Here is a 112,418-nt window from a genome sequence, read left to right on the forward strand (position 1 = left end):
CAACGCGTTGGCGTCGAGGTCCAGGTCACCTCCAGACCGCTGGTGATGGTGTCGCCACCCTTGCCGGTGCCAAACGTGTTGGCCCAGCCCAGGCCTTGCAGTTCAAGGCCGGCAGCTTCCGGTTCGGCGCCGACGTTGTCGGCCGGCCCTGCGCCGTGGGTCTTGCCGAAAGCGTGGCCGCCGGCAATCAACGCCACGGTCTCTTCATCGTTCATGGCCATGCGGCCAAAGGTTTCGCGGATATCCTTGCCCGAAGCCACCGGGTCGGGGTTGCCTTCCGGGCCTTCCGGGTTGACATAGATCAGGCCCATCTGCACGGCGGCCAGCGGGTTTTCCAGGTTGCGTTCGGCGCCCAGGTCGCGGTTCTGCTCTTCACCGTGCTTGGCAGGTTCGGCCACCAGGTCACCCTGCCCCGGTGCCTGCGCCTTGACCTGGTCCTTGCCGTAACGGGTGTCGCCGCCCAGCCAGACCTTTTCCGAGCCCCAGTACACGTCTTCGTCCGGCTCCCACACATCTGCCCGGCCGCCGGAGAAGCCAAAGGTCTTGAAGCCCATCGATTCCAGGGCGACGTTGCCAGTGAGCACGATCAGGTCGGCCCAGGAAATCTTGTTGCCGTACTTCTGTTTTATCGGCCACAACAGGCGCCGGGCCTTGTCCAGGCTGACGTTGTCCGGCCAGCTGTTGAGCGGTGCGAAACGCTGCTGACCGGAGCCGGCACCGCCGCGGCCATCACCGATGCGGTAGGTGCCGGCGCTGTGCCAGGCCATGCGGATGAACAAGGGGCCATAGTGGCCGAAGTCGGCCGGCCACCAGTCCTGGGAGTCGGTCATCAAGGCGGTCAGGTCTTGCTTGAGCGCCTGGAAGTCGAGGCTCTTGAACGCCTTGGCGTAGTCGAAGTCCGGGTCCATAGGGTCGGACTTGGCGCCATGTTGGTGAAGAATTCTGAGGTTGAGCTGGTCAGGCCACCAGTCTCGGTTGGTGGTGCCGCCACCTGCGGTTTGATGGAACGGGCATTTCGATTCGTTCGACATCTGCTGTTACCTTTGGGTCGGTTATCCAGATTTCAGGTCTGTGCCAGTTGTTCTTCTGCGCTGAGCACATGGGCTCATGCCTACCCCTCATCAGGTCCGGTCGGTCACGTCCGACAGGGGCTTGCGAAACTGTCACGGCGTGGCGGCAAGGTCTTGCACCCAGGTGCTCTGTCGCCGCCCGCAGGGGAATTCGCAGGGCCACGGACAAGACTAGTCGAGCTTGGGCAGACTTCTAATAGAGTGGCTATTGCAGGGTGATAGGTTGGCTCTGTCAGGTGCCCAGTACGGCCACCTGGCCGCACATCCCTACAAGGCGCGCGGCCCCGCGCCGTGCTTCAATACAGCGCTAACCAACCTTCTGCGTGAGCCAAGCCCCATGAACCGCAACGACCTGCGCCGCGTTGACATGAACCTGCTGGTGGTTTTCGAAGCGCTGATGTTCGAGCGCAACCTGACCCGCGTCGGCGAAAAGCTGTTCATCACCCAGTCCACCGTAAGCGCCGCCCTGGCCCGCCTGCGCGAGCTGTTCGATGACCCGCTACTGATCCGCAGCGGCCGGGCCATGGAGCCAACCCCCCGGGCCGTGCAGATCTTCGCCGAGCTGGGCCCGGCCATGGACGTCATCTCTTCAGCGATCAGCCGCGCCCGGGCGTTCGACCCGAGCAACAGCTGCAACGTGTTCCGCCTGGGGCTCTCGGATGACGCCGAATTCGGCCTGTTCCCGGCCCTGCTGCAAGCCCTGCGCGAAGAAGCACCCAACATCAGCGTAGTGGTGCGCCGCACCAACTTTCTGTTGATGCCGGGCCTGCTGGCCAGCGGCGAGATCTCGGTGGGCGTCAGCTATACCACCGATCTGCCAGCCACGGCCAAGCGCCGCAAGCTGCGGGACATCGGCGTGCGCGTATTGCGCGCTGACAGCCGCCCCGGCCCACTGAGCCTGGACGAATACTGCGCCAGGCCGCATGTGATGGTGTCGTTTTCAGGAGACATGAGTGGCAACATCGACCTTGATCTGGCGCGCATCGGCCGTTGCCGCAAGGTGGTGCTGGCCGTGCCACAGTTCGGCAGCCTGCGCGCGCTGCTGCGCAACACCGAGCTGATCGCAACCGTGCCGGACTACGCCGCCTGCGCCCTGGCTGACGACAGTAGCCTGCGCGCCGACCCGGCGCCGTTCGACATCACCGAGGCGGAACTGTCCATGGTATGGAGCGGCGCCCAGGACAATGACCCGGCCGAACGCTGGTTGCGCGAACGGATTCTGCAGTTCATGGCCAGGTAGTGCGGGCGTGGGCTCTGTTCACTTCCTGCGCTGCATCCAGGCAGCCCCAAGCCCACTCAGGCAGATGATGGCGATGCCCACAAGGGTGGTGCTATCGGGCACCTGCCCATAGATCAGCACCCCCAACAAGCCGGCAAACACGATCTGGCAATAACTGAACGGCGCTAGCAGCGCCGGCGCGGCATGGCGGAAGGCCTGGGTCAGCAGCAGGTGCGCACTCATGCCAAAACCACCCAATGCCAGCATCAGCAGCGCATGGTCCCAACGCGGCAGCTCCCAGAAGAACGGCACCAACGCACTCATCACCAGCGTGTTGCACAGCCCGGCGTAGAAGTTGCTGGTGGTGGGGCTGTCATAGGCGGCGAGTATGCGCGTGAGCAACTGGTAGAAGCAGAAGCCCAGCGCTGAGCCGAGGGGGAACAGGATCGCCGGGGTGAACATCGCGCCACCGGGGTGCACCACCACCAGCACGCCGACGAAGCCCAACACCACCGCGACCCATTGCCCAGGCGTGACCCGCTCCTTGAGCAGCGGCGCCGACAGCGCCGTGACCAGCACCGGGGCCAGGAAGTTGACGGAAGTCGCCTCGGCCAGTGGCAGGTACTGCAAGCCGGCAGTGAAGAACAGGCTGGTGCTGAGCAGGCTCAGGGCGCGCAAGGTCTGCAGCACCGGGCGCCGGGTGCGCAGCACATTGAGGCCGGACTTGGGCAGGAATATGCCGGCCATCAGCAGCGTGTGCACCACGTAGCGGGCCCACACCACCATGATGATCGGGTACAGGCCACCGAGGAATTTGGACAAGGCATCGTGGCTGGCGAACAGGAACGTGGCCACCACCACCAGGGCGATGCCGCGCAGGGGGTGGTTGACTCCGGACAACGGTGTGCTGGAACTCATGGCGTTCTCGATGGCGGCGTTGCGGCATGCGACGCCAGGTGAAGGCAGTGCGACTGCAAGGGATTCTAGAAGAGATACGACGACTTGAGGAAGGCCAATCGGCACGCGCGTGCAGAGCAATGTGTTTTTCGTTCGCTGATCGACCACTTTCTGGAGGCTGCTCATGGTCCCTGACAGTTGAAACGCGCACCATCGGCGCTGGAACCTCAAACCCGGACAAGGAGTTTTCATGCATAGGCTCACCACCCGCAACGGCCTCGACCTGCCCAGCATTGGCCTGGGCACCTGGCCGATGACTGGCGCCGAGTGCACGCGTGCGGTGCACCAAGCACTGGAGCTGGGTTACCGGCACATCGATACCGCCACTGCCTACGACAACGAAGCCGCTGTCGGCCAGGCGCTGCGCGACGGCAGCGTGCCCCGCGAGCAGATTCATCTGACCACCAAGGTCTGGTGGGACAGCCTGGCGCCCGCGGCCATGCGCCAGTCGCTGGAAAACAGCCTGCGTGCCCTGGGCACCGAGCAGGTCGACCTGTTCCATATTCATTGGCCCGGCAAAGACTGGGACTTGGCCCGCAGCATCGAGACGCTGGTAGCCCTGCGCGACGAGGGCAAGGTACGCAGCATCGGCGTGGCCAACTTCCCACTCGGGCTGCTGCGCCAGGTGATCGAAGCGCTGGGCGCGCCACTGGCGGCGATCCAGGTGGAATACCACGTGCTGCTCAGCCAGCAACCGCTGCTCGACTACGCCCGTCAGCATGACCTGCTGCTCACGGCCTATACCCCTCTTGCCCGCGGGCGGGCGGCGGCGCAGCCAGTGATCCAGGACATCGCGCGCAAGCATGGCGTGTTGCCGAGCCAGGTGGCGCTCAAGTGGTTGCTGGACCAGGACGGCGTGGCGGTGATCCCCAAGGCCAGCAGCCGCGAGAACCAGCTGAGCAACCTGGCGGCGCTGGATGTGCACCTGGATGATCAGGACCGGGCACTGATAGCCGGTTTGCCGAAGGATCAGCGCGTGGTGAGCCCTGACTTTGCGCCGGACTGGAACAGCTGAATAGCGGGGCCGCTGTGCGGCCCTTTCACCCCAACGCCCCAGCCACCTGTTTCAACCGCTCCCCCGCCGGCACCGGCCGCCCGTACAGATACCCCTGAAAGTGCGAGCAGCCCTCTGCCGCCAAGCGCTGCATCTGCTCCTCGGACTCCACGCCTTCAGCCGTCGTCTTGATCATCAGGCTGTTGGACAGCTCGGTGATCGCCCGGATGATCGACATCGCCTCGCGGCTGTCGCACATGTCATGCACGAACGACTTGTCGATCTTGATCCGGTCGAACGGGAACGAGCGCAGGTAACCCAACGACGAATAACCCGTGCCGAAGTCATCCAGCGATATCGACACCCCCAAGGCCTTCAGCGCGCGCAGGGTTCGCACGTTTTCCTCGCTGTTGCCCAGTAGTACCGATTCGGTGATTTCCAGCTCCAGGCGCTGGGGCGCCAGGCCCGAGTCCGCCAGGGCCAGCGCCACGGTATGCACCAGGTTGGCGTTCTTGAACTGCACCGGTGAAAGATTGACCGACACCGTCTGCTCACTGTCCCAGCTGGCCGCCTCCTGGCAAGCCAGGTTCAGAGCACGGGTGCCGAGTTCGTGGATCAGCCCGGTCTCTTCGGCAATGGGAATGAAGTCCATGGGCATCACCATGCCGCGGCTGGGGTGCTCCCAGCGCAACAGCGCCTCGTAGCCCGTCACGCTGCTGGTCTGCTGATCCACGATCGGCTGGTAGTGCAGGTGCAACTGCCCCAAGTGCAGCGCGGTACGCAAGTCGGTTTCGACCAGCCGGCGCTGGCGGGCGGCGACATCCAGTTCGACGTGGAAGCACTCGAAGCGGTTGCGGCCATTGCGTTTGGCTTCGTAGAGGGCCATGTCGGCGTAACCGAGCAGCTGCTCGGCCTGTTCATTGTCATCGGGGGCGATGGCAATGCCGATGCTCACCCCCACGGTGAACTGGTGCCCTTCGATCTGGAACGGCGGGCAAATCGCGTCAATCAGGCGCCGCGCCGTGTTGCAGGCAGCCTCGCGGCCATCCAGGCCAGCCAGCACCACGGCGAACTCGTCGCCGCCCAAACGGGCCAGGGTGTCTTGTTCGCGCAGTTCGCGGCGCAGGCGCTTGCCCAATGCACGCAGCAGCTTGTCGCCGAAGGCATGGCCGAGGGAATCGTTGATGTTCTTGAAGTTATCCAGGTCCAGGCATAGCGCTGCGGTCAGCTTCTCGCTCTGGTGGCCGCGCACCAACGCCTGTTTGAGCCGCTCGTTGAACAGCGTGCGGTTGGGCAACCCGGTCAGCGCGTCGTGATGGGCCATGTGGTGGATCTGGGCGTGGGCGGCCAGTTCCTCGGTGGCGTCTTCAGCCACGAACAGCACATAGTCGGCCTGGCCCTCGCGGTTCTGGCTGAGCAAGGCGCGGCTGCGCAGGGTCCGCGGACCACAGGCGGTATCGACGCGGGTTTCAGCGGCATACCCTTTGGGGTTGCGCGCGCCGCGGGCGAGCTGCTGTTCCAGGTAATCGGCCGCAGCCGGTGCCAGGCACTCACCCGGCAACTGGCCGATCATGCTGCGCCCGCCCCCACCGAACAGGCGTTCGGCCTGCTGGTTGGCCAACAGAATACGCTGGCTTTCCAGGTCCTGGACGATGACGCTGGCGGGAATGTTGGCGATCACCGAATCGAGGAACTGCGAAAGCTTGGTCATCTCCTGGCTGTACTGTTCAGCCAGCTCTTTGGCCTGCAGCAGCTCCAGCTCCTGCTGGTGCCGCTCGGAAATGTCGCGAGTGACCTTGGCGAAGCCGACCACACGGCCGCTGTCATCGCGCACGGCCTCGATCACCACATGGGCATGAAAGGTCGTGCCATCCTTGCGCAGGCGTGTGCCGATTTCTTCGAAACGGCCAGTGTCACGCGCCTGTGCAAGGTTCTGCTCGGGCAGACCGGCGACGCGCTCGGCTTCGCTGTAGAACAGCGAGTAGTGCTTGCCGACGATCTCGTCGGCAAGGTAACCCTTGGCCCGCTGGGCGCCCGGGTTCCAGTTGGCGACGATACCGTCAGGGGTGAGCAGGTAGATGGCGTAGTCCACCACGCTCTGGATCAACAGCCGGTACATGACGTCGGGGCTTGCGACTAGCGACATGAAAAATTCCCTGAACCTGCAACGCGCACGAAAAGGACCCCCAGGCCAGAGCGACCGGGTCTTGAATACAAGGTAATGGCATTATGCCGCTTGGCGGGATTTTGTGAAGTAGATCACAATTTTTTGCCCACCCCGCTCAGTGGTAAGCGGACGTTACCTGATAGGTGAGCAGGTCCGGGTCATCACCCAGCATGATTGGCTGCACCGGCCGCGGCAGGTCGGCCACGACGGCTTTGCAGAAGGCGACAGCGATGGGGTCCGGCGCGTAGCAACGCAGCAGCCAGTCACCGGCACCGCTCAGCACCTGCAGCGCGACCGCACGGCCAATACCCTGCCGTCGGTAGCGCTTGAGGATGAACAGGTCGGCCAGTTCACTGGCATCGATGCCAGGCAGCTCACTGCGTTCGACCAGCACGAAGCCGGCAATGAAACCATCCACCAGCACCAGGTTGGCGCTCCAGCCGTCTGCAAGCCAATAGCGCTGCAGGTGCTCTTCGTGAATGTAGAAGCGCCCATCCACCTCAACGTCTTCCTGCTCCCAGTCAGAGGACTCGTAGGCATAGAACTGATAGAGATTGCGGATCAAGTCGGCCTGGTCGGGGGTAGTGGTCAGCAGTTCGATGGGCAGCATGGTGGGCTCGGGGCAAGAGAGTGTTCGAAGGCTTACATCAACAAAGTAGCGGCCCCCGAATTATGGCTCAACTCGCCGCAACAAATGGCATCAGGCGCTGCGCACCTGACGCCGTGCCCCTCACTTTTCCTCCAGTACCGCCCTGCCCTTCACTGCCCGCGGCCCTCGCCAGGCCCAGAACAGCAATCCCGGGAACGGGGCGTAGACGACGAAGACGATCCATAACATCTTGCGCTCCGCGCGCCGTTCGCTGCCGATGATGTTCCAGATGGCGAAGATCTCCAGCAAGATGACCAAGGCCGCAACAATGATCCAGATCGTTCCGATTTCCATGAGCACTCTCCCGTTGGCATGTAAAGGGTTGGGTTACTGCCAGCGGCAAGGGTTCATTCGGATTTGCTTGGCTGCGCCTTTTCCAGGGCAGCCTTCAACGCTGGCGCATCCGCGAACTCCTGCTGGCTGACCAGCGCACCCTGCTCAAGCTGCAACCACAGCACCTTGCCTTCATGCCCAGGGTAACGGCTGGCCACCTGCCCTTCACGATCAAGCATAACCCGGTAGTTGTAATCACGCATGGCGGGGATGGCGAACAGTTTGCTGATCAGCGCAGGCATGCGCTGGATATCCGCCACGAACACCGCATGGCGCGACTCCAGGTAGCCCTTGGGCTGGTCGGCCAGAGCCGCCTTCACCAGCTTGGCGCCGTCCATATCGCGGGCCACCAGCAGCACCTGCGTGCCGGCTTCCAAGGTATAGGGCTGGTCATGTTGATCGAGCAGCGTCCACGGTGCGAGCTTTTCCCCGGTTTGCAGGGCGTTCGCCAGCAGCGGCAGCAGGCTGAACAACAGGGCGACGGCGTATTTCATCGAGGTTCTCCAAATGGGAGGCGCCAGCATAGCCCAGTTGCCTCAATACGACCTCCACTACCACAACCCCACCCGGGCGATTGTCTTTCCACAGGCCACCGGCCACACTCTGCTGGCCAGCCAGGAAGCGGAGTCCAGAGTGCCCAGCCCACGCCAGTTCAGCAAGAAGACCAGCACCACCAACATGCTACGGCTCAAGTCCACCGCGGCCAGCCCCCAGGTGCCCTATCGCGTCGACTTCGTCCTGCTCAAGCACTTCTCCATGGCCAGTTTCACTGTGGCCATGGACGTGCTGGTCACCGCCAACCTGCTGCGCGCCGACAGCTTCAGCTTTACCCCGCTGTCGCTGGACGGTGACCGGGTGCTGAGCGACCTGGGCCTGGAGCTGGTGGCCACTGACCTGGTTGCCAGCGAGCTGAAAGCACTCGACCTGCTTATCATCTGCGGCGGCTTGCGCACACCGCTCAAGTACCCCGAGCTGGACCGCCTGCTGGCTGACTGCGCCGCCCACGGCAAGGCCCTGGGCGGGCTGTGGAACGGCGCCTGGTTCCTTGGCCGCGCCGGGGTGCTGGATGACTACGGCTGCAGCATTCACCCCGAGCAGCGTGCCAGCCTGTCCGAGCGCAGCCCGCAGACACGCATCACCCCGGCCAGCTTCACACTGGACCGTGATCGGCTCAGCGCCGCCAGCCCCAACGGTGCCATGGAGCTGATGCTCGGCCTGGTCCGCCGCCTGTACGGTGACGGCCTGGCAGAAGGCGTCGAGGAAATCCTCTCGTTCTCTGGTGCGCGCCACCGCCAGGTTGGGCCGGGGGCGAAAAAGTCGATGAGCCTGCACCTGCGTACCATCGTCGAGCTGATGGAGAACAACCTCGAGGAAACCCTCAGCCTCGACCAGTTGGCGGCCTACAGCGGCCGCTCCCGGCGGCAGATCGACCGCTTGTTCCAGGCCCAGCTGGGCACCTCGCCACGGCGCTATTACATGGAACTGCGGATCACCAAGAGCCGCCGCCTGCTGCAGTACTCCGACCTGTCGGTGATGGAGGTTGCGGTGGCCTGCGGCTTTGTTTCGGTATCGCACTTCAGCAAGTGCTACGCGGCCTACTTCGGCTACCCGCCGTCACGTGAGCAACGGCTGGGCGAGTGAACGGCACTCAGGCCTGGATGTAACGCATCACCGCTTCGCAGATCATGGCCTTGTGACGCCGTTTTACCTGATCATCGAGCAGATCGATCTGGAAGATGTCGCCGAAGGTGTGGCGGTTCGATACCCGATAGAAGCAGAACGCGCTCATCAGCATGTGCAGGTCGATGACCTCGATGCCCGGGCGGAACACGCCCTCTTGCACGCCACGCTCCAGCGTGCGGCCCAGCGCCTGAAGGACCAGGCTGCTCATTTCGCGGATGGCCGGGGTTTTCTTCACGTACTCGCCGTAATGGATGTTTTCGGTGCAGACCATGCGCACGAAATCGACGTTGCGGTCGTGGTGATCGAAAGTGAACTCGGTCAGGCGCTGGATGGCCTGCTCGGCCGGCAGCGACTCCAGGTCCAGGCGGTGCTCGGTCTTGCGGATGTCGCCGTACAGTTTGACCAGGCACTCGACGTACAGCTGCTCCTTGCTACCGAAGTAGTAGTAGATCATGCGCTTGGAGGTAGCGGTGCGCTCGGCGATGGCATCCACCCGCGCGCCTGCCAGGCCTTGCTGGACGAACTCGTTGATGGCGGCCTGAAGGATGTCCTCGCGGGTTTTTTCAGGGTTGTTCTTGCGCGACTTGCGTGTCCCTTCGATCTCGGGCTGGCCGAGGGGGGCAACGGGATTGCTCATAGCTGCTCACGGGGTATTTATTGGGATTTGGACGGGATTATCCGTGAGTGGAGGGTTGGGGGGAAGCGCGCTGTTGATCGAGCGGGCAGGATTGGCGAGGGCCAGCCTGTGGCCATGATCAGGCGCCGCGCGAGCAGCGCCCGATTTCACAGGCCGTGAACCCTGCGGGGGTTACAACACCGGCTTGCGCGCCGCCCCGCTGCGCCGCTTGGCCATCGCCGCCAAGCGCACAGGCACGTTGGCCGCGCCATAGCCGGCATAGCCACCCTTGCGCTGGATGATTTCAAAGAAGAAGCGGTCTTCGAACGCCTCGGTGTACACGTGGAACAGCTCGCCACCCTGTGCGTCGCGGTCATACAGCACGTTGTAGTACGCCAGCTCGCTGAGAAACTCGTCGTCGAAATCGAAACGAGCCGCCAGATCGTCGTAGTAATTGAGCGGAATTTCCAGCAACGGCACACCGGCCTCCTTCGCCCGCGCCACTTCCTTGAAGATGTCGGCACAATCGAAGGCGATATGATGCACACCCGACCCGCGATAGCTCGACAGCGCGTGGGCGATAGCGGTGTTGCGGTTTTCCGAGATGTTCAGCGGCAGGCGCAGGCTGCCGCACTGGCTGCGCAGCGCACGGCTTTTGACCAGCCCGTACGGGTCGGGCAACACCACTTCATCGTCTGCGGCAAAGTCGAACAGGCTCTTGTAGAACAGCACCCAGCTGTCCAGCGACTCGGCCGGCAAGGCCAGGGCCATGTGGTCGATGCGCTGCAGGCCACCGGTGCTGCTGGCACTGGGCTCCAGGCGGAAGTCGGTGTCGTACAGCGACGGGCCTTCCTTGCCCTGCTCCACCAGGTAGATCAGGCTGCCATCCGGGGCGCGTACGGCAGGCACCTCACATTCGTTGGGGCCGACCAGCCCGCGGAACGGCTGGCCGCGGAAGTCGGTGGCGCGTTGCAGCGCCGCGTGCTCGTCCTTGACCCGCAGCGCGGTGGCGCACAGCGATGGGCCGTGGGCTTCGAAGAAGTTGTGGCCAAAGGAATACGGCTCGGCATTGAGCACGATGTTGATGTCGTTCTGGCGCAGCAGGCGTACGTCCTTGCTGCGGTGCTTGCCCGCGTCGGCGAAGCCCAGGCGCTTGAGCCAGCTGCCCAGCCGCGCGCCGACCGCTTCGTCGACGGCAAATTCGAGGAACTCCACGCCGTTGTAGGCACTGGCGGCGGGCGGTGCGAACAGCACACCCGGCTCGATGGCGGTACCTTCCTGCTGCAGGCGCAGACGGGTCTGTTCCTCCAGGTACAACAAAGAACGCAGGCCATCGGCGGCGTTCTGGCGCGGCGGCGCCGCGCGGAAGCCGTCGTTGAAGATTTCCAGCGACAACGGGCCGCGATAACCGGTAGCCAGGATCGGCGCGAGGAAACCGGCCAGGTCCATTTCGCCCTGCCCCGGGAAGCAGCGGAAGTGGCGGCTCCACTCCAGTACATCCATGGCCAGGATCGGCGCATCGGCCATCTGCACGAAGAAGATCTTGTCGCCGGGGATATCGCGGATCGCAGCAGGGTCGCCCTTGAGCGACAGGGTGTGGAAGCTGTCGAGGATCACGCCCAGCGCGGGGTGGTCGGCCTGGCGCACAAGGTTCCACACTTGCTGGTAGGTGTTGACGTGACGGCCCCAGGCCAGGGCCTCGTAGCCGATGCGCATGCCGCGTTGGCCGGCATGCTCGGCGAGCAGGCGCAGGTCGTCCACCAGCAGTTGTTCGTCGCCCAGGGCGTCGGCCTGCACGTTGCTGCACACCAGCACCAGGTCGGTGCCCAGCTCTTGCATCAGGTCGAACTTGCGCTCGGCGCGGTCGATGTTCTTCTGCAGGCGGTCGCGGCGGCAGCCTTCAAAATCGCGGAACGGCTGGAACAGGGTGATGGCGATGCCGAGGTCGGCGCACATCTGCCGCACTTCGCGGGGGCTGCCGGCATAGTAGAGCAGATCATTTTCGAAGATCTCGACGCCGTCGAAACCGGCGGCGGCGATGGCTTCGAGCTTTTCCGGCAGTGTGCCGCTCAAGGACACGGTGGCTATCGAACGCTGCATGGTGGAATTCCTTGTTATGGGCTACAGGGCTGGAAGCGAGTGGTGCTGTGGGTACCGGCCGCTTGGGGCGAACCTGCGAAGGGCCGGGAGCGGCAGCTCACCATCAGACTTCTTGGCATGATGAATTATTCGCAGGTAAAGTCATGGCAGCAATCACTTTGTACGGAATGGTTAGTTTTGCGTTCGATTATCGCACAAAACCCGTTTTGGCGAATTGATTCACTGCCACCCCTGCGCAACTATGAGACCAGACGCAGGCACACCGACCACCACTTTCTGCCCAGTGGCCGTTCGGCGCAACCTGCGCTCACAAGCCCAGCGCCACAACATAATAAGTTCAATAAAACGGGTACCGACCTATGCACATCTCCCTCGCCTTGCAACCCGCACCTGCTGGATCGTCTTCACCTAGCAGACTTCGCCAGCGATCGCCGGCTTTATAAGCGCACCCCTTACTCCCGATAGCGATCGCACACCCACTGGCTGCCGCCTGACGGCGCCTGCTGTGCGGCGACAAACAAAAACAACGGAGACAACGATGGCTCACTCCAGCTCTCAAGCCAAGAAAGCGACCGCCAGCGGATGGATAGGCTCGGCACTCGAGTATTACGACTTTTTCATCTATGCCCAGGCTGCGGCACTGATCTTCCCGCAGATCTTCTTCCCCAACACCGACCCCAAGATGGCGATCATCGCCTCGCTGGCCACCTACGGCGTGGGTTATCTGGCCCGTCCGGTCGGCGCCTTCGTGCTCGGCCACTGGGGTGATACCCGCGGGCGCAAGAACGTACTGCTGCTGTGCATGTTCCTGATGGGCATTTCCACCATGGGCGTGGGCCTGCTGCCTACCTACCATGATATCGGCATGCTCGCCCCGGCCTTGCTGGTGCTGCTGCGCCTGGTCCAAGGCTTTGCGGTGGCCGGTGAAATCTCCGGCGCCAGTTCGATGATCATGGAACACGCGCCATTCGGGCGACGCGGCTACTATGCCAGCTTCACCTTGCAGGGCGTGCAGGCCGGCCAGGTCATGGCGGCGGCCGTGTTCCTGCCACTGGCCTACTTCATGCCCAGCGAGGCGTTCAACGACTGGGGCTGGCGGATCCCGTTCCTGATGAGCGCCATCGTGCTGATCGCAGGCTTCATCATCCGTAAGGAAGTGCACGAAACCCCGGCCTTCGTGAAAGAAGAGAAACAGGCCAAGGTTGCCAAGTCGCCAATCAGCGAGGCCTTCCGCCACAGCTGGAAGCACATGGTGCTGGTGATGTTCATGGCGTTGATGAACGTGATCCCGGTTGTTGCCACCATCTTCGGCGCAGCTTACGCCGTACAGCCGGCCTACGGCATCGGCTTCGACAAGAGCGTGTACCTGTGGATCCCGGTAGTGGGCAACATCGTTGCAGTGCTGGTGATCCCGTTCGTGGGCAACCTTTCCGACAAGATCGGCCGTCGCCCGACCATGATCGCCGGCTGCCTGGGCTCTGGCCTGCTGGCCTTCGTGTACCTGTATGCAATCAGCATCCAGAACGTACCGCTGGCCTTCGCCACCTCGATCCTCATGTGGGGCATGGTTTACCAAGGCTACAACGCGGTGTTCCCAAGCTTCTTCCCTGAGCTGTTCAACACCCGCTACCGCGTGTCGGCCATGGCCATCGCCCAGAACATCGGCACCATGCTGACCGCCATGCTGCCGGCACTGTTCGCACTGGTGGCGCCACCGGGTTCGGACAACATCCCGCTGGTCGTTGGCGCCCTAGCGTTCTTCATCACCTGCATATGCGCCCTGGCAGCCTATATCGCACCAGAAACCCACCGCCTGGCGATGGAAGACCTGGGCAACCCGCAGGCCAAGCCGATGGACAAGCAAGCCTACGAGGCCAACCGTAAGAGCGGCCTGCAGACAGCAAGCCACTGACAGATGCACGGGGCCGCTCTGCGGCCCCAAGCATTTCAGCCGTTAACCACTGCCTGCAAGCGCTGCCACAACTGCTCGACATGTTCACGCTCAGTGGGCAGCGCCCCCACCGAAACCCGCACCATCCAGCGCCCATTCAAGGTCGCCGGCGTAACATAAGCATCACCGGAGGCATTGAGCCGCTCAGCCCAGGCCTTGGTATGCGCATCCAGCGCTTGCCCCTCCAGCCCCGCAGGCCGGTGCACAATGCACAAGGTCTGCAACTGTACCGGCGCCAACAACGCCCACTCCCCTGCAGCCTCGATCTGCGCAGCCAGCCAGCGGGCATTGTCCATGTCGCGACGCAAGCGCTGCTGCAACGCCTCAACCCCTTCGCTACGCAACATGAACCATAGTTTCAGTGCCCGGAACCGGCGCCCCAGGGGGATGCCCCAGTCGCGCAGGGTCTTCACCTCGCCATCGACCGCTGACTGTAGGTAGCTGGGGTTGGTGCTCATCACCCGAATCAGGTGCTGCGGGTCACGCACGTAGTAGATAGAACAATCGAACGCCACACCCAGCCATTTGTGCGCGTTGACCACCACGGAGTCGGCCAGCTCGATACCGTCCCACATCCAGCGGCATTCGGGCAGGATCATCGCCGAGCCGGCCATGGCAGAGTCGACGTGCAGCCACACCCCCTGGGCCTGGGCGATCTCGCCAATCTGGCGCAAGGGGTCCAGCGCCGTAGTGGTCGTTGTGCCGGTGGTGGCGACCACTGCGCAAGGCTGGTTGCCGTCGGCCAGGTCCTGTTCGATGGCCGCCGACAAGGCCTCGGGGCGCATGGCGAACTGCTCGTCGGTGGCGATCAGGCGGATGTTGGCGCGGCCGAAGCCGGCCAGCAACGCGGCCTTGTCCACCGAACTGTGGGCGTGGGCACTGACGTAGACGATCAGCGGTTTGGCTTCGGCTTGCAGGCCGCCGCGCACCAGGGCGTAATCGGTGGCACGTTCACGGGCACAGATCAGCGCGACCAGCGTGCTGGTCGACGCGGTGTCCTGAATCACGCCGCTCCACTGCCCCGACAACCCCAGCAACTGGCGCACCCAGTCCAGGGTGGTTTCCTCCAGCTCGCTCAGCGCCGGGCTCGATTGCCATGACAGGCCCAGTACCCCAAGGCCCGTGCTGAGAAAGTCGCCGAGCACCGAGGACAAAGTGCCATTGGACGGGAAGTAGCCATAGAAATCGGGGTGTTGCCAATGCGAAAGCCCAGGCATCACCAGGGTGTTGACGTCATCGAGGATCGCTTGGAACGGTTCGCCTTGTTGCGGCGCGCCGGCAGGCAAGGCAGCTTTCAGGTAGCCGGGCTCGACCTGGGCCATCACCGGGCGTTCACCGACCGTCTGGCGGTAATCGGCAATCAGGTCGATCAATTGGTGGCCGTATTGACGGAATTGTTCTGGGGTCACGCGCGGTCTCCTGTGGGTTGTCCGCTGTCGGCGATGGGGCGCCACCAACAGCTCAAGGGCCCCAGTCTAGGCGCGTACCGCCACGCCTATAACCTCGCTTCGCGCATACCTGCTATGGCGAACCCGCATGCCCACCCTGCACGCCGAACTGTGATTGGCGCCACAGCTCGAACACCCGGTTGCGCAACCAGCGGTGCTCGGCCGACGCCTGCAGGCGCTGGTGCCACACCACCCAGTAGCGCTGGGTATGCTCCACAAACCCCAACGGGCGCCAGGCCAGGCCATGCAGCCGGCACAGCTGGCGGGCAATGTGCTCGGGCAACGTCGCCAATGCCTGGCTGTTACCCACCACCTGCACGGTGGCCGAAAAGAACGGCACCTCCAGGCTGATGCGCCGTTGCAGCCCCTGGGCGCGCAGGTGGCGGTCGATGAAGCTGTCCTTGTCGCCACCGCCACAGATGCGCACGTGCTTGAAGGCCAGGTAGTCGTCCTGGCTCAGCACTTCGCAGGCCGCCAGCGGATGGTCGCGGCGCATCAGGCACACCGCCCGGTCCTCGCCGAGCAGGCGGCCGTGCAGGTTGGCCGGCGACTCGTCGAACAGGGTGGTGGCAAGGTCGATCTCGCCGCTGGCGAGCAACGCGTATTGCCCGGCCTGCCAGGTGCGGTAGTCGATACTGACGCCGGGGGCTTCCTGCTCCAGCGCCGCCACCAGCAGCGGCAGCATGTGCTCGGCAACGTAATCGGACGCGGCCAGGCAGAAGCGCCGCTCGCAACGGGCCGGGTCGAACGCGGCGGGCTGGCGCAGGGCCTGGAGTTCTTCCAGCACCTGGCGCAGCGGTTCGACCAGGGCTTGGGCGTATTCGCTGAGCACGTAGCCGCGGCCCTGGCGCACCAGCAATGGGTCGTCGAAGGCTTCACGCAGGTGGGCCAGCTGGCGGCTCAACGCCGACTGGCTGACGCCCAGGCGCTCGGCGGCGTGGCTGAGGTTTTTCAGCTGCAGGAGGCAGTCAAGGGTACGCAGGTGGGCGAGGCTGAGGGAGGCGAAGGTTGGGTTCATACAGGCTTCCCTGTGCTGTATCACAGGCCCAATCGCCGGCAAGCCGGCTCCCACAAGGACGGTGCAAGCCTCAGGTTCCCGCAGGCACAGTGCAACCCCTGGGTTCTTGCAGGCACACTGCGGGCCATGGGCCTGCGAGGTCCCTGTGGGAGCCGGCTTGCCGGCGATTGGGCCGCAAGGCGGCCCCGCTTTTTACTCGGTCAGGCCAACATAGACGTTCTGTACGTCATCGTTCTCGTCGATCGCTTCAAGGAACGCCTCGACTTCAGCCAGCGCCTCGGCACTGAGGCTGGCAGCGCTCACCGGGTTCTTCGGGGTATAGCCGATCTTGGCCGAAGAAACAGTGAAACCATGCTCAGGCAGGGCTTTTTGCACTGCATCCAGGTCGGTGGTGTCGGTGATGAACAGGGTCGAGCCCTCTTCCTCACCTTCTTCAAAGTCCTGGGCACCGGCCTCGATGGCGGCCATTTCCGGGTCGGCATCGCCGTCGGGCATGGCTTCGATCAGGCCCACATGGTTGAAGTCCCACGCCACCGAACCGCTGGCACCGAGTTGGCCCTTGCGGAACAGCACGCGAATCTGCGCGACGGTGCGGTTGACGTTGTCGGTCAGGCACTCGACGATCAGCGGCACCTGGTGCGGCGCAAAACCTTCGTACGTCACCGCCTGGTACTGCACGGCATCACCGTCCAGGCCCGCGCCCTTGCGGATCGCCCGGTCCAGGGTCTCGCGGGTCATGGAAGCCTTCTTGGCTTGCACGATGGCCAGGCGCAGGCGTGGGTTCATGTCGGGATCGGCGCCCGACCTGGCCGCGATCTGGATTTCCTTGGACAGCTTGCCCATGATCTTGCCCTTGGCATTGGCAGCTGTTTCTCTATGCTTGGCTTTCCACTGTGCGCCCATGTCGACTCTCTTGTTTCAGCGGCCGGTTCAGGAAGCGACCGGCCAAAAAGTGGGAGCAGTTTATACGCCCTCGGGCCAGTGTTCGACAAGAAATCTCATGCTTTGTCGGCCTTGCCCGCCGCCGCGGCGAAGCGGGCCAGCCGTACGTCCAGGTGGCGTGGCCGCAGCCCCCGGTCTTCGGCGCGCTCCTTGCGGCGAATGGCATTGCGCACCATCAGCGAGCCCAGGTAGCGGATCGGCTCCGGCGGGAACAGCCCCAACGGGCCCTTGACCAATGGCGAGCGGGTCCACGGGTTGTCCAGCCCCAGCGCCAGGGACGAGAGGATCTGCCCGCCCATGTGGCACGGCCCTACCCCGCTGCCAGAATAGCCGAAGCCATAGAACACGTTGCCCTGCCCGTCCAACCGCCCAAAGAACGGCAGCCCGGTCACCGAGCGGTCCGAGGGGCCGTTCCAGCTGGCCGCCAGCGGCACATCGGCCAAGGCAGGGAAGAAATCGGCCAGGCTTTCGCGCAGCAGCGGCTGGTACGGCGAGGGTTGATCGAACACCGGCAGCATGCGCCCGCCATAGGCGAAGGTGTTGCCACCCTTGCCGAGCATCAGCCGCCCATCAGAAGTGTTGTGGTAGTAATGCACGAAAATCCGTGAGTCCAGCACGCTGATGCCGTTGTTCAGGCCGATCTCGCGCAGCAGCTCGGGGCACGGCTCGGTGATCACCATGTCACTGGAAACTATCGCCACGCTGCGCTCGAACTGCGGGAAGGCTCGCGCCATCCAGGCATTGAGGCCGAGCACGACACGGTCGGCACGCACCGTGCCATGGGCCGTGCGCACCTGCACCGGGGCGCCGTGCTCCAGGCCGGTCATGGCTGTGCCTTCATGGATGCGCACGCCGCGCTGCAACGCCACCCGCCGCAGGCCGCGCACCAACCGGCCTGGCTGCACGGTGGCGGCGGCTGGCGAAAACCAGCCTTCCAGGTGCCGCGCTGAACCGGCCAAGCGCTGCACCTCGTCCAGCGGCAAACGCTCGAATGAATTGATCCCCTTGTGCTCCAGCGCAGCGATCACCGCATCGGTGGCGCCCACCTGGGCCTGGTTGGTGGCGGTGTACAGGGTGCCGTCCAGGCGGTAGTCGCAATCGATGCCATTGGCCGTGCAGAATGCGCCAATGGCACCGATGCTGCGCTCCGACTCGCTTACCAGGCGTACCGCTTCGGCCACCCCGAACAGACGTTCGAGGGTGAAGTACTTGGCCGACCACGACAACGCACACCCCCCATTGCGCCCACTGGCGCCCGCACCGCAGATGTCTGCCTCGATCAGCAGCACGTCCAGCGACGGTACTGCCTCCTTGAGCATCAGCGCGGTCCACAGGCCGGTGTAGCCGCCGCCTACGATGCACACGTCGCAGCGGGCATCGCCTTGCAGCGGCGGGCATACCACGTCCTGCTCACAATCCAGGGCCTGTTGCAGCCAGAAGGGTCTCATTCGCTCGCTTTCCTTTAGGTACGCAGTGGCTTGATCGCCATGCTGGTGTTGGGAGCCACATCATTGGCCTGGGCTGCACTGGCCGGCCGGCTGTTCCAGTGCGGCAGCAGCACCAGGGCCGAGAACAGTGCGCAACCAGCGAACACGATGAACACCGTGACGCTGTCGAAGTAACCGGGCAGCAGGCCGCCAAGCACCGCGCCCACCGAGCCGCAGCCATTGACGAAACCTGCTGCCGTGGCACCGGCCTTGGCCGTGCCGAAGTCGATGGCCGCCGCGCCGCTGATCATCGAGTCCGGCCCGTACAGGGTCAGGCCCATGAAAAACAGCAAACCCACCACCATGACGATGCTCCCGCTGTGCATGGCTGCCATGAACGCCGCCAGGGCCACGGTCAGCAGCACCAGGCTGATCACACAGGCCGGCATGCGCCGTGCGCCGAACAGCTTGTCCGAAGCCAGGCCAATGATGATCGGGCCCAGCAGCCCGGCCAGTTCAAAGGCCGTGGGGATGATCGCAGCGCCTACCTTGCCCACCGAGGGCATCTGCTCGAAGACGATCACCGGCCCCCAGAGCAGGATCGCGTAGCGCGCCGGTTTCAGAAGAAAGTACGCCAGGCCCAGGGTCAATACCGTGCGGTTGTGCAGGATCTCGCGCAGCGGCGCCCAGACACTGCACAGGCTACCGGCCGGCGCCATGCTCTGCGGCTCAGGCTCGACCGCCGGCAAGCCTACATCTTCGGGTTTGTTGCGCTGCAGGAAGAAGAACAGCACCGCCACCGCAGCAACCACCGCGGCACTGGAGAAGAATGCCGCATGCCAGGTGCCGATCAGGGTGTAGGCCCACCAGCCGGCGAACGGCGAGGCGACCAGGCCGCCAAAGGCATAGCAGGAGCTCCACAACCCCAGTACCCGGCCGCGCTGCACGGCGGGGAAGAAGCTGCCGATGTTCTTGCACAGCCCGGCCCAGCCCGTGGACTGCGCCAGGCCTTGGATCAGCATGCAGGTGGCGAAGATCGGGAAGGTAGCGTAGCTGCCCATCACCACGGCTGCCGCCGCCGAAATCAACAGGCCCCCTAGCACCACCACGCGCGGGCCGAAACGGTCGGCCAGCATGCCCCAGGTGAACTGGCCGACCGCATAGGCGGCCAGGTAGATGGCGTCGAGGTTGGCCATCGATGCCTTGTCGAGCATGAATGTCGGGTCTTCACCAATGCCTAGCTTGGCCACCGAGAAGGCCTTGCGGGTGAAGTAGAAGGCGGCGTAGGCCAACCAGGTGATCGCGAAAATCTGGATGCGCCAACGTTTCAACGCGGATAGAGAGTGATTCATGTGCGTCTGACCTCTTGCTCAAGTGTGCCGGCAGAATGTGAATAAACGCCTGTCTTGTTTTTGTGTTGCGCACTGCATGACGTGGCTCGTCATCTGGTCAGATGGCGCGGGGGTGCGCGCCATGTCCCGCAGCTGCTCGTGGCAGCGCCGGGGTTGATGAATATGGAAACAGCTGGTGACTGATAAATAAAATCGATTTATCGTATTTCAAACATAAGCTCAGCTTGTTACTGGAGTCGACATGTCGGTGTCCCACGCTCAACTCAAGGCTTTCCATGCAGTGGCCGTGCACGGCAGCTTCACCCGGGCGGCAGAAAAGCTGTTTCTGACCCAACCGGCCGTCTCCGACCAGGTGCGCAAGCTCGAAGAGCGCTTCGGGGTGTTGCTGTTCCACCGCAACAAACGCTCGGTGCAGTTGACCGACCTGGGCGAGCGCCTGCTGGGCATCAGCAAGCGCCTGTTCGCCTGTGAGGCCGAAGCCCACGAACTGCTGCAAGACTCCCGCGCCCTGCACACCGGCAGCCTGGTGCTGGCGGTGGATGCGCCGGTGCACGTGCTGCCCCAGATCGCCCGCTTTTGTCAGCGCTACCCGGGCATCCAGGTCAAGGTCGAGACCGGCAACACCGATGAATCCCTGGCCCGGCTGTTCAGCTACCAAGCCGACCTGGCACTGTTGGGGCGCGATGTTGACGATGAGCGCCTGCACTGCCTGCCGCTGCGCCGCGACCCGATGGTGGCGTTCGTCTCGCACAACCACCCCTGGGCCAGCCGTGGCTCGATCAGCCTGGCAGACCTGGACGACACGCCGCTGGTGCTACGCGAGCCTGGCTCGGTGACCAGGCAGACGCTTGAGGAAGAAATGCAGCGCGCTGGCTTGCGAATTCGCCCCGCCATTCAGGTCGAAGGCCGCGAGGCGGCGCGCGAGGCGGTGGTGGTCGGGATTGGCGTGGGGGTGGTGTCGGCCGCCGAGTTCGGCGCCGATGCGCGGGTGTGTGCACTGCCCATTGTCGATTGCCAGCGGCACCTCACCGAGACACTGGTGTGCTTGAGCGAGCAGCGTACCCGGCGGGTGGTGGCCACGTTCCTGCAGGTGGTACAGGAAAGCTTGTAGCGGCCATGCCGGCGATTGGGCCGGTAAATCCAATGCAAGACTCAAGAGAAAGCCCCGCAAAAGCCATCCTGGCTAGAAAACGCCCAGCACCTCCAGTCCTGAGTGCCGTGTTCAATAGGCCAGTGAAGCCTTCATAACTATGCTGGGTATACATCCCTGTCAAAATGCATACCCCATGCTCTACCGTCTAGCCGCCGACACCCTGGTGCTGCTGCACCTGGCCTTCATCCTGCTGGTACTGTCAGGCGGCCTGCTGGTGCTCAAGTGGCGCCCCGCCCTGTTCATCCACCTGCCCGCCCTGGCCTGGGGCCTGGCGGTTGAGGGCCTGCACCTGGAATGCCCGCTGACCGACTGGGAAAACCGCATGCGCTTCGCCGCAGGCGGTGCCGGCTACCACGGCGGCTTCGTCGAGCACTACATCTGGCCGCTGATCTACCCTGCCGGGTTGACCCCGCAGATCCAATGGCTGCTGGGCGGCGTCGTGCTGGTGGTCAACCTCGTGATCTATGGCTGTGTGATCCGGCGCTGGCGCCGCTCACCTACCGGGTAGCGATGACGAACAGCCGCGGGAACGGCAGCAGCACCTTGCCGTCGGTGGCCGCCGGGTAGTCGTGCTGCATGGCCTGCAGGTACATCTGCAGGAAGTCCGCCTGCTCTTTCTCGTCCAGCCTGGCCAGATAAGGCCGCAGGGCCGACCCCTTGAACCACTCCACCACCGCCTCGGCGCCACCGGTCAACGGGTGATGATAGGTCGTGCGCCATACGTCCACCCGCGTACACAGCGGGCTGAGCAGGTCGTAGTAGAACGCCGCGTTATGCCGGGGCGGCAAACTCAGGTCGGCGAATTTTTCGGCCCAAGGGCCACGACCGGCAATCTCGCGCAACTGGCGGTGGGCCGGCTCGTCAAGGTTGTCCGGGGTTTGCACAGCCAGGCTTGCACCCTCACTGAGCTGGCGCACCAGGTGCGGGTAGAGCGAACCGTGGTCAGGCAGCCATTGCAGTGAAGCGTTGGCCAGGATCAGATCCTGCGGTTCGGGGGCGGCCCACTGGGCGATATCGGCGATTTCGCAACGCACCCTGGGGATGCGCAAGCGCTGGCGTGCACGGGCCTTGTCGATCATGTCCGGGTCACTGTCCAAGGCCGTCACCTGGGCGTCGGGGTGGCGCTGCAGCAGTATTTCAGTGGAATTGCCTGGGCCGCACCCCAGGTCGGTGGCATGGCGCACCGGGCGTGGCGGCACCGCGGCAAGCAGGTCGCGCACCGCACGGGTGCGTTCGTCTTCGAACAGGGAATACTGGGTGGCGGACCAAGCCATGAGGGGCTCCTTTTGGCGGGCAATGTGCTCAGCATAAGCCATCTGTCGCCTGTACGGGCCCTGTCGAGGGAACTGTTCGCGGATACTTGAAGTCAGTCCTCATATGCGTATGCCGATGAAACCCTTCCTGGCCCTGGCCCTTCTGGCCCTGATGGCTGCCGCCGCCCTGCTCGGCTCACCCTGGATGAACGGGCGCTTTCACATGCCGGATGAGAAAACCCCCGCCCATCAACGCGAAACGGCCGGGTCCACGAGGGAGCCGGCCGCTTCGGGCAAGCACTAGCGCTTAGTGCTTACGGGCGCTGCGCATCTGGTGCACCACACCCATGGCCACAACGACGGCCGCGGCAATACCGGTGGAGATCACCAGGATCTGGTAGTCAGGCATGAAAGCCATGGTCACCAGCGCGGCGACGATGAAGGCGATCACCAGGTAGGTCAGCCACGGGAACAGCCACATCTTCAAACGGACTTCCTTGCCCTCGGCAATCAGCTTGCGGCGCATGCGCAGCTGCGAGAAGGCAATGACCAGGTACACCAGCAAAGCGATCATGCCGGTGGTGTTCATCAGCGTATCGAGCACGTCTTTCGGGCGCAGGGTCTCGCTGAAGTTGATCAGCGCGCACACCACGGCCACGGCGCACGAACCGATGATCGCGTTCACCGGCACGCCGGTACCAGGGCGGGTCGACTTGAAGAACGACGGCGCATCGCCACGCTGTGCCAGCGAGAACAGCATGCGTGAAGCGGTGTAGTGGCCCGAGATCAGGCAGCTGCTCACCGAGGTCAGCACCACGAAGTTCATCAACAGCTCGGCATACGGCACACCCAGCAGTTCCAGGGTGCGGCGATACGCGCCATAACCGGAAACGCCCAGGTGCGGGTCGTTCCACGGCACGAGGCAGACGATCAGGAAGATCGAACCGACGTAGAACAGGCATACCCGCCACACCACAGAGTTGGTGGCCTTGACGATCTGAGTGGCCGGGTCCTTGGCTTCGGAGGCGGCGATGGTGACGATTTCAGCACCGAGGAAGGCGAACATCACGCCAAGCAAGGCACCGATCACCGTGGTGATGCCATTGGGCATGAAGCCTTCGGCGGTCAGATGAGTGATACCGCGCACTTCACCGAACTGCCAGATGTTCATCACCGCTGCGGTACACACGATCAGGAAGCAGACGATCGCGATCACCTTGATCAACGCGAACCAGAACTCGAACTCGCCGTAGTGTTTGACGTTGAAGAAATTGACGGTGATCAGCACCAGGGTCGTGGCCAGCACGAACACGTTGACGCTCACATCAGGGAAGAAACCATGCAGGATCTTGCCCGCCACATAAGCTTCCCAAGCCATGAGGATGACCCAGTACCACCAGTACAGCCAGCCGATGGTGAAACCGGCCCAACGGCCGATGGCGCGGTCGGCGTAGGTGGAAAACGAACCGGTGTCGGGCGACGAAGTCGCCATTTCACCCAGCATGCGCATGATCAGTACCACCAGGATGCCGCCTGCCAGGTAGGCCAGGACAGCCGCCGGGCCGGCGCTGTGGATCACGCTGCCGGAGCCGACGAACAAGGCGCCGCCGATAACCCCGGCGATCGACATCATCGTCAGGTGGCGCGACTTTAGCGAGGCACTGAGTTTGCTCTCATGCCCGCTGTTCGCGGTGGTGGTTGTGGATGTTGCGTCCATCAGTTGTGTACCCCGTGCTTCTTTTTATCCAAGGAAAACTGTAAAGCCGCGATGGTCATCGGCCTCACCTGTACATCAGTGCTAATGCGGGCAGGAGGTGTGCGGTTACACACGCAGGCCTTCCATGGCGGCCTGCTGACGCGCCCCAGGGTTTGCCCCTTGGGCGAACTGAACATGCTTTATGTGGCGATATCTGACACCTAATGTAAAAATGTCCGGCACATAGAGCCATGCACAGTGGCATGAAAGTCGCACTGCACTGTACAGGTCGCCGATGCAATACACCCTGCAGGCGCCTGCCGTTACGCACCCTCAAGGCCCCCGAATGCTTGAATTACACCCAGACTCCTCGACGCCGTTGGTCAACCAGATCATCGACGGGCTGCGTGAGCTGATCGACAACCAGACCCTCAAGCCAGGTGCCAAGGTCCCGTCGATCCGCGCGTTTGCCGCGACCTACTCGGTGAGCACCTTCACTGTGGTCGAGGCATACGACCGCCTGGTTGCCCAGGGGCTGCTGGTGAGCAAGGGCAATGCCGGGTTCTTCGTCAACCGCGCGGCGGCGGAACTGCTGGAGAACCACGGCGCCGAGGCCGATGCCAGTCGGCCCTCGTTCAACTCCGAGTGGTACCTGCAGCAGATCTTCGAGACCCGCCAGTTGCCATTCAAGCCGGGCTGCGGCTGGCTGCCCAACGACTGGATGTACGAAGAAGGCCTGCGCCGCGGCCTGCGCCAGGTTGCCGGCAGCCCGCTGGAGCTGTCCGGCTATGGCGACCCGATGGGCCTGCCGGAACTGCGCGCACTGACCGCGCAGAACCTGCAGCAGGAACTGTCGATCGTCGCCAACCCGGCGCAGCTGATGCTCACCCACGGCGCCAGCCAGGCCCTGGACCTTGCCGTGCGCACGCTGGTGCGCCCGGGCGACGTGGTGCTGGTGGACGATCCCGGCTACCCCAACCTGATGAGCATCCTGCGCACCCAGGGCGCCACCCTGATCGGAGTGCCACGTACCCCCAACGGCTACGACCTCAACCACCTCGAACAGCTGTTGGCGCACCATCGCCCGACGGCTTTCTTCACCCAGCCACACCTGCACAGCCCGACCTGCTCGCGCACCCCGCTGCCGCAGTTGCACCGCTTGCTGCAACTGGCCAGCCAGCATGGCTTTCGCCTGGTGGAAAACAACCTGTACGCCGACATGGTCGCCGAGCCACAGCCGTGCCTGGCAAGCCTCGACCACCTGCAACAGGTGGTGTACGTGGGCAGCTACTCCAAGAGCATTTCGCCCAACGTGCGGGTCGGCTACCTGTTAGCCAACCCGGACCTGGCGCAGAAGCTGCTGCACCTGAAGATGCGCTCGGGCCTGACCACCTCGCAGGTGATGGAGCGCGTGGTGTATGCCGCGATCATCGACGGCCGCTGGCGCAAGCACCTCAAGCGCCTGCGCCAGCGCCTGGCCGAGGCCCACCAGGAAGTTGGCCGGCACCTGCACCGGCTGGGTTTCGAGCTGTTCATCGAGTCGGATGAAGGCATGTACATATGGACCCGTCACCCGGCGCTTCCCGACAGCGCTGCACTGCTCGATGATGCGCTGGAGAAAGGCATCATGCTCGGGCCCGGGCAGTTGTTCATGGTCGATGCCAAGCCGACCGGGTGGATGCGGTTCAATGTGGCGTTCAGTACCGACCCTGCGATGTGGGAGTTGTTGGAGAAGGTGCTGGTCAAGCACGTGCGCCGGGCGGGCATCTAGGGCTTACGGAGGGTGCTGCGGGCCTGCTCGCCGCGGCATTTTCAGCGTCTGCACCTCAAGCGCCGCGCGCGGCGCTCTATCCGATGGGGGCTATGAGCACGCAACCTCTATGCCGTAACCCCCGGCCCCGCTAACCACGGCACTGGCCATGCCACTGATCCTGCTGAACTTGGATCCGATCCAATGAACGGGTATGCTCGCGGCAATAGCCAATTGCCATCATTCAGGCACGCACCACGCCTGAACTTCAAGGACGAGCCCTTTGCCCAGCAACTCAACCCGCCATACGATCGCCCGCCAGTGGCAACTGCTCAAATTGCTGCCAGACCGCCATCCAGGCATGAGCTCCACCCAGTTGCAGGCCGCATTGGCCAAGGTCGGCTTCAAGACCAGCAAACGGACAGTGGAAAGAGACCTCAACGAGCTTGCTTCGCTGTTCCATTTGCGCTGCAACAACAAGGGCATGCCCTACGGCTGGTACTGGCAGCCAGGCCGCAGCCCGGGTGCGGCTCAAGTGCTGCAGCCGGATGCGCTCTGCCCTGCCCGGCAGATCGAATTGCGCGCCTGGGTGGATGATGCCCTCGCACGGCGCCTGGAAGATGAGCCCTTGTCAGCTGACATGCGCCTGGCCCCGCACGGCGACGGCGGCGCGACACTGGATGCCACCGTCGACGACAGCCGCGCGTTGATGGGCTGGCTGCTGTCCCAGGCGGGTTCGATACGTGTACAAGCGCCAGAGGCATTGCGCACAGCCGTGATCGAGCAGTTGCGCCAAAGCCTGGCCTTGCACGACACCGGCCACTAGGGGCCAGCTGGCACCCTCAGGAAGGCAATACGGGCTTGCGCGGCCGCGCCAGGCAGGCATAGCCCAGGCCCAACACGCTGAGCACCAGCATACCAAGCAGCACCATCAACTCCCGGCTGTAGCGCGCCACCAGCGCCGGAAAACCGATGAACTCTCGGTACACCTGCACATCCGCCACACCCTCGGCATGGGTGATGCTGATACCACCCTGGCGGATCTGCGAGTAGTCGGCATCGAAGTAGACCCACACCTTGCACGCCCTGCCACGTTCGATCACAGGGATCTCGATCATGGCCGTGGGGGCCTCGTAGAGGGTGTCGTTGCCCGAGCCGTCGCGCACTTGCACCAGGCCCTTGGCCGGCAAGCGCACCTTCACCTCGCGCACCTCGGTGTCACCTGTGTTGCGCAGCTCGATGAGCAAGCCGGTACGGTGATCCACCAGGCCGGCCTCGAACGGTTTGGCGAACAGTTGCGCGTAGGGCGCCTGGGCAAGGTCGATCAGCCTGTCGACCTGATCCTGGCTCAACGCCCCCTGGCCGATGCTGGTGATGCGTGGCTGCAACCGCTCGTACTTGAGCTGGTCGTTGGTCTTGCTGATACGCTCGCTGAACTGGCTTGGGTAAGTGAGGTAGGCGTAGGTCAGGGAAGCTTCAAGGCGGGCGTCGCCCTTGAGCGCCACATAGGCCACCAGCCAGACCATCAGGCCAAGCAACAGGGCTACGAGAAGTTTCCCGATTTTGTCCCAACTCAAGGGTAAATTTCCTTCTGTCACGGCATCGACGGTTCAGAGGCCACAAAGGGTGCCAAGTTCAACACCGCCAGGCAAGCACTCAGTGGCCCCTTAACCCTTCAGGCAAAGCGTTCGACCTGCGCCTGGGTGCGGCGCATCAGCACCTTGCCCTGCCGGATCGACACCAGCGCATGGCCTTGGCTGCGCACCATCTCATAGTCGTCCGGCGCCGACAGCAGCAACAAATTCGCCGGGCGGCCCACCTCGATGCCGTAGCGCTCGCCAAGGTTCAGGGTGCGCGCGCTGTTGTCGGTGATCAGGTCCAGGCAACGTTGCAAGTCTTCGTACCCCAGCATGTGACAGATGTGCAGCCCGGCTTCGAGGATGCGCAGGATGTTGCCATTGCCCAACGGGTACCAGGGGTCGACGATGGAATCCTGGCCGAAGCACACATTCATCCCTGCGCGGTCGATTTCGGCGACACGCGTCAGCCCGCGGCGTTTCGGGTAGCTGTCGAAGCGCCCTTGCAGGTGGATGCTTTCGGTCGGGCACGAAACGAAGTTGATGCCCGACATTTTCAACAGGCGGAACAGTTTGGAGCAGTAGGCATTGTCATACGAGCCCATGGCCGTGGTGTGGCTCGCGGTGACCCGTGCCCCCATCCCGCGTACCCGCGCCTCTTCGGCCAGCACTTCGAGGAAGCGCGACTGCGGGTCGTCGGTTTCGTCGCAATGCACGTCCACCAGGCAGCCCGTGCGCTCGGCCAGGTCCATGAGGAACTTGATCGACGACACGCCCTGGTCGCGGGTGTTCTCGAAATGTGGAATGCCACCGACTACATCGGCGCCCATCGCCACCGCCTCGGTCATCAGCGCCCGCCCGTTGGCGTACGACTCGATGCCCTCCTGCGGAAATGCGACGATCTGCAGGTCGATGAGCTCGCGCACCTCTTCACGCACCTCGACCATCGCCTTGAGCGCGGTGAGCTTGGGGTCGGTCACATCCACGTGGGTCCGCACATGCTGTATGCCATGGTCCACCAGCATGCCGATGGTCTTCTTGGCGCGGGCCTTGATGTCATCGTGGGTGGTGATTGCCTTGCGCTCGGCCCAGCGCTCGATACCTTCGAACAGCGTGCCACTCATGTTCCAGTTCGGCTCGCCAGCGGTGAGGGTGGCATCGAGGTGAATGTGCGGCTCGACGAAAGGCGGCACCACCAGGTTTTGCTGGGCGTCCAGGTCATCGGGGCCGGCGGCCATGACGACATTGGCCTGGGGCACGATGGCGGCGATACGCTCGCCGTCCAGCTCGATGCGCACCAGGCCGGCCTTGCCGCGCAGACGTGCGTTGATGATGTTCATGGAGTTACTCCTTGCCTTGGGCTTCGGTCATGCGCCATATCAGCATAGCGACCGCCGCGTTCATACGGAAAAGCGGGTCGTCCAGCGACTGCCCGCTCAGTTGTTCGATGCGTTGCATTCTTTGATTGATGGTGTTGCGGTGCAAACCCAGGCGCTGACCAGCCTTGAGGCCATTGCCGTTTTCCTTGAGCAGCGCATCGAGGGTGTGCAGCAGTGCATTGGGTTGTTTACGGCCGGGGGCGCGCAGCGGGCCGAGCGTCTGGGCGACGAAGTCATCGAGCAGCGAACGGTCGCCAATACCCTGCAACAGGCGCAATACCCCCAGCTCGCTGAAGTCGCACAGGCCGGTGGCTGGGCGCAGGTTCTGCGCCACCTCCAGGGCCTGGCGCGCCTGGTTGAGGGCCTGGCGGTAATGGCCGCAGTCCTCGGCGGGGCTCGACAGCCCCATGAACAGCCCCATCTCGCCTGCCTGCGCGGCCAGTTGCCGGTGCAGGGCAGCCAGGGCTGCACGCAAGTCCGGGGTATCGGGCAGCAGCAGCACGAACAGGTCACCGGCCAGTTGCGCGGTGACCGCGCCGGCCCGGGCCCGGCACCAGGCTTCAAGCTGGTCTTCCAGGGTTTGGCGGGTGTCCTGCCACAGGCGTTCGCCTTTGGCCAGGCCATGCCGTTCGAACAGCCCATCGACCGCAGACAAGCGCAACGCTACCAGACGCCGTGGCCCGTCCAGGTCGAGCTGCAGGTGCGCGGCCCGCTGCCGGGCGATCGCCAGGCTTGGATAGTCACCGCTCAGCAGCTGCCCGAGGATGTCGTCGCGCGAGCGACGCACCTGGGCCATCTGTACCAGCGCGGTACCGATCAGGTGGGTGACCACCACCATCTTCAGGGCGTAGGGCTGTTCGATCAGTGGCAGCCCCAACTGCTCGGCGCGCTCGATTACCGCGGCCGGAATGCATTGGATGAAGGTGCCTCCCGTGAGGATCACCAGGCCGGCGATACCCACCGCATCGCCGTCTTCGACCAGGCTCAACAGGTTGCCCTCGCCGCGTGGGTGGTTGATGCCGGTGACGAACACCAGTTCGCCGCCCATCACCCATTCGGCGATGCCCTCGTTCTCCGCCACATAGGGCCAGCGCACCCGCCGCTGCAAGTTGCGTGCGCCCGCCCGCACGCTCATCTCGTGCAGGCCGGGCAGGTGCAGGATCTCTTCCAGGGCCAGGCTCACGGCTCGACCCGCGCCTGGCCCAGGGCCCGGCGTCGGCCGCCCAGCTCAAGCAGCACGATGTAGCACAGCGCCGAGGCCCCGATGCCCACCAAGGGCGCCACCCAGGGCGAGGCATAGGCCGCCACCGCACCGACGCCATAGGCGCACAGCCCCAGCAGGTTGTAACGCGGCAGGCTGACCGTGGCCAGGGCCGGATACTTGCCACGGTGGCGGTACCAGAAGTCGGCCATGATCACACCACCCACCGGCGGGATGATCGAGCCCAGCAGTACCAGGAAGGGAATCAGCAACTCGTACATGCCACCGATCGCCAGCACGATGCCCACCCCTGCCGCTACCAGCGTGGCCGTGCGCCGGCGTTCGCTGCGCACCAGGTGGCAAGCTGCGGCGGCAACGTTGTAGAGGGTCGGCCCCTGGATGGTCCACAGGTTGAGGCAGAGCATTACCACCGCTGCGAACGACAGCCCTTGCAGCATCATCACTTCGACGATGTCGGCCTGCTGATAGACCATCGCGCACCAGGCGCCGGCCACGACCATCAGCCCATTGCCGAGCAAAAATGCCACCACACTGGCCGTCACCGCCACCCGCCCACTGCGCGACAGGCGCGTCCAGTTGGTGGCCTGGGTGGCGCCGCTGGCAAAGGTGCCGAAGACCATGGTCACCGCCGCCGAGAACGTCATGGTTTCATGCGGCACCAATGCCGCCAGTTGCTGCAGGCCACCCACGTCGCGGGTGGCGATTGCCATGGAGATGATCAGCAGGGCGAACATCAGCGGTACCGATACCCGCGACAACAGGTCCAGCCCCTTGAAGCCGACCATTGCCGTGATGCTGAAGCCCAACCCGAACAGCACCATCAACGGCACGGTGAACCCCTCGGCCAGCCCAAGCAGCTTGACCAGCACGATCGCCACAGTGGCCGTACCCCACGCATACCAGCCCAGTTCGGCGAAACCGAGCAGGAAGTCCGACAGCCGGCTGCCGGCCTCGCCGAAGCAGAAGCGCCCCATCAGTACAGTGTTCAGCCCGCTGCGCGAAGCGATGAACGCCAGCGCGGCGGCGTAAAGGGCCAGCAGCGTATTGCCAAGGGCGGCGATCCAGAGCATGTCGACGAAGCCGAAGGCCATGCCCAGCTTGCCCCCGGCGAACATCGTGCCGGTGAAGAAGGTGAAACTGAACAGGACCATGGCGATTGGCAACAGGCCCTTGCGGGCGTGCTGCGGCGCCTCGCAAAGCGGGAATTCTGAAGGGGAACTCATTGTCGGGTGCTCCGGGTTGAAGTTGGAGCAGGCAGAGCAATATGCGGGCCGCTTTCTGGCGGGCGCCTGTACCTCGAAATAGCGGGCGCACGGCATGGCAAATAGTGTGCAAGGTGCACAGATGTGCACGTTCCTGATGGTTTTTTATGTGCCAGATGACTCAATTTGAGGCCGCCGCGCACCAAAGCGGGACGCGGCTGGGTAGTTTCCACCCGGCCGCGCTGAAGGCCGACGCGGCCGGTCAGGCCGAAGCGGTGCGTGGCATCAGTTCATAGGGATGCTTCCAGCCCGGGAGCGCCTGGATACGCGCTTTCCACGCCTCGATATGGGTGAACTGAGCCAACGGAATGCCGGTATCTTCCGGCATGAACACATAGCCGGCCAGCGACAGGTCGGCGATGGTCAGGCGCCCACCGACCATAAAGGGCGTTTTCGCCAGGTGCGCATCGACTACCTGGTAAGCCGCCGTGGCGCGCTCTCGCAGAAACTGAGTCACCGGTGTTTCGCCAGCGTTCTTCAGGCAGAAGATGAAGCGCAGCGCCGCGTAATAGGCAGTGAACTTGTGGTTGTCGAACAGCATCCAGCGCCAGATTTCGCGCTTTTCGTCGTCATCGCGCGGGCCGAACTGGCCGGTGCGTTCGGCGAGGTATTCGAGAATGAGCGCCGATTGGGTGATCGTCTTTCCCGCATGCTCCAGCACCGGCACTTCGCCCTGCTCGTTGACCTCATCCCGCCAGCGTTGGTCGCGGGTCTGGCCGTTGAAGAAATCGATGAACACCGGCTGCCAGGCCTGGCCGGTGAGTTCGAGCATAAGTGCGGCTTTATAGGCATTGCCGGATTCGGCGAAGCAATGGAGCGTGTAGTCGGGCATGGTGATCCTTCATTTTCCCAGGGGCGATAGCGCTGTTGGTCAGGGCCGTAAAGGGGCCGCCAGCCCGAGCAGACCATGCCGGCTCGACACGGTCAATGCACACGCGCAAAGTAGAGCGCTACCCCCGCATGCCAGGACGGCCCCTATGCCCTACCCCACACTCCCTCGCACCCTGACCACCCCGCGCACCCGCCTGGTCCGCCCCGACCCGGCGCTTGCAGGGCAATTGCGCCAGGCCCTGCTCGATAGCTATAGCCTGCACCAACCCTTCCTGGCCTGGGCCAAGCCAGACTGGACGCTGCCGGAGGTGCGCGAGAGCCTACAACTGAGTGCCCGTGAGTTTCTCGACCCCGCAGCCGAAAAGCGTTACTTCGTGCTGCACCTGGACAGTGACGCAGTCATTGGCTGCATCGGCCTGCGCCCGGGCAACGCTGAGTACGAGGTGGGTTACTGGGCCAGCCAGGCGTTCACTGGCAAGGGGCTGATGCGCGAAGCATTGACGGGCTTGCTCGATGCCATTGCAACCCCGGTGTGGCTGACCACCGACATCGACAACCAGGCCAGCCAGCGGCTGGCGGAGCGTTCCGGCTTCGTCCGGGCCGGCGCCAAGCTCACCGAACTCGACCCGAGCACGCCGCGCCCGCTCTATCGACGCCCCTGAGCCCCGGTGCTGCTGGCTTTGCGAACGGTGCGCGACGGTATCGATGCATCAAGGGAACTACCGCCTCAGTTCTGCCATCTTACTCACTGAGTGGTATTTCCCTTGGGCTTCACGCTATTGGAGAACACGCTATGCGCCACCTATTGCTCGCCCCTGCGCTGCTGCTCCTGCTTCCAGCCGGTGCTGCCATGGCCCGCGTCGATGCGGGCGACGTCGCTACCTCGGCCGGTGTATCCGCCTCGCTGTATTCGACCTTCAAGGATGACAAACGGATCATCCCCGCCCGTGACGAGCTGTCTGCATTCGTCGCCAGCGGCGGTGCCATTCGCGGCGCCTATGTAGAGTCGGCGTTGGAACAGGCACGCAAGGACAATCCTGGCTTGCAGGCCAGCGATGAGGAGCTGGCTCGAGCCATCTTGTCCCAAGATGACCCAATGGCTCACCACTGAGGCCTGTATGGCGTCAGGGCCACCCAGGTACACGCGTGAGGGGGGCTAGGTTCAGCGGTTAACCCTGCCCAGGTTGAACCGATGCCTATGCCCCGCCCTCTCTACGCCATTGCCTGACGTTCTCGATAGCCTGGGTCCAGGCAACCGCTGCCCAACCCCTTCCCTAAACTACAAGCGCCGTGTTCTGGTCGACGCCTCAGGCCTGTCTCACCCCCACCCGTCCATGCGCATCGTCGCCCGCACCAGCCGCTGCTCCTCCTGCTCGATCTCGCGCAAACTGTCACGAATTCCGTTGATGTGCTCACGCGCCGCCCGCTGCGCCTGCTCCGGCAACTGCTCCATCACGGCGTGATACAGCCGCGCATGCTGGCGGTCGATCTGGCGTTTCTGCGCGGGGCGGCAATACAGGTTGTTGACCGATGCGAACACCGTGCTCAAGGTCAGATCACTGAGCGACTGCAGGGTGTGCACCAGCACCGGGTTGTGCGAGGCCTCGCTGATCGCCCGGTGGAAGGCGTGGTCGCGGTGGGCGTGCTCACGCGCATCCAGCCCTTCGGGCGCGGCGTGGGCGGCGAGCATGTCCTCATAGCGGCGGCGGATCAGCAGGCGGTCCACCTCGGTGGCCCGCAATGCCGCCAGGCGCGCCGACTCGGCCTCGAGCAGCGCGCGCACTTCCAGCAGGTCGAACAAGGTGCGCGGCTGCGAGCTGAACAGGTGCATCAGCGGCGTGATACCCACCTGCTGCCCGGTCAGGTCGGCGACGAACGAGCCACGCCCCTGTTCGGTATCGATGATGCCGCGCCCACGCAGGATGCGCAGGCCCTCACGCAGCGCAGAGCGCGAACAGCCAAGCTTTTCCACCAGGCGCCGCTCCGAAGGCAAGGCCTGACCCACCTTGAGCACACCCTCGACGATCAACCGTTCGACCCGCTCGGCAACCTGGTCGGCGACCTTGGCTTTGCCTTCAGCAACCATGCGCACCCCTCCACTGGTAGGACCACTTCCATAGCTTGCGCCAATCTATACGCCTGAACGGGTAAATAAACAGCAGCAGGCACAAAAACTGGTAGGACCAGTGTGCTTCGCACTCGACCTGGTGCGACCGGGCGCGCAGGCTGCGGGGGTAAGCGGTTTACCCACAACAACAAAAATTGCCGTTGAGTGAGCCTGATGAACATTCTCTACGACGAACGGGTCGATGGGGCGCTGCCTGCCGTTGACCAGCCTGCACTGCTGCAGGCCTTGCGCGAAGCGCTGCCCGACCTTGAGATCCTGCATCGCCGCGAAGACCTGGCACCTTACGAGTGCGACGGCCTCTCTGCATACCGCACCGTGCCCCTGCTGGTGGTGCTGCCCGAGCGTCTGGAGCAGGTGCAGACGTTGCTCAGGCTCTGCCACCTGCGCGGCGTCCCCGTCGTGGCTCGCGGGGCCGGCACGGGGCTGTCAGGCGGCGCATTGCCATTGGCCAAAGGCATCCTGCTGGTCATGGCACGTTTCAACCGCATTCTTGAAGTCAACCCGTTAGGCCGGTTCGCCAGGGTTCAGCCCGGGGTGCGCAACCTGGCCATTTCTCAGGCCGCGGCGCCACACGGCCTGTACTACGCGCCAGACCCTTCTTCGCAAATCGCCTGCTCCATCGGCGGCAACGTCGCGGAAAACGCCGGTGGCGTGCACTGCCTGAAGTACGGTTTGACCGTGCACAACCTGCTCAAAGTGGAGATCCTCACTGTCGAAGGCGAACGCCTGACCCTGGGCAGTGATGCCCTCGACAGCCCTGGTTTCGATCTGCTGGCGCTGTTCACCGGTTCCGAAGGCATGCTCGGCATCGTCACTGAAGTGACCGTCAAGCTGCTGCCCAAGCCTCAGGTCGCTCGGGTCCTGCTGGCCAGTTTCGCCAGTGTGGAGGACGCCGGCCGCGCCGTGGCCGAAATCATCGCGGCCGGGATCATCCCCGGTGGCCTGGAAATGATGGACAACCTGGCGATCCGCGCCGCCGAAGACTTCATCCACGCCGGCTACCCGGTTGAGGCCGCGGCGATCCTGCTATGCGAGCTCGATGGGGTGGAGGCCGACGTGCAGGACGACTGCGAACGCGTGGCAGCGGTACTGCAGCAGGCCGGTGCCGACGAGGTGCGCCTGGCCTGCGACGAGGCCGAGCGGGTGCGCTTCTGGGCTGGCCGCAAGAACGCATTCCCTGCCGTGGGGCGCCTCTCGCCAGACTATTACTGCATGGACGGCACCATCCCGCGCCGCGAACTGCCGCGCGTGCTCAAGGGCATCAGCGAACTGTCCGAACAGTACGGCCTGCGCGTAGCGAACGTGTTCCACGCCGGCGACGGCAACATGCACCCCCTGATCCTGTTCGATGCCAACCTGCCCGGGGAGCTGGAACGCGCCGAAGCCATCGGCGGGCGCATCCTGGAACTGTGCGTGGCAGTGGGCGGCAGCATCACCGGCGAGCATGGTGTGGGCCGCGAGAAAATCAACCAGATGTGCGCGCAGTTCAACAGCGACGAAATCACCCTGTTCCATGCCGTGAAGGCCGCGTTCGATCCCCAAGGGCTGCTCAACCCAGGCAAGAACATCCCCACCCTGCACCGCTGCGCCGAGTTCGGCGCCATGCATGTGCATCACGGCCAACTGCCCTTCCCTGACCTGGAGCGCTTTTGATGAGCCTGGACCGTGACATGAGCCAGGACCTGCTCGAACAGGTCAACCAGGCCTTGAGCCTGAACACCCCGCTGCGCATTCAGGGCAGCAACAGCAAAGCCATGCTGGGCCGCCCGGTGGCCGGGGAGATCGTCGATACCCGCCGCCACCGCGGCATCGTCAGTTACGACCCGACCGAGCTGGTGCTCACTGCTCGCGCCGGTACGCCCCTGCAGGAAATCGAAGCGACGCTGTTCGAGGCCGGGCAGATGCTGCCGTGCGAGCCGCCCCACTTCGGCGCCGGTGCGACCTTGGGTGGCGCGGTCGCGGCGGGGCTGTCCGGGCCGCGCCGGCCCTGGGCCGGTTCGGTACGCGACTATGTGCTCGGCACGCGGGTCATTACCGGCCACGGCAAACTGCTGCGCTTTGGCGGTGAGGTGATGAAAAATGTCGCAGGCTACGACGTGTCGCGGCTGATGGCCGGCAGCTTCGGCTGCCTGGGCCTGCTGACCGAGGTATCGCTGAAGGTGCTGCCACGGCCGCGCCAATGCCTGAGTCTGCGCCTGCCGATGGACCGCCATCAGGCCCTGGCCGAGCTGGTTGAATGGGGCCAGCAGCCATTGCCGATCAGCGCGGCCTGCCACGACGGCGAAGCGCTGTACCTGCGCCTGGAAGGCGGAGAGGGCTCGGTGCAATCGGCCCGTCAGCGCCTGGGCGGCGACGTGCTCGACAGCCGGTTCTGGAGCGAGCTGCGCGAGCAGCGCCTGGCCTTTTTCGACGGCGACGAACCGCTGTGGCGCCTGTCGGTACCGATCGATACCGCCGAACTGGACCTGCCGGGGCGCCAGTTGATCGATTGGGGCGGTGCGCAGCGCTGGCTGAAGTCCAGCGCGCCGGCATCGGTGATCCGCGAGCAGGTGGCCAAGGCCGGCGGCCACGCCACTGGCTTTACCCCAGGCGAGCATAGCAGCGCCCCCCTGCCCGCCGCGTTGATGCGCTACCACCACGCCCTCAAGCGGCAACTCGACCCCCAGGGCCTGTTCAACCCTGGCCGCCTGTACCCGGACCTGTGAGGCCACAGCATGCAAACCAACCTGAGCGAAAGCGCCAAGCGCCTGGCCCGCGCCGAAGAGGCCCAGAGCATCCTGCGCGCGTGCGTGCACTGCGGCTTCTGCACGGCCACCTGCCCCACCTACCAGCTGCTCGGCGATGAACTGGACGGACCGCGCGGGCGCATCTACCTGATCAAGCAAGTGCTCGAAGGTGCACCGGTCACCGCCAGCACCCAACTGCACCTGGACCGCTGCCTGAGCTGTCGCAACTGTGAGACCACCTGCCCGTCAGGGGTCAAATACCATGACCTGCTGGACATCGGCCGCGCCGTGGTCGAGCAGCAGGTGCCCCGCCCGCTCGGCGAGCGCCTGCTGCGCCAGGGTTTGCGTGCAGTGGTGCCGCGCCCGGCGCTGTTCAAGGCGCTGACCCGCGCAGGCCAGGCCCTGCGCCCCGTCCTGCCGGGCACCCTCAAGAGCAAGTTGCCCGCCCAGGTGGCCTCCCCTGGCAAGCGCCCGCCGGTGCGCCACGCGCGCCGCGTGCTGCTGCTTGAAGGCTGCGTGCAGCCGGCCCTGTCGCCCAACACCAACGCCGCCACTGCGCGGTTGCTGGACCGCCTGGGCATCAGCGTCGAGCCAGCGTTCGAAGCCGGCTGCTGTGGCGCGGTGGATTACCACCTCAATGCCCAGGAGCAGGGCCTGCAGCGTGCCCGGCGCAACATCGATGCCTGGTGGCCCGCCATCGAAGCGGGCGCCGAAGCCATCGTGCAGACGGCCAGCGGCTGCGGCGTCTTCGTGCGTGACTACGGCCACCTGCTGGAAAAGGATCCGCTTTACGCGGCCAAGGCTGCACGGGTCAGCGCGCTGTCACGCGACCTGGTGGAAGTGCTGCGCGATGAACCGGTCGAGCAATTGGGCGTGTGCCACGAACAACGCCTGGCGTTTCATTGCCCGTGCACCCTGCAGCACGCCCTCAAGCTCGGTGGCCAGGTGGAGCGCCTGCTGGCCCGGCTGGGCTTCACCCTCACCCCAGTGCCGGACAGCCATTTGTGCTGCGGCTCTGCCGGTACCTACTCGCTGACCCAGCCAGCGCTGTCGCGGCAACTGCGCGATAACCGACTCAACGCGCTGGAAAGCGGCAAGCCGCAAGTCATCGCCACCGCCAACATTGGGTGCCAGACCCACCTCAATGGTGCCGGGCGCACACCGGTACGGCACTGGATCGAAATCGTCGAAGCAGCCCTGAACCCGGAGAACAGCCATGCATAGCAAGCCCGTGATAGGTCAGACCGAAGTTGCCCGCCTGCTTGCAGCCGCGCGCCAGGAGGCTCTGGCGCATCAGTGGAATGTCACCATCGCGGTAGTCGACGACGGCGGCCATCCCCTTGGCCTGGAGCGCATGGATGGCTGCGCGGCAGCCAGCGCCTACATCGCCGTCGAAAAGGCCCGCAGCTCGGCCTTGGGGCGCAAGGAAACGCGTGATTACGAACAGATGGTCAACGGTGGGCGTACCGCGTTCGTCACAGCGCCGCTGCTGACCAGCCTGGAGGGCGGCGTGCCGTTGCGGGTGGATGGCCAGGTGGTTGGTGCCATCGGTGTGTCCGGGGTCAAGCCTGAGCAGGATGCCCAGGTGGCCAAGGCCGGGGCAGCGGCCATCACGTAACCCGCGCCTTGACGACTCACCGCCAACAGAAGAGCCGGGCCGTGGTTGGCTTTCGCAGGTCGACCGCTTGCAAACCACCCGGCCGTCCCTACATGTTCAGAAAATTCCTACCCAACCTCTCGGAAGCGTCCTACTTGCCGCCCACCATCATGGAAAACATGATCGGCTCTTGTGTCCCAGAGGAAGCAGCGCATGCATCCACACACCCGCACCACTGCCGAGCTGCGCAGTACCCTGCGCGAGCTGCTGGCTCATGATGTCAGCAACCCTGACGATGACCCGCACCTGTCGGGCGTACTGTTCTTCTGTGCCACCGACGAGCGCACGCGAGGGCTGATCGAACGCATCGAGTTGCTGGCCAGCGACTTGTTCTTCGACGCCTGCGGCCGCCTCATCGCCCACCGCATCCGCGCCGTTGCCGTCGAGGGTGTGTCCATCAAGCAAAAACGCAAAGCCCCCGCCGACGAGACCGTGATCCGCATTTCGCTGCTAAACAAAGGGTACATCACGGTAAGTACCGCACGATTCTGAAGCTAACAGCCAACGGCGACACCGCCGCAACGCTGTCGCTCAATGCTTACTTTGCCTTTGCCTTTGCCTTTGCTTTTGCTTTTGCTTTTGCTTTTAAAGCGCGCGGTAGCTCAGTCACCGCAAATTGCGACTTCAGGAGGCCGAGCGCAGGTCTTGCGGAGGGAGGTGACGGGCATGGATGCCCGTCAAGCGCTTCGGCCCATGGATGGGCCGTGAGCGCGGTCCTCCCGGGAGCAAGGCCGGAGCGAGGGAACCCCGAAGCGAAGCGTAGGGGCCGGATGACGGGAGCCGGCGGTTTTTGGTCCCTTTTTGCCAAGACAAAAAGGGACCCGCCGTAAGGGCGGAAAGGTGAGTAAGCGCCACCATGGCAACCGGATATGCCCACCCGAATCAAAGCCCCCCCCAACTTCTATCTTGCAGCTTGCAGCTTGCCGCTAACCTAGTGCCCAACCAACCTAGCCCGATACCTCCCCGGACTCTCCCCCGTCCACTTCTTGAACGCCCGATGAAACGCACTAGGCTCCTGAAACCCCGCCTGCTCGGCAATTTCAGCAATGCTCATCACCCCCTCCCGCAACCGCTCGAACGCCATGGCACGCCGCACCTCATCCTTGATCTGCTGATACGAACGCCCTTCGCGCTCCAACTGCCGACGGAATGTACTGGCACTGATACCCTGCCACTGCGCCATGGCCGCCAACGTCGGCCATTGCCCATAGCGCCGGGCACGCAGATGCCGGTACACCTGCGCCACCAACCCATTCTGATTGCGAAACCGGATGACCAACCCCTGCGGCGCACTCCGCAGGAAAGTTTTCAGACCCGCCAAGTCCTGAACCACCGGCAAACGCAAGTAGGCACTGTCGAACTCCACCTCGGTACGCCCGCTGCCCAGCCGCAAGTCCGGGCCCCACAGCAACAAGTCGTCGTCCTGTGCCGGGCGCGCCACGGCAAGCTCAGTGCGGTCGATGGCCAGACGGCGCCCGGCCAACCAGCACAGCAGGCCCACCACCAGTACAAGATAGGTCTCCTCGGCATACACCCGGGTCAACGGGTCGGCAATGTCCGAATGCACACTGATCACCGCCCGCCCCGCGCGCACCGTCAGGTTGCCCCGCAGGTCACGCAGAAACAGGCTGAAATTGCCCAGGCATTGGCGCAGTGCCTTGTCCAGGTTCGGTTCCTGAATAAGGCCGCGGCAGATCAAGGCAAAGCTGCCCAGCGGCATGCCATGGCTGTCCAGGCGAAAGAACTCATCGTCCAGCAGCTGGATCTGCGTCAGCCATAGCTGGGCGAACGCCTTGGCCGGTACCCGGGCCTGCGGCTGGTCGAGCACCGCCGGGTCGATGCCCACTGCACGCAAATGCGCATCACGCACCCCGGGCTGGTCGCGCAGGGCATGGAACATGGCATTGAGAAAGTACACCGCGACCGAATCGCTATCGCGCATGGCGTTATTCGCTGTCTATGCTGAGTGGCAAAAAGTGCCAGGTTGACTGAACAGATCCGGCATAGGCTGGCACAGGGCCTTTGCCTAGACTCGGACTCAACGAGGGAGCGCCAACCATTCTCGCAGAGCCTGGCCCGCTCCCGCCATGCCTTCGCAATCGGAGCTTCTATGAGCAGCGCAGAAATCTACGTCGTCAGTGCCGTCCGTTCCGCCATCGGTGGTTTTGGCGGCTCGCTCAAGGACCTGCCCCTGGCAGATCTTGCCACCGCCATCAGCCGCGCCGCCCTCGAGCGCTCGGGCGTAGCCCCTGAGCAGGTCGGCCATGTGGTGATGGGTAATGTCATCCCTACCGAACCACGCGATGCCTACCTGTCGCGGGTCGCCGCGATGAACGCGGGTATCCCCAAGGAAACCCCGGCGTTCAACGTCAACCGCCTCTGCGGTTCGGGCCTTCAGGCCATCGTTTCCGCCACCCAGTGCCTGCTGCTTGGTGATGCCGATGTGGCCATGGCCTGCGGTGCCGAGTCCATGAGCCGTGGCCCTTACCTGCTGCCGCAGGCCCGTTGGGGTGCGCGCATGGGCGACCTGCAAGGCATCGACTACACCGTCGGCGTGCTGCAGGACCCGTTCGAACACTTCCACATGGGCATCACCGCTGAAAATGTCGCCGCCAAGCATGGCATCACCCGCCAGATGCAGGATGAACTGGCCCTGACCAGCCAACGCCGCGCTGCCCGCGCCATCGCTGAAGGCCGCTTCGCCAGCCAGATCGTGCCGCTAGAGCTGAAAACCCGCAAAGGCACCGTCGAATTTGCCATTGACGAACACGTGCGCGGCGATGTGACCGCCGAACAGCTGGCCGGCATGAAAACCGTGTTCAAGAAAGACGGTACCGTGACTGCCGGCAACGCCAGCGGCATCAACGACGGGGCTGCCGGCCTGGTGCTGGCCACCGGTGACGCCGTACGCCGCCTGGGGCTCAAGCCGCTGGCGCGCCTGGTGGCCTACGCCCATGCCGGCGTCGAACCGGAGCTGATGGGCCTGGGCCCGATCCCGGCAACACGCAAGGCGCTGGAAAAGGCCGGCCTGAACATCAGCGACCTGGACGTGATCGAGTCCAATGAAGCCTTCGCAGCCCAAGCCTGCGCCGTGGCCCAGGCGCTGGATTTCGACCCCGAGAAGGTCAACCCGAACGGGTCCGGCATTTCCCTCGGCCACCCCGTGGGTGCCACCGGGGCGATCATCGCCACCAAGGCCATCCATGAACTGCAACGCATCCAGGGCCGTTACGCGCTGGCCACCATGTGCATTGGTGGCGGCCAGGGCATCGCCGTCGTCTTCGAGCGCGTTTGAGGGGGCTTGCAGCATGAGCATTGAACAGATCGCCGTGATCGGCGCCGGCACCATGGGCAACGGCATCGCGCAAGTCTGCGCGGTGGCCGGCTATCAGGTGCTGCTGGTGGATGTCGCCGAGGCCGCGCTGGCGCGCGGCGTAGCCACCCTGAGCAAAAATCTGGAGCGCCAGGTCAACAAGGGCACCCTCGATGCAGCGCGCGCCAGCGCAGCGCAAGCGCGCATCCACACAAGCACCGACTATGCCCGCTTGAGCACTGCGCAACTGGTGATCGAGGCGGCGACCGAAAACCTGCAGCTCAAGCAACGCATCCTCCAGCAAGTGGCTGCCAACGTGGCGCCCGATTGCCTGATCGCCACCAACACCTCGTCACTGTCGGTGACCGAACTGGCGGCCAGCATCGAGCACCCCGAACGGTTCATCGGCGTGCACTTCTTCAACCCGGTGCCGATGATGGCCCTGGTCGAGATCATTCGTGGCCTGCAAACCAGCGAGGGCACCTATGCCCAGGCGCTACTGGTCACCGAAAAGCTCGGCAAGACGCCGATCACTGCCGGTAACCGCCCGGGCTTCGTGGTCAACCGCATTCTGGTGCCGATGATCAACGAAGCGATCTTCGTGCGCCAGGAGGGCCTGGCCAGTGCCGAGGACATCGACACTGGCATGCGCCTGGGTTGCAACCAGCCTATCGGCCCCCTGGCGCTGGCCGACCTGATTGGCCTGGACACCCTGCTGGCGATCATGGAGGCGTTCCATGAGGGCTTCAATGACAGCAAGTACCGCCCGGCCCCCCTGCTCAAGGAAATGGTCGCGGCCGGCTGGCTGGGGCGCAAGAGCGGCCGCGGCTTCTTCACCTACTGAGGAGCGGACAGCATGCCCCCGGTCAACGCCGCGATGCGCTGTGCCAATTTTGAAGAGCGGCGTGACCGTGCCATGGCGCTGTTCGCCGAGAAAGGCTTCGGCCAGGTGAGCATGCGCGAACTGGCGGCACACATTGGCTTGACCGCCGGTTCGCTGTATCACCACTTCCCGAGCAAGCAGGACTTGCTGTACGACCTGATCGAAGAGTTATACGAGGAGCTGCAGGCAACCCTGGAGCCTGGCCGCCGCGCCATGGCGAGCGGGCGGTCAGCGTTGGCCTGCCTGATTGCAGCGCACTGGCAACTGCATGCTGAACGCCCCCTGCAGTTTCGCCTGGCTGCCCGGGACTTCTGCTGCCTGAGCGAAGCGCAGCAAACGCGCCTGGCGTTGTTGCGCAAGCGGTATGAGGCCGGGTTGCTGCGGTTGATCGCACCACAGGCGAAACTCCCCGACGCGGCATTGGCGGCGACGGCGCAGGTGGTGGCGACCTTGCTCAACCAGTTGCCTGGGATGCTGAAGGCGTTGCCTGAGGACCAGGGGTTGGGCTTGATGGAAAGCCTGCTGGTTGGGGGGATAGAGCGAGCATTGCGCTAGGCTTTGTACGAAAAGTGCCTGCGCGACGATCATGCTGCGTTGAAAGCAGGCTCGGAATGCTCATTTACACCCCGTAAACTCCGCTTCCTCGCCGGCTTTCGCCTTGCCTGATCGCCGCTCGGCGACTTTTCGTACAAACCCAAGGCGCTACCTCTTCACCACCTCAGCACACGCGGACCAAGCACTGCTCCGATCAGGGTGGGCACCGACATCCCCAGCACGTACCAGGTCGCCCAGAACGGTACCTGCATTTCCGGGCAGTGCAGGCAGTAGACCACCGTTGCGGTCGAACCGGCGAGCAGGCCGGCTGCGGCGCCAGCCTGGCGCAAACGCGTCGGCGCCAGGCCACGCAATGCCCAGAACAGGGTGATGAACACCGGCACGCACAGCAGGGTGATATTCAGCGCACAGGTGCGCCAGGTACGCCCAAAAATCAAATCGGCACGGGCTTCGACCGGAGCCCCGAACAGGCTGATCGCCGCGCCCAGCCAGACCACCAGCAACGGCAGCCCGAGCAGCTGCCACGCTATCCCGCCGCGCACACCGGGCCTGGCCAGACGCTGGGTCAGCCACAGCCCGAGCAGCGCCAGGCTGGTGGGCAAGGCCAGCTTGGCCCAGAACAGCGGCGTACGCACCACTTCGCCCAGGTCGCTACGCACGCCATAGAGGGCGACCGTCATCAGCACCGCAGCCAGTGTGCCTGCAAGCAACGCCAGCGCCAGGCGCCGTGCCAGCGCGTGACGGTCCACCGGCCCTTCACCGGCGGCCAGCAGGGTAATCAGTTCTTCAGTCTTCATGCTCTTCACTGCCTCGAATCAGCCTGGCAAGCGCCTTGAGCCCCCGGTGTATCCCCACTTTGACCGCCGAACTGGATAGCCCGGTAATGCGAGCAGTCTCCTCCACCGACAACCCCTCTAGCTTGACGTGGACGATCGGCAAACGCTGGCGCTCCGGCAACCGCCCCAGCAGCTTGGCAAGGTCGCGACTGGCCTCGGCCGGCGCCTCCTCGCTGACGGCGAACAGGCCACTGTCGTCCTCCAGCAGGTCATGCAACGCGTCGTGGCGCGCATAACGGCGCAGGTAATCTGCCAGCTTGTAGCGGGCAATCGCCTGCACCCACGCCGTCAGCGGCTGTTGCGGCTGGTAGGTGTGACGTGCGTTATGCACGGCCAGCAACACTTCCTGCAGCACGTCTTCGATTTCGGCCGGGCGCTGGTACAGACGCCGCCGCAGAAACCCGCGCACATGCAGCGCCAATGCCGCAAGAAACTCGCGGTAAGCCTGCGCATCACCCGCCAGCCCGCGCAGCAGCAAAACCTGCAACTGCCTCTCGCGTGCGCCGAGCGTGTCTTGAGTGTTAGTTCGTTGCATGGGGCGCCAAGGTTACACCGTCTGAAGTTTTTTCTTTCATCGAACCTTAGCCGCTGCTGCGCTTTTCAGCGCCCCGCTCAGGTCAGATGCAGCACCCTGAAAATATTTTCGCGTGCCTGTAACCCGAGCAGCGGCCAGCGCGAACTAGTCCATGAGCCTGGTACATCACCACGGCCCCATCCTCTGGAGACACCCCCATGAATAGCCTCGCCCTTACCACTGCCGCCCTGGCCCTCGCTTCCATGGCCAGCGTCGCCACCGCCGCCGATACCACCAGCAATGGTGCGGCCATGGAGAAATGCTACGGCGTTGCCATGGCCGGCAAGAATGACTGCAAAGCCGGTGCCGGCACCAGTTGCGCAGGCAGCTCCAAAAAAGACTACGACGGCATGGCCTGGAAAAACGTGCCGGCAGGCACCTGCACCTCGATCAAGACGCCTAACGGCATGGGTTCACTGACCCCGATCAAGTCTTGAGCAGAGGCCGCCGACCATGAACTCGACTGCCTCTCTGGGCGCCGGGCTGGGGCTCAAGGCTGAACACTTTGCCCAAGCCTTAGCCTGCAACGCCGATGGCCTGTGGTACGAGGTGCATCCAGAGAACTACATGGTCGGCGGGCCGCGCCTGGCGTGGCTGCAGCGCATGGCCGAACGCCATGCGCTGTCGCTGCACGGGGTGGCGCTGTCACTGGCAGCGGACGCCGAACCCGACCTGCCCCACCTGCGCCGGTTGCGTACGCTGATCGACCAGGTGAAACCGGTGCTGGTCTCGGAGCACCTGGCCTGGTCCACCTGGCGTGGTCAGTATCACCCCGACCTGCTGCCGTTCCCCCGCAGCCACGAAGCCCTGGTACGCATCAGCGACAACATTCTGCGCACCCAGGATGCCTTGGGCCGTGGCATCGCCATCGAAAACCCCAGCCACTACCTGCACCTGCAGGGGCACGCGCTGGACGAAATCGACTTTCTCGGCGAACTGGTGCGCCGCACCGGTTGCACGCTGTTGCTGGACATCAACAATGTTCATGTCAGCGCCCACAATCTGGGCTTCGACGCCCAGGACTACCTCGACCGCTTCCCGGCCCATGCCATCAGCGAAGTGCACCTGGCCGGCCACAGTCACGACGACCAAGGCGCACTGCTCATCGACTCGCATGATGCAGCCATCGCCGAACCGGTCTGGGCGTTGTACCGCCGGCTGATCGCGCGCATCGGCGCGCGCCCGACATTGATCGAGCGCGACGGCAACCTGCCGGCCTTCGACGAACTGCTTGCCGAACGGGCCATTGCCCAGGCGGCACTCGACCACGCAGGGGCCTTGCCATGAACCTGCCCCTTGCCCAGTTCCAGGACGCCTTCATCGAGGCCCTCTGCCAGCGCCCTGCCCCGCTGCTGCAGAGCCTGACCTGCCAGCCGGCGTTCGCGGTCTACCGCAATACCGTGATGGCCGGTTGCGTGGACGCATTGCGAGCCAACTTTCCCAGTGTCGAAACCTTGGTCGGTACCGACTGGATGCAGCAAGCGGCGGCGGCCTACGCACAGCACACGCCACCCGACGACCCGCGGCTGATTCGCTACGGCGCCACGTTCGCAGCCTTTTTGCAAGACAGGCAAGCCAGCCACGGGCTGCCGTACCTGGCTGACGTCGCGCGCCTGGACTGGCATTGGTGTGAAGTGTTCTGCGCCATCGAGCAACCTTGCCTGGCCCTGACCGACCTGGCAGGCATGACGGCCAGTGACCTGGGCCGTAGCCACCTGCGGCCGCGCCAGAGCGTGCGCTGGCAATGGTTCGACGCGCACCCGGCACTGAGCCTGTGGCGCTGCAGCCGCCAAGGCCTGCCATGGCCCCAGTCACAACCCTGGGTGGCAGAAGGCGCACTGTTGAGCGCCGACCAGGATGGCGTGAACCATCAGCCACTCGAGGCCGGTGGCTGTACCTTCCTCGATGCCTGCGCGGCCGGTCACTCACTGGAAGGCGCCTCGCAGCTCGCCCTGCAACGCCAGCCTGACCTCGATTTCACCAGCCTGCTCGGTCGCCTGATGCAGGCCCGGGTCTTTCTCCCGCTTTCATTCGAATGAAGGAACGGCCATGGACACCCTACGCCCACCTGCTCCCCCCATTGGCCTGCGCCAACGCTGGAACGCCCTTGCCGACGGCCTGCAACGGCTGCTCAGCGACAGTGCCGTGTGCCTGATAGCGCGGCTGGGTATCGCCGCGATCTTCTTCCTGTCAGGCCGTACCAAGGTCGAAGGCTTGCTCAGCATCACCCCCAGTACGTACGACTTGTTCCACACCGAGTATGCCCTGCCGCTGCTTTCGCCCTGGCTCGCAGCCCACCTGGCGACCTACGCCGAACACGTGTTCCCACTGCTGCTGGTGCTGGGCCTGTTCACCCGGCTTTCGGCCCTTGGCCTGCTAGGCATGACGGCAGTCATCCAGGTATTCGTCTACCCGGATGCCTGGCCTACCCACCTGTCCTGGGCCGGCCTGCTGCTGTTGCTGGTAGCCCGGGGTGCCGGCGCTTTGTCACTGGACCGATTGCTAAGGCTGCATTGAACCCAACCGGCCAGCTACCGTTGGGCGGCGGCAGGGTGTTGTGAGAAACACACTTGCAGTGAAGCCCCCCAAGCCGCGGATTTCCAGCCTTGCGGTGTCGCCCCACAGGCGCGCCAGGTGACCGCAGACTATCGCCTGCAGATGCAGATCCTCAGGGAGCAGGCAGGGCTGAACAGGTAAGGAACGAACCGCGCATGGCACGCTGCGGCGCCCTTGCCGGTTGCATGTGACCGGGCATACGTGCAAGGGTAAAAAAGGAATACCCGTCAAAACAAAGGAAGCGAAGCACCCCATGCCAGGAATCACACGTATCCATCGCTATTTGCGCTCACTGTCTGCAAACCGATCTGCAGCCAGTGGGCGTGAAGTCAAACAAGGCGCCCGAGCTGCCTCGAAGCTCGCAGACATCCTCTGCACTCCCCGCTCTGTCCCCCCTTACTTCTACGTCGCGCCGGTGCGCGGCCCTGTCGATCGCCTGCCCCCTACCTGACAACTCAAGCCGCGTTTTTTCGCAGCGCTCGCTTGTACCCGTGTGCAAGCCGAGATGAATCACGACTCACCAAGGGGCAATAGCAAATGATCTTTTTTCAAGGCAAACGCATTTTCAGCGCCATCTTCGATATGGATGGCACCATGTTCGACACCGAGCGCCTGCGCTTCAAGACGCTCAAACAAGCGTCTCTGGAAATTTCCGGCAAGGCGCTGAGCGAGCAGACACTGATCGGTTCGCTGGGCCTGAGCGCGAAGAAGGCCGAGGCCCTGGCCAAGGCGCACAACGGTGACGACTTCCCGTACGCGCAGATCCGCCAGCGCGCCGATGAGCTTGAACTGGAGTACGTGCGCAACCACGGCGTGCCGATCAAAGCCGGCTTGCTGGAAGTGCTGGAGCGGCTGCGCAAGTCTGGCCTGACCATGGCGGTCGCCACCTCCAGCCGCCGGGCCATTGCCGAGGAGTACTTGATCAACGCCAATGTGCTCAAGTATTTCGACATCACCGTGTGTGGCGACGAAGTCAGCCAAGGCAAACCCCACCCCGAAATCTTCCTGCGCGCCGCCACCGCCCTCAACTGCGAGCCGAGCCAGTGCTTCATGGTCGAAGACTCGGAAAACGGCATGCTTTCGGCCATCCGTGCCGAAGGCCAGGCGATCCTGATCGAAGACATCAAGCCGCCGGCCGCTGAAGTCAAAGCCGGCGCGCTGAAGGCCTACCGCAGCATGACCGAATTCCTCGCCGACTTGAGCGAATGCGTGCCTGACTTGGGCATGCCGCAGCTCGAGGAGCCCTTTCCAGCGTCACTGAACCAGTTCCGTGTCGGCATTCACGGGTTCGGCGCCATCGGCGGCGGCTACCTGACCCAAGTGTTTTCCCATTGGGACGGCTACACCCGGCCGTGTGAAATCATCGCCGCCACCCGCTCGCGCATGCTCCGCGAAACCGTCTCTGCGTTTGGCCGCTACAGCGTGCGCTACGGCGCCACCTCGTTCGACCAGACCATCGAGAATGTACGCATGATCGACATGGACGATGCCGAGGCGGTGATCGACATGTACAACGCGGCAGAAATCGTCGGCCTTAGCCTGCCGGAGCAGGCCATCCGCAAACAGGCCAAGGTGATTGCCCAAGGCCTGCTGCGCCGCTTCGAGCGCCGGGGCCGTGACCTCACGATCCTGATCGTGCTGAACAAGATCGGTGGCGCCGCGTTCGTGCGCTTGCACGTACAGGCGGAGCTGGAACTGCTGTGCGCGCCAGACATCACGCAACAGATCCTGCAAAAAACCCATTTCGCGGAGACGGTGGTCAGCCGCATCGTGTCCAAACTCAGCAACGAGGCCCTGGTCCGTCAGTTGCGCATCAAGTCGCAGATGTTCCAGAACAGCCTTGACGACGAGCCTGCACCGGTCAGCAAACCCTCCGCACCCGTACCTGAATACGAGCGGCTGATCTGCCGCTTCCGGCCTTTCGCGCAATCGAGCAACGCGATGAGCCAGTTGCACCTGATCCTGTTCAACAGCGAGCCGGACATGCCGTTGTACGTGGAGCGCGGCAGTGACCTGCTGGAACGTCTGCGCCAAGTGAAGACGGTCGCTGACATCGCCCAGATCCAGGTCATCAAGAACCGCCTGTGGAACGGCCCTCACGCCATCATTGCCTGGTATGCAAGCGTGCTGGGCTATGACTGGGTTGGCCAGGCCATGGGCGATGAGCGGGTCAGTGAACTGGCCGAGCGCTTGATTAGCCAGGAGGTCGCACCGGCACTGGTGGCTGAGAATGCCGACATGGCAGAGGCAGTCCGCGATTTTGCCAGCACCTTTCTGGAACGCTGCAAAACGTCGTTCAAAGACCCCTGCTCGCGTGTCGGGCGCGACCCACTGCGCAAACTTCAGCGCAACGAGCGCATCCTCAGCAGTATCGACCTTGCCCACAAGCACGGCATCGAAACCCCTGGCCTGACGTTCGGGGCTGCGCTTGGCATTCACTATGCGTTGCGTTGCAGCGACAGCAAGGACCTCGAAGCGCAGACCATCAAACGCATCTACCAGCAGAACGGTGAATGCGTCGAGGCTGTGCTGACCCATAAGGGTGATTACAACGGCAAGCCTTACCCAGGGATGGACCCCGTTGCCGACGCGGCGCTGATCGAGGCCATTGCAGGGAATTTCAGGCAATTGCAGCAGGAAGAGAATGCGGTGATGTCCGCGGTGAATTAAGCCCAGGCTTGTGTCGCCTGTGAGATCGGCAGTGCGTGATCTCACAGGCGTCCAGGCGCCCGGGGGCTGCAAACGCCGACAAAAAACCAAAATCCGATCGACCTCTTGCGCCCACTGGGCGTCCGATGCACTGCACGTGCGAATTCACTCAAGGGCAACCAGGAGGCCAATCGCTCATGAACGATCGCATCATCGAATTTTTCACCGACACCACTGTGTTCGGTATTTCCATCCTCAACCTGCTGCTGGCGGTCGCGGTCGCCGCACTGACCTTTGTGGCCGCACGGGCGGCCATCAGTTTTCTGCTCAGGCGGGTGCAACGCTGGTCCGTGCATGACGGTGCGCTGAGCCATGTCATGGCCAAAGTACTGTCCGGCACCAGTAACTCCCTGCTGTTCCTCGCTTCTGTGCTGGTGGGCCTGAGCATGCTCGACCTGCCCGAGCGCTGGCTGAGCCGGGTGGGCAGCCTCTGGTTCGTGGTGGCAGCGCTGCAGATCGGCCTGTGGGCCAACCGCGCCATCGGCCTGGGCCTGGGCCGCTACTTCGCCCGGCACGGCACCCCAGGCCTGAACCAGGGCAGCGCCCTGGCTACCCTGGCCGGCTGGGGCGCACGCGTGCTGTTGTGGTCGGTGGTACTGCTGGCCATGCTGTCGAACCTGGGCGTGAACATCACCGCCTTCGTCGCCAGCCTGGGCGTGGGCGGCATTGCCGTTGCGCTCGCTGTGCAGAACATCCTCGGCGACCTGTTCGCCTCGCTGGCGATTGCCGTGGACAAGCCATTCGAGGTGGGCGACTTCATCGTCATCGGCTCATTGTCCGGCACCGTCGAGCAAGTCGGGCTGAAGACGACGCGCATCCGCAGCCTGGGCGGTGAGCAGATCGTCATGGCCAACGCCAGCATGATCAGCAGCACCATCCAGAACTACAAACGCTTGCAGGAGCGGCGCATCGTCTTTGAGTTCGGGCTGTCTTACGACACCCCGACCGAGGCCGTGAAAAAAGCCCCGGCCATCGTCGAGGAGGCGATCAAGGCGCAGGACCAGGCGCGCTTCGACCGCGCCCACTTGCGCGGTTTCGGCAAGGAGGCATTGGAGTTCGAGTGCGTCTACATCGTCAAGGACCCAGGCTACAACCTCTACATGGACATTCAGCAGGCCATCAACTTCCGCTTGCTCGAACGGTTCTCCAGGATCGGCGCCAAGTTCGCCGTACCCGTGCGGGCAATCAAGGTCACAGCGCTGCCGCAAGGGGCCGAGACCTTCGGCCACAGTACCGAAGAGCGGGGTTTCAGAGAGGCTTGAGCTCCAGCCCCTATCGACCCAGCCCACGCAGCGCTTCGACCAATTGTGCCTTGGTCATGCTGGAGCGCCCCTTGATGTCCTTGCTGCGGGCCTCTTTCATCAGGCTTTCCTTGGTCTGGGTCTCCAGGGAAGCGCCTGATGTGCGGGCATGGCCCTGACGGGTTTTGGCGGCACGCCTGGCAGAGTCGGAACGCGCGGTGCTTTTTTCGCCGGGCGTGGTCTTCTTGCCTGAGCCGCCAGCTTTCTCACCACCCCCAGACTGCTTGTTGACGGTAGCCCAGGCACGCGCCTCGGCCTCATCCTTGGAGACCCCCTTCTGCTCGTAGCTTTCTTCTATATGCTCAGCTTTGCGTTTCTGCTTTTCGGTGTATTTGGCTTTGTCTCCACGTGGCATGGCATTCACTCCTGCGGCAGTTTGCTAGGTGGGGTTGGGCGGCGAAGGCCCGTCATCCGTTTGGACGAGGCTTGCTGGCGGATGTTCAGCCTGATACGCCACAGTGCCTCGGTTGCCTGCACAGAGCGAAGCCAATCAAACTTTTTCATGCCCATGGGCTCTTTTGAAAGACATACCTTCAAGCGGGAGCAAGCCATGAAGCACACCGATCGCAACAACGGCGACAGCGCGGACAAAGTCCCTCGCCCGATATCCTCGGAGCACGCCCAGCAAGGCGAGCCATCGCCCGACCCTGTGCTGGAGCGGCCGGACCCCGACACCGAAGCCGTGGACAAAGTGATCACGCCGACGTCGATCAAGGAACAACAGGCGCAGACCGAGGCCATCAAGCGGCGCCTGGCTGAGGTCGAAGACAAAAAACGGCGATAACGGAGCTGCCCACCCGCCAGCCGACAGGACGCGCCATGACGACCCACGCCCTGCAACCACCCGCCGGCGCCTGTGCGCAGGAGCGCTTCTACAGCACCGACATACCGGCCCGGCTCGACCGGCTGCCGTGGACGCGCTTTCATACCCTGCTGATCATGGCGCTGGGCATCACCTGGCTGCTCGACGGCCTTGAAGTGACCTTGGCCGGTTCGGTGGCGGGTGCGCTCAAGGCCAGCCCGGCCCTGGCAATGACCAATACCCAGATCGGCCTGGCAGGGGCGGCCTACATCGCCGGTGCCGTATTGGGTGCATTGCTGTTCGGCTGGCTCACCGACCGCCTGGGGCGACGCAAGCTGTTCTTCATTACGCTGTTGCTGTACATCGGCGCAACGGCGGCCACGGCCTTCGCCTGGGACCTGTGGAGTTTTCTGCTGTTTCGCTTTCTCACCGGGGCCGGCATCGGCGGTGAGTACACCGCCATCAATTCGACCATCCAGGAATTCACCCCGGCGCGCTATCGCGGCTGGGTCGACCTGACCATCAATGGTACGTTCTGGCTCGGTGCCGCACTGGGCGCGGTGGGCGCAGTGATCCTGCTCGACCCAGCGGTGCTTGGCGGTGAACTGGGCTGGCGCCTGTGTTTCGGCATCGGCGCCGCGCTGGGTTTGCTGATCCTGCTGATGCGCCTGTGGATACCCGAAAGCCCACGCTGGTTGATGATTCACAATCAGCCTGAAGAGGCCGAACGCATCGTCGCCAGTATCGAACGCCATTACCACCAGCGCGGCATCGCCATTCCCCCGCTGCAAACCCCTGCCCTGCAGCTGCGCGCGCGCGACCATACGCCACTGCGCGAGGTGTTCCACAGCCTGTTCAGGGTGCACCGGGGGCGGGCACTGGTGGGGCTGACGCTGCTGACCGCCCAGGCCTTTTTCTACAACGCGATCTTCTTCACCTATGCCTTGGTGCTGACCGACTTCTACGACGTGCCGCCTGCCCAGGTGGGCTGGTACATACTGCCGTTCGCCCTGGGCAATTTCTGCGGGCCGTTGCTGCTGGGCCGGCTGTTCGACGTGGTCGGGCGGCGCATCATGATCAGCTCCACGTACCTGCTGTCCGGCCTGTTGCTGGCGGTCAGCGGTTACCTGTTCCAGCAGCAACTGATCGATGTGACCGAGCAGACCATCGCCTGGATGGTGATTTTCTTTTTTGCCTCGGCAGCCGCCAGTTCGGCCTACCTGACCGTGGCTGAAACCTTCCCGCTGGAGATCCGTGCGCTGGCGATTGCCGTATTCTATGCCTTTGGCACGGGGCTTGGTGGCTTGATCGGCCCGACCTTGTTCGGCGCGCTGATCGAGACCGGCGAGCGCCTGAATGTCCTGTACGGCTACCTGATCGGCGCGGCGTTGATGATCATCGCGGCACTGGCCCAGGCGCTGTGGGGCGTGGCGGCAGAGCGACAGCCACTTGAACACGTAGCCAGGCCCCTGTCGCAAGTGAGCGACACCTGACCCATTCGGAGACTTTATGCTGCGCGCGTTTGAACAACGGCTCGACCCCTTCCCACCCGACGAGGCGCCCCCACCCCCGGTTGGCCTGCTGCGCTTCCTGTGGGCCTGCACGCGAGGCGCGCGCGGCTATGTGCTGGCCCTGGCGCTGCTCAGCGCCGGGGTGTCGATCTACGAAGCCTGGCTGTTTTCCTTTCTGGGGCAGGTCGTCGACCTGCTCTCGGCCTGGCAGGCGGGCGGCGCTGCCGATGGGCAGGAAACCCGGGTGTTGTGGGGTATCGCCATCGTATTGCTGACCAGCATCGGCCTGGTGGCGCTGCGCACGATGGTTCAGCATCAGGTACTGGCGATCAACCTGCCACTGCGACTGCGGTGGGACTTCCACCGGCTGATGCTGCGCCAAAGCCTGTCGTTCTTCTCTGACGAGTTTTCTGGCCGGGTTACCACCAAAGTGATGCAGACGGCGCTGGCGGTGCGCGAAGTGCTGTTCACCGTCATCGAGATCGCCCCGGGCATCGGCGTGTATTTCATCGCGATCATCGCCCTGGCCGGCGGCTTCGACCTGAAACTGATGCTGCCTTTCATTGCCTGGGTCGCGTTGTTCGGGCTGGCCATGCTGTACTTCGTGCCGCGCCTGGGCCAGGTGGGGCAGGAGCAGGCCCACGCGCGTTCCTCGATGACCGGGCGAGTGTCGGACGCCTACACCAATATCACCACGGTCAAGCTGTTTTCGCACTCCAAGCGTGAAGCGCATTTCGCGCGGGCCGCAATGGAAGACTTCAAGCTCACCGGCTTTCGCCAGATGCGCTTGGTCAGCCAGTTCGAGATCGTCAACCAGGCGCTGGTGGTCGGCCTGATCGCTGGCGCGGGTGGCTACGCCCTGTGGCTCTGGCACCAGGGCGAAGTCGGCACTGGCGCGGTCGCCGCGATCACCGCCATGGCACTGCGGGTCAACGGCATGTCGCACTGGATCATGTGGCAGATGACCTCGCTGTTCGAGAACATCGGCACCGTGCAGGATGGCATGGAGACCCTCACACGCGGCCCGAAAGTGCAGGATGCGCCGAACGCCGGGGTGCTCAAGACCACGGGTGGTGCGGTGGACTTCGACAACGTCAGCTTCAACTACAACGGCGAACGCCAGGTGCTCGATGGGCTGACGCTGCACATTCGCCCAGGCGAAAAAGTCGGCCTGGTGGGGCGCTCCGGTGCGGGTAAATCCACGCTGATCAACTTGCTGCTGCGCTTTTACGACGTGGACAGCGGCGAAATTCGCATCGATGGGCAGAACATCGCCAAGGTTACCCAGGACAGCCTGCGCAGCGCCATCGGCATGGTCACCCAGGACACGTCCCTGCTGCACCGCTCCATCCGCGACAACATCGCCTACGGTCGCCCCGATGCGACCGAGCAACAGATCCGCCACGCCGCGGCCAACGCCCAGGCCGATGCATTCATCGAGCAGCTCAGCGACCGGCAAGGCCACAGCGGCTACGACACCTTGGTGGGTGAACGCGGCATCAAGCTTTCGGGTGGCCAGCGTCAACGCATCGCCATCGCCCGGGTCATGCTCAAGAACGCCCCGATCCTGCTGCTCGATGAAGCCACCAGCGCGCTGGATTCGGAAGTCGAGGTCGCCATCCAGGAAAGCCTCAATGAAATGATGCAGGGCAAGACGGTCATCGCCATCGCCCACCGACTGTCGACGATCGCCGCCATGGACCGGCTCATCGTCATGGACCAGGGGCGCATCATCGAACAGGGAACCCACAGCGAACTGCTCGCCAGGAACGGCACCTATGCCCGGCTGTGGCAGCACCAGAGCGGTGGCTTCCTGGGTGAGGATCAGGGTGTGGCCGAGGCCATGGAGTAAGCCATGGGCCATCCACGCATTGCCCTTGCCCTGGCGCTGACGCTGGCGGCCAGTACCCCTGCGCTCGCCGAGCAGCCGTTACGCCTGCAACAGCTCAAACGCTGCGGCGACTTGATGGACAGCCAGCAGCAAACCTGGTGCCTGCGCGTGCAGGGGCTTGGCCAGGCCACGCCGCAGCTGCTGCTCAACGGCAACGCAGTGGCTCCGGCGCGTATCCAGCGCCAGGGTGACACCCTGCGCCTGCAACTGGACAGCACGGCGGTGCGAAGCGGCCCGCTGTGGTTGCAGGACGGCCCGCGTGCCAGCAACGCCGCCTGGCTTACCCTGCGCAACAACCATGTGCTGGCCGCAGGGCCCAAGGAGGTGGCCAAGAACATGGATGGCCTGACCACCTATGTCGACCTGGTCAGCGTGTTGATCGAAGAGGACCACGACGGCCGCCAGGAGGCCGAACGCTTGGCGCGCAAATACGGGGCCAAGGTGGTTGGCAGCATCGCTGCGCTGAACCTTTATCAGCTGCGCCTGCCCGCCCGGGACCTGGTGCAGCGCGACGCGCTGGTATTGCGTCTGGGTGGTGAAACCAGCGTGGATGCGGTGGTGGTGGAGGAATCAGCGGCTGAAGAGGCAGAGCACGCCGCCCGCGAGGCGCCGGGGACCCGCAAGCCTGCGCAAGACTCGGACGAGTGGGCTGCCAACCGCTTTCTCGATGCGGTGCACTACTACCAGCGGCGCATCCCGGGGCGCCAGGCACCGGTGCTGCCCACCCCCATTCGGGTCGGCGTGATCGAACGCAACGTCGACTTCGACAGCGCAGACTTTGCCGACTACCTGGGCGCCTGCGAGGGGCGCCGCACCTGCGTCTATGCCCAGGATGCCAGCAAGCCGGACAACCACGGCACGACCGTGGCCGGCATTCTCGCCGCCGCCTGGGATGATGGGGGCAATACCGGCTTCCTGAAGGGGCTGGACAAGGCGGCAGGTGGCTTCGAGGTGATCGTCGAGCGCAACTCCGATGCCGGCATCACCGCCAACATTGCCGCATCGGTGAACCTGGTCGAGGACGGCGTGCGCGTACTCAACTGGAGCTGGGGCATTCACCGCGTCGGGGCGCGCAACGTGCAAGGCGACGAAGTGGATTCACTGCTGCGCTCCGGGATTGCCATGAGCGGCTATGAAGAGCTGCTCGAAGAATTCTTTCTCTGGCTGCGCAAGGCCCATCCGGACGTGGTCGTGGTCAACTCGGCCGGCAACGGCGCCTCGTTCTCGGGCACCGACGAATACCGCCTGCCCTCCTCCTTCATCACCGAACAACTGCTGGTGGTGGGTGGCCATCAACGTAGCGGGCAGGCGTCAGTCCCCGTCGAGTCGCCAAACTATGCCGTCAAGCGCAGCACCTCGAACGTAGACATGCGCGTCGACATCACCGCCGCAGCCTGCGCCCACGCCTCTACCCCACAGGCAGGCCAACCCGGCGCGGTGCATTGCGGCACGTCCTATGCTACCCCGATGGTCACAGGCCTGGTGGCGGCAATGCTGTCGATCAACCCGCAGTTGCAGCCCGAGCAGTTACGCATGCTGCTGCGCCGCAGCGCCATGACCATCGGCGGCAACAACGACTTCGAACGAGAGGACGCCGAAGACCTCACCGCGCCAATCCTGCCGTCGGAGCGCAACTTTCAGTTGCACGACCAGGACGTGGGAAGTTCGGCGCGGCTGGACATGCAAAATGCCCTGCAGCTTTCGGTGCAAAGCCTTGAGCGGGTGCGCTGAACAGCGTCCAGAACCTCCGCGCTCACGGCCTCGGTCAGGGTGCCTTTTTCTCCACATCCCTGGGGGGCTTGGCCGGCCCTTGGGGATCGACCTGCGGGTCGTCCAGGTCCGGTGAGTCCGGGTCGAAACCCAGGTCATCCTGGCTGTCGGCGTGGTCGGACGAGTGCGGCCCCTTGTCTCGCGCGGTTCGTTGCGCGGTGGAATCATGCGCCGTACCGTTCGAGCCGTCTGGCCGATGGGCATCATTGTCCCGCTCTACTTCCCCTTGGCCCTGGGCCTGGCTTGCTTTCTCAGGCGCTTGCGTGGTGTGCGTCTTCATTGCCCCTCCTGAACCTATGGCGTGATACAGCACTGGCTGCCCCACGGGGGCAGCTGCTGTAACAGAGGAAGCCTGGAGGCCTGATAAAGTTCACCTGGCCATCGCTGCGCCGGGATGGGCGGCCAGCACGGCGGCTGACAACCCGCCGGGCTAATCGAAGATGGCCACTGCCCGGACGAACCCCGCGGACGCCTGGCGGATCTTGTAGGGGAAACAACTGACCATGAAACCGTAGGCCGGGAGCTGATCCAGGTTGGCCAGTTTCTCCATCTGCCCATAGCCGATGTCACGGCCGGCCTTGTGGCCTTCCCAGATAATCGATGCATCGCCTGTGGCACTGAAACGTTCACGGGTGTACTTGAACGGCGCATCCCAGCTCCAGGCATCGGTGCCGACCACCCTTACCCCCCGCTCCAACAGGTAAAGCGTCGCTTCGCGGCCCATGCCCACCCCGGCTTCCAGGTAGCCCGGCTGGCCAAACAGGCTGCCTGCGCGGGTATTGACCAGCACGATGTCCAGCGGCTGCAGTTGATGGCCGATGCGGGCAAGTTCGGCTTCCACCTGCGTCGCCGTCACCACGTGCCCATCGGGCAGGTGGCGAAAATCCAGCTTCACACCCGGCTGCAAGCACCACTCCAATGGCAGCTCATCGATGCCGAAGGCCCGCTCACCGCCATTGGTGGTGGACGCATAATGCCAGGGCGCGTCCATGTGCGTGCCGCTGTGGGTCGTGATCTGCAACCGTTCAGCTGCCCACGACTCATCACCGGGCAGGTCTTCCTTGCGCAGGCCCGGGAACATCGCGGCCATTTCCGGCCAGCCCTGCTGGTGGTCCATGTAGTCGATCTTTGGCAGCAAAGGCGGTGGGTCGGTGTAGGGGTTGTTGTCCAGGGTGACGGAAAGGTCCAGCAGGCGACGCTTGTTCACATTCATGCACAGATTCCTTTACGGGTTGCCGCGGTGCCGCGGCGCGGTGGCAGATCAAGGGCGTTGCGCAGCAGGCCAAGCACTGAGCCGTCATGGCAGAAACCCAGCTTGCGAGCTTGGGTTGTACGCAAGGCCGGATAGCGACCGAACAGCGCTTCGAGCTGTGGCTCGGGCTCGAAGCTGATGCAGGCGCGGGTCTCTTCGCCCAGGCTGGCCTGCAGCCCGGCAAGCACCTGGGCGATCGTCAGCTGCAGCACCGGTAGCTGCCAGACACGACGGTCACCCGGGGCTTGCAGTTCGGCGGCATGCAGCAGGTTGTCCACGCAGCAGCGGGCCGACATCCACCAGGCGCTGGCTTGAGGGGAAACCGGGCATGTGTAGGCCTCACCGGCTGCGTAGGCGTGCAGCAAGTCACTCATGAAGGCCGAGCGAAGGCCGTTCGGCTCGCGCGGCCGGGCGACAATGCCGGGCAGGCGCAGCGCGCGGCCATCCACCTCGCCGCGACGCGCGAGGTCCTGCAGTGCGATTTCCACCATGCGTTTGTGGGCCGCGTAGGACAGTTGCGGCGAACAGGGTTGGTCCTCATCCATGCGCAAGGGCAGATCGCCGCCGTACACCGCGACACTGCTGGCGTACACCAGCACGGGCGGTCGCCTTGGGTTGCGCAACTGGTCGAGCAGCTCCAGGCTGCCCTGCAGGTTGACCTGGTAACCCAGCTCGTACTGCGCCTCGGCGGCGCCCCCGGGCAGGCTGGCCAGGTGGAACACCACATCCACACCATCGGCTAGCGCCCGGCGCAACAACGCAGGGTCGGTGACACTGCCGTAATGGCGGCGTAACCGCGCATCGTCGGGCAGCCCGTCCAGTTGCCGGTCCAGTATCAGTAACGCCTCGATGGGCCGCCCACGCACCTCGCCGGCCTCCAGCAGGCGCATTACCAGTTGGCGCCCGACAAAGCCGTTGGCCCCGGTGACCATTACGCGCATTGCCAACCTCCCGGCACCACACGCTGGTCGATGGCACCGAACAGCACCTCGCCTGCACGACTCCGGGCTTCCATGCGCACGCGGTCGCCAAAGCGCATGAAGGCCGTGCGCGGTGCACCGTGGGCGATGGTTTCAATGGCACGGCGCTCCGCGATGCACGCCGACCCTACAGAACGGTCCGCGTTCGACACAGTACCCGAGCCGATCAAGCTACCGGCGCTAAGGCGCCGGGTCAGCGCCGCGTGAGCGATCAGTTGGTGGAAGCCGAAATGCATGGCCCCGCCATGTGGGTGGCCAAACCATTCGCCGTTCCACGCCACGTTCAGCGGCAGGTGCACGCGGCCGTCGCACCAGGCGCCGCCGAGTTCGTCCGGGGTCACCGCCACCGGAGCGAAGCTGGTGGCAGGCTTGGCCTGGACAAAGCCGAAGCCGGTCTTCATCTCCCTGGGCGCCAGGGCGCGCAAGCTGACGTCATTCAGTTGCAGTACCAGCCGCACATGCTGCAAGGCGCGTTCCGGCGGGCAGCCCATGGGCACGTCATCGACCAGCACCGCGAACTCGCCCTCGAAATCGATGCCGTGGGCCTCGCTGGGCAAGGGAATGTCCGCCCGCGGCCCCAGAAAGTCGTCGCTGGCCCCTTGGTAGATCAGCGGAATGTGCTCCACACCCTCGATGGGGTCCAGGTTGAAGGCTTTCTGCATCAGCTCGCCGTGGCTGAGGAACGATGAAGCGTCCAGCCACTGCCTGGCCTGGGGCAGCGGCGCGGCGAGTTGTGCCAGGTCAAGGTCGAACGCACCCGCGGCCTGGCCGGCGTTCAGCTGCGCATACAACTGCTGCAGGCCGCCCTCGACCTGCGCCCAGTCGTCCAGGGCAGCCTGCAACGTAGCGGCGATGGGGCTGGCCTGGACCGCCCGCTGCAGGTCGCGGGCAACCACCAGCAGGCGGCCATCGCGGCTACCGTCATTGAGTGTGGCCAGCTTCATGGCAGCACCTCCTTGAGCTGCTCGGCGTAACGGCCGTCGAGCAGGATGAATACCATGCGCGCCATCTGCTCGGTACGGTTGCTCCAGGCGTGGTTGGTGCCGCGCTGCACGACGATGTCACCGCGCTTGAGGTGTACCTCGTCGCCGTCCAGCACCAGCCACACCTCACCTTCAGTGACGATCCCGTAATCCAGGGTCTCTGTGCGGTGCATCAGCTTGTGCTTTGAATCGGCGTTACCCGTGCCGGCATGCGCTTCGCCGATTTCGGCGAAGGCAGCCGCTGCCTGCTCAGCGCTGACCTGGTTCTGCAGGCTGTCCGGCGGGATATCCACCACGCGGATCACACTGCCCGATGGGGCGGGGCTCAATTGCAGGGGCCGGGCGGTCGGGTCGTCGCCATTGTCCAGCAGCGCGGGGCTGCTGGCACTGTTCCACACTTCGTAGAACACCGTGCCTGGCACCGCTTTGAGCGCGAAGTCATGTGCCGTGGGGCCACAACTGGCCACCACCGCCTGCCCCTGAGGATCGTGGCCGGTGACGACGCGTTTGAAGGTTGGAAGTGACTGCATGTTGTCTCCTGTCAATTACCGTGGCCAGTGCCAGGGCCGGCACCTGGGCCTGTGTTGCAAAGCTGATCGCTCACAGCGCACCCACTGCGCCCGCGCCACGGGCGCGCCGCAACAACAGCAGGCACAGCGGCGCCAGGACCAGTTGGCTGAGCGCAACCAGCAGCAACGCCTGCGGCAGCTGCGGCGGCGCGCCGCCAGTCAGCGCGAGCACCAGCAGCGGGCTGATGAATTCACCGGCGAAGATCGCGGCGGTGAACCCGCCCGTGGCCCGGCCGCGCTGGTCGAAACCGACGTGCTGCATGACCTGGCTGATGAGGCTGGGCAGCAGCAGGCCAACGCCCAGGCCATTGATCAGCACGGCCACCACCACCACTGCGTGGCTGGTGGAAAGCGCCATCAGGCCACCGCCAAGCCCCGCCGTGGCAAACCCCAGCGCCAGCAGACGCCCCGCTGGCTGGCTGGCCAGCAAGCGGAAGGCCAGTGCCCCGGCCAGCACGCCGAGTTGGTTGGCGCCCATGGTCAGGCCCACCTGCTGCGGTGCATCCACATGCAGCAGTTGCAGCAGGTAGCCGACTTGCACCGGAACGATGAACAGGCTCACACCCGCCAGGCCGGTCAGCAGGTAGATCGGCGCCAGGGCGGCCCAGGGGAAGCGTGAAGCCTGGCCATGTCGAGGTTCGACACGGCGCGCCTGCGGTTCCCATAACAGCCAGGCCATCAGCGGCAGGCACAGCACGCCTACGGCATACAGCGCGAACGGCGTACGCCAACCGTTTTCACCCAGTGCTCCGCCCAGGCCCATGAACAGGGCGGCTGACAGCGAGGTGGCCACCATTTGCAGGGCAAACAGCCGTTCCCGGCGTTGGCCCTCGAAGTAGTCCCCCATCAGTGTGGTGCAGCAGGTCATGATGCCGGCTTCGGCCAGGCCGATGCCGGCGCGGCTGGCGATGATCAGGCCAAGGGAGTCCAGCCACAGCGGCAGCACCCCACAGAGGCTGTAAAGCAGCATGCTGGCCAGCAGCAAGGCCCGCCGGCCGACACGGTCCGCCAGCATGCCGGCCCAAGGTGCCGCGAGGGCAATCACCAGTGCGGGCAAGGTCAGCACAATCGGTACCAGCACCGCCACGCCGGGCGCTGCGCTGAAATGCAGCTGCATGCGTGGCAGCACAGGGGCGATCAGCACGGCCCCCAGCACCGGCAGGCAGCTGCCGAACAGCAATAACAGCGCCTGCGCACTGCCGGGCGTACGTTCAGCGGCCATGGCTCACCTCCTCCAGCGAATGCAGTCGCGCGCCGCGCGGGGTCAATTCAGCACCGGGTTGGCGCTGTTGCGACAAAGGCTCATGAGCGGGCAACACCGGCGAACGCACCTGGCCTTGCGGCAGCAGGAAGTAGGCCAGTGCCGGCAGCAGGACCAGCGCCCCGACCATGTTCCACACAAACATGAAGGCCAGCAGCACGCCCATGTCCGCCTGGAATTTGATCGGCGAGAAGATCCAGGTACCCACCGCGATGGCCAGGGTCACGCCCGTCAGCATCACCACCTTGCCGGTGAACAGCAGCGCGCGGTAATACGCCTGGGAAAGGCTCGCCCCCTGTCGCAGCTGCGCCAGCACGATGCTCATCACATACAGCGCGTAGTCCACACCGATGCCGACGCCGAGCGCGATCACCGGCAACGTCGCCACCTTCACGCCGATGCCCAACGCCACCATCAACGCCTCACACAGGATAGAGGTGAGCACCAGCGGCAACACCGCGCAAAGCACCGCACGCCAGGAGCGGAAGGTCACCAGGCAAAGCAGGATGACAGCCCCGTACACCCACCAGAGCATGTCGCGGTTGGCCTGTTTCACCACCTGGTTGGTGGCAGCCTCGATGCCGGCGCTCCCGGCAGCGAGCAGGAAGGTAGCCTGCTCGCTGTCGTTGCCCTGGGCAAAGGCCTGGACGCTGTCCACCACCCGCGCAAGGGTGTCGGCCTTGTGGTCGGTGAGGTAGGCGTAGAGTGTGAGCAGGCTGCAGTCATCGTTGTACAGGCCGCGCGGGGCGTTGGCGGTGACCATGTTCAGGGTCGCCTGGTTGTTCACCAGCTCGTACCATTTCGGGCTGCCTTCAGAGAGGCCAACCAGTACCCGGCGGTTGAGCAGCGCCAATGAGTTGGTCGAGTCGACCCCCTGCAGGCCACGCAACTGCCAGTCGAGGTCGTCCACGCGCTTGAGGGTATCGTAGGCCGAACAACCGCCAGCGGGCGTGCGCACCATCACCGCAAACACGTCACTGCTGGCACCGTAGTGCTCAGTGATGAACGCGTTGTCGCGGTTGTAACGCGAATCGGCACGCAACTCGGGGGCGCCAGCATCCAGGTCACCCACTTTCAGGTGCAGGCTCACGGCGAAACCGCCCGCGGCCATCAGTAGCGCCAGTGCAATGCACCACGCAGCCCAGCGGCGGCGGGTGAAGTGGTCCAGCAGGCGCCACATCGCGTGCTTCTGCGCCCCGCTCGCCTGCGCCTGTTCGGCGCGCAGGCTACGGCGCGCACCTCGGGCGCTGACCCCGACATAGGAAAGCAGCACCGGCAGCAGGATCAGGTTGGTGAAGATCAGCACCGCCACGCCGAGGCTGGCGATGACGGCAAGGTCCTGGATCACCTGGATACGGATGATCATCAGCACCGCGAAGCCCACCGCATCGCACAGCAGTGCAGTGAGCCCGGCCAGGAACAGCCGGCGGAAGGTGAAGCGCGCCGCCACCAAGCGGTGCATGCCGCGGCCGATGTCCTGCATGATGCCGTTCATCTTCTGTGCGCCATGGCTCATGCCGATGGCGAACACCAGAAACGGCACCAGCACCGAGTACGGGTCCAGTTCGTACCCCAGCAGCGGCAGCAGGCCCATTTGCCAGACCACTGCCACCAGTGAGCAGGTCACCACCAGCGCCGTGCTGCGCGCACACCGGGTGTACCAGTAGAGCACCACAGCGGTGATGGCGATGGCTGCGGCGAAGAACAGCAGGATCTGCCTCAAGCCATCGATCAGGTCGCCGACGACCTTGGCGAAGCCGGTGATGTGAATCTGCACGCCCTGCTGCTGGAAGCGTTCACGCAGGCTTTCCAGTTCGCTGGCGAAGGCGTTGTAGTCGAGCGCCTTGCCGTCCGGTGTCGTTTCCAGCAGCGGCACGTAGACGATGCTCGAACGCTGGTCGAAGGCCACCAATTGGCCGATCTCGTTGGAACGTTCGACGTTGCGCTTGAGCGCCTCGAGGCTCGCGGGGCCGCCGTCGTAGCCGTCGGGGATCACAGGGCCGCCTTCCAGGCCCTCCTCGGTCACCCCGGCCCAGCGGGTGGAGGGGGTCCAAAGCGACTTCATCGCCGCACGGTCGACGCCCGGCAGCAGGTACACCGCGTCGTTGAGTTGCTGCAGGCTGTGCAGGTAGTCCTTGTCGTAGATGCTGCCACTGGGGTTGGCCACGGCGATGCGCACCGCGTTGCCCAGCCCGGCAAGTTCCTGGCGGTGTTCCAGGTAGTTGTGGACGAATGGGTGGTCGCGGGCAATCGTCTTCTCGAAGCTGGCGTTGAGCGTCAGGCGCGTGGCCTGCCAGCCAAGCAGCACGGTCGCGGCCAGGCACAGCAGCAGGACCAACGCCCGATGGTTGAACAGTGCACGTTCCAGCAGCGACCCGGACATGTTGTCGAAGTCATCGAGACGGCCGCTGCAAGGCGCCGGCGGATTCATGGCATGCATGGCTCAGTCCTTCGTGAAAGAGGAAGAGGAAGGCGCCAGGCGGCGTGCACCGGCCATGCCGACGGCGACGATGGCACCGTCGGCGGCAGTGGTGGCGGCAGTCAGTGGCAGGCCATCGGAGACCGGCACGGGGTGCGCGGCAAAGTCGCTCAGGCTGCTGTGCAGCAACATCCCGGCCTGGTTGGCCAGCAATACCTGATCACCGGCGACACGGATGGCGTTGAGCGAAGCAGCAATCGGGTTGACCAGCGCCTGGAAACTTGCACCGCCGTCATCGGAGGCGAACAACGAACCGCGCAACCCGCCGACCAGCAGCCGTCCGTTGGGCAGCACGCTGGCAGCGAAGTAGCTGCCCTCATAAGGGCCTTGCAAAGCCTCGAAATGAGCCCCGCCATCACGCGAACGCAGCAACAGGCCCTGCTCGCCAGCGACGTACAGGTCAGCGCCCTGGCGGGCCAGGGCATACAGGTGCAGGCCGCGGCGGTTGGGCAGCAGGCCCATGGCGGACTGCCAACTACGCCCGCCGTCGGCCGTGATCATGGCCAGCCCGTAGGCACCCACCACCAGGCCGTGCTGCGCATCGGCGAAGCTCAGCGCCAGCAGGGGCTTGTCGGCGCCGTCGGCCAGCAGCCGCTGTGCGGCGGCCAGGCGGCGCTGATCCGCAGAGGCCTCGGCTGCCTGTAACTCCAGGGCCGCGGCGCGCTTGCCATCGAGCTGCAAGGCCCAGTGCTCGCCACCGTCCTCGCTGCGCAGCACGACGCCAGCGTGGCCGACCGCCCAGCCGTTGCGCGCATCGACGAACTGCACCGCGGTCAGGCTGACGCTCACTGGCACGGTCGTGGCCTGGCGCCAGGCCTTGCCATTGTCGTCCGAAAGCAGCACCACGCCACGTTCGCCCACCGCCACCAGGCGCGCGCCGGCACGGGCCACATCCTGCAGCACCGCTCGCAAGGCCTGGGGGCCATGCACTGCGGGCTGCGAGAGCACATCCACACTGCCGCCGGCGTAGGCCGGAGGCAGCGTGCAACAGGCGGCCAGCAGCCAGCCCTGGAGCATCTTGTTCATCGCACGCAACCTTTTTTCTTGTAGTCGATACGGCCCAGGTGCAATGCGCCTGCTCAGCGCACGCCCTCACCCGCCATGGCATCGGCGGTGAACACCGAGTCCTTGTAGGGCGGCACGATGCGGTACTGCTCCTGCTTGCCGGCAAACAGGTCGCCAGCGAACCATGCGCCGGACAACAGGTCGTAGAAGCCGTTGGTCAGGGTCACCACGCCTGGCAGGTCAGGCAGCACCACCGGCGAGGTCCAGACCACCTTGGCCAACTGGTTGCGCGCGTCGTATCGCTCGCCCAGCACTGCTGCCCAGGTGTCTTCGTCCAGGTAGTAGGTGCTCTTGGGCATCACGTGGCGCTGGCCCTGCTTGAGCGTCGCCTCCACCACCCACACCCGGTGCAGTTCCCAGCGGATGGCTTGTGGTTTGAGGTGGTGCGGGTCGAGCAGCGCTTCAGCGTTGGCGGCGGTGAACACCTTGTTGGCGTTGTAGGGGATGTACATCTCTTTTTTGCCCACCAGCTTCCAGTCAAAGCGGTCCAGGCGGCCGTTGAACACGTACAGCTCGTCGAAACTCATCACCCCTGCGGTGGCTGGGGTCGGTGTGTCGCAGCAGGCATTGGGCAGGCGGCGGACCCGGCGCTGCCCGGGCAGGTAGGTCCACACCGCGGCTTTGTCGGCATTGAGGTTTTCAAGTCCGGTGATGGCCTCGCCCGCCCGCAGCGGCGGCCCATCGTTGGTCATGCGGATCGAGAAGAACACACCCTTGTCACCACTGCCCCCAGGCAGATACCAGGGCATCTGCAGATCGGCGCGCGAATCGTTGGTCAGCACGTGCTTGCCGTCGGCGGTGGTCAGGTACTGGTTGAAACTGGCGTGCCATGAAGCCCCGCGCCAGCGCAGCAAGTGGTTCCACATGGCTTCCACGCCATTGGCCGGGATCGGGAACGGAATACCCCCGGAGGCGCCTTCGGGCATGGCGCCGGCAGGGCCGTCCACCAGCTTGCCGCTGGTGGCATTGGCGAAGGTTGCGTCGTACACCGATTGCGGTGCGGCTGCGCTGCGGTGGGTCGGGTAGACCTCCAGCCGGTAGCTGTCGGGGTACTTCTTCAGCATCGCCTGGATGCCTGGGGTCAGCTTGTCAGCGTACTGCGTCATGTTCTGCGCAGTGATGGTCAGCAGCGGCTTTTCAGCGGCGAACGGGTCACCCCGCTTGCCGCCGTCCTGGTAAGCGCTGTCGACTTGGGTGTAGCCGCCGGTCCAGGCCGGGATGCTGCCGTCGGCGTTGCCGGCACGCTCCCCGCCCAGTGGCGTCAGGGTGGTCTTGAGCGTTGCCGCCTGCTCGGGGGACACCGCGGCAAAAGCGCCGTGGGCGAGCAGCAGCGAGGCACTCAGGGCAGTGAACAGGGAAACGACTTTATTGTTGTGTTTCATCGGGTGGTCCTCGGTCAGAAGGTACGGCTGACGGTGAAGGCGATGAAGTCGCGGTCTTTGAGCGACTGTTCGAAGGTGTAGTTGTTGGCGGCATCGAGGAAGGTGTTTTCCGGGCCGTAGTAGTGCGTGTAGGTCAGGCCCAGGCTCCAGGTGTTGAGATAGTTGCCTTTCAGGCCGATGTTCAGGTCGCCGCCATGGTCGCTGCCAAAACCGGTACCCAAGGCCATCGAGGCACCGTTGGTGTAGCTCGCACCGATCGGCACGGAGAGGTCCAGGCCAGGGTAGATCTGCCGGTACATCGGCTCGAACACCAGCCGCAGGCTGGTGGCATCGCGGTCGGCGTTGGGGTCGACGGCGTCGGCGTTCTTGCTCACGCTCATCACCCGGTTCCAGGCTATCTCGCCCAGGAAACTCGACTCGGCGGCAATGAAGTTGGGCTCCAGGCTGGCCAGCCAGGAGACGTTGGCATGCAGGGTGCGGCCGGTGGCGTAAACCGGGTTGTCATCGTTGTCGATCGGCTCGTCCGTCGCTAGTGCATGCTGGTTGGTCGAGGCCAATGGCTGGTTCCAACGGGTGGACAGCTCGCCAGCGACGTTGAAGTTGCCCAGGGTGGTGGAAAAACTGCCGCCCAGTGCCTCGATGCCCTCCGGATACACCCAGTAGAACTCGCCGGCCTTGCCACTGACCGGGTCGAGGTTGGCGAAGTCGGGGCGTACGTTGAGCTGCGGCGACTTGTCGTGGAAGCGAATGGCGTAGAGCCCCCAGTCCACGGTTTCGCTGCGCCAGCGCAACTGCACACCGCCCTGCCCCGAGTCTTTGGCCTCCTTGTCGTTGCCGTGGTAGAAGGCCAGCGGCTGGCCGCCCGGGAACACCGGCGCGCCAACGAACATGCGCTCTGCGCCGTCGCCAAAGAAGTCGTCGGTGGAGAAATAGCTGCCAGCTGCCGGCAGGCGGTTGGCCTCCCACTCGAACTGGTAGTAGGCGCCAAGGGATACATCCGGCGTCAGCTGCAACTGCCCGGAAATCTGCTGCACCGGGCGGATCAGCTCCTTGAACTGGGTGTTGGGCACTGACAGGCCCTTGACCACATCCACCGGGGCCATGCCCCCGGCGATGCCGTTCATGCCATAGAACAGGCTCTCGCCCCACTGCATGGCGTAACGGCCCAAACGGCCAGACACCGGCAGCCCACCGATCTCGGTCTTGCCAAAGATGAACGCGTCGAGCAACTCGCCTTTGCGCCCGTGCAAGGTGCGGGTGTCATCGGTGAACTCATCGTAATCGACCGAATAGCTGTTGGCGCGGCTCGGGTCGCCGTTGTCGGTACCCTGGTTATAGACATCGTCATACCAGGCCGCACCGCTGACCCGGGCGCCGACGTTGCCGTAGGTCACATCCAGCTCTGACAGCAGGTCCAGGCGGTTGGAAATCAGGCCTTTGTCGAAATTGCGGTCACCATCATCCAGGTTCAGGGCCGTCTGCCCTTCGGTGAGTTTGCTGCTGGCATCCTGGGTGCGCCAGGCGGCGCTGTACTTCAGGGTATTGTCCCAGCGCACCCGCAGGTCCGGGATGCCAGTGTCGAATTGCATGGCCTGGGCCTGGCTGGCCGCCAGGGCGAAAATCGCCAGGGTGATGGGTTTGAGCGGCGGCAACGGCCGGGTGGTTGCACCTTTGCGAGTCAACATCGGGGTTTCCTCTTTCTTGTTCTTGTGTCGGTGTTGGCATGCGCCACGGCGCGCCGGCAAGGCAGGGTGCGCCGGGCACAGGGATCAAATCGGCCGAGCGGTGACCTCGAGCATCTGCTTGACCAGGCCGATGCGGTCGAAGGACCGGTCCCGCTGGACCTCTTTCTCGCCCGCCAGCAGCGACATGTCGCTGATGTACTTGCAGCGCTCGAACCGGCGCCCCATGAAGCACTGCAACTGCTCGTCCAGGCTGCCGCCGGCGGTCAGCGCCTCGGCCAGCACCACGGCGTCTTCGATGGCCATGCCCGCGCCCTGCCCCAGGTGCGGCGTGGTGGCATGGGCCGCATCCCCGATCAGCAGCACGCGGCCGCGATACCAGGGCTCGTCGACGAACACCGCTTCCAGTGGCTTGTAAACGACCTCTGCGCTGTCACAGACCTGTTCGCGCAGCTCACCGATCAGCCCGCCAAACCCCGCCAGGCGCTGGCGCAGGCCCGCGGCAAGCCCGGCCGGGTCCATCCACGGGTTGCCCGGTTCGTGGGAGGTGGTGAACAGGTACATCAGGTTGTCGGCCAGCGGTACCAGCCCAGCATTACCCGAGGGGCCCTGGAAGTTGGCCAGGTGGTCGATACCGGCTGCGCGCGGGAAGTTGTGGCGCCACACCGACTGGCCGGTGAACCGCGGCTGATAGGCATCACCGAACAGCAAACCACGGATCTTCGAGTACAGCCCATCGGCGCCGACCATCAGCGCATAGCGCCCCTGGCGGCCATCGCTGAACAGCACGTCGATGCCAGTGGCATCCTGCTCGAAGCTCTCCACAGAGGTGCCCAGGCGTACCTGGGTACCGAGTTCGATGGCGGTTTCGCTCAGCACCTTGTGCAAGGCGCGGCGGGAGATGCCGACGTTGGCCGGGTACTGCGGGCCGGCCAGGCGCTGCCCCGGGATCCGCGCCAATGGGTGGCCTTCAGTGGTGTAGATGGCCACGTCTTCGAAGGCGTAGGCCGCGTTCAGGTAGGCGTCGAGCACCCCCAGGCGGTGCATCTCGCGCACCACGTTGCTCTGCTGGATGATGCCGACGCCGTAGACGGTCCACTCGGTCTTGAGTTCGACCAGGTCGACCGCTATCCCCTTGCGCCGCAGCGCGATGGCAGCGCACAGCCCGCCAATCCCGCCGCCCACGATCAGTACGTTGCTCACAGTATTCATGGCATCCCTCACGTCTTGTTCTTGTTGTTCGCCGCAGCGTGGGCGGCGGGCATGTCCTGTGCCTTGGGCACAGCTTCCCGGCAGCGCCGGGCTTTGACCAATCGAGTCCTGGGATGCGACCTATCACGCGGCGCGATACCTCAGGGGTGCAACTGTTCCAGCGGCACTACCAGCCAGCCGTCCACCTCACGGTGATCGAGCGCCTGCAGTGCATCGCCACGGCACGGGCCGTGCACGCAGGTGCCATCGTCAGGCCGAAAGCGCGCGCCATGGGCGTAGCAGACCAACCACTGGCCATCGGCACTGAGAAAGCGGTCCTTGCGGTACTCCAGCGGTACCCGCAGGTGCGGGCAAAGGTTGCGGTACACCCGCACGACCCCGCGGTGGCGGAGGGCGAACAGGCTGTCTGCCCCCCTGCTCTGCGGGTCGAAGCCGCGGGCCTTGCCCTCGCCCAGCTCCGCGAGCGGACACAGCGCCACACCAGCCATTGCTCAGGCCTGTTTTGGCGGTGGGCCACCGGGCGCCCACTTCTCCCGCGCAGCGAAGAGGAACAGCTGCGAGTTGTCGGCCGACATCGGCGCCTGGCGCGCCGCCCACTGGTCGTCATGCTTGTCCATGTCGGCGTCGTACTCGATGTGGCAGCCCAGCGGGCTGTTGAAGTACCAGAACCAGTTCGAGCCCAGCAGGTGACGGCCTGGGCCCCAGAAACTGGTCCAGCCTTTTTGCTGGAAGCGATTGCCGGCCAGCAGCACTTCCGTGCCGCTGCCCATATGGAAGGTGAAATGCTCGCAGCCCTGCATGTGGGGCGGGGTCTGGATCATGAACAGGCAGTGGTGATCGTCCATGCCCGCGGTCCGCATGAACGGGCCGACGCCGATGAAGCTGTCGGTGGTGACGAAACCCAGGCGGTCGCGATAGAAGGCTTCGCCTTTGGCCGCGTCCGGCACGAAGTACACCACATGGGACAGGGTGCGCGGCTGCGCTGGCATGTCCAGGGTGATGCCCAATTGGTTGAGTGGCCGCTGCGGCGTGCTGCCGGGCGCGTTGGTGAGGTCGGCCGGCGCCTGGAAGCTGCGCCTGCAGGTGACCTGGAAGGCGATGGCAAAGCCCAGGTCGTCGACACTGTGCAGCACGCCCTGCGCGTCGCGGCGCACCTCGCGGTCGCGCCCCAGCTCGTCGGCGATGGCCTCGAGGTCCTGCGCCGCGGCGACGCCATACACGGTTTCACGCAGCGATGGGGTCGGGCCCAGGGCCGGCGGCAGGTGGGGGTCATCGCCGCGACGGATGATGATCGCCGTGCCGTCGAGCGCTTCGAAACGGCCACCGTCGCCATCCAGTTGTACGGCTGACAGGCCGTAATCACGCAGGCAATCGGCGCAGGCCTGGATATCGTCGACGCCAAACACCAGTGCGTCGAGTCCAAGAATGTTCATGGCTACCACTCCATTGAAATTATTGTTCGGTGCCAGCCAGGGTCACCGGTAGCAGGTCGTGGCGGCGGGCTGGCCGCTCGACTGGAGGGCAGATTGCTGGCTGATCGGCCAGGCTGACCAATCGTGTGTCAGGATGCGAGGCATCGGTAAACGCGATACCTGTGCGCCAGCCCATGACGCCTGGCGTTGGCTCGGTTCAACGGCAGATTGGCCTTGACGTATCGGCGATGCGGCGGGAAGGTATCGCGAAAATAACTACAAGAACCGTGAGCTATCACCATGCGCTTTCACCACCTGGATCTGAACCTGTTGGTGGCACTGGATGTCCTGCTCGATGAGCAGAACATCACCCGTGCCGCTGAACGCCTGCACATGACGCAATCGGCCACCAGTGGCGTGCTGGGCCGCTTGCGAACGTTTTTCGAGGACGAACTGCTGGTGCAGGTGGGCCGCAAGATGCAGCCCACGCCCTATGCGCTGGAGCTGGCGCAGCCGGTGCGCGAGGTGCTGCTGACCATCCGCTCCTCGATTACCGCCAAGCCGGTATTCGACCCGTCGAGCAGCAAACGGCACCTGCGCCTGGTGACCTCGGACTACCTGATCAGCGTGCTGTTCGCCCAGGTCATCCAGAAAATCCATCTTCAGGCGCCGCACATCACCTTCGAGATGATCAGCCCCGGCGACAACAGCGCCGAGCTTCTGATGCGCGGCGAAGTCGACATGATGATCGTGCCCGAGCGGTACCTCATCGAAGGCCACCCCTCCCAGCTGTTGTTCGAGGAAGATCATGTGTGCGTGGTCTGGCGCGACAACCCGCAGGTCGGCGACAGCCTGACGCTGGAGCAGTACATGCAGATGGGGCATATCTCGGTGGGCTTTGGCCGTAACCGGCACCTGAGCATCGAGGACTGGTTCATGAACCAGTACGGTTTCAACCGCCGCCTGGAAGTGATCACCAACGACTTCAACACCCTGCCGCAACTGCTGGTAGGCACCCCCCGTGTGGCCACCATGCACCGGCGCCTGGCGCAGCTGTATGCCCGCTATCTGCCCCTGCGGATCCTGCCGCCACCGGTGAAGATCCCGGTGATGCGCGAGTTCATGCTCTGGCACCGCAGCATGGACGGTGACCCCATGCACCGCTGGCTGCGTGAGCGCATCAGCGATTTCATCCAGCACCTCGACCAGCGACCTGAGGAGCTGCGGGCCAGCGCCTGACCGGCAGCCATCGCCCCGGCCGGCGCAATGTCGCCGGGGCATCGCGTTTGGCGATACCTCGCATCCCTGTTCACGATTGGCCCCTCCTCGCCCTGTCTGCGTAACTTGCCTTCGGACATCGCCTTGTGTGCCTGGCGCGATGCTCAGGCACCGGATTCAACGACCGCAGAAGGACAACAACAATGTTCCGCTACTTCCCCACCAACTATGTCTGGAACCTCTCGGTGGACCTGGCCATCGAAATGGGCGCCCGCCTGGGCGAGATCGAAGCCATGTGCGCGCCGCTGCAGGAGGCGGCGCGGCAACCTGACGCCGCCGGCACCCAGGCCTTTCGCGAAACCTGGTCAAAGATGGCCGACAAGCTCTGCGCCCTGGCCGATGAAGACGAGGCCGCTGGCCGATGCCTGTCCGCTGGCGAAAAATACAACCGCGCCGCCACCTACTACCTGACCTGCGAACGCCTGCAGGCCCATGGTGCGCCAGGGCGCGAGGCGCTGTACCAGCGTTTCCTGCAGACCTTCGCCCGCGGCATCGAGCTGTCGCGGGAAAACTGCGAGCGGGTGCAAATCCCCTACGAAGGCCAGTATCTGAGTGGCCTGCTGGTGCGCGCCGAAGGCACGACCGGCCCGGCGCCACTGCTGGTGCAGGTCAATGGGCTGGATTCGACCAAAGAAATGAAATATCGCGTCGGCCTGCCGGCGTGGCTGGCCAAACGCGGCGTTTCCTCGCTGATCATCGACCAACCCGGCACGGGCGAGGCGCTGCGCCTTCAAGGCCTGACCGCCCGTTACGACAGCGAACATTGGGCCAGCCGCGTGGTGGACTGGCTGGAAACCCGCCCGGAAGTCGACCCCAAGCGCATCGGTATGGAGGGGGTTTCGCTGGGGGGGTACTACTGCCCGCGAGCGGTGGCCTTCGAGCCGCGCTTTGCCTGCGGCGTGGTGTGGGGTGCCAACCACGACTGGCGCGACGTGCAGAAGCGGCGCCTGGAGAAGGAAGGCGACTTCCCGGTGCCGCATTACTGGGCGCACGTGTGCTGGGTCTGGGGCGCGAAGGACATGGACGAATTCATGACCATTGCCGAACACGTGCACCTTGATGGCGTGCTCGACCGCATTCGCGTGCCCTTCCTGGTGACCCACGGTGAAAAGGACTCGCAGATTCCGCTCAAGTGGGCCCACCGCACCTACGAGCAACTGGTCAACAGCCCCAAGCGCGAACTGAAGATCTTCACTGAGCGCGAAGGCGGCGTGCAGCATTCAAGCTTCGACAACAGCATCAATGCCGGCCAGTACATCGCCGACTGGGTTGCCGAAACCCTTGGCGGGCATACCGCCTGAACCCTTGCTGGCGCGGGCGCCGGCGCAGGTATCGATGCCATCGATGGGTGGCCAACGACAGGATCTGATGGTGCCAGGCGCCGCAGGCACATAGCCTGCCGGAAACAACACGAGGAGTAGAATCCGACCATGAGCGCCTTGCACCTTCACTGCGCCACCCTGTTCGACGGCGCCAGCCTTCAGGCACGCCAGCAACAGACGCTGATCATCGAAAACGGCGTGATACGCCATGTTGGCGCGACCGCCCAGGCACCGCGCCCAGTGCGCGGTGACCGCGAAGTACGCGGCGACTTCGTCATGCCGGGGCTGGTCGATGTGCACACTCACCTGGCGTTCGGCAACGCCCAGAGCGAAGAAGACATCGACATCTGGACCAGTGATGAATTCCGCGCCTTGCGCGGTATGTTCTTTGCCCAGCACGTACTGGCTGCCGGGGTCACCTCGATGGTCTGCCCGGGTGACAGCGGCCAGCTCAGCATCGCCGTGCGCAATACGGTCAACGCCGGGCTCTTCGAAGGCCCGCGCATTGCCGCAAGCAGCCGTGTGATCACCAACCGGCAAAGCCTCAACGACTGGTTTCCCAGCCGCGTCGGCGCCCCCGAATACTTCACCGCTGCGCTGGTTACCAGCCGTACCGAAGCCATCGCGCAGATCCGCAAGCAGGCCAAGGATGGCGTCGACCTGATCAAGATCGCCATGGACGGCACACACCGCCGCCCCAACGGGGAGATCATCGCGGCCTTCACCGCCGATGAAACCCGCGAAATGGTCGACGAGGCGCATCGCCTCGGCTGCCGGGTAGCCACTCACGCCTACGGCCGCGAAGCCGTGATGTACGCGGCCAAGGCAGGCGTGGATCTGGTGTTCCATGCCTTCTACATGGACGACGCCTGCATCGAAGCGCTGCTGGAGGCAGGCAGTGTACTGGCTCCCACCATGACCTTCCCGCAGAACACCGTAGATTTCTGCCAGCCCCACGACCCGGCAGTGACCACAGGCTACGCCGGCTACTGCGCCCGTACCCTGGAAATGGGCACGCCGGTGCTCAAGCGCGCCAAGGCCGCCGGTGTGCCGTTCGCCTGCGGCAGCGACAGCGGTTTTGCCGTTACCCCTTACGGTGAGTGGCATGCGCGTGAACTGGAGTTGCTGGTCACGCGCCTGGGTTTCACCCCGGCCCAAGCGCTGCACGCGGCAACTAACGTCGGCGCACGCCTGATGCCGCGCGGTGAAACGCTCGGCACCCTGGAGCCAGGCAAGCAGGCCGACCTGTTGCTCCTCGACGGCTCGCCGCTCGATGACATCCGCATCGTGCAAGACCGCAACCGCCTGCAGGCGGTGTACAAGGCAGGCCAACCGGTACGCCTGCACCGCACCCCTTACAACCCCAAACAGGTCTCGGACTTCAACTCCCTGAAATGGACCGACCTCTACACCCGCGACCGTGTCGCCGAGCTTGGCAAATGGAGCCAGTGATCATGCAGGCGCTCGATTTCGAAACCGCCACGCGGCTTGCCGCGTCCACGCTGCGACATGCCCGGGCCTTGGGCATGCGGCCCCTGGCAGCCGCCGTGCTCGATGCGGCAGGCCACCCGCTGGCGCTGTTGCGCGATGAGCAGGCCAGCGCCTTGCGCCCGCAAATCGCCACCGCGAAAGCCAGCGGCTGCCTGGGTATGGGCTTCGGTGGCCGGGAGCTGGCACGCCGCGCTCAGGTGATGCCAGCGTTCTTCGACGCGATCAACAGCCTGACCCACGGCCACGTGATCCCGGTGCCCGGCGGTGTTCTGCTGCGCAATGCCGAAGGCGCCTTGCTGGGGGCCATCGGCGTCAGCGGTGACACCTCTGACAATGATGAGCGCTGCGCCTTGCTGGCCATCGCAGAACTGGGCCTGGCCGCTGATACGGGCGACCCTCAGGCGTGATCGACCCCCGCCGCCTGCTCGGTGAGCACCTGCCGGAGCCAGCCCAGGGCCGGGTCGGATGCTTGTTGCGGGTGCCACTGCAGCACTTGCGCAACCACCGGGAAGGCGATGGGCGAAGGCAGTACCCGAAGCGCATGACGACGCGCCAGCGCTTGGGCCTGGCGCCGGAACAACGTCGCGATGCGCGGCGTACCGCTGACGAAGTCGCCCATCAGCGCAAAGCTTGGCACCGCCACGGCCACACGCCGCTCGATGCCGATATCGCGCAGGTGCTGGGTGTCGACCGAGAGGTTCTGGCCATCGGTGAACTCGCGCACGACATGCGCGGCCGCACAGAACTGAGCCAGGCCAAGGCCCGACTGGTAAGCCGCTTCGTGCGCACACACAACGCAGCACAGCTCATCTTCGAGCAACACTGAGTGGGGATAACGCAGGTTGATGCGCCGCTGAGGCACGATCACCAGATCGCTACGGCGGTAGTCCAGGGCCTCGGCCACCACGTCGCCGTCACGCGACACCGGCAGGTCGCGAACCACCAGCGATATGCCGGGGGCCACGCGGTCCAGCACACGGCTGAGGGCAGGCATGACGGTGGCCGCCACATAGTCCGATGCCACCAGGGTGAAGCGCCGCTCACAGCGGCCGGGATCGAAACCCAGGGACGTCTCGACCACCTCACCGACCAGGCTCAGCGCCTCGCGCACCTTGGGTGCCAGCTGCCGCGCCAGGGCACTGGGCTCAAGCCCGCGTCCGAGGGGGATCAGCAGGGGGTCCTGAAAGTGCTCTCGCAGGCGCCCCAACGCAGCGCTGGTGGCAGACTGGCCAAGGTTGAGGCGCTGCGCCGCCCGGCTGACGCTGCACTCATCGAGCAGCACATCCAGGGCGACCAGCAGGTTCAGATCGAGACGTCGGTAGCGCATGGGCAACTTATACCCGACAGCGGTGCGCTCACGGTGCGGGTTTCGCGCTACCAGGTATCGCCAACGGCGATACCTCAGGCCACACCGCAACTGACCCGCTCAGGCCTTGCCGATTTCCGGCGCCAGCATCCATTCAGCGCTGTCGTTCCACACATCCATGCGCACGATCTTGCCCGCCTTCACTTCGAAACGGTCCAGGTAACGGTTGCCGGAAAAACTGCGGCCATCCGGCCACTGCCCGTACAGCGTGCCATTGGAATACACCACGGTGTGGTCCTCGCGCTCACACCAGTCGAACTGCCCCAGCTGCTTCTTCACCCAGGTGTAACGCGCGCCATTGAACGCGGTGATATCGGCCGGGGTGGGCATCGCGCGGCCGCCGGTAAAGGTAATGCGCACGTCGTCGCTCATGAACGTGGCAGCGCGCACCGGGTCGGGGGCCATGGAAGCAGCGAGGAAGTCGCGAACGATCTGTACGGCGCTGTTGCTTTGGGTCATTGCAAGTCTCCGAGGGTGTCCAGAACGGGGCGCAGGCCCCGAGCGATGCCTTGATCCAGTGCACGCGAGGGCGCTGAAGCCGAAGGCGCAAGCCCCAAAACACGGGGTGCCCGAAGTATTTTCCAAATGGCACCTGTTTTGCTAGCACATTTTTATAAATTGCTAGCAATCAGGAGTTCGAACCATGTTCAGCCGTTCCTTGCTACGTCGCTGGCTGCCCTGCGCAGCCTTTTCCCTGGCCTGCTGCACGGGCTGGGTACAGGCTGCAGAGCCGATCAAGGTGGGCCTGGTGGCCGCGTTGTCGGGGCAGTCTGCCAAGTCCGGCGAGGCCCTGACCCGGGGCCTGACCCTGGCCATCGATGAGATCAATGCCAAAGGCGGGCTGCTGGGCCGCCCGGTGGAACTGGTGCGCCGCGATGACGAGAGCAACCCGGCCAAGGGCATGCTGGCGGCGCGCGAGTTGATCCAGCGGGAAAAGGTCAGCGTGCTGTTCGGCGGCCTCGACACCCCGGTGTCGCTGGCCATCGTGCCCTTGGCCAACCAACTGAAAACGCCGTTCATGGGGATCTGGGCGGCGGGCACCAAAATCACCGAGAACGGCGCGAAGGACAACTACGTGTTCCGCGTGTCGGCGGTGGATGAACAGGTAGACGAAGCACTGGTCGCCTATGGCCTGCGCCAGGGCATGAAGCGCCCGGGCCTGATCCTGGCCAATAACCCTTGGGGCGAGTCGAACCTGGCAGGGCTCAACGCCGCTATGGCCCGCCGCGACATGGCCCAGGCGCCGGCCGAGCGCTTTGAAGACAGTGACCTGGACATGGTGCCGCAACTCACCCGCCTGAAAAACGCAGGCGTCGACACCCTGCTGCTGGTGGGCAACGTCGGGCCCTCGGCGCAGGTGGTCAAATCGCTCCAGCAGATGGGCTGGAACGTGCCGGTGGTGTCGCACTGGGGCCCGGCCGGCGGCCGGTTCGGCGAGCTGGCCGGGCCTGACGCCGGGCGCGTGCACTTCATCCAGACGTTTGTCTTCAGCGCCCACAACAGCGCCCGCGGCGATGCCTTGCTGGCCGCCCTCAAGCAGCGTTACCCGCAGGTCAAGACCCTGGCCGACGTGACCCCGGCCGTGGGCATCGCGAACGCCTACGACGCCATGCACCTGGTGGCCCTGGCGATCGACAAGGCCCAGGACACCCAAGGCACGAAGGTGCGTGACGGGTTCTATGCCATCAGCGACTACGAGGGGCTGATCAAACACTACCAGCAGCCGTTCAGCGTTGACCGCCACGACGCCCTGGGCCCTGAGGACTATGTCTTCAGCCGCTTCGATGGCGACACCATCGTGCCCGTGACGCCCTGAGCGGAGGCCCTCGACATGATCACCACCACACTGGTCAGCGGCCTGGGCCTGGGCAGCATGTATGCGCTGCTGGCGCTGGGCTTTCACCTCACCTATGCCGTGTCGCGCACGGTCAACTTCGCCCAGGGCAGCGCGATGATGGTCGGCGCCGTGCTTGGCTACAGCCTGGCCGTGACCTGGGGTTGGCCGTTGTGGCTGGCACTGCCCACTACCCTGCTGCTGTGCGCGGTGCTGGGCCTGGCCATCGAGCGCTTTCTGGTGCGCCCGTTCCATGCCCGTGGCTCGGACGCCTGGCTGATGGCGACCGTGGCGGGCGGGCTGCTGCTGGACAACCTGGCGATGTTCACCTTCGGCAAGGAGCCACGGCAGTTCGGCAGTGCCCTGACCAGCCTGCGCCTGGACCTGGGCGACAGCAGCCTGAATGCCGTGCAGTTGGCCATTCCGCTGGCCGGTGCGGCGGTGGCGGCCGCGCTTTACTGGGTGCGCCGACGCACACAGCTGGGCCTGCGCCTGGAAGCCTGCGTGCAGAACCCACGGGCAGCCCGGCTGATGGGCATCGACGTGAACCGCGTGGTGGCGGCGGCCTTCGCCCTGTCGACCGTGTTCGCGGCGCTGGCGGGCCTGCTGATCGCACCGCTGTACAACGTGCACGCCGACATGGGCACGTTGTTCGGCCTGAAGGCTTTCGCCGTGGCCATCCTCGGCGGCATCGCCAGTGCGGGTGGGGTGTTCGCGGCAGGCCTGCTGTTTGGCCTGCTCGAGGCGGTGGTCACGCTGTATTTCGGCTCTGCGTTCACGCAATTGCTGTGCTTTGCACTGGTGATCGTGGTACTCGCGGCACGTCCTGACGGCCTGTTCGGCCGCAAACTCTGGGTAAAGGTATGACCATGCGCGAGCGACTCGCCCCCCTCGGCCTGGCCCTGTTCGGGGTCGCCAGCCTTGGCCTGGCATTGGGCCTGGACAGCTACTGGCTGTTGATCCTGACCTTGTACGCGCTGGCGGTCACCGTCGGCGTGGGCCTGAACATCCTGATCGGTTTGTCCGGGCAGATGTCCTTCGGGCACATCGCGTTCTATGCCATCGGCGCCTACCTGTCGGCACTGCTGACACTTGCCGGCCTGCCGCTGTCGGGCGCCCTGCCCCTGGCCGGCCTTGGCTGCGCGCTGTTGGGCGGCTTGCTGGCGATCCCGGCGCTACGGGTCAGCGGGCCTTACCTGGCGATGATCACCATTGCCTTTGCCCTGGTGGTGCACAACGGCCTGATCGAGTGGCGCAGCATCACTGGCGGTGCCAACGGACTGATGGGCATTCCACTGCCTGAAGTCGGCACGCTGGACCCGGCCCTGCTGCTGGCACTGGCTGCGGTGCTGCTGATGCTGGCGGCGCTGGCCTTCTACTGGAGCCTGCAGCGCAGCGGCTGGGGCCTGGCAATGCGGGCGGTGAAGGCCTCGGAGATCGCCGCCCGCTCATTGGGGGTCAACCCGGTGCAGACGCGGACCTTGGCCTTTGCCCTGTCGGCAGGCCTGGCGGGCGCAGCCGGGGCGCTGGTAGCGCCGGTGCTGATGTTCATCAACCCGGCAGCGTTCCCGCTCTCGCAGTCGATCCTGTTCGTCCTGGCGGTGATCGTCGGTGGCGCCGGCATGCTGTTCGGGCCGGTGCTCGGTGCACTGGTGATCGTGCTGCTGCCTGAACTGCTGGCCGACTTTGCCGAGTACCGGCTGCTGGCGTTCTCGGTTTTGCTGCTGGCGGTACTGTGGGCGGCACCACGCGGCGTGCTGGGCAGCCTCGCCAAGCGCTTCTGGCGGCCGCGGCACGAGCCGGTCACCGCACAGCCGGATGCGGCGGGGCTGCGGGCGTTCTTCACCGGTGGTGCGCGGCATGGGCTGAAGGTCGAGGGCATCGGCATCCGTTTCGGGGGTGTGCAGGCCGCGCAGCACGTCAGCCTGCAGGCCTTGCCAGGCAGCATCACCAGCCTGATCGGGCCCAATGGCGCGGGCAAATCCACGGTGCTCAACCTGATCAGTGGTTTCTACCGCCCCGACACCGGCTCGATACAGCTGGGCGCGGAGCTGGCCGGGCAGCCGGCCTGGCGCATCGCGCGCGCCGGTATCGCCCGTACGTACCAGACCACCCAGCTGTTCGGTGAGCTGAGCGTGCTTGAGAACCTGCTGCTGGCCCTCCAGCAAGGTGCCATCGAACGGCCCTGGCCGTGCCAGCAGGCCACACGCAAGGCCTTGGCCATCGCGTTGCTGGCGCTGGTCGGCTACCGCGGCAACCTGCACGTCGCCGCCGATGACCTGCCCCACGTCGACCGCCGCTTGGTCGAGATCGCCCGGGCCCTGGCCAGCCGCCCGCAGGTGTTGCTGCTCGACGAGCCGGCTGCGGGCCTTGGCCGGCAGGACACCGACCGCCTGGCCACGCTGCTGCAACGCCTGGCCACCTTCAACCTGGCGATCATCCTGGTCGAGCACGACATGCCGCTGGTGATGGCCGTGTCGCACGGGCTACTGGTGCTCGACGCCGGCAAACCGATCGCCTGGGGCACCCCTGAACAGGTGCGCTCGGACCCGCGGGTGATTGCGGCGTACCTGGGGGGCACCGAGTACCAGGCCCAGCCGCGCGCGCAGGCCTGGGCGGGCTCGCGTGATGCCGTGCTGCACGTGCGCGACCTGTGCATCGACTATGGCGCGGCGCCAGTGGTCGAAGGAGTCGACCTGGTGGTCAACCCGGGCGAGCTGATCGCCATCCTGGGCGCCAATGGCGCCGGCAAATCGAGCATCCTGCAGGCCCTTGCCGGCCTGCACCGGCCACGTGGCGGCAGTATCGTGCTGGACAACCGCAGCATCGAAAGCCTCGATGCCAGCCAGATCGCCCGCCTTGGCCTGGCCCTGGTCCCTGAAGGCCGGCAGCTGTTCGGCCAGTTGAGCGTGCGCGAGAACCTGCTGCTGGGGGCCAACGTGCGCCAGGATGCCGTCGATGCCGACGGCGAAATCGCCGCGATCCTCACGCGCTTCCCCCGCCTGCGCGAACGCATCCACAGCCCGGCCGGGCTGCTCTCGGGCGGTGAACAGCAGATGGTCGCGATTGGCCGCGCGCTGATGGCCAAGCCACGCATCCTGCTGCTGGACGAGCCGTCCCTGGGCCTCTCCCCGGCGATGATCGGCGAGCTGTACGACGCCCTTGCCGCCCTGCGCGACGAAGGCGTGACGTTACTGCTGGTCGATCAGATGGCTAACCTGGCACTGCAGGTGGCCGACCGCGCCTACGTGCTGGAAACCGGCCGCATCGTCAAACAGGGCAGCGCCGAGCAACTTCGCGGTGACCCACAACTGGAAGCCGCCTACCTGGGCGCAGGAGCCGCCGCATGAGCCATCTGGAACTGATCAATGTGCGCCTGGGCGACGGCCCGGCACTGAGCCGCCTGCTGATCGAAGACGGCCACTTCGTGGCCCGGCTGAGCCGGCCGGCGCCCAAGCTCGACCTCGGCGGCCGGCTGGTGCTGCCGGGCCTGATCGAAACCCATATCCATCTGGACAAGGCCTGCATCCTTTCGCGCTGCCAGCTGCGCGAAGGCACGCTGGCCGAAGCCATCGCCCAGACCCGCCTGGCCAAAGCCGCGTTCACCGAGGCCGATGTTTACGCCCGCGGCGCGGCTGTGCTGGAGCAAGCCATCGTACAAGGCACCACGCACATGCGTACCCATGTCGAGATCGACCCGGCTATCGGCCTGACCGGCCTGCGCGCCATCCGCAGGCTACAGGCGGATTACGCCTGGGCCGTGACGCTGGAGATCTGCGTGTTCCCGCAGGAAGGCATGCTCGACAACCCCGGGACCGAAGCGCTGTTGTGCCAGGCCCTGGGCGAAGGCGCTGAAGTGCTGGGCGGCTGCCCTTACACCGACGCCGACCCGCCAGCGCAGATCCGCCGGCTGTTCGAACTGGCGGTGGCCTACGATCGCGATCTGGACCTGCACCTGGATTTCGACCTGCAAATCGCCGGCATGACCCTGGGCGAGGTGATCCGCTGCACCCGCCAGCATGGCTGGCAAGGCCGGGTCACCGTCGGCCATGTGACCAAGCTCTCGGCGCTGCCGCAGGCCGAACTGCTGCGCATGGGCCAGGCGTTGGCCGACGCCGGTGTGCACGTCACCTGCCTGCCGGCCACCGACCTGTTTCTCACCGGCCGTGACCGCTTCCATGACAAGCCCAGGGGGCTGGCACCGCTGGCACAACTGCATCAGTGCGGGGTGACCTGTTCGTTGTCCAGCAACAACATCGGTAACCCTTTCACGCCCTATGGCGATGCCTCCCTGGTGCGTCAGGCCAACCTGTACGCCAACGTCGCCCAACTGGGCACGCCGCAGGAACTGCTGCTGTGCCTGGGCTGGATCTCACGGCAGTCGGCGCGCCTGCTGCGCCTTGCCGACTATGGCCTGGAACCGGGTTGCCGGGCCGACTTCGTGGTGTTCGACGCGCCCTCGCCCGCCGAGGTGATCGGCCGTATCGCCGCGCCGCTGATGGGTTTCAAACAGGGCCGGCAGACCTTCAGCCGGCCACCGGCCGAGCTGTTCCCAGCACCGCTCACAGCCCTGACAGTGCCTGGCGCAGGTTGACCTCAGGCGCAGCCACATCCTCGAGGGCCAACTGGCCTTCGAGTTCGTCCAGGTGCGCGATCATTTCGTCCACCGCCGCCTGGGTATCGCCGGCGCGCAAGGCATCGATGATCGCCTGGTGCTCGTCCGAGGCACAGGGCGGGCTGTCACCGCGCTGATACAGGGCGACGATCAGCGAACTGCGCACCATCAGGTTGCCGAGGATGTCGGCCAGCACCTGGTTACCGCTCACCTCACCCAGCAGCAGGTGAAACTCACTGAGTTCGCGAACGATGGCGCGGCGATCGGTGCTGGCAGTGGCTGCACGCTCGTCGTGCATGTGCTGTTCGATGCGCACCTGATGCTCGGCGACATGCGCCGGGGTGATGGCCTCGACGATCGCCCGCTCCACGGCGCGGCGTGCGGCGAAGATTTCCCGTGCTTCGCGGGCACTTGGCTGGGCCACGGTGGCGCCGCGGTTGGGCTCGATGTCGACGATGCGTTGCATGGCCAGGCGTTGCAGCGCAGCCTGCACGTGGTTGCGGTTGGCTTGCAGGGTCTCGACGATGTGCGCCTCGACCAGGCGCACGCCGGGGCGCAGGCGATGCTGGGCGATGGCCTTGGCGAGCATCTCGGCGATGCGCTGGACTTCCTGTTGCTTGCTGCTGACCGTCTTGCCTTTCATCGCGACCTCGAAACCCTCAAACGCTTTGGGCCGGCATTATCCGCCGGGCCACGCATTGCGGCAATCGGCGTGGTTCAGTCCTGCTGGCCAAGGGCGCTGCCCTGGCTGCGCGGGTCATAGGCAGCGGTGCGCTGGCCGTCCAGGCCGATGGCAATCACGCCGGCCAGGCCCATCAACGGGCTCAACGCAGGCGTGGTCTCGACCTGGTGGCCACGGTCGGCCAGCCCCTGCACCACCGTTGCGCCGATATCGGCCTCCAGCTTGAGGTTGTCGGTGCTGTCGAAGAAGCTGCGCCCAAGCAGAAAGCGCGGTGCACGCAACGCCGCCTCGGCAGGCTGCTGGTAGTCGATCAACTGGGTGGCAAGCACCATCTGCGTCTGGGGCTGGCCGTCGCCCCCTTGGGTACCGAAAAACCAGCGGCGCCCATCATCGGCCAGGTAGGCCGAAGGGTTGAGTGTATGTGCCGGCCGCTTGCCGGGCGCCCAGGCGTTGCAGTGCCCCGGCTGCGGGCTGAAACCTGCCGCACGGTTGTGCCAAAGGATGCCGGTATCGCCCAGGATGCACCCGGAGCCGAAGTCATGGAACAGGCTTTGGATCAGGCAGGCGCTGCGCCCGGCGCGGTCGGTGGCGGCCATCCATACCGTGTCGGCCGGTTGCCCGGGCTCTCCCCAGGGCGTCGCATGTTGCTCGTTTAGGGTTGCGGGAGGCTGAGCAAGCGCGTGCTCGAAGTCCCAGCCAGTGGCGCGTGGGTCATGGAGTTGAGTGTTGCGCTGCAGCAGGCCCTGCTTGATGGCTTCGACCAGCAGGTGGTAATAGCCCGGCGTGCCGTTCTCGCCCAGGTTCACGGCCTGCAGCGCAGCCATGGCACGCAGCGTGTACAGGCCTTGGCTGGGAGGCGCGACATTGTACAGCCGGCCGTTGCGATAACGTACGCAGAGCGGCGCCGCCAGGTCTGCGCGGGTGGCGCGCAGGTCTGCGACGGTCAGGCCGCAACCCAGGGCGTCGAACGCCGCACCGAAGGCCTGCGCCAGTTCCCCGTGGTAGAAGTCGCTTGGGCCACGCCGCGCCAGGTGCTCCAGGCTGTTGGCCAGCGCGGGTTGGCGCAAACGGCCACCTTGGGGCGTACACAATGCCTGCAGGCTGGGCAGTGTCTGGATGAGGCCGGCGCGCTGCCCTTGCCAGAACAGTTGCGAGGCGGATACCTCTACCCCGTCCCGGGCCAGCCCGGCGGCGCCTGTCAGCAGGTCGGCCCAGCCCAGCCGCGACCCCCACTGCTCGCTGATGGCCTTGGCCTGCGCCCAACTGGCCATGGCCCCGGCCGTGGTCGCGACCGAGGCAGGCCCACGCAGGCTGATCGCGCCCGCCGCAGGCAAGCGCCTGCCGGCCTGGCCGATCCCGATGATGGTGCGTACCTGGTCATCGTGGAGCAACCACAGTGCATCACCGCCCAGGCCCGTCATGTGTGGGTACACCGCTGCCAGCACGGCACTGGCGGTGAGCATGGCATCGATTGCGCTACCCCCGCCGTCGAGCACCTCCAGGCCCGCAGCGCTCGCCAAGGGGTGCGGGGTGCACAGCACGCCGCCGCGGGAATGGGCGACCAGGGACTCGTTCATTGCTAGCTCCTTTATGGATATTGCTAGCAGTCAGCAAGGATCGTTCCCAATCGCGTAAACCGCTTTGAACTAATCCACCCGCCCCGCTCCCTAACCTTGTGCGTTCCCATTGCCACTCACTAGGAAGGTTTGATCACTATGAAAAGCGAACAAGTTGAAGGTGTTGCACAGAAAGTCGCAGGCAAGGCGCAGAGCGCGGTGGGTCGGCTTTTCGAGGACCCGGCCCTGGAGGCAGAGGGCGATGGCCGCCAGGTCGCTGGCCAGCTGACCAAAACCTACGGTGACGCACTGAACAACGTCTCTGCCTTCGTAAAGGAGAAGCCCATCACCGCACTGGCAATCGGCGCCGCCCTCACCCTGGTGGTGAGCCGCCTGCTGCGTCGCTGATAAGCAAAAGGTCGGTCCGAGGGCTTCAAAGACCATGAAGCCCTTTGGCGTCCAGCAGAGGCCTCGGCAAAGCAGTCGTGTGCTGATGGCTTGTAAACCCCCACCTCCGATCGCCCACTGGCGATAGCCCAGGCCCCTCCCCGGAACCTGTGCCTGGGCCAATCAATGCGTGAACAGGCGTCGCTCACGCGCCCAGACAATGGCCTCACTGCGGCTGTGAACATCGAGCTTGGAGTACACCGTTGCCACATGGTTGCGCACGGTATTGAGGGCAAGGTTCAACCGCGTGGCGATTTCCTTGTCGGCAAGGCCTTCGCAGATCAGCGCCAGCACATCGCGCTCGCGGCGGGTCAGGTCGGTCAATGAGGCGTCAGGCAAGCGGCCGGTGTTCAGGCGCTTGGCATTGGCCAGCTTCTCGATCAAGGTCTGGCTGAACCACGACGCATCCTGCATCACCGTTTCTATCGCCTCGACCAACTCCAGCTCGGAACGCTTGCGCTCGGTGATGTCCATCAGCACCAACAGGTAACACGGGGTGTCCTGCAAGCTCACAGTGTCCGCCTGCAGCACACAGTCGAGACGGTCATTGCCTTTTTTTCGCAGCTTGAGGTCCAGCCCTTCGATGCGCCCGGTTTTTTCCAGCGCATCGAACACTTGGGTCGCGACACGCCGATCATCCATGAAATCGATTTCGGCCACGGTCTTGCCGATCAGCTCCTGGGCGGCGTAACCCAGGGTGTCGAGAAAGGCTTCATTGGCATCGATCAACTGCTGCCTGTCGGCGCTGCACACCAAGGTGGGCACTGGGCTGAGGCGAAAGGCCTTGGCAAAGCGCTCCTCACTCTGGCGCAGGGCATTTTCCGCCTTGCGCCGGGGCTCCAGGTCGGTGAAAGAAAACAGCATGCAATCTTCTTCGTGCATGTCCAGGGGTTGCCCGGCCACGATGACCAGCTTGGTGCCGCCATCGGGCAAGCGCAGTTCAGCCTGCATCTGCGGGATGGTGGCCCCTTCCATGAGCCGCTCGATAGCCAGTTCCTTGCGTTCGGCGTTTTCCAGCACATCCACTTCATAGACAGAACGGCCGATGACGTTCTCCCGCACATGGCCGGTCATCTCCAGAAAGCCCTGATTGACCTTGATGAAGCGCAAGTCGCTGAGCCTGCAGATGACCGCAGGGGCCGGGTTGGCATTGAAGGTCTTTTCGAAGCGCTGTTCGGCACTGGCCCATTCGGTGGCATCGGCCAGGATCAGCACCAGCGATTCGGCCTCACCCTTGCTGTCTTCCAGCACCATGCTGCGCACCCGGTGCACACGGCTGCGCGCTTCATCGTCGCCAACAGCTAGCACCTCCACCATCACGTCGCTGAACACCTCTCCTGCGGCCACCCGCGCGATTGGGTACTGCTCGGGATCAAGGGGGTGATTGTTGCGGTAGCGCAGGGCAAAGCGTGCGCGATAGCCCTCAGCGTCGCTGCCCAGTTGTTCCAGGCTGTCGACCCCGTGCATGCGCAACGCCGCTTCGTTGGCCCAGATGATGGACTGGTCGACCTCCAGCAGGATCACGCCATCGGACAACCCGGCGATGATTTGCTGAAGTTGGCGGCGGTTGGTCTCGCGGGCAAGCACGGCGTCGCTCATAGAGGTTCTCCAATCGGCAGGTCTGCATGGCCTGGAGCTTAATCGCTGCAGGCCGGCCAGGGTTGGTGCGAATGCACTAATCGATCAGGTGCGGATGCGCCATCACAGCCTTGCATGTGACCTGCAAACTGGCCCTGACGTTGCACCAGGCCTGCGTTGCCGGTGCTACCGGATCTAACCCACGAGGATGCATAGATGACTGAATCGTACGTGACCACCCCAACGAACGCTGTCAGCCCGCTACGGGTATCGTGGAGCGCCGTGTTCGCAGGCGGCGCCATCGCCCTGGTCAGCTACCTGGTACTCAGCGTGCTGGGCACGGCCATTGGCGCCGGCGCCATGAACCCTATGGCTGACGGCAATCCGCTGCAGGGCTTCGGCACCGGTGCGGGGGTATGGCTGTTCATCAGCACCCTGCTCTCGGTCGCGGCAGGTGCCTGGGTCGCCGGGCGGACCGCGCCCACCCGGGGCGGCCTGCATGGCCTGTTGAGCTGGACAGTGACCACCCTGCTGGCTACCTGGTTGCTGGCGTCGTTGGCCGGCACCGTGGTTGGCACTGCCGGCAACATCGCTGGCAAGGGCCTGTCGCTGGCGGCCGACGGCGTCGCTGCCGCCGCGCCCGGTGTGAGCCAAGGCATCAAGGAGCAACTGAACAAGAATGGCATTTCGCTGGACTGGGACAACCTGGAAGCCGAGTTGAACAAGACCTTGGCGCAGTCTGGCAAGGCTGAGCTGGCCCCCTCGACGCTGGAGCAGAAGGCCGAGCAGGCGCAGGCTCAGGGAGAGTCGGCAGGACGCATCGCGGCCGAGAACCCGACCCAGGCCATCGACCAGCTCAAAGCATGGTTCGAGCGCGTGCGCAAGGCCGGTGAACCTGCCCTGAGCGCGGCAGACAAGCAAGCATTGGTCAACATCGTCGCTGCGCGCACCGGCAAGAGCCAGCAGGAGGCCCAGCAGGTGGTCGATAACTACGCCCGTGCCTATGAACAGGCTGCCGAGCAGGTGAAGGTGCTTAAAGAGCAGGCCGAGCAACAGGCTCGCGAGGCTGCCCAGGTCGCCGCCAGCAACGTCTCGAAAGCCGCCTGGGGCACCTTGGTAACCCTGCTGATCGGTGCCGCCTTGAGTTTTGGCGTAGGCCGCTTCGCGCTGTCGTCACGCAAGACGCGCGTTGCCACGGTGTGAGTCGCAACGCCAACGCTGCAGGTACGCTTCACCCAACCCACGTTTCACGGATGTCTGTCGAAGGAGAAAAACCATGAGCAGCACTTCGGACAAAGTAAAAGGCTTGGCCAACGAAGCCATCGGCAAGGTCAAGCAAGCCGTAGGCAAGGCCACTGGCAACACGGAACTGGAGGTCAAAGGCAAGGTGCAGGAGAAAAAAGGCGAAGCGCAGCAGGTAGTCGGTGACGTCAAGGACGCCGTCAGCAAGGATTGACCCTTGCGCTTGAGCCATAACAAACGGCTGCCTGAGGGCGGCCGTTTGCCGTTTCTGGGGGGTACGGTTCTCGTCTTGCGGCCCGGCCATGCCACACACCGCATCCGGCAGGGATCGACCGACCAGATACTGGCCGGGCAAGTATCCTCGGTGGCTTGCCTGCCTGTATAACGATCAGGATGCACTCTCGCCCAAGGAGCAATGATGAACCGCTTCAACCCGGACAAATTGAAACTCTCGAAATGGACAGCGCGACACCCCACGAACCGTGAAAAACACTTCCTGGTGACCGACCTGGAACGGGATGAAGAGGGGCATGTACTGCGTGTGGAACTGGAAGCGGTGCACAGCAAGCGCAGCCAGTGGCTGGACTGGCAGGTGCTGCGTGATCCTGAGGTATGGCTGATGGGCTGGCAGTGAAAACGGCCTGGCCCGCTGCCCTCGTACCTACCCCACGCTGCCCGGTCAGCCAAACACCGGTTTGAGCAGCGCCTGTGCCTCATACAGCGGTGGCAGGTAACGCAGGCGGATCTCATCCATGCTCAGCCGCGATGCATGGGTAGTGATGGTCAGCGTCGCCTTCAACTGCCCCGCCCGGTCCAATAACGGCACGCCGATTACGCGCATGCCGACTTCGAACTCTTGATCGACGATGCAGTAGCCCTGCTCGCGCACCTGCTGCAGCGTCGCGTCCAGCAGCGCCCTGTCGGTCTGGGTGTAGGGCGTCAGCGGGTGTAGCGGATTGCGGGCGAAATAATCATCGCGCTGCGCCTGGCTCAGTGCCGCCAGCCAGACTCGCCCGCCGGCAGTGCAATACATCGGCACCCGCGAGCCGGGCCGTATCGACAGCGAGGCGATGTGGCTGTAGCGGCTACGCACCAGGTGGATGATTTCGTCGTCGTCGCGTGTCCCCACCGAGACATGTTCCTGGGTCTGCCGGGCCACTTGCTCGACGACCGGGCGCAGCATGCGTGGCAACTGCGCCGAGTCCACATAGGCCTGGCCGATACGCAGGGCCTTGGGGGTCAGCCAGTAGTGGCGGTTGTCGGTTTCAGCGAAGCCTTCATGCACCAGGGTCAGCAGAAAACGCCGCGCCGCACTGGGCGTAAGGCCCGCTTGCCTGGCGGCCTGGGGCACCGTGAGGCGCGGCTGCTCGGCGTTGAACAGCTGCATGAGCGCCAGGCCTTTCTGTAAACCGGCAATCAGGTCGCGGGGGTGAATCAGGGGTTTGTCCATGTCTTGCACCCTTGAATGGGAAGTTCGTGGCCGCCAGGCAAGCCTAATTGTGCAGTTGCCGCGATAAACGCGTTATGAGTGCGATTATCGCATCAAACCCCTGGCAAGCGTATTGTGACAACGCCGCCACCGCCTCACCCTGACTTCCACAACAACACCCCTAACGGAAGTCACCATGATCAAAGGTTCGACAGCGCTGGTCGCCATCGTCGGCACGCCCATCGCCCAGGTGAAATCGCCTGAAAACTTCAATACCTGGTTCAGCAACAATGGTCATGACTTGGCCATGCTGCCCATCGACTTGCAGCATGCCGCGCTGGACGCCTTTATCGACACCTTGCGCGGCTGGCGCAACCTGCGCGGTTGCGTGGTGACCGTGCCTTACAAGCAGGCATTTGCCACCCGCCTGGACGGCCTGAGCGAACGCGCAGCGGCCCTGGGCTCGGTGAACGTGGTACGGCGTGAAAACGACGGCCGCCTGTATGGTGACAACGTGGACGGCGCGGGCTTTCTGGGCGCAGCACGCAAGCACGGCTTCGCCCCTGCGGGCAAGCGAGTGCTGATCGTCGGTTGCGGTGGCGTCGGCAGTGCCATCGCCTACGCACTGGGTGAGGCCGGGGTTGCCCAGGTCACCCTCGCCGACCCCGAAACGCCTCGCGCCACAGCGCTTGGCGGCCTGCTGGCCAAGGCCTTCCCTGGCGTCGGCAGCACCACCGCATACAGCACGCTGGACGCCTTCGACCTGGTGGTCAACGCCTCGCCCGTAGGCATGGGCGGCACGGGCGAACTGCCGCTGCCCGCTGCACTGCTGGGCACGCTCAAAAGCACCACGCTGATAGCCGACGTTGTCACTTCGCCCGAAATCACCCCGCTGCTGCAACACGCGCGTGAACGCGGCTGCGCGGTGCAGACGGGCGCGCAAATGGCCTTTGCGCAACTTGGCCACCTGGGCGCCTTCATGGGCGTAACGCCACTGGAGATCTGAGGCCATGCCCCCTATCGAAAACGCGCAAGCGGTGTACGACCTGGTGGTGCTTGGCAGTGGCGCCGGTGGCCTGGCAGCCGCCGCCACGGCAGCGCGCCTGGGCCTGAAGGTGCTGGTGGTGGAAAAGGCCGAACACTTTGGCGGTACCTCGGCGATCTCTGGGGGTGCTGCGTGGTTGTATGGCTCGGATCAGGCGCGCATCGCCGGTGCGCAGGACTCACCCGAGGCCGTCAGGACCTACCTGAAAAGCATCATCGGTGCCGGCTACAACGGCGAACTGGTGGACGCCTTCATCGCGCGCGGGCACCAGGCGCTGCGCTGGCTGGAACACAACACCGAGTTGCGCTACGCCCTGCGCCCGCACTCGCCGGACTATTACCCGGACGCACCCGGCGCCACCGCGTTCGGCCGTGCGCTGGAAATGGTCGAGTACGACGGCCGCCGGCTCGGCCCACGCTTCAAGGACCTGAAAATGCCACCGCCGGGCATGCTGTTGTTCGGCGCGATGATGGTCAACCGCGAGGACATTCAGCACTTTTTGAGCCTGCGCCGCTCCCCGCGGTCACTGTGGCATTGCCTGAAACTGATGGCGCGCTACGCACTGGACCGGGTTCGCCATCACCGTGGCACGCGCCTGACCACGGGGAACGCACTGGTGGCGCGCCTGGCCAGCACCGCCTTCGCCCACGGCGCACAGCTGAGGTTGCGCAGCGAAGCGCAGGCACTGATCGTCGAACACGGCACGGTCACCGGCGTGGTGGTGCAGCATGAGGGCCGCCGCACGCAAGTCCTTGCCCGCGGTGGGGTGGTCTGCGCCATGGGCGGGTTTGCTGCGGGTGCACTGGCGCCGGCCCACCGCCCGGCCCCTGACGCGCCGCACCTGACCATGTCCCCCGCTGGCAACGACGGTGCTGCGCTGCGCCTTGCCCAGGCGGTGCATGCAGCCCAAGGCGAGGGCCTGGCGGCCAATTTCTTCTGGGCGCCGGTTTCCGAGCGGCGCCATGCCAGTGGTGAGCGCGAGCGCTTCCCGCACCTGGTCACCGACCGCGCCAAGCCCGGCGTCATTGCGCTCGACCCGGCCGGGCGGCGCTTCGTCAACGAATCCAACTCCTATCACCACTTCGTACAGGCCATGTTCGCCAGTGGCATCAGCAGCTGCTGGCTGGTCTGTGACGCCGAGGCCATGAACCGCTACGGCCTGGGCCTGGCACGGCCCAAGCCGGTGGACAACACGGCCCTGATCGAAGCCGGCTACCTGCACCGCGCCGGTTCAGTGCAAGGGCTGGCACAGGCCATCGGCGTGCCGGCGCAGGTGCTGCAGGAAACACTGGAGCGCTTCAACGCCGACGCCCGCAGCGGCATCGACCGGCAATTCGACAAGGGCGGCAACAGCTACAACCGTTACATGGGCGACCCGCAACACAAGCCCAACCCATGCCTGGCGCCACTGGCCAAGGCCCCGTTCTACGCCATCCGCCTGCACACCGGCGACCTTGGCTCGGCGCGCGGCCTGGTGACCGATGCCAACGCCAATGTACTCAACCGCGCCGGTGCGCCGATCGTTGGCTTGTATGCCGTCGGCAACGACATGAACTCATTGATGAATGGCACCTATCCGGGCCCCGGGATCACGCTGGGCCCTGCCCTCACCTTCGGCTGGATCGCTGCCAGCCATATCGCTGAACGCCTGCAAGCCCACAGCCCTGACACGGAGACGCTTCCATGTACTACGAAATGAGAACCTACACCCTCGACCCACTGAAAATGGCTGACTGGCTGGCTCTCTACCAAAGCCACGCCCTGGCGGTGCAACGCGAACACCTGGGCAACCTGGTCGGTTTCTTCACCAGCGAATTCGGTGAGGTGAACCAGGTGGTGCACATCTGGGGTTATGCCAGCCTGGACGAGCGCAGCGAACGGCGCGCGGCGATGGCAGCGGACCCACGCTGGGCCCAGTTCTCGCAGCTCAACCGTGAACTGGGCGCTGTACTGCGGCTGCAATCACGCCTGCTGCGGCCTACCGGCTTCTCGCCGCTGCAGTGACAACCGAACCGGAGTGCGCCCATGCAACCCCTTGAGTGTGACGTACTTGTCATCGGCTCCGGTGCCAGCGGCCTGGCTGCGGCGGTTACCGCCGCGCACCATGGCCTCAAGGTGATCGTGGCAGAAAAAGCCCCCCGGCTCGGCGGCACCAGCGCCTGGTCGGGCGGTTGGCTATGGATACCGCGCAACCCCCTGGCCGTGGCCGAAGGCCTGGTCGAAACCGCTGATGCAGCGCAGCGCTACCTGCGCGCCCAAACCCGCGTAGCGGAACTGGACGCACGTCAACTGGCGTTCCTGCGCCATGGCCCGGCGATGGTGGCGTTCTTTCAGCAGCACACATGCGTGCAATTTCAGTGCGGTACGAAGCTGCCCGACATGCGTGAAGGTGACGGCAGCGCGCGCGGTGGGCGTGCCCTGTGTGCACAGCCCTATGACGGCCGCCTGCTCGGGCCCTGGATACACCGGCTGCGGCCACCGCTGGACATCGTCAGCCTGGGCGGCATGGGCATTGCCGGTGGCATGGACATGGCCGCTTTCTTCAATGCCCGGCAATCGCCCAGAGCGGCTTGGCATGTGGCCAAACGCCTGTTGCGTCACGGGCGCGATCTGTTGCTGCACCGGCGCGGCCTGCAACTGGTCAACGGTAACGCGCTGGTGGCCCGCCTGCTGCGCAGTGCCCTGGACCTGGGCGTCACGCTGCTGACCGACAAAGCGGCCATTGCCTTGCTGGGCGATGCACGCATCACCGGCGCGCACTGCGCCGATGGCCAGCGGATCCAAGCGCGGCGTGGCGTAGTGCTGGCCTGTGGCGGTTTTGCCCATGACCGCCAGCGCATCGCGCAGCTGATACCGCACGCGCCCGACGGCGTTGGCCATTACTCTGCCGCGCCGCCGGAAAACAGCGGCGATGGCCTGCGCCTGGGCGAGCAGGCCGGCGCCCAGGTCGGCACCAACCTGGCCCATGCCGGTGCCTGGGCGCCGGTCTCGCAGGTGCCGCGTAGCGATGGCAGCGTTGGGCATTTCCCGCACCTGATAGACCGCGCCAAGCCTGGTTTCATTGCAGTGCGCAGTGACGGTCGACGCTTTGTCAACGAGGCGGACTGCTACCACGACTTCATGAATGCGCTGTTCGGCGCTACGCCAGAGGGCGAACCCTATGAGGCCTGGTTGATCTGCGACCATGCCGCGCAGCGTCGTTATGGCATCGGCTGGGCCAAGCCGTTTCCCTTTCCTGCCCGCTTCTATGAACGGCGTGGCTACCTGTTGCGTGGCAACGACCTGGCGCAACTGGCCGCGCGCTGTGGCATCGATGGCCAGCAGTTGCAGCGCACGGTGGCGCGCTTCAACCAGCAGGCGGCGCAGGGTGTGGACCCTGACTTTGGGCGCGGCGCCTCGGCGTACAACCGGGCGCAGGGTGAGCCGCAGCAGGCCCCGAATCCTTCGCTGCGGCCCCTGCTGCACGGGCCTTTCTATGCAGTGAAGTTGCTGCCGGGCAGCCTCGGGACCTTTGCCGGGCTGGGCACCGATGCTTCGGCCAGGGTGCTCGATGATGCAGGGCAAGCCATACCGGGGTTGTTTGCGGTGGGTAATGACATGCACAGCATCATGGGCGGGCACTACCCCAGTGGTGGTATCACGCTGGGGCCAGGGATGACCTTCGGATACCTCGCAGGCCTGGCGCTATGCGGGTTGCCGCAGCCGGAGCGGGACTGTTCCGGGGTTGGTGCGGCTGTCTCATCCCATCTCTAGCATTGAAGGCATTTGTGTGGGATCCGGCTGCCGGCGATGCAGATGCTGCGGCGCATGGCACCGGCTTCGCCGGTGATCGCCGGCAAGCCGGCTCCCACCGCGACCGCGCAGTTCTTTAGGTTTGCGTTTTACCTATGAGAGCAACCGCCTGACCCAATTTCTAGAAGTCGACACAAGTCATGGGCAGCTGGCTTGCCGGCGATGCAGATGCTGCGGTGCATGGCACCGGCTTCGCCGGTGATCGCCGGCAAGCCGGCTCCCACCGCGACCGAGTAGCTTTTTAGGTGTGCGTTTTCCCTTCAGAAGCAACTGCCTGACCCAATTTCTAGAAGTCGACACAAGTCATGTGGCAGCTGGCTTGCCGGCGATGCAGATCCTGCGGTGCATGGCACCGGCTTCGCCGGTGATCGCCGGCAAGCCGGCTCCCACCGCGACCGAGTAGCTCTTTAGGTGTGCGTTTTCCCTTCAGAAGCAACTGCCTGACCCAATTTCTAGAAGTCGACACAAGTCATGTGGCAGCTGGCTTGCCGGCGATGGGCCGCGAAGCGGCCCCTTGGCTCACATCGATGCCAGCACCGCCCGGGCCTTCTCCAGCGCCATCCGCGCACGCTGCTCGCCACTGACACCCTGCACCAGCAGTTGCCGCGTGGGAATCTCCAGGCTTAGCGGAACGCTCGCTGGCAACCCACGCAACAGGCCGGCCAGGTCGGCATCACCCTCCCCTGGGAAACGCCGCTCGTTACGGGCCTGGCGCAGGATTTCATCCATGTCGGCCGGAACCGGCCCAGCCACGTCGCACAACTGGGCGTAGCGCATGCGCTGCGGGGCCAGCCGCGCCAGGTCGTCGAGCGACGACCCGGAGCGGTTGAAGTGAAAGGCATCCACCAGCACGCAACCGTTCGGGCGGTCTGCCTTGGCAACGATGCGCATGGCCTGTTGCAGGTCGCGGACGTCGGTCCAGGGCATGAACTCCAGATGCGGATGAATACCGTAGCCGGCCGCCAGGTCGCACAGTTCAGCGAAGCGTTCGGTGAGGCGCGCCTCATTCGAGTCGTTACCGGCAACCAGCAGTTCGCTGCCGCCCAACTCGGCACCGACCGCCAGCATCGGCTCGAAATCGGCCACGCAGGTGGCGGGTTCAAGGCGCAGGATTTCCAAATCCAGGACTTTGATACCGGTGTCACGCAGGCGCGCCTGGGTCTGGCGGCGCAGCTCGGCGTCGCTCACCAGCGGGAAGTGCTGCTCTTCGCTGGTCGCTGGCACCAGGCGCAGGCCAACGTGGCTGTAACCGGCACGGGCGGCGGCTTCGACCATCGCCGGGGGTGACAGCTCCAGTACGGTGAGCGCGGCCAGGGAAAAGATTCGATCAGTCATGGGGGTTACCTGCAGGCAAAGGGGTACGGGGAGGAAGAACGCACGCGCGGCTCACACGATGATCTCTGGCGTGCCAGCCCGGCCGCTGGCGGCTGCCTGGCGGATGGCCTCGATCAACGCCAGGGTGCGGCCGCCGTCAGCGGCATCGGTCAGCGGCGCTTCCTGCCCACGGGCAACACGGACAAAGTGCTGCAACTGCAGGGTCAGTGCCGCACCCGCCGGGATACCCACATCACGCTGCAGCAGCGGTGTATGCCAGCCCGAGTTTGCCTCGGCGTATTGCCAGTGCTTGAGCTGGGGGATGCTCAGCGCCCCCCGGGTGCCGGCCAGCAAGTAACAGGGTTGGTCCGCCTGGCGCGGATAGACAGGGCTTTCGCCCGAGCTCAGCTCCCAGCTCCACGGCGCTGCCACCGCGTCGGAGCCAGTCAAGCTGCCCAGGGCACCGTTGGCGAACTCCAGCAGCACTGCCGCGCTGTCCTCGTTGGCAAACCCGCGCACCTGGTTACGGGTGAACGCCTGCACCTGTACCACCTCGCCGCACAGGTAGCGCAGCAGGTCCAGGTCGTGGATCAGGTTGGTCAGCAGAAAGCCGGCGCCGGGCTCGCGGCGCCACGGTGTGTCGAAATAGCTGTCGGGTTTTTGCAACTGCCACAGCGCGGTGACGTTGACCAACCGGCCCAAGGCCCCTTCGGCGATCACGCTGCGCGCGCTGGCAATCAGCGGGTTATGCCGCCGGTGGTGGCCGACCAGCACCGGCACGCCGCAGCGGCGCGACGCCTCCACCAGCGCACGCACTTCATCCAGGTGCACCCCTACCGGCTTTTCCAGCAGCACCGGCACGCCGGCTTCAACACAATCGAGGGCAGTGGCCACGTGCAGGTTGTTCGGATTGGCCACGATCACGGCCTCGGGCCGCACAGCCTGCAGCATCTGCCGGTGATCGGCGAAATACGCCACCCCGCACTCGGCGGCAAAGGCTTCAGCCTGGGGGCCGGGGTCGGCTACCGCACACAACTGGGCTTGCGGTACCTGCCTCAGGTGCTGGTAATGCTGGCGTCCCATGATACCGGCGCCAATCAGGGCGATGCGAAGGGGTGCGTTCAACGGGCAGTCCTCTAGCGTTTATCGTTGTTGTTGTGGAAATTCCAGAACAGGGTTCCAGAATCATCTTTCGCTAATTTAGAACTGCGGTCCGTTTTGCAAAAGGACACCCTGCAGAGAGTGTGCGGTAATCGACCAGAGATTTAGACACATCCCCACGCTGTAGGCCATTCAAGGGAATAACTCACTCGCCTGGCTGGCCACCGACAATTCCTCCACTGCCGCCAACAACAGCGGCGCCAGCTCCGGCAATCGCGCCTGGGAAAGGCGCGCACTGGGGCCGGCAATGCTCAGCACACCAATGACGTCGTTGCCATGCGGCCGGCGCACCACTGCGGCCAGGGCCGAAGTGCCGACTGCCGAGGTTTGCTCGACCCAGGCATACCCGCGCTCACGGGCGCCAGCCAGGTAGCCCAGCAGCTGTTCAGTGGAGCGCGGGGCGTTGGGGCCGAACTGCTCGGGGTCGGCAATGCCCTGGCGCAGGACCATCTGCAGCGCCTCGTCATCACTGAGGCTGGCCAGCCAGGCATGCCCCGAGGCGGTGTAGAACAGGGGGGCATCGCGGCCCATGTCCGGGTCGTAACGCAACCCGGAACGGGCGCCCTGGGATTTGGCGATCCAGGTCTGGCGGGCGCCGTCGATAACGCCCAGGCGCACCAACTCTCCGCTGTCCTGAGCCAGACGGTCGAGGATCGGCTGGATGATGTCGGCGCCGCTGCTGGACAGGTAGCGAAAGCCCAACGCCACCAGCTTGGCCGACAGTTGGTAGCGGTTGTTGTCACGGTTCTGGCGGACGTAGCCCAGGCGCGTAAGGTCGGCGAGCATGCGGTGGGCGGCGCTCTTGGGGATCTCCAGCCGGTCAGCGAGGGTTTGCAGGGCCAGCCCCTGGGGCTCGGCGGCAAGGCTTTCTACAAGACTGAAGGCGCGTTCGATCTGACTACCAGCCATGACAGGGTTTCCTGATGAAAAAGGCGAATTCTGGAAGATGATTCCATATCCTCGCCGGCCACCGCAGGGCATCATGCCTTAAGTGTCCGATTATCGACCATTACTTACCGGCATCACTTGCATACCGCTAGGTCAGGCAGGAAGAATATGGAACCTAGTTCCAATAATAATGCCGGAGACCCGCGATGCCCACCGACAACTTGCAAGCCGAATGCGATGTACTGGTCATTGGCTCTGGCGCCGCCGGGCTGGCCGCTGCCGTCACGGCAGCCTGGCATGGGCAACGGGTTACCCTCGTGGAAAAAGACGCGGTGTTTGGCGGCGCCACTGCCTGGTCCGGCGGCTGGGCCTGGGTGCCGCGCAACCCGCTGGCGCGTCGTGCCGGTATCGAGGAAGACATCGAACAACCTCGCACGTACCTGCGCAACGAACTGGGCGCCCATTACGACGCGCAGCGCATCGACGCCTTCCTTGAAGCCTGCCCGCACATGGTCGCCTTTTTCGAGCAACATACGGCCCTGCAGTTCGCCGATGGCAACGCCATCCCCGACATGCACGGCGATACCCCTGGCGCCGCCATCGGTGGCCACCAGGTCATCGCCGCCCCCTATGACGCCCGCCAGCTGGGTGCGCTGTTGCCCCGCTTGCGCAGGACCCTGCGCGAAACCTCGTTCATGGGCATGCCGATCATGGCCGGCGCCGACCTCGCCGCCTTTTTGAACATGACCCGCTCCCCCCGCGCCTTCTGGCATGTGTGCAAACGCTTCGCTCGCCACCTGTACCACCTCGCCCGCCATGGCCGGGCCATGTACCTGGTCAACGGTGTGGCGCTGGTGGCGCGCCTGGCCAAGTCGGCTGAAGACCTGGGCGTGCGCCTGCTTGAGTCTGCGCCGGCCAAACGCTTGCTGATGGAGGACGGTCATGTGCGTGGCGCGGTGATCGCCACCGCGCAGGGCGACCTCACCCTGCGCGCCAACGCCGTGGTGCTGGCGGCCGGTGGCTTTGCCCATGACCCCGAGCGGCGCCGGCAATTGTTCCCGCGTGATGCCAGTGGCCACGACAACCTCGCCCTGCCGCCGCGGTCGTGCTCCGGCGACGGCCTGCGCCTTGGTGAAGCCGCCGGCGGCGTGGTGGCCACCGACCTGAAGTCGGCGGTCGCCTGGGCCCCGGTGTCCAAGGTCGCGCACCGTGATGGCAGCGTCGGCCACTTTCCGCACATCATCGAACGGGGCAAGCCCGGCATCATCGGTGTGCTGGCCAATGGCAAGCGCTTCGTCAACGAGGCGCACGGCTATTACGACTATGTCGCAGCCATGCTCGACGCCCTACCGCAGGAAGAAGAAGCCTGTTCGTGGCTGATCTGCGACCATCGCTTCCTGCGCCGCTACGGCCTTGGCCACGCCCGCCCCGCCCCACTGCCAGTGGGGCCTCACCTGCGCAGCGGCTATCTCAAGCGCGGCGCCAGCCTGGAACTGCTGGCCCGCGCCTGCGGCATCGACCCTGCGGGGTTGAGCGCCACGGTCGCCGAGTACAACCGCCACGCAAGCCAAGGCCAGGACCCTGAATTCGGGCGCGGCAGCACCCCGTTCAACCGCAAACAGGGCGACCCGCAACACAAGGGGCCCAACCCCTGCGTCGCGCCAATCGAGCACGGCCCGTTCTACGCGGTAAAGGTGCAGCCCGGCTGCTTTGGCACCTTCGCCGGCCTGCGCACCGACGGCCACGCACGTGTGCTGGATGAACAGGGCCAGCCCATCGGCGGCCTGTATGCCGCGGGCACCGACATGGCCAGCGTATTCGGCGGCTGGTACCCGTCCGGGGGTATCAACCTGGGGCCGGCGCTGACGTTCGGTTATGTGGCCGGCCGGCATATCGCCGGGGCCCAGGCGTATGAGTAAGCCAGCCCGGCGGTACTTCGCCGCCGCCGCCCTGCGCCGTTCAGCGCCCGGAGCAGGCGCCCCCGGGAAAACCGGCTAAGCTCGGGGCTGCGAGCCACAGCAGTGCTCGGCACAGCTTTGCAGGTCCATCGTCGCTCGGGCGATCCACACCGACGGGCCGTTACCGGCTCAAAGAGGGTGCAGCAATGGCGACAATCGAGACAACAGCGCTCGCTCAGGGGCTGCAGCAGGTGGAAAACAGCTGGCAGGCATATCTCGCTTCACAAAAGCGCACACAGGGGCTGACGGGCAAACAGCTCAGCTCAGCGCTCAAGGCCTGTACCCGCGATTACATCAGGTTCCAGAACCAGAGCCAGCAGTTCTACGCCGAAGTGCGCAAGCGCGTGGGGGATGCTGAAAAGCTGGAGCTGGACCGGGTGCTTTACCCTCACTACTTCACCGACAAACACTGAGCCGTCTACAAGGCCAGGCACCTGGTTGCGCGAACCGGCGCAGCAGGTGCCGGTGGAGACAAGTCAGCGAGCCAGAAACCTAGGTATGCACTGCTCAAACGCCCAGCAGTGCTGGGCTGATCGAGCTTGCCCCTTCCCATCCGGATACCGGGTCATACCGGATCTGCTGCGTGGCCGTGCCCTGCCTGCCGGGTACCGTTCTGCTCGACTATGAACTTTCATCACACCCGGTGTGACGCCTGGCCGGCTAATCCCACACGTGTTTGCCGCTTAAGGTGGCCTGCAAGGTCGTTGTGCAGGCGGCCCATGACAACAACAAGCGAGCAACCGAGGTGCAAGCCGATGCGTGGCGAACAAGGCAAGACAAACAACAAGCTGGGGACTGGCTTGAAAGGCAGGCAGGTCACGATGATCTCGATCGGCGGGGTGATAGGCGCCGGCCTTTTCGTAGGCTCAAGCAACGCCATCGTCACCGCCGGTCCGGCGGTACTGGTGGCGTACCTGATTGCCGCCGCGATCGTGGTGCTGGTGATGCAGATGCTCGGCGAGATGGCCACGGCGCGGCCAGACACCGGCTCGTTTTCATCCTACGCTGACCAGGCCATCGGGCGCTGGGCCGGGTTTTCCATTGGCTGGCTGTACTGGTGGTTCTACGTGCTGGTGATCGCCATCGAGGCCATCGTTGCCGGCAACATCCTGGGTGACTGGCTGGGCTTGCCGCACTGGTCCACCGCCTTTGCCATGACCCTGGCACTGGTCTTGTGCAACAGCCTCAGTGTCGGTTCGTTCGGTACCCTGGAGTACTGGCTATCGCTGTTCAAGGTGGTGTCGATCGTCAGCTTCATCGGGCTCGGCGTGCTGGCGATCCTGGGCCTGATGCCCGGCTCGTCCACCAGCGGCATCCGCAACCTCTACGCTAACGGCGGCTTCGCCCCGAACGGCAACGTGGCCATCGTCGCTGCGCTGCTGACTGCGATGTTCAGCTTCCAAGGCAGCGAGGTGGTGACCATCGCCGCGGCCGAATCACCCGACCCTAAAGCCAACATCAAGAAGGCCATCCGGGCGGTGGTGTGGCGCCTTGGCCTGTTCTATCTCGGCTCGATGTTCGTGGTGGTGTGCCTGATCCCGTGGAACGCCCCAGGCCTGGCACAAGGCTCGTATCAGGCGGTTCTGAACGCGATGAACATCCCGTGGGCACCCGGCATCATGAGTATCGTGGTACTGGTGGCAGTCACCAGTTGCCTGAACTCGGCCATCTACACAGCGTCGCGCATGGCCTACTCACTGGCCCGACGCGGCGATGCGCCCAACGCTGTTTCACGCACCACCGCTCAGGGCGTGCCGCTGGTGGCTGTGGCCCTGACCTCGGCAGCCGCACTTGCGGCCCTGGCCGCCAACTATCTGCTGCCAGCTCAGGTGTTCCAGTTCCTGCTGGCCACCAGCGGTGCACTGGCCCTGCTGATGTATCTGGTGATCGCCATCACTCAACTGTGCATGCGCCGCAAGCTGGTCGCCCTGGGCCGGCCACTGGCGGTGCGCATGTGGCTGTTCCCGTGGTTGACCCTGTTCACCATCGCCTTGATCGTCAGCGTGTTCGCCATCATGGCGGCGTTCCCCGGCCAGCGGGCCGAACTGCTCAGCACTCTGGGGCTGACGGCCGTGCTGGTGGCCATCGGCGTCCACCTGCAAAAGCGCCAGCCGGCGCTGTCGGCGCAGCGCAGCGCCTTGCAGTTCGAGGCCTGCCAGCCATGACTCAGCGTCATAGCCGGTGTGCCGAACACGCCCTTTTTCACCCTGCAGCGCACCCCTAAGCTGCCTGCAACCCCGGCCCTGAACGGGCCGGGGATTCAAGAAAACCAACTGTGGAAGCCCTCATGAGTATTGCCCCCAAACCCGACGAACTGGCCATCCCCTATCAACTGCCGCAAGTACCGTTCATGTCCCCCGACATGGTTCACCCCGGTGTACTCGGCAAGTGGCTCGAAGACGACCACCTGTGGGTCCCGGTGACCGCTTCGGTATCATTCAAGCCCTTGTTGCTGAGTGTCTCTGGCGGCTATTACATCAACCTGCTGCGGGTGCGCCAGAGCGGTGTTCTGTCGCGTCACCGTCACACCGGCGGCGTGCATGCACTGGTACTCAAAGGCCGCTGGTACTACCTGGAGCACGACTGGGTCGCCGAGGAAGGCTCGTTCGCCTTCGAGCCACCAGGCGAAACGCACACCCTGTTCGTGCCAGAGGACGTGGAAGAGATGATCACCTGGTTCCATGTGCAAGGCGGTTACACCTATGTCGACCCACAGGGGGTCGCCGTCGGGTACGAAGACGTGTTCACCAAGCTGGAGGCCGCTCGCGCTCACTACAAGGCGCTCGGGCTGCCCGACGACTACATCGAACAGTTCATTCGCTGAGCGACGGACACGCCAACGCCCCCTCGTATCCTGATACACGCGGGTTGCTACCCCGACGCGGCGCTGCCAGCATTCTGCTGACAACGGAGGCAGAACATGGACAACTACTCACAACTGCTGGCCTTCCTCGGCGCTGCCGAACACGGCAACTTTTCTGCTGCGGCGCGTGCTTGCGGCATGACGCCGTCGGCCATCAGCAAGCTGATCTCGCGCCTGGAAGACCGCCTGCAGGTACGCCTGTTCCAGCGGGGCACCCGCAGCCTGACGCTGACCGAGGAAGGTGCCGCCTACCTGGTCAGCGCCCGGGCAGTCAGCAATGCCATGGCAGAGGCCGACTCGCTAGCCGAAGCCTTTCCTACCCGCGTCAGTGGCACGCTGCGGGTCCACACCATGACCACCTTCGCCAAGCACCAGATCATCCCCTGGCTACCAGAGTTTCTTGCCGCCTACCCGGGGCTGACCGTGGATATCCAGGTCGGCGCGCAGTTCAGCGATCAGTTCGATCAGGGGCTGGACGTAGCGATCCACAGTGGCGTACTGCCCGACTCCTCGCGCATTGCCCGCAAGATCGGCCAAAGCCGCTGGATCCTCTGCGCATCGCCCGCCTACCTGGCCAAGCACGGCACACCGGCAAACCCTGAACAACTGCTGCAGCACACCTGTTTTTCCTTCGGTTTCAGCAGCGTGTGGAACACCTGGGGGTTCGTGGTCGATGGCCAGGCCATCACCGTGCCGGTGGTCCCCAAGGCCACGTTCGGCCAGGGCGACCTGCTACGCGACCTGGCGCTAGGCGGCGCTGGCATCGTGCGTCTGGCGGAGTTTCATATCGGCCAGGACATTCAGGAGGGCCGCCTGGTGCCCCTGCTGCAGGCCTATGCCCAGGACAGCGTCGAACCGCTTTACATGATCTACACCAATCGCAAACACCTCAGCCCGCGAATCCGCGTGTTCCGCGACTTTCTCGAACAGAAGCTCGCCAGCAGCCCGTGGAACACCCGCTGAGAAAACCAAACCCGACCAGCAGAACCTGACGCGCCGTCAGCCCTGCTGCGCACAACGACACAGAGGTACTGATGCGCAATCTCGTAGGCGATGTTTCCAGCGCCGCCCGTATCCTGCCGGCACTCGAAGGGCAGGCCCTGTTCATCCGCAATGGCAAAGGCCCGTACCTGTGGGATGATCTGGGCCGGCGCTACATCGACACAGCACTGGGCTTCGGCGCCGTACTGCTCGGCCATGCCGATGACGGGGTAAATGCGCAGGTGGCCCAGGCACTAGCCGACGCCGCCTCGCCCTCTTGGGCCCACGTGCGCGAACATGCTGCCGCCAGTGCGCTGGCAGCGCACACCGGCGCCCTCAGTCGAGTGATCTTCACCAACTCTGGCAGCGAGGCGGTTCACCTGGCCTGTCGCGCTGCACGTGCTTACACCGGGCGCGGGCGAATCGCCAAGATGGCGGCCGGCTTCGACGGCTGGTTCGACGATGTCAGTTTCGGCAACGTCGGGTCGCCCGAGGCTGCGTTCGCTGATGGCGAGCGCCCCTCCACGGCCCGAACCACACTGCTGCGTTTCAACGACTTCGACGATGTGGAGCAATTGTTCGAGCAAGACCCGGACATCGCTGCCGTGCTGCTGGAACCGATGCTCGCCAACGCCGGCTGCATAATGCCGGCGCCAGGTTACCTGCAGCATGTGCAGGACGTGGCTCATCGCCATGGTGCGCTGGTGATCAGCGACGAGGTGCTGATGGGCTTTCGCCTGCATGCCGGCCTGGCCAGCCTGCAGGCAGGCCTTGACCCGGACATCGCCAGCGTCGGTAAAGCCATCGGCAACGGTGTACCGGTATCGGCGATCGTCGGCAAACCGCACGTTCTGGCCGGCTTCGAACAGGGCAAGGTGCTGCGCGGCGGCACCTTTAGTGGCAACCCGATGGCCTGTGCGGCGGTACTTGGCACGCTGGCACAACTGGACAGCGCCGCTTACCCAGAGCTGATCGAGCGTGGCGAAAAGCTACGCCACACCGTCCAGGCGATCTTCAAGGCCCGGGGCATAACCATCAGCACCAGTGGCTACGGCAACGTGTTCGCCATCTGGCCGTGCGAGCGTGCGCCAGCCGATTATGAAGAAGCCGCCGCCTTCGCCGACGCAGCGTTCAGCCAGGCGCTGCACCTGGCGCTACGTGCCGAGGGTGTGCTGGTGATGCCCTCGCCGTATGGGCGCATCTACCTGTCGTTCGAGCACAGCGATGAAGTTGTCGAACAGATGGTCCGCGCGTTTGAAGCGGCAGCAGTGCGCCTGGCGCCACGTTTTGCGGAGGGTGGCGTCAATACCCGATGAACTGAGGGTGCAGCACATAAGCAGCCAGGAAGGCGCCCCAGGGGCGCCTCATCAATCGCACTGATGATGACTATCGAAAGGCCCGCCTGTCGGCCCGGCAGACGGGCCCCGTATACTGCCCGCCGGATTCTCCCCCGCTCCACGCGCCTGCTCAAGGCGACACTCCCCTTCTGGAACCCCGCACCATGTCAAATACCAGCCCGGCCCCAGGTGGCCTGCCCGAACACAGTCAGCAAAGCGTCAAACAGCAGTGGCTGGCGATTCTATCGGTCGCCGTGGGCGCCTTCGCCCTGGTGACCAGCGAGTTTTTGCCGGTAGGCGTATTGAACGATGTCGCCAGTGACCTGGGCATCAGTGCTGGCCACGCCGGCCTGATGGTCACCCTGCCCGGCATCATGGCCGCCCTCGCCGCCCCCTTGCTGTCGGTGGGCATCGGCGCCCTGGACCGGCGCTATCTGTTGATCGGCCTGACACTGATCATGATCATCGCCAACGCGGTGGTGGCCTACGCCAGCGACTTCAACCTGCTGCTGTTCGGCCGCGTGCTGCTGGGCATCAGCATCGGCGGTTTCTGGGCTACCGCCATTGCCCTGAGCGGCCGCCTGGCACCCAAGGGGGTGGGCGTTGCCCAGGCCACCTCGATCATCATGGTCGGCGTGACCCTGGCCACCGTGCTGGGCGTGCCGGTAGGCACCTGGCTCAGTGGCCTGCTGGGCTGGCGCATGACCTTCCTGGTCACGGCCCTGGTCGGCGTCCCGGTGCTGCTGGCGCAGATCCTGCTGCTGCCGCGCCTGAACCCGGACAAGGCCATCCGCATCACTGACCTGCCAGCGCTGTTCATCAACCCACAAGCCCGGGTTGGCCTGATTGCGGTGTTGCTGATTGGCCTGGCGCACTTTGCCGCCTACACCTACGTCGCGCCCTTCTTCAAGCAGCATTCCGGTTTCGATGGGCCGACCATCGGCTCGCTGTTGCTGCTGTATGGCGTCGCCGGGGTGATGGGCAATATCTTCGCCGGTTTCGCCGCCAACCAAAGCGTGCGTCACACCCTGTTGCTGGTCGCGTTGATGATCGGCGTCAGCACCGCCCTGTTCCCCCACTTCGCCACCGGCATGACCGGGGCGGCGATGCTGATCGCGCTCTGGGGCTTCGCCTTCGGCGCCTTCCCGGCCTGCGCCAGTATCTGGATGTTTGTCGTCGCGCCCAAGGACGTCGAACGAGGCATGCCACTGTTCGTCGCCATGTTCCAGGTGATCATCGCGCTGGGCTCGTTCTTCGGCGGGCAAATCGTCGACCAGCTGGGCAGCTCGGTGCTGCTGGGCCTGGCCACGGCATTGGTGGGCTGCGGTTTTGTCACGGTGCTGGTGCTGGGGCGCAGCGTCAGCAATAGCGCTGTGGCGCAAGCGTGCTGACAGGCAGGGTGTAATCACCGCACATTCAATGACCTGCAACTGGCCTGCCGCGTTACCATTGGCCTCTACCTGAAGCATGGAGCTACGCGATGACTCTGCATATCCACACCCCGCTGATCGAATCCCGCCCGCTGTCGCTGGCCGCTGGCCGCTCGATCTGGCTGAAGCTCGACGCACTTCAGCCCTGTGGTTCGTTCAAGCTGCGTGGGGTGGGCCATGCCTGCGAAGTGCACCATGCCCGGGGCGCCCGCCATTTCGTGTCCTCATCCGGTGGCAATGCCGGCCTGGCCGTCGCCTACGCCGGGCGCCAGCTGGGTGTGCCGGTCACGGTAGTGGTGCCTGAGACCACCACCGAACGCGCCAAAGAACTGTTGCACCTGGAGGGTGCCAAGGTGGTGGTGCATGGCAGCTCGTGGCAGGAGGCCAACGCGTTGGCGCAAACCCTGGTCGGGCCGGACGATGCCTTCATTCACCCCTTCGATGACCCGCTGCTGTGGGCCGGCCATGCCAGCCTTGTGGATGAAGTGGCGGCAACCGGCTACAAGCCCGATGCGGTGGTGCTGTCGGTGGGCGGCGGCGGCCTGCTCAGTGGCGTGGTCGAAGGGCTCAAGCGCAACGGCTGGCACGATGTCCCTGTGCTGGCGGTGGAAACCGAGGGCGCGGCCTCGCTGCACGCGGCAGTGCAGGCAGGTCACCCGGTAGAGCTGCAGCGCCTCACATCGGTGGCGACTTCGCTGGGCGCCAAGCGCGTCGCCGACCAGGCCCTGGCGTGCGTGCAGGAACATCCGGTGCACAGCGTTCTGGTCAGCGATCGCGCGGCGCTTCAAGCCTGCGAGCGGTTTCTGGCGGACCCCCGGGTGCTGGTGGAGCCTGCCTGCGGGGCGGCGTTGGCGTTGGCGTACGAGACCGCGAAGCTGGACGGTTACCAGAACGTGCTGGTGGTCGTTTGTGGCGGGGCTACGGCTACGCTGCAACAGATTCAGGACTGGTTGAAGCAGGTCGCCTGAGGTTGCCCTCACGGCCCAGCTCGCCGGCAAGCCAGCGATCAGGCCGCAGGGTCACTCAAGCAACTGAATGATGCGCGGCTGCAGGTGCCCGCGCTCGACTTCGATGACCGCCACCGTCACCGGCAACTTGAACCGCCGTGGCCCGGCACTGCCGGGGTTCAGGTACAACCGCCCTTCACGCCAGTCGATCAATGGTTTGTGCGAATGCCCAGTGATCACCACGCGCACCGCCTCATCCAGTTCGGCTGGCACATCGGCAATGTCGTGCACCAGCAGTGTCTGCCAGCCGTGCATGTCGAAACATCGCTGGTCGGCCAGGCCAGCTGCCCAGGGCAACTTCAGGTCGTTGTTGCCGCGCACCACCTCTAACGGCGCCAACGCCTGGAGCTCGTCAAGGATCTCTGCCTTGCCGATATCACCGGCGTGCACGATCAGATCGCAACCGGCCAGCGCCCTCACCGCCTCGGGCCGCAGCAAACCGTGGGTATCGGAGATGATGCCAGCTTTCATTGATGGCTCCTGTGCGGGTCTGTCGCATTGCAGCACTTCATCGGATTCTCCTTGTACTGCGCAGCCGGTGATTAGGATGGTCATACGGGCCTGTTCCAATGAGCTCGCTGCAATCGGAAAAATTCCGGTCTATCGGCAACGACCTCGACGAAATGCATATCTCGCCCTTTCGGTATGCAGCAAGTGAAGGCACAATGCGTGTCCTTTTTTTGGCCGGCCTGGCCGGGGGCCTTTAAATGATCAAGACGCCGTATTACCTCATCGATAAAACCAAGCTGCTGAGCAACATGGAGAAGATCGCCTACGTGCGCGAACACTCCGGTGCCAAGGCGCTGCTCGCCCTCAAGTGCTTCGCCACCTGGTCGGTGTTCGACCTGATGCAGCAGTACATGGACGGCACTACATCCTCGTCGCTGTACGAGCTCAAGCTCGGCCGCCAGAAGTTCGCCGGCGAGACCCACGCTTACAGCGTGGCCTGGGCCGACGACGAGGTCGAGGAAATGCTCGAGAACTGCGACAAGATCATCTTCAACTCCATCGGCCAGCTGCAGCGCTTCGCCGAGCAGTCCGAAGGCAAGGTCCGCGGCCTGCGCGTCAACCCGCAGGTCAGCAGCTCCGACTACCTGCTGGCCGACCCGGCCCGCCCGTTCAGCCGCCTCGGTGAATGGGACCCGGAGAAGATCGAGAAGGTCATCTCGCAGGTTTCCGGCTTCATGTTCCACAACAACTGCGAGAACGGTGACTTCGGCCTGTTCGACAAGATGCTGACGCACATCGAAGAGCGCTTCGGGCACCTGCTGCACAAGGTCGAGTGGGTCAGCCTGGGTGGCGGCATTCACTTCACCGGTGAAGACTATGCCGTCGATGCGTTCTGCGCGCGCCTGAAAGCCTTCTCGCAGACCTACGGCGTGCAGGTCTACCTGGAGCCGGGCGAAGCGGCCATCACCAACAGCGCCTCGCTGGAAGTGACCGTGCTCGACACCCTGTACAACGGCAAACACCTGGCCGTGGTCGACAGCTCGATCGAAGCACACCTGCTCGACCTGCTGATCTACCGGCTGAACGCCAAGATGGCCCCCAACGATGGCGAGCACACCTACATGGTCTGCGGTAAATCGTGCCTGGCCGGCGACATCTTCGGCGAGTACCAATTCGATCGTCCGTTGGCCATCGGCGATCGCCTGTCGTTCATCGACACGGCGGGTTACACCATGGTCAAGAAAAACTGGTTCAACGGTTTGAAGATGCCATCCATCGCGGTCAAGCAACTCGACGGCAGCGTCGAAGTGGTGCGCGAGTTCGGTTTCGAAGACTACGTTTCCAGCCTGTCGTAAGACCGGCTATCAAGTAAGGAGCAAGGGATAAATTGAAGAAGAACGTTCTTATCATTGGTGCAGGAGGTGTCGCCAAGGTGGTGGCCCACAAGTGCGCGCAGCATAACGACGAACTCGGTCGTATTGCCATTGCGTCGCGGAACATCTCCAAATGCCAGGCCATCATCGACAGCGTCAAGGCCAAGGGTAGCCTCAAGGTACCCGCCGACATCCAGGCCTTCTCGCTCAACGCCCTCGATGTCGAGGCAACCAAGGCACTGATCCGCGAGACTGAATCGCAGATCGTGATCAACGTGGGCTCTGCCTTCCTCAACATGTCGGTGCTACGTGCCTGCATCGATACCGGTGTCGCCTACCTGGACACCGCGATCCACGAAGAACCGGGCAAGATCTGCGAGACGCCGCCCTGGTACGGCAACTACGAGTGGAAACACCTCGAAGAATGCCAAGAGAAGAACATCACCGCCATTCTCGGCGTCGGTTTCGACCCGGGTGTGGTGAACAGCTACGCCAAACTGGCGCAGCAACAGTATTTCGACAGCATTGATTCGATCGACATTCTCGACGTCAATGCTGGGTCCCACGGCAAGTATTTCGCCACCAACTTCGACCCGGAAATCAACTTCCGCGAGTTCACCGGGCAAGTATGGAGCTGGCAGAACAGCCAGTGGACCAGCAACACCATGTTCGAGGTGAAACGTACCGACGACCTGCCGGTCGTGGGTTCACAGAACCTGTACCTGACCGGTCATGACGAGGTCCACTCGATCTCGAAGAACCTTAACGTACCGAACGTGCGCTTCTGGATGAGCTTCGGCGAGCACTACATCAATGTGTTCACCGTGCTGAAGAACCTGGGCCTGCTTTCCGAGCAGCCGGTCAAGACCGCTGAAGGCCTGGAAGTGGTGCCACTGAAAGTGGTCAAGGCCGTGCTGCCTGACCCCGCTTCGCTGGCGCCTGGCTATACCGGCAAGACCTGCATCGGTGACCTGGTCAAGGGCACCAAGGATGGTCAGCCGCGTGAGGTGTTCATCTACAACGTGGCTGATCACGAAGAGGCCTACGCCGAGACCGACAGCCAGGGTATCTCCTACACCGCCGGTGTACCGCCAGTGGCTGCGGCCCTGCTGGTTGCCCGTGGCGAATGGGATGCCAAGCGCATGGTCAACGTCGAGGAGCTGCCAGCCGAGCCGTTCCTCAAGGCGCTGGATGTGATGGGCCTGCCGACCCGTGTGAAAGATGAAAAAGGCGATCGTCCCTGGGACGCTGAAGCCTAAGCAGCAAGAGCAAGGGGCGCCAATCTGGCGCCCCTTCTTTTTGCCTGCACCGGCCTCATCGCCAGCCTTGGCGTGCACCTACTTCCTGGCTTCCAGTATCAAGTTGAACGGCGTCTGTGTCGCCCGCCGGAACTCGGTAAACCCCGCCTCTTCGAACACCGCCCGCAAGCGCGCCTCGCCCGCCTGTGCGCCCAGCCCCAAGCCCACCTCCTGGGACAGTGAATTCGGTGTGCAGATGAACGTCGACGCGGCATAGAACAAGCGCCCGACCGGCGTCAGGTTGCCATCGAGCGTATCCTCGGCATAGGGCTCCACCAGCATCACCGTACCGTCGGGCTTCAACGCCTGGTAGGCATGCCGAGCAGCGCCGACCGGGTCGCCCATGTCGTGCAGGCAATCGAAGAAGCACACCAGGTCATGATCGTTGCCCGGGTAATCCTTGGCCGACGCCTGCTGGAAACTCACCTGCGGGGTCAACCCGGCCTCACCCGCGCGTTCGCGGGCCGTGGCGATGGAGGGCGCATGGTAGTCATAGCCGATGAAGGTCGATGCTGGAAACGCCTGGGCCATGACCAGCGTCGAAGCGCCATGCCCACACCCCACATCCGCGACCTTGGCGCCGGCCTGCAGCTTGGCCACCACACCGTCGAGCGCCGGCAGCCAGTCGGCCACCAGGAAGGTGCGATAGCCAGGCCGGAAGAAACGCTCGGTACCGCTGAACATGCAGGGGTGATGGTCGCCCCAGGCCAACCCCCCGTCACCGCGCATCGCAGCCACCAGCTTGTCCTTGTCGTGAAACAGCGCGGCCACTACCGCCGCGCCGCCCGCCATATAGGCCGGTGAATCCTCCAGGGCCAGTGCCATGGCCTGTTCCTCGGGCAGCACGAAACTGCCCTGCTCATGGACCATATAGCCAGCCGCCGCCTGGGCGTTGAGCCATTCACGCACCAGCCGTGGATGGCAGCCGGTCCGTGCCGCCAGCACCTGGGGGGTGACCGGCTGGCTATCGGCCATGGCCCGGTACAACCCCAGTTCGTCGCCGAGTATCACATTGGCCAGGGTCGCCGCAGCGCCCATGTCACCCACCAGCTTGCCCATGAAATCGTGGAGCCTTGCCTCGTCCATGACCTGCCCTCCTCTGCAAGAAGGCCACCGTCAGCGAGGGATGTCCGGTCCGGGGTC

The 112,418-nt window shown here is 64.7% G+C and carries 103 protein-coding genes and 1 pseudogene (1 of these 104 only partly in view); 55 read left to right on the forward strand and 49 right to left on the reverse strand.

All coding sequences use genetic code 11. From position 1 onward, the window contains the following. Positions 1–1,031 carry the 5' portion of a catalase/peroxidase HPI gene (katG, locus tag ACIPZH_RS00805; protein ID WP_400634617.1) on the reverse strand. Its footprint begins 1,228 nt before the window's first position, so only the first 1,031 of its 2,259 coding nucleotides appear in the window; it begins with the start codon at positions 1,029–1,031; the stop codon falls past the left edge of the window. Between the two features lie 376 nt (positions 1,032–1,407). On the opposite strand from katG, the gene ACIPZH_RS00810 reads away from it, so the two are divergent. Then, positions 1,408–2,310 carry a LysR substrate-binding domain-containing protein gene (locus ACIPZH_RS00810; RefSeq protein ID WP_400634619.1) on the forward strand — a complete coding sequence of 301 codons (903 nt, stop codon included), beginning with the start codon at positions 1,408–1,410 and terminating at the stop codon, positions 2,308–2,310. 18 nt (positions 2,311–2,328) lie between these two features. Here ACIPZH_RS00810 and ACIPZH_RS00815 read toward each other — a convergent pair whose 3' ends face one another. Beyond that, positions 2,329–3,207, reverse strand: a complete 879-nt coding sequence (locus ACIPZH_RS00815; RefSeq protein WP_241805846.1) for a DMT family transporter — start codon at positions 3,205–3,207, stop codon at positions 2,329–2,331. Between the two features lie 229 nt (positions 3,208–3,436). On the opposite strand from ACIPZH_RS00815, the gene ACIPZH_RS00820 reads away from it, so the two are divergent. Then, a complete protein-coding gene (locus tag ACIPZH_RS00820) occupies positions 3,437–4,261 on the forward strand; it encodes an aldo/keto reductase (RefSeq protein WP_400634621.1) in 825 nt (274 codons plus the stop codon). Between the two features lie 25 nt (positions 4,262–4,286). Here ACIPZH_RS00820 and ACIPZH_RS00825 read toward each other — a convergent pair whose 3' ends face one another. The 4 genes from ACIPZH_RS00825 to ACIPZH_RS00840 all read right to left on the reverse strand — a co-directional run bounded on the left by ACIPZH_RS00825 (position 4,287) and on the right by ACIPZH_RS00840 (position 7,883). Next, positions 4,287–6,386, reverse strand: coding sequence for a putative bifunctional diguanylate cyclase/phosphodiesterase (locus ACIPZH_RS00825; RefSeq protein ID WP_400634623.1), 2,100 nt, complete (start codon positions 6,384–6,386; stop codon positions 4,287–4,289). Positions 6,387–6,522: 136 nt separating this feature from the next. Next, positions 6,523–7,017, reverse strand: a complete 495-nt coding sequence (locus tag ACIPZH_RS00830) for a GNAT family N-acetyltransferase (protein ID WP_400634625.1) — start codon at positions 7,015–7,017, stop codon at positions 6,523–6,525. A 120-nt stretch (positions 7,018–7,137) separates the two neighbouring features. Continuing rightward, positions 7,138–7,350, reverse strand: coding sequence for a PLDc N-terminal domain-containing protein (locus ACIPZH_RS00835; protein WP_241805850.1), 213 nt, complete (start codon positions 7,348–7,350; stop codon positions 7,138–7,140). Between the two features lie 53 nt (positions 7,351–7,403). Continuing rightward, positions 7,404–7,883 carry an FAD/FMN-containing dehydrogenase gene (locus ACIPZH_RS00840; RefSeq protein WP_241805851.1) on the reverse strand — a complete coding sequence of 160 codons (480 nt, stop codon included), beginning with the start codon at positions 7,881–7,883 and terminating at the stop codon, positions 7,404–7,406. A gap of 139 nt (positions 7,884–8,022) precedes the next feature. Between ACIPZH_RS00840 and ACIPZH_RS00845 the strand changes: the two genes are divergently transcribed. Beyond that, complete coding sequence (locus tag ACIPZH_RS00845) at positions 8,023–9,030, forward strand: GlxA family transcriptional regulator (RefSeq protein ID WP_400634997.1); 1,008 nt, start codon at positions 8,023–8,025, stop codon at positions 9,028–9,030. Between the two features lie 7 nt (positions 9,031–9,037). Here ACIPZH_RS00845 and ACIPZH_RS00850 read toward each other — a convergent pair whose 3' ends face one another. Beyond that, positions 9,038–9,709, reverse strand: coding sequence for a TetR/AcrR family transcriptional regulator (locus ACIPZH_RS00850; protein WP_400634627.1), 672 nt, complete (start codon positions 9,707–9,709; stop codon positions 9,038–9,040). A gap of 171 nt (positions 9,710–9,880) precedes the next feature. Continuing rightward, positions 9,881–11,788, reverse strand: coding sequence for a 3-dehydroshikimate dehydratase QuiC (gene quiC, locus ACIPZH_RS00855; RefSeq protein ID WP_241805853.1), 1,908 nt, complete (start codon positions 11,786–11,788; stop codon positions 9,881–9,883). A 538-nt stretch (positions 11,789–12,326) separates the two neighbouring features. Between quiC and ACIPZH_RS00860 the strand changes: the two genes are divergently transcribed. Then, entirely contained in the window at positions 12,327–13,700 is a 1,374-nt protein-coding gene (locus ACIPZH_RS00860) for an MFS transporter (protein WP_241805854.1), read from the forward strand. A 35-nt stretch (positions 13,701–13,735) separates the two neighbouring features. Here the strand turns inward: ACIPZH_RS00860 and ACIPZH_RS00865 are convergent, their stop codons facing one another. The 5 genes from ACIPZH_RS00865 to ACIPZH_RS00885 form a co-directional block, all read right to left on the reverse strand. Further along, positions 13,736–15,148, reverse strand: coding sequence for a DOPA decarboxylase (locus tag ACIPZH_RS00865; protein WP_400634630.1), 1,413 nt, complete (start codon positions 15,146–15,148; stop codon positions 13,736–13,738). 112 nt (positions 15,149–15,260) lie between these two features. Beyond that, on the reverse strand, positions 15,261–16,205 hold the full coding sequence (locus ACIPZH_RS00870) for a LysR family transcriptional regulator (RefSeq protein ID WP_241805856.1): 945 nt from the start codon (positions 16,203–16,205) through the stop codon (positions 15,261–15,263). A 192-nt stretch (positions 16,206–16,397) separates the two neighbouring features. Next, positions 16,398–17,108, reverse strand: a complete 711-nt coding sequence (locus tag ACIPZH_RS00875) for a YebC/PmpR family DNA-binding transcriptional regulator (RefSeq protein WP_039603624.1) — start codon at positions 17,106–17,108, stop codon at positions 16,398–16,400. Between the two features lie 95 nt (positions 17,109–17,203). Beyond that, positions 17,204–18,595 (reverse strand): FAD-dependent oxidoreductase, encoded by a 1,392-nt coding sequence (locus tag ACIPZH_RS00880; protein WP_400634631.1) that lies wholly within the window; start codon positions 18,593–18,595, stop codon positions 17,204–17,206. Between the two features lie 14 nt (positions 18,596–18,609). Continuing rightward, positions 18,610–19,926, reverse strand: coding sequence for an MFS transporter (locus ACIPZH_RS00885; protein ID WP_400634633.1), 1,317 nt, complete (start codon positions 19,924–19,926; stop codon positions 18,610–18,612). 241 nt (positions 19,927–20,167) lie between these two features. Here ACIPZH_RS00885 and ACIPZH_RS00890 point away from each other — a divergent pair, with 241 nt between their 5' ends. After that, positions 20,168–21,037 (forward strand): LysR substrate-binding domain-containing protein, encoded by an 870-nt coding sequence (locus tag ACIPZH_RS00890; protein WP_400634635.1) that lies wholly within the window; start codon positions 20,168–20,170, stop codon positions 21,035–21,037. Positions 21,038–21,212: 175 nt separating this feature from the next. After that, complete coding sequence (locus ACIPZH_RS00895) at positions 21,213–21,587, forward strand: DUF2784 domain-containing protein (protein ID WP_241805860.1); 375 nt, start codon at positions 21,213–21,215, stop codon at positions 21,585–21,587. Here ACIPZH_RS00895 and tam read toward each other — a convergent pair. Then, positions 21,577–22,353 carry a trans-aconitate 2-methyltransferase gene (gene tam, locus ACIPZH_RS00900; RefSeq protein ID WP_241805861.1) on the reverse strand — a complete coding sequence of 259 codons (777 nt, stop codon included), beginning with the start codon at positions 22,351–22,353 and terminating at the stop codon, positions 21,577–21,579. The two genes, ACIPZH_RS00895 and tam, sit on opposite strands and share 11 nt — an antisense overlap. 103 nt (positions 22,354–22,456) lie before the next feature. Between tam and ACIPZH_RS00905 the strand changes: the two genes are divergently transcribed. Beyond that, positions 22,457–22,636 carry a hypothetical protein gene (locus tag ACIPZH_RS00905; protein WP_267823218.1) on the forward strand — a complete coding sequence of 60 codons (180 nt, stop codon included), beginning with the start codon at positions 22,457–22,459 and terminating at the stop codon, positions 22,634–22,636. Between the two features lie 3 nt (positions 22,637–22,639). Here the strand turns inward: ACIPZH_RS00905 and ACIPZH_RS00910 are convergent, their stop codons facing one another. Then, positions 22,640–24,049 carry an amino acid permease gene (locus ACIPZH_RS00910; RefSeq protein ID WP_241805863.1) on the reverse strand — a complete coding sequence of 470 codons (1,410 nt, stop codon included), beginning with the start codon at positions 24,047–24,049 and terminating at the stop codon, positions 22,640–22,642. Between the two features lie 325 nt (positions 24,050–24,374). Here ACIPZH_RS00910 and ACIPZH_RS00915 point away from each other — a divergent pair, with 325 nt between their 5' ends. Both ACIPZH_RS00915 and ACIPZH_RS00920 read left to right on the forward strand, forming a co-directional pair. Beyond that, a complete protein-coding gene (locus ACIPZH_RS00915; protein ID WP_241805864.1) occupies positions 24,375–25,799 on the forward strand; it encodes a PLP-dependent aminotransferase family protein in 1,425 nt (474 codons plus the stop codon). A 262-nt stretch (positions 25,800–26,061) separates the two neighbouring features. Further along, positions 26,062–26,604, forward strand: coding sequence for a WYL domain-containing protein (locus ACIPZH_RS00920; protein WP_400634639.1), 543 nt, complete (start codon positions 26,062–26,064; stop codon positions 26,602–26,604). A 16-nt stretch (positions 26,605–26,620) separates the two neighbouring features. Here ACIPZH_RS00920 and ACIPZH_RS00925 read toward each other — a convergent pair whose 3' ends face one another. The 5 genes from ACIPZH_RS00925 to ACIPZH_RS00945 form a co-directional block, all read right to left on the reverse strand. Then, entirely contained in the window at positions 26,621–27,355 is a 735-nt protein-coding gene (locus tag ACIPZH_RS00925) for a hypothetical protein (RefSeq protein WP_400634640.1), read from the reverse strand. A 98-nt stretch (positions 27,356–27,453) separates the two neighbouring features. Further along, on the reverse strand, positions 27,454–28,695 hold the full coding sequence (gene codA / locus ACIPZH_RS00930) for a cytosine deaminase (RefSeq protein WP_267823208.1): 1,242 nt from the start codon (positions 28,693–28,695) through the stop codon (positions 27,454–27,456). A 4-nt stretch (positions 28,696–28,699) separates the two neighbouring features. Then, positions 28,700–29,917, reverse strand: coding sequence for a PucR family transcriptional regulator (locus ACIPZH_RS00935; protein WP_400634641.1), 1,218 nt, complete (start codon positions 29,915–29,917; stop codon positions 28,700–28,702). After that, the gene (gene codB / locus ACIPZH_RS00940; protein ID WP_400634642.1) at positions 29,914–31,179 is read right to left on the reverse strand and encodes a cytosine permease; all 1,266 of its coding nucleotides are present in this window, start codon (positions 31,177–31,179) and stop codon (positions 29,914–29,916) included. The genes ACIPZH_RS00935 and codB overlap by 4 nt, the downstream gene beginning before the upstream one ends. A 241-nt stretch (positions 31,180–31,420) precedes the next feature. After that, a complete protein-coding gene (locus tag ACIPZH_RS00945; protein ID WP_400634643.1) occupies positions 31,421–32,050 on the reverse strand; it encodes a glutathione S-transferase family protein in 630 nt (209 codons plus the stop codon). Positions 32,051–32,195: 145 nt separating this feature from the next. Between ACIPZH_RS00945 and ACIPZH_RS00950 the strand changes: the two genes are divergently transcribed. Both ACIPZH_RS00950 and ACIPZH_RS00955 read left to right on the forward strand, forming a co-directional pair. Then, on the forward strand, positions 32,196–32,711 hold the full coding sequence (locus tag ACIPZH_RS00950; RefSeq protein WP_400634644.1) for a GNAT family N-acetyltransferase: 516 nt from the start codon (positions 32,196–32,198) through the stop codon (positions 32,709–32,711). 131 nt (positions 32,712–32,842) lie between these two features. Continuing rightward, entirely contained in the window at positions 32,843–33,160 is a 318-nt protein-coding gene (locus tag ACIPZH_RS00955) for a DUF2388 domain-containing protein (protein WP_241805871.1), read from the forward strand. 207 nt (positions 33,161–33,367) lie between these two features. Here ACIPZH_RS00955 and glcC read toward each other — a convergent pair whose 3' ends face one another. Beyond that, complete coding sequence (gene glcC, locus ACIPZH_RS00960) at positions 33,368–34,135, reverse strand: transcriptional regulator GlcC (protein ID WP_400634645.1); 768 nt, start codon at positions 34,133–34,135, stop codon at positions 33,368–33,370. 195 nt (positions 34,136–34,330) lie between these two features. Here glcC and glcD point away from each other — a divergent pair, with 195 nt between their 5' ends. The 5 genes from glcD (at position 34,331) to ACIPZH_RS00985 (ending at position 39,052) form a co-directional block, all read left to right on the forward strand. Further along, complete coding sequence (gene glcD / locus ACIPZH_RS00965) at positions 34,331–35,830, forward strand: glycolate oxidase subunit GlcD (protein ID WP_400625111.1); 1,500 nt, start codon at positions 34,331–34,333, stop codon at positions 35,828–35,830. After that, the gene (gene glcE, locus ACIPZH_RS00970; protein ID WP_400634646.1) at positions 35,830–36,882 is read left to right on the forward strand and encodes a glycolate oxidase subunit GlcE; all 1,053 of its coding nucleotides are present in this window, start codon (positions 35,830–35,832) and stop codon (positions 36,880–36,882) included. The genes glcD and glcE overlap by 1 nt, the downstream gene beginning before the upstream one ends. Positions 36,883–36,891: 9 nt before the next feature. Next, positions 36,892–38,127 carry a glycolate oxidase subunit GlcF gene (gene glcF, locus ACIPZH_RS00975; protein WP_400634647.1) on the forward strand — a complete coding sequence of 412 codons (1,236 nt, stop codon included), beginning with the start codon at positions 36,892–36,894 and terminating at the stop codon, positions 38,125–38,127. Continuing rightward, entirely contained in the window at positions 38,120–38,521 is a 402-nt protein-coding gene (locus ACIPZH_RS00980; RefSeq protein WP_400634648.1) for a heme-binding protein, read from the forward strand. Before glcF ends, ACIPZH_RS00980 begins: the two co-directional genes overlap by 8 nt. A 192-nt stretch (positions 38,522–38,713) precedes the next feature. Next, positions 38,714–39,052, forward strand: a complete 339-nt coding sequence (locus tag ACIPZH_RS00985) for a hypothetical protein (protein ID WP_400625117.1) — start codon at positions 38,714–38,716, stop codon at positions 39,050–39,052. 439 nt (positions 39,053–39,491) lie between these two features. On the opposite strand, the gene ACIPZH_RS00990 is transcribed toward ACIPZH_RS00985, so the two are convergent. After that, positions 39,492–40,502: an AraC family transcriptional regulator gene (locus ACIPZH_RS00990; RefSeq protein ID WP_267823185.1), complete on the reverse strand. Its 1,011-nt coding sequence runs from the start codon at positions 40,500–40,502 to the stop codon at positions 39,492–39,494. 168 nt (positions 40,503–40,670) lie between these two features. Between ACIPZH_RS00990 and ACIPZH_RS00995 the strand changes: the two genes are divergently transcribed. The 3 genes from ACIPZH_RS00995 to ACIPZH_RS01005 are packed head-to-tail and all read left to right on the forward strand — an operon-like array spanning position 40,671 to position 43,311. Continuing rightward, positions 40,671–41,855 carry an acetyl-CoA C-acyltransferase family protein gene (locus ACIPZH_RS00995; RefSeq protein WP_241805879.1) on the forward strand — a complete coding sequence of 395 codons (1,185 nt, stop codon included), beginning with the start codon at positions 40,671–40,673 and terminating at the stop codon, positions 41,853–41,855. Positions 41,856–41,868: 13 nt separating this feature from the next. Further along, the gene (locus ACIPZH_RS01000; protein ID WP_400625123.1) at positions 41,869–42,717 is read left to right on the forward strand and encodes a 3-hydroxybutyryl-CoA dehydrogenase; all 849 of its coding nucleotides are present in this window, start codon (positions 41,869–41,871) and stop codon (positions 42,715–42,717) included. Between the two features lie 12 nt (positions 42,718–42,729). Then, entirely contained in the window at positions 42,730–43,311 is a 582-nt protein-coding gene (locus ACIPZH_RS01005) for a TetR/AcrR family transcriptional regulator (protein WP_400625125.1), read from the forward strand. Positions 43,312–43,466: 155 nt separating this feature from the next. Here the strand turns inward: ACIPZH_RS01005 and ACIPZH_RS01010 are convergent, their stop codons facing one another. Together ACIPZH_RS01010 and ACIPZH_RS01015 are read right to left on the reverse strand one after the other, a co-directional pair. Continuing rightward, positions 43,467–44,108 carry a DUF1109 domain-containing protein gene (locus ACIPZH_RS01010; protein ID WP_400634650.1) on the reverse strand — a complete coding sequence of 214 codons (642 nt, stop codon included), beginning with the start codon at positions 44,106–44,108 and terminating at the stop codon, positions 43,467–43,469. Beyond that, on the reverse strand, positions 44,098–44,682 hold the full coding sequence (locus ACIPZH_RS01015) for a sigma-70 family RNA polymerase sigma factor (protein WP_400634652.1): 585 nt from the start codon (positions 44,680–44,682) through the stop codon (positions 44,098–44,100). The genes ACIPZH_RS01010 and ACIPZH_RS01015 overlap by 11 nt, the downstream gene beginning before the upstream one ends. A 197-nt stretch (positions 44,683–44,879) precedes the next feature. Here ACIPZH_RS01015 and ACIPZH_RS01020 point away from each other — a divergent pair, with 197 nt between their 5' ends. The 6 genes from ACIPZH_RS01020 to ACIPZH_RS01045 all read left to right on the forward strand — a co-directional run bounded on the left by ACIPZH_RS01020 (position 44,880) and on the right by ACIPZH_RS01045 (position 51,248). Then, positions 44,880–45,158, forward strand: coding sequence for a DUF2282 domain-containing protein (locus ACIPZH_RS01020; RefSeq protein WP_267823175.1), 279 nt, complete (start codon positions 44,880–44,882; stop codon positions 45,156–45,158). Positions 45,159–45,174: 16 nt separating this feature from the next. Then, the gene (locus ACIPZH_RS01025; RefSeq protein ID WP_400634654.1) at positions 45,175–46,008 is read left to right on the forward strand and encodes a DUF692 domain-containing protein; all 834 of its coding nucleotides are present in this window, start codon (positions 45,175–45,177) and stop codon (positions 46,006–46,008) included. Next, the gene (locus tag ACIPZH_RS01030; protein WP_400634656.1) at positions 46,005–46,760 is read left to right on the forward strand and encodes a DNA-binding domain-containing protein; all 756 of its coding nucleotides are present in this window, start codon (positions 46,005–46,007) and stop codon (positions 46,758–46,760) included. The genes ACIPZH_RS01025 and ACIPZH_RS01030 overlap by 4 nt, the downstream gene beginning before the upstream one ends. A gap of 10 nt (positions 46,761–46,770) precedes the next feature. Next, a complete protein-coding gene (locus ACIPZH_RS01035) occupies positions 46,771–47,238 on the forward strand; it encodes a DoxX family protein (RefSeq protein ID WP_400634658.1) in 468 nt (155 codons plus the stop codon). Positions 47,239–47,814: 576 nt separating this feature from the next. Continuing rightward, positions 47,815–49,947 (forward strand): bifunctional mannitol-1-phosphate dehydrogenase/phosphatase, encoded by a 2,133-nt coding sequence (gene mtlD / locus ACIPZH_RS01040; protein WP_400634660.1) that lies wholly within the window; start codon positions 47,815–47,817, stop codon positions 49,945–49,947. Between the two features lie 176 nt (positions 49,948–50,123). Then, on the forward strand, positions 50,124–51,248 hold the full coding sequence (locus ACIPZH_RS01045) for a mechanosensitive ion channel family protein (RefSeq protein WP_400634662.1): 1,125 nt from the start codon (positions 50,124–50,126) through the stop codon (positions 51,246–51,248). 10 nt (positions 51,249–51,258) lie between these two features. Here the strand turns inward: ACIPZH_RS01045 and ACIPZH_RS01050 are convergent, their stop codons facing one another. Continuing rightward, positions 51,259–51,642, reverse strand: coding sequence for a termination factor Rho (locus ACIPZH_RS01050; RefSeq protein ID WP_241805890.1), 384 nt, complete (start codon positions 51,640–51,642; stop codon positions 51,259–51,261). A 195-nt stretch (positions 51,643–51,837) separates the two neighbouring features. Here ACIPZH_RS01050 and ACIPZH_RS01055 point away from each other — a divergent pair, with 195 nt between their 5' ends. From ACIPZH_RS01055 to ACIPZH_RS01070, 4 genes are read left to right on the forward strand one after another with little or no spacing between them, the layout of a single operon-like run. Further along, positions 51,838–52,071: a hypothetical protein gene (locus ACIPZH_RS01055; RefSeq protein ID WP_400634664.1), complete on the forward strand. Its 234-nt coding sequence runs from the start codon at positions 51,838–51,840 to the stop codon at positions 52,069–52,071. 35 nt (positions 52,072–52,106) lie between these two features. Continuing rightward, positions 52,107–53,582, forward strand: coding sequence for an MFS transporter (locus ACIPZH_RS01060; protein ID WP_400634666.1), 1,476 nt, complete (start codon positions 52,107–52,109; stop codon positions 53,580–53,582). A gap of 16 nt (positions 53,583–53,598) precedes the next feature. Then, complete coding sequence (locus ACIPZH_RS01065; RefSeq protein WP_241805893.1) at positions 53,599–55,452, forward strand: ABC transporter ATP-binding protein; 1,854 nt, start codon at positions 53,599–53,601, stop codon at positions 55,450–55,452. Between the two features lie 3 nt (positions 55,453–55,455). Further along, positions 55,456–57,222 (forward strand): S8/S53 family peptidase, encoded by a 1,767-nt coding sequence (locus ACIPZH_RS01070; RefSeq protein WP_400634669.1) that lies wholly within the window; start codon positions 55,456–55,458, stop codon positions 57,220–57,222. Between the two features lie 34 nt (positions 57,223–57,256). Here the strand turns inward: ACIPZH_RS01070 and ACIPZH_RS01075 are convergent. The 13 genes and pseudogenes from ACIPZH_RS01075 to ACIPZH_RS01135 form a co-directional block, all read right to left on the reverse strand. After that, a pseudogene (locus ACIPZH_RS01075) lies at positions 57,257–57,403 on the reverse strand (DUF6021 family protein); the annotation flags it as partial. A gap of 288 nt (positions 57,404–57,691) precedes the next feature. After that, the gene (locus tag ACIPZH_RS01080; RefSeq protein WP_400625149.1) at positions 57,692–58,474 is read right to left on the reverse strand and encodes a cyclase family protein; all 783 of its coding nucleotides are present in this window, start codon (positions 58,472–58,474) and stop codon (positions 57,692–57,694) included. Then, entirely contained in the window at positions 58,471–59,454 is a 984-nt protein-coding gene (locus tag ACIPZH_RS01085; RefSeq protein ID WP_400634671.1) for an NAD-dependent epimerase/dehydratase family protein, read from the reverse strand. Before ACIPZH_RS01085 ends, ACIPZH_RS01080 begins: the two co-directional genes overlap by 4 nt. Continuing rightward, complete coding sequence (locus ACIPZH_RS01090; RefSeq protein WP_400634673.1) at positions 59,445–60,437, reverse strand: fumarylacetoacetate hydrolase family protein; 993 nt, start codon at positions 60,435–60,437, stop codon at positions 59,445–59,447. The genes ACIPZH_RS01085 and ACIPZH_RS01090 overlap by 10 nt, the downstream gene beginning before the upstream one ends. Further along, complete coding sequence (locus tag ACIPZH_RS01095; protein WP_400625155.1) at positions 60,434–61,006, reverse strand: cupin domain-containing protein; 573 nt, start codon at positions 61,004–61,006, stop codon at positions 60,434–60,436. Before ACIPZH_RS01095 ends, ACIPZH_RS01090 begins: the two co-directional genes overlap by 4 nt. 70 nt (positions 61,007–61,076) lie before the next feature. Then, positions 61,077–62,267, reverse strand: a complete 1,191-nt coding sequence (locus ACIPZH_RS01100; RefSeq protein WP_400634675.1) for an MFS transporter — start codon at positions 62,265–62,267, stop codon at positions 61,077–61,079. Next, positions 62,257–64,746: an RND family transporter gene (locus tag ACIPZH_RS01105; RefSeq protein WP_400634677.1), complete on the reverse strand. Its 2,490-nt coding sequence runs from the start codon at positions 64,744–64,746 to the stop codon at positions 62,257–62,259. Before ACIPZH_RS01105 ends, ACIPZH_RS01100 begins: the two co-directional genes overlap by 11 nt. Positions 64,747–64,749: 3 nt before the next feature. Next, positions 64,750–65,811: a YCF48-related protein gene (locus ACIPZH_RS01110; RefSeq protein WP_267823111.1), complete on the reverse strand. Its 1,062-nt coding sequence runs from the start codon at positions 65,809–65,811 to the stop codon at positions 64,750–64,752. Positions 65,812–65,864: 53 nt separating this feature from the next. Beyond that, entirely contained in the window at positions 65,865–67,232 is a 1,368-nt protein-coding gene (locus ACIPZH_RS01115; protein ID WP_400625163.1) for a DUF1329 domain-containing protein, read from the reverse strand. 14 nt (positions 67,233–67,246) lie between these two features. Next, positions 67,247–68,917, reverse strand: a complete 1,671-nt coding sequence (locus ACIPZH_RS01120) for a DUF1302 domain-containing protein (RefSeq protein WP_400634679.1) — start codon at positions 68,915–68,917, stop codon at positions 67,247–67,249. Positions 68,918–69,001: 84 nt separating this feature from the next. Continuing rightward, positions 69,002–70,126, reverse strand: coding sequence for an FAD-dependent oxidoreductase (locus tag ACIPZH_RS01125; protein WP_400634681.1), 1,125 nt, complete (start codon positions 70,124–70,126; stop codon positions 69,002–69,004). 140 nt (positions 70,127–70,266) lie between these two features. Then, complete coding sequence (locus tag ACIPZH_RS01130) at positions 70,267–70,614, reverse strand: Rieske (2Fe-2S) protein (RefSeq protein ID WP_400634683.1); 348 nt, start codon at positions 70,612–70,614, stop codon at positions 70,267–70,269. A gap of 3 nt (positions 70,615–70,617) precedes the next feature. Next, on the reverse strand, positions 70,618–71,559 hold the full coding sequence (locus ACIPZH_RS01135) for a VOC family protein (protein WP_267823100.1): 942 nt from the start codon (positions 71,557–71,559) through the stop codon (positions 70,618–70,620). A gap of 279 nt (positions 71,560–71,838) precedes the next feature. Here ACIPZH_RS01135 and ACIPZH_RS01140 point away from each other — a divergent pair, with 279 nt between their 5' ends. The 4 genes from ACIPZH_RS01140 to ACIPZH_RS01155 all read left to right on the forward strand — a co-directional run bounded on the left by ACIPZH_RS01140 (position 71,839) and on the right by ACIPZH_RS01155 (position 76,036). Further along, the gene (locus ACIPZH_RS01140) at positions 71,839–72,777 is read left to right on the forward strand and encodes a LysR family transcriptional regulator (RefSeq protein ID WP_400625170.1); all 939 of its coding nucleotides are present in this window, start codon (positions 71,839–71,841) and stop codon (positions 72,775–72,777) included. Between the two features lie 182 nt (positions 72,778–72,959). Further along, the gene (locus ACIPZH_RS01145) at positions 72,960–74,117 is read left to right on the forward strand and encodes an alpha/beta hydrolase family protein (RefSeq protein WP_400634685.1); all 1,158 of its coding nucleotides are present in this window, start codon (positions 72,960–72,962) and stop codon (positions 74,115–74,117) included. 129 nt (positions 74,118–74,246) lie between these two features. Further along, entirely contained in the window at positions 74,247–75,590 is a 1,344-nt protein-coding gene (locus ACIPZH_RS01150; protein WP_400634687.1) for an amidohydrolase family protein, read from the forward strand. Between the two features lie 2 nt (positions 75,591–75,592). After that, a complete protein-coding gene (locus ACIPZH_RS01155) occupies positions 75,593–76,036 on the forward strand; it encodes a heme-binding protein (protein ID WP_400634999.1) in 444 nt (147 codons plus the stop codon). Here the strand turns inward: ACIPZH_RS01155 and ACIPZH_RS01160 are convergent. Beyond that, complete coding sequence (locus ACIPZH_RS01160) at positions 76,027–76,956, reverse strand: LysR family transcriptional regulator (protein ID WP_400625176.1); 930 nt, start codon at positions 76,954–76,956, stop codon at positions 76,027–76,029. The genes ACIPZH_RS01155 and ACIPZH_RS01160 overlap by 10 nt on opposite strands. Positions 76,957–77,055: 99 nt before the next feature. Then, on the reverse strand, positions 77,056–77,454 hold the full coding sequence (locus ACIPZH_RS01165) for a nuclear transport factor 2 family protein (RefSeq protein WP_400634689.1): 399 nt from the start codon (positions 77,452–77,454) through the stop codon (positions 77,056–77,058). 184 nt (positions 77,455–77,638) lie between these two features. On the opposite strand from ACIPZH_RS01165, the gene ACIPZH_RS01170 reads away from it, so the two are divergent. From ACIPZH_RS01170 to ACIPZH_RS01185, 4 genes are read left to right on the forward strand one after another with little or no spacing between them, the layout of a single operon-like run. After that, positions 77,639–78,811, forward strand: a complete 1,173-nt coding sequence (locus ACIPZH_RS01170; protein ID WP_241805895.1) for an ABC transporter substrate-binding protein — start codon at positions 77,639–77,641, stop codon at positions 78,809–78,811. 15 nt (positions 78,812–78,826) lie between these two features. Then, positions 78,827–79,696, forward strand: a complete 870-nt coding sequence (locus ACIPZH_RS01175) for a branched-chain amino acid ABC transporter permease (RefSeq protein WP_400634691.1) — start codon at positions 78,827–78,829, stop codon at positions 79,694–79,696. Beyond that, positions 79,693–82,179: an ATP-binding cassette domain-containing protein gene (locus ACIPZH_RS01180; protein WP_400634693.1), complete on the forward strand. Its 2,487-nt coding sequence runs from the start codon at positions 79,693–79,695 to the stop codon at positions 82,177–82,179. Before ACIPZH_RS01175 ends, ACIPZH_RS01180 begins: the two co-directional genes overlap by 4 nt. Next, entirely contained in the window at positions 82,176–83,423 is a 1,248-nt protein-coding gene (locus tag ACIPZH_RS01185; protein ID WP_400634695.1) for an amidohydrolase family protein, read from the forward strand. Before ACIPZH_RS01180 ends, ACIPZH_RS01185 begins: the two co-directional genes overlap by 4 nt. On the opposite strand, the gene ACIPZH_RS01190 is transcribed toward ACIPZH_RS01185, so the two are convergent. Continuing rightward, the gene (locus ACIPZH_RS01190) at positions 83,392–84,087 is read right to left on the reverse strand and encodes a GntR family transcriptional regulator (protein WP_241805899.1); all 696 of its coding nucleotides are present in this window, start codon (positions 84,085–84,087) and stop codon (positions 83,392–83,394) included. The genes ACIPZH_RS01185 and ACIPZH_RS01190 overlap by 32 nt on opposite strands. 74 nt (positions 84,088–84,161) lie before the next feature. Continuing rightward, positions 84,162–85,703, reverse strand: a complete 1,542-nt coding sequence (locus ACIPZH_RS01195; protein WP_400634698.1) for a gamma-glutamyltransferase family protein — start codon at positions 85,701–85,703, stop codon at positions 84,162–84,164. Positions 85,704–85,841: 138 nt separating this feature from the next. On the opposite strand from ACIPZH_RS01195, the gene ACIPZH_RS01200 reads away from it, so the two are divergent. Further along, complete coding sequence (locus tag ACIPZH_RS01200; protein ID WP_241805901.1) at positions 85,842–86,090, forward strand: CsbD family protein; 249 nt, start codon at positions 85,842–85,844, stop codon at positions 86,088–86,090. 162 nt (positions 86,091–86,252) lie between these two features. Here the strand turns inward: ACIPZH_RS01200 and ACIPZH_RS01205 are convergent, their stop codons facing one another. Continuing rightward, on the reverse strand, positions 86,253–87,728 hold the full coding sequence (locus ACIPZH_RS01205) for a PAS domain S-box protein (RefSeq protein ID WP_400634700.1): 1,476 nt from the start codon (positions 87,726–87,728) through the stop codon (positions 86,253–86,255). Between the two features lie 195 nt (positions 87,729–87,923). Between ACIPZH_RS01205 and ACIPZH_RS01210 the strand changes: the two genes are divergently transcribed. The 3 genes from ACIPZH_RS01210 (at position 87,924) to ACIPZH_RS01220 (ending at position 89,583) form a co-directional block, all read left to right on the forward strand. Beyond that, positions 87,924–88,910 (forward strand): hypothetical protein, encoded by a 987-nt coding sequence (locus ACIPZH_RS01210; protein WP_400634701.1) that lies wholly within the window; start codon positions 87,924–87,926, stop codon positions 88,908–88,910. 73 nt (positions 88,911–88,983) lie between these two features. Continuing rightward, positions 88,984–89,163, forward strand: coding sequence for a CsbD family protein (locus ACIPZH_RS01215; protein WP_241805904.1), 180 nt, complete (start codon positions 88,984–88,986; stop codon positions 89,161–89,163). A gap of 204 nt (positions 89,164–89,367) precedes the next feature. Further along, positions 89,368–89,583 carry a TIGR02450 family Trp-rich protein gene (locus ACIPZH_RS01220; protein WP_241805905.1) on the forward strand — a complete coding sequence of 72 codons (216 nt, stop codon included), beginning with the start codon at positions 89,368–89,370 and terminating at the stop codon, positions 89,581–89,583. Positions 89,584–89,628: 45 nt separating this feature from the next. Here ACIPZH_RS01220 and ACIPZH_RS01225 read toward each other — a convergent pair whose 3' ends face one another. Continuing rightward, complete coding sequence (locus ACIPZH_RS01225; protein ID WP_241805906.1) at positions 89,629–90,399, reverse strand: IclR family transcriptional regulator C-terminal domain-containing protein; 771 nt, start codon at positions 90,397–90,399, stop codon at positions 89,629–89,631. A gap of 175 nt (positions 90,400–90,574) precedes the next feature. Here ACIPZH_RS01225 and ACIPZH_RS01230 point away from each other — a divergent pair, with 175 nt between their 5' ends. The 4 genes from ACIPZH_RS01230 to ACIPZH_RS01245 are packed head-to-tail and all read left to right on the forward strand — an operon-like array spanning position 90,575 to position 95,176. Beyond that, positions 90,575–91,384, forward strand: a complete 810-nt coding sequence (locus ACIPZH_RS01230; RefSeq protein ID WP_400634703.1) for a shikimate dehydrogenase family protein — start codon at positions 90,575–90,577, stop codon at positions 91,382–91,384. A 4-nt stretch (positions 91,385–91,388) separates the two neighbouring features. Then, entirely contained in the window at positions 91,389–93,122 is a 1,734-nt protein-coding gene (locus ACIPZH_RS01235) for an FAD-dependent oxidoreductase (RefSeq protein WP_400634705.1), read from the forward strand. Then, on the forward strand, positions 93,107–93,427 hold the full coding sequence (locus ACIPZH_RS01240) for an NIPSNAP family protein (protein WP_400634707.1): 321 nt from the start codon (positions 93,107–93,109) through the stop codon (positions 93,425–93,427). Before ACIPZH_RS01235 ends, ACIPZH_RS01240 begins: the two co-directional genes overlap by 16 nt. Before the next feature lie 21 nt (positions 93,428–93,448). Continuing rightward, positions 93,449–95,176, forward strand: a complete 1,728-nt coding sequence (locus ACIPZH_RS01245) for an FAD-dependent oxidoreductase (RefSeq protein WP_400634709.1) — start codon at positions 93,449–93,451, stop codon at positions 95,174–95,176. Between the two features lie 558 nt (positions 95,177–95,734). Here ACIPZH_RS01245 and ACIPZH_RS01250 read toward each other — a convergent pair. The 3 genes from ACIPZH_RS01250 to ACIPZH_RS01260 all read right to left on the reverse strand — a co-directional run bounded on the left by ACIPZH_RS01250 (position 95,735) and on the right by ACIPZH_RS01260 (position 98,599). Beyond that, positions 95,735–96,550: a sugar phosphate isomerase/epimerase family protein gene (locus ACIPZH_RS01250; protein WP_400634711.1), complete on the reverse strand. Its 816-nt coding sequence runs from the start codon at positions 96,548–96,550 to the stop codon at positions 95,735–95,737. 51 nt (positions 96,551–96,601) lie between these two features. Then, entirely contained in the window at positions 96,602–97,654 is a 1,053-nt protein-coding gene (locus ACIPZH_RS01255; RefSeq protein ID WP_400634713.1) for a Gfo/Idh/MocA family protein, read from the reverse strand. 168 nt (positions 97,655–97,822) lie between these two features. Then, on the reverse strand, positions 97,823–98,599 hold the full coding sequence (locus ACIPZH_RS01260; protein WP_400634715.1) for an IclR family transcriptional regulator: 777 nt from the start codon (positions 98,597–98,599) through the stop codon (positions 97,823–97,825). A 185-nt stretch (positions 98,600–98,784) separates the two neighbouring features. Between ACIPZH_RS01260 and ACIPZH_RS01265 the strand changes: the two genes are divergently transcribed. From ACIPZH_RS01265 to ACIPZH_RS01300, 8 genes are all read left to right on the forward strand, one after another. Continuing rightward, positions 98,785–100,497 (forward strand): FAD-dependent oxidoreductase, encoded by a 1,713-nt coding sequence (locus ACIPZH_RS01265; protein WP_400634717.1) that lies wholly within the window; start codon positions 98,785–98,787, stop codon positions 100,495–100,497. 185 nt (positions 100,498–100,682) lie between these two features. After that, positions 100,683–100,949, forward strand: a complete 267-nt coding sequence (locus ACIPZH_RS01270; RefSeq protein ID WP_241805915.1) for a hypothetical protein — start codon at positions 100,683–100,685, stop codon at positions 100,947–100,949. A gap of 342 nt (positions 100,950–101,291) precedes the next feature. Next, a complete protein-coding gene (locus ACIPZH_RS01275) occupies positions 101,292–102,701 on the forward strand; it encodes an amino acid permease (protein WP_400634719.1) in 1,410 nt (469 codons plus the stop codon). A 122-nt stretch (positions 102,702–102,823) separates the two neighbouring features. Further along, on the forward strand, positions 102,824–103,360 hold the full coding sequence (locus tag ACIPZH_RS01280; RefSeq protein WP_241805917.1) for a 2,4'-dihydroxyacetophenone dioxygenase family protein: 537 nt from the start codon (positions 102,824–102,826) through the stop codon (positions 103,358–103,360). Between the two features lie 96 nt (positions 103,361–103,456). Then, a complete protein-coding gene (locus ACIPZH_RS01285) occupies positions 103,457–104,362 on the forward strand; it encodes a LysR family transcriptional regulator (RefSeq protein WP_241805918.1) in 906 nt (301 codons plus the stop codon). A gap of 71 nt (positions 104,363–104,433) precedes the next feature. Further along, entirely contained in the window at positions 104,434–105,696 is a 1,263-nt protein-coding gene (locus ACIPZH_RS01290; RefSeq protein WP_400634722.1) for an aspartate aminotransferase family protein, read from the forward strand. A 185-nt stretch (positions 105,697–105,881) separates the two neighbouring features. Continuing rightward, entirely contained in the window at positions 105,882–107,108 is a 1,227-nt protein-coding gene (locus ACIPZH_RS01295) for an MFS transporter (protein WP_400634724.1), read from the forward strand. A gap of 89 nt (positions 107,109–107,197) precedes the next feature. Then, positions 107,198–108,115, forward strand: coding sequence for a pyridoxal-phosphate dependent enzyme (locus ACIPZH_RS01300; RefSeq protein ID WP_400634726.1), 918 nt, complete (start codon positions 107,198–107,200; stop codon positions 108,113–108,115). A 51-nt stretch (positions 108,116–108,166) separates the two neighbouring features. Here ACIPZH_RS01300 and ACIPZH_RS01305 read toward each other — a convergent pair whose 3' ends face one another. Then, positions 108,167–108,625: a metallophosphoesterase family protein gene (locus ACIPZH_RS01305; RefSeq protein WP_400634728.1), complete on the reverse strand. Its 459-nt coding sequence runs from the start codon at positions 108,623–108,625 to the stop codon at positions 108,167–108,169. A gap of 236 nt (positions 108,626–108,861) precedes the next feature. Here ACIPZH_RS01305 and ACIPZH_RS01310 point away from each other — a divergent pair, with 236 nt between their 5' ends. After that, a complete protein-coding gene (locus ACIPZH_RS01310; protein ID WP_400634730.1) occupies positions 108,862–109,959 on the forward strand; it encodes a carboxynorspermidine decarboxylase in 1,098 nt (365 codons plus the stop codon). A gap of 32 nt (positions 109,960–109,991) precedes the next feature. Next, positions 109,992–111,236, forward strand: a complete 1,245-nt coding sequence (locus ACIPZH_RS01315) for a saccharopine dehydrogenase family protein (protein WP_039602482.1) — start codon at positions 109,992–109,994, stop codon at positions 111,234–111,236. A gap of 78 nt (positions 111,237–111,314) precedes the next feature. Here ACIPZH_RS01315 and ACIPZH_RS01320 read toward each other — a convergent pair whose 3' ends face one another. Next, entirely contained in the window at positions 111,315–112,361 is a 1,047-nt protein-coding gene (locus ACIPZH_RS01320; protein WP_349974339.1) for a class I SAM-dependent methyltransferase, read from the reverse strand. Positions 112,362–112,418 lie beyond the last annotated feature (57 nt).

The sequence above is a fragment of the Pseudomonas sp. NPDC089758 genome, assembly GCF_044748705.1.
GTDB classification, from domain to species: Bacteria; Pseudomonadota; Gammaproteobacteria; order Pseudomonadales; family Pseudomonadaceae; genus Aquipseudomonas; species Aquipseudomonas putida_X.

Coding starts and splice junctions, on each gene's coding strand:
- ACIPZH_RS00990 (WP_267823185.1), bottom strand. CDS start 40,502: ATGCGCGATAGCGATTCGGTCGCGGTGTACTTTCTCAATGCCATGTTC.
- ACIPZH_RS00875 (WP_039603624.1), bottom strand. CDS start 17,108: ATGGGCGCACAGTGGAAAGCCAAGCATAGAGAAACAGCTGCCAATGCC.
- ACIPZH_RS01235 (WP_400634705.1), top strand. CDS start 91,389: ATGCCCCCTATCGAAAACGCGCAAGCGGTGTACGACCTGGTGGTGCTT.
- ACIPZH_RS00820 (WP_400634621.1), top strand. CDS start 3,437: ATGCATAGGCTCACCACCCGCAACGGCCTCGACCTGCCCAGCATTGGC.
- ACIPZH_RS01295 (WP_400634724.1), top strand. CDS start 105,882: ATGTCAAATACCAGCCCGGCCCCAGGTGGCCTGCCCGAACACAGTCAG.
- quiC (WP_241805853.1), bottom strand. CDS start 11,788: ATGCAGCGTTCGATAGCCACCGTGTCCTTGAGCGGCACACTGCCGGAA.
- ACIPZH_RS01300 (WP_400634726.1), top strand. CDS start 107,198: ATGACTCTGCATATCCACACCCCGCTGATCGAATCCCGCCCGCTGTCG.
- ACIPZH_RS01185 (WP_400634695.1), top strand. CDS start 82,176: ATGAGCCATCTGGAACTGATCAATGTGCGCCTGGGCGACGGCCCGGCA.
- ACIPZH_RS01160 (WP_400625176.1), bottom strand. CDS start 76,956: ATGCGCTACCGACGTCTCGATCTGAACCTGCTGGTCGCCCTGGATGTG.
- ACIPZH_RS01165 (WP_400634689.1), bottom strand. CDS start 77,454: ATGACCCAAAGCAACAGCGCCGTACAGATCGTTCGCGACTTCCTCGCT.
- ACIPZH_RS01020 (WP_267823175.1), top strand. CDS start 44,880: ATGAATAGCCTCGCCCTTACCACTGCCGCCCTGGCCCTCGCTTCCATG.
- ACIPZH_RS01130 (WP_400634683.1), bottom strand. CDS start 70,614: ATGGCTGGTGTGGCGCTGTGTCCGCTCGCGGAGCTGGGCGAGGGCAAG.
- ACIPZH_RS01270 (WP_241805915.1), top strand. CDS start 100,683: ATGGCGACAATCGAGACAACAGCGCTCGCTCAGGGGCTGCAGCAGGTG.
- ACIPZH_RS00860 (WP_241805854.1), top strand. CDS start 12,327: ATGGCTCACTCCAGCTCTCAAGCCAAGAAAGCGACCGCCAGCGGATGG.
- ACIPZH_RS00840 (WP_241805851.1), bottom strand. CDS start 7,883: ATGAAATACGCCGTCGCCCTGTTGTTCAGCCTGCTGCCGCTGCTGGCG.
- ACIPZH_RS01125 (WP_400634681.1), bottom strand. CDS start 70,126: ATGAATACTGTGAGCAACGTACTGATCGTGGGCGGCGGGATTGGCGGG.
- ACIPZH_RS00980 (WP_400634648.1), top strand. CDS start 38,120: ATGCATAGCAAGCCCGTGATAGGTCAGACCGAAGTTGCCCGCCTGCTT.
- ACIPZH_RS01310 (WP_400634730.1), top strand. CDS start 108,862: ATGATCAAGACGCCGTATTACCTCATCGATAAAACCAAGCTGCTGAGC.
- ACIPZH_RS01200 (WP_241805901.1), top strand. CDS start 85,842: ATGAAAAGCGAACAAGTTGAAGGTGTTGCACAGAAAGTCGCAGGCAAG.
- ACIPZH_RS01065 (WP_241805893.1), top strand. CDS start 53,599: ATGCTGCGCGCGTTTGAACAACGGCTCGACCCCTTCCCACCCGACGAG.
- ACIPZH_RS01060 (WP_400634666.1), top strand. CDS start 52,107: ATGACGACCCACGCCCTGCAACCACCCGCCGGCGCCTGTGCGCAGGAG.
- glcF (WP_400634647.1), top strand. CDS start 36,892: ATGCAAACCAACCTGAGCGAAAGCGCCAAGCGCCTGGCCCGCGCCGAA.
- ACIPZH_RS01175 (WP_400634691.1), top strand. CDS start 78,827: ATGATCACCACCACACTGGTCAGCGGCCTGGGCCTGGGCAGCATGTAT.
- ACIPZH_RS01220 (WP_241805905.1), top strand. CDS start 89,368: ATGAACCGCTTCAACCCGGACAAATTGAAACTCTCGAAATGGACAGCG.
- ACIPZH_RS01150 (WP_400634687.1), top strand. CDS start 74,247: ATGAGCGCCTTGCACCTTCACTGCGCCACCCTGTTCGACGGCGCCAGC.
- ACIPZH_RS00825 (WP_400634623.1), bottom strand. CDS start 6,386: ATGTCGCTAGTCGCAAGCCCCGACGTCATGTACCGGCTGTTGATCCAG.
- ACIPZH_RS01110 (WP_267823111.1), bottom strand. CDS start 65,811: ATGAACAAGATGCTCCAGGGCTGGCTGCTGGCCGCCTGTTGCACGCTG.
- ACIPZH_RS01080 (WP_400625149.1), bottom strand. CDS start 58,474: ATGAATGTGAACAAGCGTCGCCTGCTGGACCTTTCCGTCACCCTGGAC.
- ACIPZH_RS01305 (WP_400634728.1), bottom strand. CDS start 108,625: ATGAAAGCTGGCATCATCTCCGATACCCACGGTTTGCTGCGGCCCGAG.
- ACIPZH_RS00885 (WP_400634633.1), bottom strand. CDS start 19,926: ATGAATCACTCTCTATCCGCGTTGAAACGTTGGCGCATCCAGATTTTC.
- ACIPZH_RS01005 (WP_400625125.1), top strand. CDS start 42,730: ATGCCCCCGGTCAACGCCGCGATGCGCTGTGCCAATTTTGAAGAGCGG.
- glcC (WP_400634645.1), bottom strand. CDS start 34,135: ATGGTTGCTGAAGGCAAAGCCAAGGTCGCCGACCAGGTTGCCGAGCGG.
- ACIPZH_RS01140 (WP_400625170.1), top strand. CDS start 71,839: ATGCGCTTTCACCACCTGGATCTGAACCTGTTGGTGGCACTGGATGTC.
- ACIPZH_RS01085 (WP_400634671.1), bottom strand. CDS start 59,454: ATGCGCGTAATGGTCACCGGGGCCAACGGCTTTGTCGGGCGCCAACTG.
- ACIPZH_RS00895 (WP_241805860.1), top strand. CDS start 21,213: ATGCTCTACCGTCTAGCCGCCGACACCCTGGTGCTGCTGCACCTGGCC.
- ACIPZH_RS00890 (WP_400634635.1), top strand. CDS start 20,168: ATGTCGGTGTCCCACGCTCAACTCAAGGCTTTCCATGCAGTGGCCGTG.
- ACIPZH_RS01155 (WP_400634999.1), top strand. CDS start 75,593: ATGCAGGCGCTCGATTTCGAAACCGCCACGCGGCTTGCCGCGTCCACG.
- ACIPZH_RS01180 (WP_400634693.1), top strand. CDS start 79,693: ATGACCATGCGCGAGCGACTCGCCCCCCTCGGCCTGGCCCTGTTCGGG.
- ACIPZH_RS00915 (WP_241805864.1), top strand. CDS start 24,375: ATGCTTGAATTACACCCAGACTCCTCGACGCCGTTGGTCAACCAGATC.
- glcE (WP_400634646.1), top strand. CDS start 35,830: ATGAGCCTGGACCGTGACATGAGCCAGGACCTGCTCGAACAGGTCAAC.
- ACIPZH_RS01025 (WP_400634654.1), top strand. CDS start 45,175: ATGAACTCGACTGCCTCTCTGGGCGCCGGGCTGGGGCTCAAGGCTGAA.
- codA (WP_267823208.1), bottom strand. CDS start 28,695: ATGAACATCATCAACGCACGTCTGCGCGGCAAGGCCGGCCTGGTGCGC.
- ACIPZH_RS00880 (WP_400634631.1), bottom strand. CDS start 18,595: ATGAGACCCTTCTGGCTGCAACAGGCCCTGGATTGTGAGCAGGACGTG.
- ACIPZH_RS01135 (WP_267823100.1), bottom strand. CDS start 71,559: ATGAACATTCTTGGACTCGACGCACTGGTGTTTGGCGTCGACGATATC.
- ACIPZH_RS01320 (WP_349974339.1), bottom strand. CDS start 112,361: ATGGACGAGGCAAGGCTCCACGATTTCATGGGCAAGCTGGTGGGTGAC.
- ACIPZH_RS01190 (WP_241805899.1), bottom strand. CDS start 84,087: ATGAAAGGCAAGACGGTCAGCAGCAAGCAACAGGAAGTCCAGCGCATC.
- ACIPZH_RS00995 (WP_241805879.1), top strand. CDS start 40,671: ATGAGCAGCGCAGAAATCTACGTCGTCAGTGCCGTCCGTTCCGCCATC.
- ACIPZH_RS00830 (WP_400634625.1), bottom strand. CDS start 7,017: ATGCTGCCCATCGAACTGCTGACCACTACCCCCGACCAGGCCGACTTG.
- ACIPZH_RS01290 (WP_400634722.1), top strand. CDS start 104,434: ATGCGCAATCTCGTAGGCGATGTTTCCAGCGCCGCCCGTATCCTGCCG.
- ACIPZH_RS00850 (WP_400634627.1), bottom strand. CDS start 9,709: ATGAGCAATCCCGTTGCCCCCCTCGGCCAGCCCGAGATCGAAGGGACA.
- ACIPZH_RS01215 (WP_241805904.1), top strand. CDS start 88,984: ATGAGCAGCACTTCGGACAAAGTAAAAGGCTTGGCCAACGAAGCCATC.
- ACIPZH_RS01275 (WP_400634719.1), top strand. CDS start 101,292: ATGCGTGGCGAACAAGGCAAGACAAACAACAAGCTGGGGACTGGCTTG.
- ACIPZH_RS01095 (WP_400625155.1), bottom strand. CDS start 61,006: ATGCAGTCACTTCCAACCTTCAAACGCGTCGTCACCGGCCACGATCCT.
- ACIPZH_RS00950 (WP_400634644.1), top strand. CDS start 32,196: ATGCCCTACCCCACACTCCCTCGCACCCTGACCACCCCGCGCACCCGC.
- ACIPZH_RS01145 (WP_400634685.1), top strand. CDS start 72,960: ATGTTCCGCTACTTCCCCACCAACTATGTCTGGAACCTCTCGGTGGAC.
- ACIPZH_RS00905 (WP_267823218.1), top strand. CDS start 22,457: ATGCGTATGCCGATGAAACCCTTCCTGGCCCTGGCCCTTCTGGCCCTG.
- ACIPZH_RS01010 (WP_400634650.1), bottom strand. CDS start 44,108: ATGAAGACTGAAGAACTGATTACCCTGCTGGCCGCCGGTGAAGGGCCG.
- ACIPZH_RS01230 (WP_400634703.1), top strand. CDS start 90,575: ATGATCAAAGGTTCGACAGCGCTGGTCGCCATCGTCGGCACGCCCATC.
- ACIPZH_RS00910 (WP_241805863.1), bottom strand. CDS start 24,049: ATGGACGCAACATCCACAACCACCACCGCGAACAGCGGGCATGAGAGC.
- ACIPZH_RS01280 (WP_241805917.1), top strand. CDS start 102,824: ATGAGTATTGCCCCCAAACCCGACGAACTGGCCATCCCCTATCAACTG.
- ACIPZH_RS01030 (WP_400634656.1), top strand. CDS start 46,005: ATGAACCTGCCCCTTGCCCAGTTCCAGGACGCCTTCATCGAGGCCCTC.
- ACIPZH_RS01210 (WP_400634701.1), top strand. CDS start 87,924: ATGACTGAATCGTACGTGACCACCCCAACGAACGCTGTCAGCCCGCTA.
- ACIPZH_RS01265 (WP_400634717.1), top strand. CDS start 98,785: ATGCCCACCGACAACTTGCAAGCCGAATGCGATGTACTGGTCATTGGC.
- ACIPZH_RS01000 (WP_400625123.1), top strand. CDS start 41,869: ATGAGCATTGAACAGATCGCCGTGATCGGCGCCGGCACCATGGGCAAC.
- glcD (WP_400625111.1), top strand. CDS start 34,331: ATGAACATTCTCTACGACGAACGGGTCGATGGGGCGCTGCCTGCCGTT.
- ACIPZH_RS01195 (WP_400634698.1), bottom strand. CDS start 85,703: ATGAACGAGTCCCTGGTCGCCCATTCCCGCGGCGGCGTGCTGTGCACC.
- ACIPZH_RS01120 (WP_400634679.1), bottom strand. CDS start 68,917: ATGTTGACTCGCAAAGGTGCAACCACCCGGCCGTTGCCGCCGCTCAAA.
- ACIPZH_RS01050 (WP_241805890.1), bottom strand. CDS start 51,642: ATGCCACGTGGAGACAAAGCCAAATACACCGAAAAGCAGAAACGCAAA.
- ACIPZH_RS01285 (WP_241805918.1), top strand. CDS start 103,457: ATGGACAACTACTCACAACTGCTGGCCTTCCTCGGCGCTGCCGAACAC.
- ACIPZH_RS00870 (WP_241805856.1), bottom strand. CDS start 16,205: ATGAACCCAACCTTCGCCTCCCTCAGCCTCGCCCACCTGCGTACCCTT.
- ACIPZH_RS01245 (WP_400634709.1), top strand. CDS start 93,449: ATGCAACCCCTTGAGTGTGACGTACTTGTCATCGGCTCCGGTGCCAGC.
- ACIPZH_RS01105 (WP_400634677.1), bottom strand. CDS start 64,746: ATGCATGCCATGAATCCGCCGGCGCCTTGCAGCGGCCGTCTCGATGAC.
- ACIPZH_RS00815 (WP_241805846.1), bottom strand. CDS start 3,207: ATGAGTTCCAGCACACCGTTGTCCGGAGTCAACCACCCCCTGCGCGGC.
- ACIPZH_RS00835 (WP_241805850.1), bottom strand. CDS start 7,350: ATGGAAATCGGAACGATCTGGATCATTGTTGCGGCCTTGGTCATCTTG.
- ACIPZH_RS01205 (WP_400634700.1), bottom strand. CDS start 87,728: ATGAGCGACGCCGTGCTTGCCCGCGAGACCAACCGCCGCCAACTTCAG.
- ACIPZH_RS01070 (WP_400634669.1), top strand. CDS start 55,456: ATGGGCCATCCACGCATTGCCCTTGCCCTGGCGCTGACGCTGGCGGCC.
- tam (WP_241805861.1), bottom strand. CDS start 22,353: ATGGCTTGGTCCGCCACCCAGTATTCCCTGTTCGAAGACGAACGCACC.
- ACIPZH_RS01170 (WP_241805895.1), top strand. CDS start 77,639: ATGTTCAGCCGTTCCTTGCTACGTCGCTGGCTGCCCTGCGCAGCCTTT.
- ACIPZH_RS00955 (WP_241805871.1), top strand. CDS start 32,843: ATGCGCCACCTATTGCTCGCCCCTGCGCTGCTGCTCCTGCTTCCAGCC.
- ACIPZH_RS01260 (WP_400634715.1), bottom strand. CDS start 98,599: ATGGCTGGTAGTCAGATCGAACGCGCCTTCAGTCTTGTAGAAAGCCTT.
- ACIPZH_RS01015 (WP_400634652.1), bottom strand. CDS start 44,682: ATGCAACGAACTAACACTCAAGACACGCTCGGCGCACGCGAGAGGCAG.
- ACIPZH_RS01225 (WP_241805906.1), bottom strand. CDS start 90,399: ATGGACAAACCCCTGATTCACCCCCGCGACCTGATTGCCGGTTTACAG.
- ACIPZH_RS01250 (WP_400634711.1), bottom strand. CDS start 96,550: ATGACTGATCGAATCTTTTCCCTGGCCGCGCTCACCGTACTGGAGCTG.
- ACIPZH_RS01090 (WP_400634673.1), bottom strand. CDS start 60,437: ATGAAGCTGGCCACACTCAATGACGGTAGCCGCGATGGCCGCCTGCTG.
- ACIPZH_RS01035 (WP_400634658.1), top strand. CDS start 46,771: ATGGACACCCTACGCCCACCTGCTCCCCCCATTGGCCTGCGCCAACGC.
- ACIPZH_RS01045 (WP_400634662.1), top strand. CDS start 50,124: ATGAACGATCGCATCATCGAATTTTTCACCGACACCACTGTGTTCGGT.
- ACIPZH_RS00810 (WP_400634619.1), top strand. CDS start 1,408: ATGAACCGCAACGACCTGCGCCGCGTTGACATGAACCTGCTGGTGGTT.
- ACIPZH_RS01240 (WP_400634707.1), top strand. CDS start 93,107: ATGTACTACGAAATGAGAACCTACACCCTCGACCCACTGAAAATGGCT.
- ACIPZH_RS01115 (WP_400625163.1), bottom strand. CDS start 67,232: ATGAAACACAACAATAAAGTCGTTTCCCTGTTCACTGCCCTGAGTGCC.
- ACIPZH_RS01100 (WP_400634675.1), bottom strand. CDS start 62,267: ATGGCCGCTGAACGTACGCCCGGCAGTGCGCAGGCGCTGTTATTGCTG.
- ACIPZH_RS00945 (WP_400634643.1), bottom strand. CDS start 32,050: ATGCCCGACTACACGCTCCATTGCTTCGCCGAATCCGGCAATGCCTAT.
- codB (WP_400634642.1), bottom strand. CDS start 31,179: ATGAGTTCCCCTTCAGAATTCCCGCTTTGCGAGGCGCCGCAGCACGCC.
- mtlD (WP_400634660.1), top strand. CDS start 47,815: ATGATCTTTTTTCAAGGCAAACGCATTTTCAGCGCCATCTTCGATATG.
- ACIPZH_RS01055 (WP_400634664.1), top strand. CDS start 51,838: ATGAAGCACACCGATCGCAACAACGGCGACAGCGCGGACAAAGTCCCT.
- ACIPZH_RS00985 (WP_400625117.1), top strand. CDS start 38,714: ATGCATCCACACACCCGCACCACTGCCGAGCTGCGCAGTACCCTGCGC.